Here is a 115,343-nt window from a genome sequence, read left to right on the forward strand (position 1 = left end):
TGGTCACCGGCGGTGACTTCAGCCAGACCAACACCTGCGGATCGTCGCTGGCCCCGGGCGCCACCTGCACCGTCAACGTCACGTTCCGACCGACCGCCGCCGGGACCCGCACCGGCTCGTTGACGGTCACCCCGGCGACCGGGACCGCGCTGACCGTGCCGCTGTCCGGCACCGGGGTCAACCCGAGCAGCAACCTGGCCGCCGGTCGCCCGGTCACCGCCACCAGCGCCAACCAAGGGTACGCACCGGGCAACACGGTCGACGGCAACGGGTCGAGCTACTGGGAGAGCGCCAACAACGCGTTCCCGCAGTCGCTGACGGTCGACCTCGGTGCGGCGGTGACGGTCAACCGGGCGGTGCTCAAGCTGCCGCCGGGCTGGGGAACCCGTAACCAGACGTTGTCCGTACTCGGCTCCACGGACGGCACGTCGTACTCGACCGTGCTCGGCTCGGCCAGCTACACCTTCAACCCGGCCAGCGCGAACACGGTCACCCTCAACCTGCCGGCCGGGGCCCGCCGCTACCTGCGGCTGACCTTCACCGGCAACACCGGTTGGCCGGCGGCCCAACTGTCGGAGTTCGAGGTGTACGCCGGCGGCGGCACCGGGGGACCGGTGCTGTCGGTCTCGCCCGGCACCCTGTCGTTCGGCAGCCGTACGGTCGGATCGCCCAGTCCGGCCAGTGCGGTGACGGTCTCCAACTCCGGTACGGCGGCGGCGACCATCACCGGCGTCACCGCCACCGGGGACTTCGCCCAGTCCAACACCTGCGGTTCGAGTCTCGCGGCGGGGGTGTCCTGCACGGTCAACGTGACGTTCACCCCCACCGCCACCGGAGCCCGTACGGGCACCCTGTCGGTGGCCTCGAACGCGCCGGGCAGCCCGCTCACCGTGGGGCTGTCCGGCACCGGCACCGCCACCAACGCCAACCTGGCGGCGGGTCGGCCGGTCACCGCGACCAGCACCAGCCAGAACTACGGTGCCGGCAACACGGTCGACGGCAATCCGTCGAGTTACTGGGAGAGCGCCAACAACGCGTTCCCGCAGTCGCTGACGGTCGACCTCGGCTCGGCGGTGACGGTGTCCCGGCTGGTGCTCAAGCTGCCACCGGCGACGGACTGGGGGACCCGTACCCAGACCCTGTCGGTGCTCGGCTCCACCAACGGGTCGACGTACTCGACCGTCGTGGGCTCGGCCGGCTACACCTTCAACCCGGCCTCCGGTAACACCGCGACGATCACCTTCCAGGGCACGTCACAGCGTTACCTGCGGCTGACCTTCACCGCCAACACGGGTTGGCCCGCCGGCCAACTTTCCGAGTTCGAGGCGTACGCCTCCTGACGTACCACCACCGGTAAACGCTGCGGCGGTCTACTGCCCCTCCAGGGGTAGTAGACCGCCGCACGCCATGTTGGCCGGTCGTGTTCGCGAGATCGCTCAGGGGACCTTGGTGATCTAGTCTGGCTTACTCATCGCAACGAGTGAAGCAAAGGGCGGTATGAGTTACGCGGCGTTGATCCGGCCGGTGATTGACCGGGTGTACGTGGGCCTCCGGAACACGGCACGGGAGCGACTACGGGCGGTCTACGATCGGTACGGGGTTCGGCCCGGGTTCGAGAGCAGCTTCTACTTCGGATTGTTGGCCCGCCCGATGGCCGCTGACAGTTTCGCGGCAGCCACGATCTATTCCGGCTCCGATATGACCGTCGAGCTCGAACAGGGCATCGCGGAGATCGACGCCGACGGCGCGTGGCGATTGACCGATCGGGGCCGAGAGGTGGCGCTGGCCGTACAGCGTTGTGTGGGCGACTGGGCCGAGGAGCTCTGGGATCGCAAACCGATTGAGACGATGCCGGGGCTGGCCGTTGTTCCCCGGCTGGCGGACGTAGTTGGGCGCCTCTTGGAGGTGGGCCAGGCCAGCGGCGGGCCGGCCTTCCGAGCGATGGCCCCGGTGTACGAGCCACCCGACGCCACCGCTGCCCTTCGCCTGAGCTCACGGCTCGGGGCTTTACGCCACCACCGGGCCGATGCGCACCGGGCCGCCTGGGCCGGCGCCGGGCTCACTCTGGCGCAGCTAAGGGTGCTTTCTCCGCAGGACCCGCAACGGCACACCATCGAGAGTTCGACCAACCGGCTGGACGAACCCATCTACCTGGGAGTGTCAGCACGTGAGAGAGACGAGTTACTCGCCGGCCTGGGAGCACTGCCCGGCTGACGTCGTCAGTACACGGGGAGTTCCGCTGACTTGGTCATGTGTCCCGGCAATCACCTGACCGCCAACCTGACCGCAGCCACGCTGCGACTATCCGACCAACCCGACCGGCTGCATCGGCGAACCAATTTATCCGCATTGGCTCTGCCCCGTCCCGGCGTATGCCTCGACGATGTGCACCATGACCGCCTTCACGCCGAGCCCCATGAGCGCTCTGATCGACCTTCCGGTTCGCTATGACCTGGCGGAGAGCACATGTCCGCCGCTGAACTTCGGCGACATCGCCGATGCGGCTACGCTCGCCGCTGTCCCGTTGGGCTACGGCACCTCGCGCGGAGATGCCCGTCTGCGCGCCCTGATCGCCGAGGACACCGGGGTGGATGCCGAGCAGATCCTGGTGACGGTCGGCGCGATCGAAGCGATGTTCCTCCTGGCCCAGTCCACCTGTGCCCCTGACGACCGGGTTCTGGTGGCAACACCGTGCTTTCCGCCGGCTCGAACGGTCCCGGAAGGGCTGGGAGCACAGGTGGACCTGGTGCCCTTGTCGTTCGACGAGGGCTACCGGTTGCCGTTGGACCGGATCTCCGCGCAGCTCGGCCCACGCACACGCCTGGTGTCCCTGGCCTCGCCACAGAACCCGTCCGGTGTGCGATTCACCGAACAGGAGTTGGGCGCGTTGCTCGCGACGGTACGGGAGCGCGCACCGGACGCAGTCGTTCTGGTCGACGAGACCTACCGGGAGTCCACCTACGGCGACGCGGTGACACCGCCCTCGACGGCGACGCTGTCGACGCAACTTGTCACCTGCTCCTCTCTGTCCAAGGCCCACGGCGCGCCCGGCCTACGCGTCGGCTGGTTGACCACGACCAACCCCGCGCTCTACGACCAACTGCGTGAGGCCAAGTTCCTGACCACAATCGCCTGCTCCACCGTCGACGAATTCCTTGCCGCGCAGGTACTTCGGCAGCGGACCGAGATCCTCGTGCCTCGCGCGAAGCGACTCCGGGAGGCGCTCGACGAGCTACTGCACTGGACTCGGGAACAGCAGGTCGAATTGGTCCTCCCGGACGGCGGAGCCATGTGCTGCCTGCGCCTGCCCAAAGACCGGTTCTCCGACGACGCGGTCCGGACCTTCTACGCCCGCCTCGCCGCGCGCGAGACCCGAGTCGCGCCGGGGTCCTGGTTCGGCGAGCATGACCGGGTCTTCCGGCTCGGGTTCGGCCACCTGCCAGCCAGCGACTTCACCGCGGCCCTCGAACGCCTCGCAGAGGCCCTCGTCCCGAGTAGCTGAAAGGAACTCGTGATCCGCGCCGTCGCGCCCCGCCCGGTGACGTGACTCCAGAGCCGCCGCCGGGGCTGACCGCGTGGCCAGGCCCCGACGGCACCTCACGCGGGACGCTCAGCGCCCGGCGGGTGGGCTGGAGTAGACCGTCGGGTCGCCCTGGACGATCCAGACCTGGGGGCGGTCGATCGGCACGAACGAGCGGTCGCCGCCCGGTTCGCGGGTCGACGGCACGCTGTCGCCGTTCGGCAGGTGCATGATGAAGTTGACCGGACTGGTGTCCGCGACCAGCGGGATGTCGTACTCGGCCCAGCCGTTCTCGATCCGGGTCGGCGGCAGCGGACGGTCCCAGCCGATCGTGGCCAGGGTCGCCGGGTCGACCGCGTCACCCCAGAGGTGCAGCCCCCACTGGCCGTAGTCGCCCGCCGGCCGCAGGTAGTGCAGGGTGGCCGTGGGGATCGGCGGTCCGGCAGCGCGTACCCGCCGGGTGGCGCTGGTGACCCGCGTCCCGTTCGGCTCGGTGAGGATCGCCCGGTACTCGACCACCGTGTCGGCGGCCAGGTTCAGCGGCGTCAGGTCGTCGAAGACGGTGTAGACCGGTGCGGACGCGTCGGTGCCGATCCGCTGCCACGCACCGCCGGCAACGCGGCGTTCGACCCCCACCACGTGCGTCGCCCGGTCCGGGTCCGCGGTGGTACGCACCTCGACCCGCCCCCGTACGCCACTGCTCTCCGCCGGTGCGGCGATCGTCAGCGCGGGCGGCGGAACCACGGCGGAACGTACGCCGGTCTGGGCGGTGTGCCGGTTGTTGTCGAGCACCACCGCCCGGTACTGCACCGGCGTGCCCGGAGCCAGCCCGGACACGTCGTGGAACACCCGGTACGGGACGGTGTCGTCGGTGCCGATCGACTCCCACCGGCCGTTTTTGCCGACCCGGGCCTGGAAGGTGACCTCGTTGAACGAGGAGCCGGCCAACTCGGCGGCGATCCGGATCCGTCCCGGCGTCTCGGGGGTGGGGACCGGTGCGGCGAGCGAGATCGCGGGTGCCGCCTTGGACCGGGGGAGTTGTCCGGTCGACTGGTAGACCAGGGTGCTCAGCGGCGGCACGGTCAGCGTCAGTTTCCGGTCGCCGCCGGTGCGTACGCGGTGGGTGCCGTCGCCGTACACGGAGGTGAAGGTGTGTCCGGCGAGGTAGGTCGGGATGGCCGCGGTCTGCGGCTGCTCGCTGTTGTTGGTCGCGACCACGTACTCGCGCTGCTCGGTCCGGTCGAGCCGGGAGTAGGCGTAGATGCCCGGACCGTCGGTGGCGTAGCGGTGCTGGTGGGTGCCGTCGCGCAGGGCAGGGTGGCTGCGGGTGAGCGCGGCGAGCCGGCTGATCGACCGGTAGAGCGGGTGTCCGGGTACGAAGTTGTCCTGCCCGTGGGTGGCGTCGGTGCCGATCAGGTCGTCGTCGAGGTACGCCGGCACCTGGCTGGCGAACATCGTCTGCCGGGCGGCCTGGTCCCCGCCGGGGCCGGTGAAGCCCTGCTCGTCGCCGTAGTAGACGACCGGGTTGCCCCGGGACAGGTACATCAGCTCGTGCGCCAGCCGGTCGCGGGCCAGCAACTCGGTGTCGTCGGCGCCCGGGTTGTCCGCGGCGACGAAGCTGCCGATCCGGCCCATGTCGTGGTTACCGAGGAAGGTCGGCATCTGATAGACGTTCGAATCTCGATCGGTGTACCAGTCGTCGTCGGTGAAGAAGGTGGCGAGCTGGCTGGTCGGTTGGCCGCGTGAGGCGAAGTTGCGAGCCGCCTCCTGGAACGGGAAGTCGAGCACCGCCTGCATTCGGTCACGGGTGGTGAACTGCGAGGTGAACGCGCGGGTGGTGTCGAACACCTCGCCGAACATGAAGAACTCGGACTTTCCCTGGCGGTGTGCGTACCGCAGGACCTCGGGGCCGAAGCGTTGCCAGAACTCGTCGTTGACGTGCTTCATCGTGTCGATCCGGAAGCCGTCGATGCCGAAGTCGCCGATCCACCGCTGGTAGATGTCGATCATCCCGTCGACCACCCGGGGGTTCTCGGTGAACAGGTCGTCCAGCCCGAAGAAGTCGCCGTAGTACGAGTCCTCGCCGGTGAACGTCGTGTCACCCCGGTTGTGGTAGAGCGTGACGTCGTTGAGCCAGGCCGGCACCTTCAGATCCCGCTCGGCCGGATCCAACACCGGCGTGTACGGGAACGACCTCTCCGGGCTCAGCGTCGGGAAGCTCGGCTTGCCCGCGCTGTCCCGGTCGTCGAACGGCACCCCGGCGGCGGTCCGGTACGGCACCGCGTCCTTGCCGGTGTACGCCATCCGGGCGCCCTGCTGGTAGCCGATGACGTCGGCGGTGTGGTTGGTGATGATGTCGAAGTAGACCTTCATCTCCCGGTCGTGTGCGGCGTCCACCAGGGCCCGCAGGTCCGCGTTGCTGCCCAGGTGCGGGTCGATCTGGGTGAAGTCGGTGATCCAGTAACCGTGGTAACCGGCGGACGGCCCGTCCTCGAGCTGGACGGCCTTGTTCTTGAAGCTGGGGGTCAGCCAGATCGCACTGGTGCCGAGCCCCCGGATGTAGTCGATCCGGTTCAGCAGTCCCTTGAGGTCACCGCCGTTGTAGAAGCCGGTCCGGGTCGGGTCGAAACCGGACACGAGGGGGTCGTCGCCGAGGCCGCCCCGGTCGTTGCCCGGATCACCGTTGGCGAACCGGTCGGCCATCACGAAGTAGAACGACTCGTCGGTGACCGGTGCGCGCAGCGAGTGCAGGGCCTGCGGATCGTGCCCGGAGCCCTTCCCGCTGGCGCTGGCCGGGACGGCGGGCAAGGCCATCGCCAGCATCACCGACAGCAGCGCGGCGGTACGGGAACGGATCGACATGTTCGACTCCTCCTGGGCGGCGGTCGCGGGTGGTGGTCGCGGTGGTGGTGAACGCCCAGTACAGGTTGCCGTACGTCATCGATGGACGCCAGACGATGCCGCGCACCACCGATCGGCGGCCCGGCGTCGCCCCCGGCGTCCCGCCGCCCGCGCTCCGGCGTGTGATGGCCACCCGACCGGGCTGAGTCGTTCCGCCCACCGGGTGGGCGGCTTTTCGCGTTTCCGGACCGCCGGTGGGGCGAAATGCGAAACTTGTCGGCAAGTGGAGGTTCGCATGGTCAGCAAGCAACAGGTACTGCATCTGGTTGACCTCGGCCACGGTTACTCCGAGATCGGCCGGCTGCTCGGCATCCCGGCCGGTCAGGCGTACCTCGTCGCGACCGGCATCCCGGCCGACGGGGGAGACACCGTGACCGGGCGGCAGCGGCAACGGCCCGGCATGCTGCCGTCGCACTCGCAACGTCTGGTGAACCCGAGGGAGATGAACCCGAGCTACTCCGAACGGGTGCACGAGTGGATCCGGACCCGCGCGATGCGGGACCGGGGCCCGGACAGCGGCTCCCGCTGACCGTTGACGGGCCGGTTCGGGGGTCCCTCCGGGAGGGCCAGTTGGGCGGCACCGCCTCCGGGCCGGGCCGCGACCGTACGCGTGAAGGAGGGCCGGAACCGGTGCGACAACCCATCTCGATCGGAAAGTGGCCGGTCTGGCGCCAGTTGACCGGCCCGGACGGTTTCGGCCGCGCCGAGGCGGCGAAGTCCGGACAGAGTGCGACCCTCCAGGCCCGGACCGCCACCGCCGACCGCGTGGTGAAGTCGATCTGCCCGTACTGCGCGGTGGGGTGCGCGCAGAACGTGTACGTCCGCGACGAGCGGGTGGTGCAGATCGAGGGCGACCCGGACTCCCCGATCAGCCGGGGCCGCCTCTGCCCCAAGGGCGCCGCCACCCTGCAACTCACCACCGGCTCCGGCCGCCTGGACAAGGTCCTCTACCGGCCGCCGTACGGGCGTGACTGGAAGGAACTGGACCTGGACACCGCCATGGACATGATCGCCGAACGGGTGATCCGGACCCGGCGGGAGACCTGGCAGTGGGAGATCGACGGGGAGCGGTTGGCCCGCACCATGGGCATCGCCAGCCTGGGCGGGGCGACCCTGGACAACGAGGAGAACTACCTGATCAAGAAGCTGTTCACCGGGCTCGGCGTGGTGCAGGTCGAGAACCAGGCCCGGGTCTGCCACAGCTCCACCGTGATCGGGCTCGGCACCTCGTTCGGCCGGGGTGGGGCGACGACCTTCATGCAGGACCTGCAGCATGCGGACTGCATAGTGATCGAGGGGTCGAACTTCGCCGAGGCGCACCCGGTCGGCTTCCAGTGGGTGATGGAGGCCAAGGCGCGCGGCGCCACGGTGATCCACGTCGACCCGAGGTTCACCCGTACCAGCGCGCTGGCCGACCTGCACGTGCCGCTGCGGGCCGGCACCGATGTCGCCTTCCTCGGCGGGATCGTCAACTACGTGCTCACGCAGGAGAAGGACTTCCGCGAGTACGTGCTGGCGTACACGAACGCGTCGACCATCATCAACGACAAGTTCCGTGACACCGAGGACCTCGACGGGCTGTTCTCCGGCTTCGACCCCGAGGTGCACCAGTACGCCAGCGAGACCTGGCAGTACGAGGGCACCCAGGAGGCCACCGCGTCCGGCGACCGCGACGAGGCGTACGAGCGGCGGCTGGCGACCCGGCACCACTCGCACGGCACCGGGCAGGGGGAGAAGCACGGCTCCGGCACCGCCGCGCTCGACGGCGACCCCCGGCAGGACCCCACCCTGAGCGACCCGCTCTGCGTCTACCAGATCCTCAAACGGCATTTCTCCCGCTACACCCCGGAGATGGTCGAGCGGATCTGCGGCATCCCGCAGGACGTGTTCGCCCGGGTCTGCGAGCACCTGGTCGAGGCGTCGGGTCCGGAGCGGACCAGCGCGTTCGTCTACGCGGTGGGGTGGACCCAGCACACCGACGGGTCGCAGTTCATCCGTACCGCGAGCATCCTGCAACTGCTGCTCGGCAACATCGGCCGCCCCGGCGGCGGCATCCAGGCCCTGCGCGGCCACGCCAGCATCCAGGGCTCGACCGACATCCCCACCCTGTTCAACCTGCTGCCCGGCTACCTCCCGATGCCGCACGCCCACCGACACGGGAGCCTCGACGACTTCATCGCCGGCGACGCCGCCCGCAAGGGCTTCTGGGCGAACATGCGGGCCTACACGGTCAGCCTGCTCAAGGCGTACTGGGGTCCGTCGGCACAGCCCGAGAACGACTTCCGGTTCGACTACCTGCCCCGGATCAACGGCAGCCACTCGGCCTACGACACCACCCTCGAACAGATCGAGGGCAACTGCAAGGGGTACTTCCTGCTCGGCGAGAACCCGGCGGTGGGCTCCGCGAACGCCCGGATGCAGCGACTCGGCATGGCCAACCTGGACTGGCTCGTGGTCCGGGACTTCAGCCTGATCGAGAGCGCCACCTGGTGGAAGGACGGACCCGAGATCGAGTCCGGTGAGCTGTCCACCGAGCAGATCGGCACCGAGGTCTTCTTCATGCCGGCCGCCACCCACACCGAGAAGTCCGGCAGCTTCACCAACACCAACCGGATGTTGCAGTGGCACCACCAGGCGGTCGAACCGGCCGGGGACCAGCGCAGCGAACTGTGGTTCATGTACCACCTCGGGCGCCTCATCCGGGCCAAGCTGGCCGGGTCGACCGACCCGATGGACCAACCGATCCTCGACCTGACCTGGGACTACCCGACCGAGGGGCGGACCGACGAGCCGATGGCGGAGGCGGTCCTCGCCGAGATCAACGGCTGGAACGCCGAGGGCAGGCCGCTGTCGGGGTACACCGAGATGCGCGACGACGGCTCCACCACCAGCGGCTGCTGGATCTACTGCGGTGTGTACGCCGACGGGATCAACCAGGCGGCCCGGCGCCGGCCCGGCGAGGAGCAGAACTGGGTGGGCGCCGAGTGGACCTGGTCCTGGCCGGCGAACCGACGCATGCTCTACAACCGGGCCTCCGCACGCCCCGACGGGCAGCCCTGGAGCGAACGCAAGCGGATGGTCTGGTGGGACGAGGAAGCCGGCCGGTGGACCGGGTACGACGTACCGGACTTCGAACCGACCAAGCGCCCGGACTACCAGCCGCCCGAAGGCGCCAGCGGGGTGGCGGCCCTGCGCGGCACGGACGCGTTCATCATGCAGGCCGACGGTCTCGGCTGGCTGTACGTGCCCAGCGGTGTCCTCGACGGGCCGCTGCCCGCCCACTACGAGCCGCAGGACTCACCGGTGCAGAATCCGCTCTACGGTCAGCAGCGCAATCCCGCCCGGCTGCTGCGACCGCACGCCGAGAACCGGTACCACCCGAGCGGATCCGAACCCGGTGCCGAGATCTTCCCGTACGTGGTGACCACGTACCGGCTGACCGAACACTTCACCGCCGGGGCGATGAGCCGCAACGTGCCGTACCTGGCGGAGTTGCAGCCGGAGTTCTTCTGCGAGGTCTCACCCGAACTGGCGACCGAGCGGGGACTGGAACACACCGGGTGGGCCACCATCGTCACCGCCCGCAACGTGATCGAGGCGCGGGTCCTGGTGACCGCGCGGATGGCGCCGCTGCGGGTCGACGGGCGGGTGATCCACCAGATCGGACTGCCGTTCCACTGGGGACCGAACGGTCTGAGTCGGGGTGACGCGGCGAACGAACTCTCCGCGATCTCGTTGGACCCGAACTCGCACATCCAGGAGGTCAAGGCGTTCAGCGCGGACATCCGACCGGGCCGGCGTCCACGGGGACCGGCCCGTCCCGCGATGGTCCGGGACTACCAGCGGCGGGCCGGCGTCACCGGGCGCACCGGAACGGGGGTGTAGGGCGATGGGCTTCGACCTGCGTGAGGCGGCCACCGGCATGGCCGACCCGGCGACCGTCGGCGGCTACGGCGCACATCCGGAACGGGTCGGCTTCTTCACCGACACCAGCGTCTGCATCGGCTGCAAGGCCTGCGAGGTGGCCTGCAAGGAGTGGAACACCCTCGCCGAGGACGGCCTGAACTTCACCGGCATGTCGTACGACAACAGCATCGGGCTCGGCGCCGACACCTGGCGGCACGTCGCGTTCATCGAACAGCCCCGCCAACTGGGCCGGCAGGAGACGTACCTGGCCCCGACCGAGCTGCCCGGCGAGCTGAAGCAGGTGGCGGCCGGACGCACCCCGGTCTCGCTCGGACTGCCGGCGTCGGCCCCGCCGGACGGGGTGGTCGGCACCGTACGGGAGATGGACTTCCGCTGGCTGATGTCCTCGGACGTGTGCAAGCACTGCACCCACGCCGCCTGCCTGGACGTCTGCCCCACCGGCTCGCTGTTCCGTACCGAGTTCGGCACGGTCGTGGTGCAGGAGGACATCTGCAACGGCTGCGGCTACTGCGTGCCCGCCTGCCCGTACGGCGTGATCGACAAACGGCCGACGGACGGCCGGGTGGCGAAGTGCACCATGTGTTACGACCGACTCTCGGTCGGCCAGGAGCCGGCGTGCGCCAAGAGCTGCCCGACCGACTCCATCCAGTTCGGCGAGCTCGACGAGCTGCGGGAGCGCGCCGCCGCACGGGTGCTCGCCCTACAGGCGGACGGGGTGACCAGTGCCCGGCTCTACGGCGCCGACCCGAACGACGGCGTCGGCGGTGCTGGCGCGTTCTTCCTGCTGCTCGACGAGCCCGAGGTCTACGGACTGCCGCCGGATCCGGTGGTGACCACCCGCGACCTGCCCGCCATGTGGCGGCGGGTCGGACTGGCGGCAGCGGGCCTCCTGGTCGGCCTGATCGCGGTCACCGTCTCCGGCGCCAGCGCCCCGACGGGAGCACGACGATGAACCGTACAAGCCTTCGGGTGGGAGCACGACGATGAACCGTCCCGACGTTCCGGCGGGAGCCGCGACGCTGACCGACGTACGACTCGACCGCGCGCCGGACCTGCCCGCCGAGCGGGACGCGGTGGTCGGGTCGGCCGGACGCCCCGGACGGCGCCAGCGCGGCGAGCGGCTGATGGTGCCGAAGGCGGACTTCCGCTCGTACTACGGGCGACCGGTGCTCAACGCACCGACCTGGGAGGCGCCCGACATCGCCGGTTACCTGTTCCTCGGCGGTCTGGCCGGCGCCTCCTCCACCCTCGCCGCGGCAGCCGAACTCACCGGCCGGCCGGCACTCGCCCGAGGGCTGAAGGCCGGCGCCGCCACCGCCATCGCCGGATCGCTCTACACCCTGGTCCACGACCTCGGCCGTCCGGAACGGTTCATCAACATGCTCCGGGTGGTCAAGGTGACCTCGCCGATGAGCATCGGGTCGTGGCTGCTCGCCGGCTACGCACCGATGGCGATCACCGCAGCCGCCAGCGCGGTCACCGGTCGGCTGTCCGTACCCGGCCGGCTGGCCACCATCGGCGCGGCCCTGCTCGGGCCGGCGGTCGCCGCGTACACCGGGGCCCTGATCTCGAACACGGCGGTGCCGGCCTGGCACGAGGGCCACCGGGAGATGCCGCTGCTCTTCGTCGGCTCGGCCGCCGCGTCGGCCGGCGGACTCGGCCTGCTGGTCGGATCCGGCGCCGAGTCCGCACCGGCCCGCCGGGCGGCGATGCTCGGCGCCGTCGCCGAGCTGACCATGACCCGCCGGCTGGAGCAACGGCTCGGCCCGCTCGCCGAACCACTGCAACAGGACCTCGGAGGGGCGCTGATCCGAGCCGGCAAGGTCCTCAGCGCCACCGCCGCGCTGACCCTGGCGCTCGCCGGACGCAACCGGAAGGCCGGCGTCGCGGCCGGGGTGGCACTGCTCGCCGGCTCCCTCTGCACCCGGTTCGGCATCTTCCACGCCGGCCTCGCCTCGGCCCGCGACCCGAAGTACACCGTGGGACCGCAGCGCGAACGGCTCGCCGCCCGCGACCGGGCCGCGAAGGAGTCGACATGAGTACGCTGCGCAAGCATCTTCCGCTGGCCGGGATCGTGGTCACCACCTGCGTCGCGGCCTACCTCGCGGCCCGGCGCGACCCCACCGGACCGGGTACGTCCCGGCGCGCCCTGGACGCACTGCGCCCGGCCACCGGCATCGCCGCCATGACCGCCGCCCTGCGCAACCGCGCCTCCTGAGCGGTCGGTCGGTCGGACCACCCAACCGCCTCTTGAGCGGTCACTCCAACAACCCGGCCGTTTCCTGAGCGGTCAGTCGACCCCGGCCACCTCCCGGGTGCGGCGGTGAAACCCGGTAACCGCCTGTGCGAATCCGTCGAACCCGCGGTTCCATCGATCGTGCCCGGACCGTGGGCCGATCCGCTGCGTCACGATCTTGAATCGGTGTGTGTTCGGACGCTACATTCATCGAAGTGATCACTACCGTCGATGTGATCGCTGTCGTCGTCCGTACCTACGTCGCCGGGCCGCCCCGGCCGCACCGGAGGTCTTCTGTGGACACCAGCGCCGACCCGTCCCCCTCGCCCGACAACTCCCCGTCAGGCTCGGCCTTGTCCCGACGCCGCGCCCTGGCCATCGGCCTTGGTGGCGCCGCCGGTCTCGCCATAGCGTCACCCGCCTGGGCCGTGACCGACCATCGGCCGGGAGCGCACCGCCCGCCCACGCTCAACCCGGGCGACCGCCTCGTTGCCGGACGGGTCTCGGCTCGGCGGGCCATCGACCACCTGCGGGTCCTCTCCGAGCGGATCGGCCCGCGCATCGGCGGCACCCCATCGGAACGCGCCGCCGCGAACTACCTGGAAGACGTGCTGGACGACCTCGGCTACCGGACCACGCTCCAGCCGTTCCCGGTCGCGGACAAGTTCCTGGCCCAGCTCAGCTCCCGCCCGGGGCTGCCCGACGACCTGAACTGGCAGGTCGGCGCGTCACCGCACGCCGCCCTGAACACCCGGGTCAGCGGTCGGGTGGTCGACGTGGCGGCCGGCGCACCGGCCAACTACCCCGAGGACGTCACCGGCAAGGTGGTACTCGTCGACTACGTGGCGGCACAGCGCGAGACGCTCGTCGCGACCGCCGTGGCGCGGGGGGCGGCGGCCGTGGTGTTCCTCCCGGCCGACCTGGTGGAGCCGCGACGGGCCTCGGCCTTCGCACCGACCCTGCCCGGCTCGGCCACCACGCCGGTGCCGATCCCGGTCGTCGGTGTGGCTCAGGCACAGAAGCACCGGCTCCGGGAACGCCTCGCCGCCCGCCCGTTCACGCTCACCGTCGCCACCACCGCACACCGTGGCCTCACCTCCCACAACGTGCTCGCCGAGCGGGCACCGCGACGGGACGCGAGCACCAGCCCGGTGGTGATGGTGAGCGCCCACTACGACACCGTGATCGGTGCGCCGGGCGCCAACGACGACGGCTCGGGCACCGTACTCTGCCTCGAACTGGCCCGGGTGCTGCGCTCCCTGCCGACCGACGCGACCATCCGCTTCGGACTGTGGGGCTCGGAGGAGCAGGGCCTGATCGGCTCGCGGTACTACGTGGCCCAGTTGCCCCAGGCCGAACGCGACCGGATCGTGGCGGTCTACCAGAACGACATGGTGGCGACGAGCTGGGATCCGGCGACCCGCTACTGGCTGCTTTCCTTCGACGGACTGGCGAACCGGGCGACCACCGAGGTCGCCGCCGCCGCCACCCGACTCGGCTACGAGCCGCGCATCTCCCCGGTGACCCTGCGCGGCTCCAGTGACCACCAGTCGTTCCAGGAGGTCGGCATCGCCAGCGCCAACTTCTCCTGGCGTGGGGAGGAGTCCCCGGCACTGCTCGAACCGCCGTACCACAGCCCCGAGGACACCATCGCCAAGAACGTCAGCGCCGAACGCCTCCAGGTCTCCCTGGAACTGATCGGCTGCGCCGCCTACGCCACCGCCCGCAACCCCACCTAAACCTCCACGCTTCGACTTCGGCTCCCCATGATCATTGCTCGCTCAGGCACGTAACCGTCGGGTTGTGGCGTGCTCCAGTGCTCAATGATCATGGGGAGCCCATAGCAGATCGTGGGGCAGGTGGGGTGATTTCCACAGGCGTCGCGCTCATCCACAGTTGCGCGGGCGTCGGTTGACCGCGAGTCGGAGGACGTCGACATTCGCGGGGTGAACGAAGCTCTGCGGTTGTTGGTCGAGCGCGGCGAGGGCCTGGTGACGTGGCGATCGGCGCGCCGGGCGGTGTCACGGCGATCGCTGGGATGGGCAGTTCGGTCCGGTCGGCTGTATCGGGTGCTACCCGAGATCTACGCGGACGCGCGACTCGTGGCCGCCGACCCACCGGGTGCCGTCGCCTCCCCGCTCACCGGTCTGGCACCCGCGCTGCGTCGACGAGCGGTGCTGATGTACGCGGACGGGCGCGGGGCATTGAGCCACACCACCGCGCTCGACGTATGGGCCCTACGGCGACAGCCCGCTGACGAACCGCTGCATCTGAGCATTCCCCAGGGGGTCGCCCTACGGAGTAGGTCCGGCCTTGTGGTTCATCGCCGAATCGGGTTCGAGGTGGCACCTCCGCAGGCGATGATCCGTGGGAACCTGCGGGTGGTCCGGATCGAGCGGGCCCTTGTCGAGGCGTGGCCACTGCTGGCGCCGGCCGAACGACCCGAGTCGGTAATCGGTGCGGTCAACCAGAGGCTGACCACGCCCGACCGGATCGGCGTCGCTCTGATGGCGCTGCCTCGATTGTCGGGCCGGGCCGAACTGCGGGTGTTGCTCGATCGGCTGGCTGCGGGGTGCCGGAGCGCGTTGGAGATCTGGGGACACGACCATGTCTTCACCGGTCCGGGAATGCCGCGGTTCCAGCGCCAGGTCCGTATCCAGGTCGCGAACCGGACGATGTACCTCGACGTGTACGCCGAACGGGAGCGGGTCGCCTTCGAACTCGACGGAGCGGCAACCCATGGCGATCCCCGTCAACGGGAGATCGACCTGCGACGCGACGCCCTGCTCGCCACGGTCGGCATCATGGTCGTCCGGTTCAGCCACCGACGACTGGTTCACGACACTGCGCAGGTACGCCGCGAGATCATCGCCATCCTGGCCACGCGCTGACTCCGTCAGGGACATGCTCGGTCAGCCGTGATGCCGGCCGGGGAGGGGCGCCCCTCCCAGGAACGCCTCGTACACCTCACGGACGTCGTCGTCGATCTGTGGTCGGACGTTGCTGTAGCGGACGTCGGCCCGGTCGCGGTGCGGTCCCGACAGCCAGTACTCCTCGTGAGTCTCGACGTTGTAGAAGTTGGCGTCGGCCATGCCCTGTCCGCGGCGGAGCGTGTGACCGTGCCAGTAGGCGGTCTGCCAGCTCTTGGAGAAGCGCACCCGGCTGATCCAGGCCGGGCCACGGTCGGTGTTGTGCCCGGTCTTCAGCTGCACGAACATGATCCGCTCCGGCATCGGGCCAGTGTGTCAGGCCCCTCGATCGCCTCGACACCAGTTTTCCGGAACCCGGGTCCGAAGTGTGGCTGCCCTCGTGCGAACAGCGGTTGTCACGGGTGGGCGCCGCCGTACTGGAAGTAGCCAGAAGCTGCCATGGACCACCGGTTGACGCGGAAGCGGCGATACGGCCGGATCGTTGGTCGACCCGGCCGTATCGAGAGCCGACGGCGGTCAGGCGCCCGAGGGCACCGGAAGGCGCACCGGTGTCGCGCTTCGATTGGTTATCCGGCGGTCAGCTCGTTGCGGTGGGCGGTCAGGAACTGCTCCAGCGTCTGCACCGACGGGTTGACCGTACGGGTGAACCCGAGGTCGCGCCGCCCGAGGAAGGCCTCCGGGAACTCGGCGTAGTACTGGAACATGTTGCCGTACTCGACGGCGGCGGGGAAGCCGAGGGCGCGGTACGCGTCGTGCGTGAGCGGCCGGTAGACGACCTCCTCACCGAGGACCCTGCTGTACGTCGCGGCGATCTCGGTGCCGGTCAGGAACTCACCGGCGATGCCCACCGTACGGTCCACCAGGTCGGTGCCGCTCTTGAGGATCCCGAGTACGGACTTGCCGATGTCCTCGGCGGTGATCCCGGCGATCCGGCTGTCCAGCATCGGCAGTCCGAGGACGAGTTGCCCGCTCTCGTCGCGTTGCGGACCGACCCCGGACAGCAGGTTGTCCCAGTAGAACGTGGTACGCAGGTAGGTGGTCGGCACTCCGGCGGTGGCGAAGAAGCTGTCGGCCTCCGCCTTGGCGTCGAAGTGCGGCACCTTGAAGCGACCGTCGAGGGTCGGCATCCGGTCGTCGGTCAGCGGGATCGACTCACGGGTGTCCTCGAGGGTGGACCAGACCACGTGCCGCAGGTCGGCGAACTTCGCCGCCTCGGCCAGGTTTCTCGCCTCGGTCAGTTCCCGCTCGGCCGACATGTGCGCCCAGAAGAAGGTGACGGCGAAGGCGCCGTACGCCCCGTCGAACGCTTTTTCCAGGCTGGCCCGGTCGTAGAGGTCGGCCTCGACCACCTCCGCGCCGAGGTCGGCCAGTACCCGGGCCTGTTCCGAATCCGGGTTCCGGGTGATCGCGCGGACCGCGAACTCACCGTCGGCGAGGATCGCGCGAGCCGCTGCGCCGCCCTGTGCGCCGGTCGCGCCCACCACTGCGATTACCTTCTTCTCGGTCATCTCCGGCTCCCAAGTCAATCGATGTTTGGCGATGCTTGCTTACAGCCGGCACAACGTGGGCATCGACGCTCTTCGTCCCGATCGGAGAGTGGCGTTCGTCATACCCCCCATGGGTATCAGAAGGGTCGCCGGGCGGGGTGCGGACGAGCTAGCTGGTCCACAAGGGATGACCGCGGGACAGCGACGCGGGGCCGTGACGTAGTTGGATCTATCCATGGCCCGGTTCCGACGCCTATCGTCTGATCATCCGCTCGGGTGATCACCGGGGCGGACCTGGGTGTGAAGACGGCGCCGATCTCCATCGGGCCGGCGCCCGAGTCCCAAGGAGACAGAGTTGACGATCCCCTCGTTGTCGCCGATCCGTGACCGGGCCGCGCCCCGACCACGGCTGACCGCACTGGTGGTGGCCGCCCTGGCCGCCGCGCTGCTTCCGGTACTGGTCAACACCGCCCCCGCTGCCGCCGCTCCGGCCCAGCCCGGGACGCCGTGGACGAAAATCGGTGGCAACCTCGCCGCCGCCCGTTCCAGCAAGCCGATCGACATCCAGGCGAAGCGCCTCGCCGGCTTCAGCCTGGACCGGACGCTGCTCGAATCCGACCTGGACCGGGCACCCCGGGAACGCGCCGCCCGCACGGCCAGGGTGCAGCCGCTGGTCGTCTCGCTGCCGACCCCGGAGGGCACCCTCCAGCGCTTCGAACTGGTCGATTCCCCGGTAATGGAGGCCGGGCTCGCGGCAGAACACCCCGAGATCCGGACGTACGCCGGTCGGGGCCTGGACGACACCACCGCGACCGTACGCGCGGACCTCACCCCGCTGGGCTTCCACGCCTCGGTCCGCTCCGAGCGGGGCGTCTGGTTCGTCGACCCGTACTACCACCTCGACCAGAGCGTCTACGCCAGCTACTACGGCCACGACCTCGTCAATCCGGACGAGCTGCCCGCCGAGTTGGAGGACGAGGAGCCGGCGGTCGCGGTGACCGAGCAGGCCGAGCCCGCCGTGGCGGGGCCGGCGGTCACCCTGCGCACCTACCGGCTGGCCCTGGTCACCGACCCGTCGTACGCCACCTTCTTCGGCGCGGAGAACGTCACCGCGGCCAAGGTGACGCTGGTCAACCGGGTCACCCAGGTCTACGAGGACGAGACCGCGATCCGGCTCGTCCTGGTCAACGACACCGACAAGACCAACCTCAACACCGCCGCACTGGCCACCGAGCCCAACGGTCCCTGCGGCGCGGCCGCCTGTTTCACCCCGGCCCAGGTCGCCACCTGCGGCAGCGGAACGCTGAGCCGCAACCAGATCGTCCTCGGCCAGCTCGTCGGCGCCGGCAACTACGACGTCGGCCACATCGGTCTCGGCGTCAACGGCGGCGGCGTGGCCGGCCTCGGTGTGGTCGGCGGCGCGACCAAGGCGCGCGGCTGCACGGGCCTGCCGACCCCGGTCGGTGACTTCTACGCGGTGGACTACGTGGCGCACGAGATCGGTCACCAGTTCGCCGGCAACCACACCTTCAACGGCACCCAGTACAACTGCTCGGGTGGCAACCGCAGTCCCGCGAACTCGTACGAGCCGGGCAGCGGTTCGTCGATCATGGCGTACGCCGGCATCTGCCAGCAGGACAACCTCCAGCCGCACAGTGACCCGTACTGGTCGCAGCGCAGCTACACCGAGATCACCACGTTCGTCGGCTCCGCCCGTCCGGCGATCAACGAGGTGCAGACCGCCGCGCTGCGCGGCTTCGACACCGACGGCGACTCGTTCACGATCAGCTACGCGGGCCGGGAGTCGGCGCCGATCGTACGGGGTGCCAACTACACCACCGCCGGGATCAAGGCCGCGATCGAGGCGATCCCGGACTGGCCGGCAGGTGCGACGGTGACCGTCGCGGCGTTCGGCGGTACCGGCACCCTGGACGACACCGGTTTCCAGGTCACCTTCAACGCCGGCCTGCTCGCCGCAGTCAACGTCGAAGCGCTCACCATCACCGCGGCCACCGGCGCGTCCGGCTCGGTCGGGGAGACGGTCAAGGGCGGTGCGGTGGACAACGGCGGGTGGCTGGTCGAGCAGACCACCAACCGGGCACCCGTGGTCACCGTGGCGACCTCGTACACCATTCCCGCCCGTACGCCGTTCACCCTCACCGGCGGCGCGACCGACGCGGACGGCGACACCGTCACGTACATGTGGGAGCAGAACGACCGGGGCGGCCTCAGCGGTGGCAGCACCGCCGGCACCGCGCTGGTCAACAACACCAAGACCAACGGCCCGCTGTTCCGGCAGTTCGGCACCGCGGCCGTGGTCAGCCCCACCGACACCCTGGAGTACTACTCGCCGGGCCTGAACGCGGTGGACACGAACCCCACCCGCGACTTCCCGGATCTGGCGCAGATCGCGGCGAACAACACCAACGCCAAGACCGGCACCTGCCCGGCCGCACCGCCCGCACCGCCGACCGGCTGGGCGACCAACGTGCCGGCCGCCACGATCGACTGCTACTCGGAGTTCCTGCCGACCGGCGACTGGGTCGGTTTCGACAACAACCGGACCATGCACTTCCGGCTCACCGCCCGGGACGGGCACCCGGGCGCTGGCGGCATCGGCAGCGCGGACACCGCCCTGGTCGTCACACCGACCGCCGGACCGTTCCTGGTCACCTCGCAGGGCGTCGCGGGCACCGCCGTCGGGGGATCGGCGCAGGCCGTCACCTGGGACGTGGCCGGCACCGACGTGGCGCCGATCGGCGTGACCGAGGTGAAGATCTCGCTCTCCACCGACGACGGGGCGACCTTCCCGTACGTGCTGGCCGAGCGGACGGCCAACGACGGCACCGCGACGGTGGCCGTGCCGAACGTCGCCACCACGACCGCGCGGATCAGGGTCGAGGCGGTCGGCAACGTCTTCTTCGACCTGAACGACGACAAGTTCACCATCACGGCCGGGCCGGAGGTGTCCAACGACGCACCGGCCGGCGGCGCGACCGTGCAGTACAGCGACGGCCTGTCGCCGGAGGTGCACGTCCGGGCCACCGACCCGGACAGCGACGGCGGTTCGCTGACGGCGACCGCGACCGGGCTGCCCGCCGGGCTGTCCCTGGCGCCCGGCGCGCCGTCCGAGCCGGGAACCCGTCCGGGCACCCGGCAGTGGACCGTGGCCGGGAACACCACCGGCGCACCGGGCGACTATCCGGTCACCGTCACCGTGACGGACGAGACCGGCGGAGTCGGCACCACCACGTTCACCATCCGGGTGGTCCGGGAGAACGCCGAGGTGACGTACACCGGCGACACGCTGGCGTACGGGCGCAACGGTGGCGGAAGCACCGTGTCGCTGCGGGCGACCGTCCGGGACGGTGCGGTGGCGGGCGCCCCGGCCGACTCCCGACCGGGTGACGTCCGTACGGCGACGGTGACGTTCGCGGCCGGCGGCCGGACGCTCTGCACCGGAGTGGTCGGGTTGGTCGACCCGGCGAACACCACCGTGGCCTCGGCGAGTTGCGAGGCCACCCTGCCGGTCGGAAACCACCAGGTCACGGCGACGGTCGGCGGCAACTACACGGGTACGGCCACGGCCCGGGTCGAGATCACCCGGGCGGAGAACCGGGCGGTGATCGGGGCGGGCACGCTCACCCCGACCCGGTCGGCCGGGGCGTACGCGCTCGACCGGGGCTCGCGGGCGGACTTCACGCTGCTCGTGGCCCAGGCCCGGACCGGTGGGGGAGCCACCGGGCTCGCCACGGTGACGTTCCAGTCCGGCGGCCGGCGCTACGAGGTCCGGAGCACCGACATCAGGTCGTTCGGCGCGCGTACCGGCGCCGGTGCCGACGTACTGGAGTGGCGGAGCCGGGCCAGCCTGTTTGACGTCACCGATCCGCGCCGGGCGGTCGCCGTCGGCACCGGACTCACCCTCCGGTTGACCGCGACCGACCGTGGGCTGCTCAGCTCCAGGGACGGACTGGGCATCACCCTCACCGACGGTGAGCGGCTGCTGCTCTCCTCCGACTGGAACGGTGCGCGGACCGGGGAGATCAACGTGTCCGGCGGGACGATCCTGATCCTGTAACCGCACCTGCGTACGCGGAAGACAAGGGTGGCCGACCTCGGTCGGCCACCCTTGTTCGTGCCCGGCGGCACTCGTCGGTGGACGGTTGGTTGCGGGTGAACAGCCTCGATCCGGTTAACACTCGGTAACGGCACTACAACGGTCGGGTGGCCGCCGGGTATCCGAACCGGGTTTCTCATGTTCGATGGATACATTCCCGCGATGTCCGATCCATCGACCTCGGCACCCGTCGTCCGGATGGACCGATGATGAGGCTCATCGTGCCCACCGGCCGTACGCTGCGGCTGTTACTGGTGATCGTGGCCGTGCTGCACGCGCTGAGTCTCACGGTCAACGTCCTGCACCGAGGGCTGGAGCCGACGTTCGCCCACTTCGACTGGGTGTACGCCTTCCTCGACGTCGACCAGGAGCACAACCTGCCGACCTGGTTCTCGTCGTCGTTGCTGCTGCTCAGCGCGCTGGTGCTGGCCGAGATCGGGATCACCGCCGGTCGGGTGGGGGACCGGTTCGCCCGGCACTGGAAGCTGCTGGCGCTGGTCTTCGTCTTCCTGGCGCTCGACGAGGCGACCCAGATCCACGAGGCGGCCAACGTGCTGCGGGACGCGTTCGACCTCACCGGGGTGCTCTACCTGTCCTGGATCCTGGTGGCAGCACCCCTGGTCGTCCTCTTCGCCCTGGCCTACCTGCGGTTCCTCGGGCACCTGCCCGGGCCGGTACGGCTGCTCGTCCTCGGCGGCGGCGCGCTCTACGTGGGCGGCGCGATCGGCATGGAGGTGGTCGGCAGTCTGCTCTGGGACAACGGTCCCGGTTACGACTCGATGGCGTACGCGTACAGCACCGCCGTGGAGGAACTCCTGGAGATGCTGGGCACCGTCAGCTTCATGTACGGCGTCGCCACGTACCTGCACCGGTACCCGCCGTCCGGCGACACCACCCCGGCGCGGGAGGCCCTGACGCCACGAACTGGCGGGATCTTGGCGGGTAGTGGCCGGCACACCACTGGTCCGGGCTTTCCGGGGCAGCCACGATCGGTCCCATGACGAACCTGCTTCCCCGGACCAAACCACTTCCCGATACGGACCCGCACCACGGGACGGACCCGAGTCCCGAGACCTCGAACGTGCTTCGTACCCCGCCCGGACCGCCGGCCGACGCGGTCGCCCACTTTGCCGCCCGGCTGGCGTTCGAGACCGATGTCAGTGACGTCCACGCCGACCTGGAGGCCGGCGTGTCCCGGCTGGTGGTGGTCGACTCGCGCGACGAGACGGCGTGGCGGCAGGGGCACCTGCCCGGTGCCGTCCACCTGCCCCGGGCCGAGATCGCGCGCCGGGCGCCGGACGTGATCCCGCCCGGCACCGCCGTGGTCACCTACTGCTGGGGGCCGGGGTGCAACGGCGCGACCCGGGCGGCGCTGGAGTTCGCCCGGCTCGGCTACCCCGTCAAGGAGATGCTCGGCGGCTACGAGTACTGGGTCCGGGAGGGCTTCGCGGTGCAGAGCGCGACCGGTCCGGTACGCCGCCCGGTCGACGACCTGACCGCACCCGTGCTCGGCGACGCCTGCGGCTGCTGAACGCCGGGTCCGGCCGGAATTTCCTGGCGCCGCTCCCGTTCGGTGCGTGCGTCACCAGCCGACGATGCGTAGGGTGAGATCGGCGCCGTCCTGCGCCCTACCTCCGTTCCGGTGCTCACGCCGCCGGCCTCGTGAAGGCAAAGAGGACCCTGCGTCCTCTTGCTCGACCGGGCCGACCGCCAGGTGCCGCCCGCCCCGAGCACCGCCCCGACCGCCGGGGCGCAACCGATCGCGGACGAGACCGTACGCGAGCGCACCGGGCGGGGCCGCGACGACTGGTTCGCCCTGCTCGACACCTGGGGGGCCACCGGACGTACGCACACCGAGATCGCCCGTTGGCTGGTGCACGAGCACGAGGTCCCCGGGTCGTGGTCGCAACACCTCACCGTCGCGTACGAGCACGCCAGGGGGATGCGCGCACCCGGTCAGCAGCACGACGGCGGCTTCGCGGCCAGCGTCACCAAGATCGTGTCGGTGCCGGTGGACCGGCTCTTCGCCGCCTTCGCCGACGACACGATCCGGGGGCGGTGGCTGCCCGACGCCACCATCCGGGTCCGTACGGCCACCGCACCGAAGTCGTTACGGGCGGACTGGGCGGATGGTGGCGCCCGGATCGTGGTCGGCTTCACCGCCAGGGGTGAGACCAAGGCGCAGGTGGCCGTGCTGCACGAGAAGTTGCCCGACAGCGAGTCGACGGTACGGCTCAAGGCGTACTGGCGGGAGCGGTTGGCCGTACTCAAACAGGTGCTCGAAAGCTGAGCGGAGCATGCGTTACCCACACGATCCAGACGAGAGGGGATCCACGACGATGACCAGGAAGACGTTCGTCAACCTGCCGGTGAAGGACCTGCGGCGAACCGTCGAGTTCTTCGGTGCGCTCGGCTTCACCTTCGACCCGACGTCCAGTGACGGAAACAGCACCCGGATGATCGTCAGCGACGACGTTTCCGTGCTGCTCCAGGTGGCACCGTCCTTCGAGGGCTTCACCGGGAGGGCCGTCACCGACACCGCGACGAGCGCCGAGGTGATCATCGGGCTGTCGGCGGAGAGCCGGGACGAGGTCGACGACCTTGCCGACCGGGTGCTCGCCGCCGGTGGGCAGGTCCTGGGTGAGCCCGTCGACCAGGGCTTCATGTACATGCGGGGTTTTCTCGACCCCGACGGACACCAGTGGTCCTTCCTCTACCTCGACGCTGCCCCGATCGGAGCGCCCCAGCCGTGACCCGAGCGCCGATCGTGCCGGTCAGGGCAGGGTGGCGTGCACCCGGGGGATGGCCTCGGCAACCGGAGGCGGAAACTCGCGAAACGGTGTCGCGGTGATCGTCCGGTTCGCGCCCCGGCCGGTGTGCGCCCAGGTGCCGAGCACCTGACCGTCGCTGACCACGGTGGGTCGGAACATCCCGTTGTTGCCCGGCACGATGTGCCCGGCGAACTCCGCCGGCAGCACCGCCCCACGGTCCAGGTAGCCGAGGATGAACTCGTCGAAGCCGGGCAGGAGGAAGACCCCTCGGGCCAGCTTCCGGTCGGTGTCGAGCCGCTCCGGGGTGCGCGGATCCATCAGGTATTCGACGCCGTCGACCTCGATCCGGACGAGGGCGGGTCGGGCCAGCGCGAGCCCGACCCGTACGTCGGCGGCGACCAGGTTCGTCCACCTGGTGAAGTCCTTGACCGTGGCTGGGCCGTGGCTGCGGAAGTAACGCAGGGCCAGCTCGCCGAGCGCCTCCTCGCGAACGAGTCGGCGCGGTCGGGTTATCCACTCGTCCACCAGCACGATCAGTTGCTCGCGGTCGTGCATGGGGCCGAAGCAGAGGACACCGGTCTGCGCCAGGTACCAGAGCAGGTGGTAGCCGCGTTGGCCGGTTGTCACCAGCCCGGCGGCGTTCCAGACCCCGAGCAGGTCGTCACGACGCAGCCGCCGACCGCCGGCCAGCGCGTCCACCGCGAGGTCCCGGGCCCGGACCAGGGTGGCCGGGTCGAGCCCGAGCTGGGCCTGCCGCCCGACCGCGCGGGCCACCATCCGGGGTGTGGTGAGCCCCAGGATCCAGGGCAGGTCGTCGGCCGTCACCAGGTGCAGGGTGCCGCGCATCGGCCAGGACCGGACGATCTCGCCGCGATCGAGCGCGGCCTCTACCATCTGCCGGGTGCCACCCGCCGTACGCAGGACAACCGAGGTGACCGCGCCGGGGAAGTCCTGCGCCTGGGCGGCGGTCAGCCAGGCCACCGCCTCGGTCGCGCTCGTCAGCCCCGGGCCGGCGAGATGCTGTGCCGCCAACCGGAGCAGGCCGATCTCCTGACGTGTTGTCATGATCGCCCGCGCCCGGCGGTCGGCCACGGGTCCGGCAGCGCGACGTTCGTCCACGGGCCCGACGACCGTGGGTGGGGCAGGTTCATCCCCCGAGGATGCCAGACCCGTCGGACAGTTTCGGGGTGACACGGGGGCCGGCCCGTTACCCGCCCGGTCCCGTCGTCCGGCTCGCGGGATCGGCCAATCGGTCACAGGAAAACGCTTTCTTGAGGGATGTTCGAAGGCCGCCCCGATCAACGGATACTTGTCTGATCGAGCTGTCCCGATCGGTGGTGGCCGCCGCGAGCACTGTCGACAATGGAGTGGAGAGGCGCCATGGCGGTACGCCCGGACGCGGTCCAGCCTCCCCCGGTGACCCCGGCCCGACCCGTCACCACGGCCCCACCGGTCCCGCCCGCCCCCTCGGTCGCGGGGGCGAGGACGGAGTGGACCCGTACCGGCTTCGTCGGTGCCGAGGAGACGCCCGCACCACTGACCTGGGGACAGCGGGCGCTCTGGATCGCCATCGAGCGGCACGGTCCGGGATACGTGATGATCAGCCTGCGGCGCACCCTGTCGGTGCCCCGTCGGGCGCCGGCCGACCCGGTCGACGTGCTGCGGTCGGTCGGCGCGTGGATCGGCCGGCACGGCTCGCTGCGTACCCGGCTGCGGCTGGTCGACAGGGAGCGGTGCCAGGTCGTGGCGGACCGGGGCGAGCTGCCCGTGCTGCTGGTGCACGCCGACGCCGGATCGCAGCAGGGGACCGGATCGGACGCGGGGGACCACGACGGGGCCGCGCTCGCCCGTACGGTGGCCGAGCAGTTGGCCGACCACCAGTTCGACCACGCGCTGGAGTGGCCGCAACGGGTGGCGCTGGTCCTGGTCGGCGGGCAGGTCCGGCAGGTGGCGGTGGTCTTCAGCCACACCACGGTCGACTTCCAGGCGGCCGAGATGGCGCTGCGGGACCTGCGGCTACTGCTGCTGCGCGGGGCCATCGCCACCCCGGCCGGGCTCCAGTCGGCCGACATCGCCCGCCGGGAGCAGGACGTCGACCAGCGCCGCCGGGCCGAACGCGCGGTCGCACACTGGGTGGAGAGCTTCGGCCGCCTGCCCGTGGACACCCTGCCCCGTCTCGGCCCGCCGCTCACACCCCGATGGGTACGGGCGGTGCTGACCTCCCCGGCCGCGGACACCGCGATCCGGCTGGTCGCCGACCGGCACCGGGTCACCAGCTCCACCGTCCTGCTGGCGGCCACGGCGGTTGTCTGCGCCGCCTGGTCCGGCAACGACGTCGTCGGCATCCACACGATGGCCAACAACCGGGCCATGGACGGCTACCGGGACGCGATCGCGAAGCTCAACCAGCTCGGGCTGGTCGTGGTGGACCTGGCCGACCGGCCCGACTTCACGGACCTCCTGCCTCGGGTGTGGCGGGCCGCGCTCGACGCCTACCGGCACGCGTACTACGACCCGACCCGGATGCGGGAGGCGTTCCGGGCCGCCGGATACCCGTACGCGGTGGGGGTGAGTCCGCACCTCTACCTGAACGACATCCGGCTCTCCACCGACGTCGACCTGTTCGGCCGGGCCACCGGCGAAGCCGAGGTACGGGCGGCAATGGCCCACTCGTCGTTCGACCGGACCCACGGACTCGACACCTTCACCTGGCGTACCCGGATCGAGGTTGTCGACCGTCCCGGCGCGGTGGGTCTGGCCCTCACCGCGGACACCGCGCACCTGCCCCCGGACGCGATCGAGCGCTTCCTGCGCGACCTGGAACGGCTGCTGGTCGACGCGGCGTTCGGGAACGTGCCGTGGCCGTGGCGGTAACCAGCGGCCGTGACGGCGGCCAGTTGTCAACCGAACCGACGTGTGTGTCGATGGGGAGTGTGGCGTGACCATGACCGAGGTGCCGCTGTCGCCTGCGCAGGAACGACTCTGGTTCCTCGACCGGTTCGATCCGGGACAGCCGAACAACATCGCCTTCGCCCGGCGCCTGCGCGGACCGGTCGACTCCGACCTGCTCGCCCGGGCGTTCACCGTGGTCACCTCCCGGCACCAGGCGCTGCGGGCGACGTTCCTCGACCGTGCCGGTGTGCCGGTCCAGGTGATCGCCGACCCGTGCGCGTTCGACCTCGAACGGCTGGACCTGACCGGGGAGCCGGAGTCGCTGCGCGAGGAGCGGGCCCGCGAGATCGGCCGCCAACTCTTCGACACCCGGTTCGACCTGGCCCGTGGACCGCTGATCCGGGCGACCCTGCTGACCCTGGCCCCCGACGACCGGGTGCTCGTCGTGGTCGTCCACCACGTGATCTTCGACGGCAGCTCGCAGTCGATCCTGCTCGACGAACTCGGTACGGCCTACGGCGCCCTGGTCGACGGTGGCGTACCGGACCTGCCGGCGTTGCCCGTCGGTTGGGCGGACTACGTACGTGAGCAGGCGGATCAGCCGGCGGGGAAGGTGGAGCAGGATCTCGCGTACTGGCGGGAACGGCTCGCCGACGTACCCACCCTCAACCTGCCGACCGACCTGCCCCGGCCCCTGTTCAAGACCCCGCGTACGGCCCGGGTACGGCACAACCTCGACGGTGAACTCACGAACAGCCTGCAACGGCTGGCCCGGGTCCAGCGGTGCACGTTGTTCATGGTGTTGCTCGCCGGCTACCAGGTCCTGCTGGGGCGGCACGCCGGTCAGGACGATGTCTGTGTCGGTACGGCCAGCGCCGGGCGTTCCCGCGCCGAGCTGGAACCGCTCGTCGGGTACTTCGTGCACACCCTGGTCCTGCGGGGTGACCTCTCCGGCGACCCCACCGTACGCGAACTACTCCGGCGCACTCGGAGCACCGCCCTGGAGGCGTACGCCCACCAGGAGGTCCTGTTCGAGCGGTTGGTCAGCGAGCTGGACGTGACCCGCGACGTGAGTCGTACGCCGTTGTTCGAGACCATGTTCGTCCTGCACACCCAGGGCCAGTCGAAGGTCTCCATCCTGCCCAACGTGTCCGGCGGCCCGTTCACCGTCGGCGTGGTGCAGACCCTGTTCGACCTGGTGGTGGACGCCTGGATCACACCGACCGGGCTGGCGATGACGGCGCGTTACGACACCGGACTGTTCACCGAGGAGACCGTCAGCGCGATGTTGCGTCGGTTCGAGGTGTTGTTGCGGGCGTGTACGGAGGATGTGGATCGGCGGGTGTCGGAGCTGCCGATGGATGACGCGGTCGGGTTGCGGTCGGTTCTGGCGCGGGGTCAGGGTCCGCGTCGTCCGTACTCGGGGACGGTTCTGTCGTTGTTCGGGCCGCGGGTCGCGGCTGCTCCGGGCGCGTTGGCGGTGGATTCCTGGACGTACCGCTCCTTGGACGAGCGGGCCAATCGGATCGCCCGGTATCTGCGGCGATCGGGGGTCGAGCCGGGTTCGGTGGTCGGCGTCTGTCTGCACCGGACACCGGACGTGTTGGCGGTGTTGCTGGCGGTGTGGCGGTGTGGTGCGGCGTACCTGCCGTTGGACCCGGGGTTGCCGCCGGCCAGGATGTCGTGGCTGCTCACCGACTCCCGCGCCGGCTTCGTGGTGACACAACGGAACGTCGCCATGGATGACGCCGATCCGGGCCGAATCCTCTGGTTGGACCGGGACGCGGTGGAGATCGAGGCGGAGTCGGCCGAGCCCATTGTGGAGTCGGTTGATCCGGGTGCGTTGGCGTATTTGTTGTATACGTCGGGGTCGACGGGGTGGCCGAAGGGTGTGGGGGTGCCGCATTCGGCGTTGACGAACCTGTTGTTGTCGATGCGGGACGCGTTGGGTTCTGGTTCGTCGGATGTGTGGTTGGGGTTGACGTCGTTGTCGTTTGACATCAGTGGGTTGGAGTTGTTCCTTCCGTTGGTGGTCGGTGCCCGTCTGGTGTTGGTCCCGGAGGAGCGGGTGAAGGATGGTGCGGCGATTGTGCGGTTGGTGCGGGCGGAGGGGGTGTCGTTTGTGCAGGCGACGCCGTCGGGGTGGCGGATGTTGCTTGATGCGGGTTTCGATTTCCCGGGTGTGGTGGGGTTGACCGGTGGTGAGGAGTTGCCGGTGGGGTTGGGTCGGGAGTTGCGGTCGCGGGTGTCGCGGTTGGTGAATGTGTACGGGCCGACGGAGACGACGATCTGGTCGACGTTGGCGGAGGTACCGGTCGGGGTGGGTGGGGTGTCGTTGGGTGCGCCGATCGGTAACACCCAGGTGTACGTGGTGGATCGGGGGTTGCGGCCGGTGCCGGTCGGGGTGCCGGGTGAGTTGGTCATCGGCGGGGCGGGTGTGGCGTGGGGGTACGTGGGGCGGGCGGGTTTGACCGCTGGCCGGTTCGTTCCTGATCCGTACGGGGCGCCGGGTGGGCGGTTGTATCGGACGGGGGACCGGGTCCGGTGGTTGCGGGGTGGGGGGTTGGAGTTCCTGGGTCGGGTGGACCATCAGGTGAAGGTGCGGGGGTACCGGATCGAGTTGGGTGAGGTCGAGGCCCGTCTCGTGGAGCATCCTCTCGTCGGTCAGGCGGCGGTGGTGGTGGCGGGTAAGGGGGAGGATGCCCGTCTGGTGGGTTACGTGTCGCCTGCGGCGTCGGGTGAGTCACCGTCGGGGCGGCAGTTGCGGTCGTATCTGGCGGAGGCATTGCCGGGGTACATGGTTCCGGGGCAGGTGATGGTGTTGGACGCGTTGCCGTTGAACACCGCCGGCAAGATCGACCGACGCAACCTACCCACCGGAGAGCTCGACGACCCCGAGGTGCACGACTACGTCGCACCGCGTACGGAGATCGAGGAACTGGTGGCGGCGACCTGGGGTGAGGTGCTCGGACGGGAGCGCGTCGGGGCACTGGACGACTTCTTCGACCTCGGCGGCCACTCCCTGCTCGCCACCAAGGCGGTCGCCCGACTCGGCGCCGCACTGGAACGGGACGTACCGATCCGCATCCTGTTCGTACGGCCGACCCTGGAGGGCTTCGCCGAGGCGATCGAGGACCTGCTCCACGGGGAGGGCGGGTCAGCCCTTTCCGCGTGAGGTCCCCTCCGGGCGCATGCCGGTCTCCTCCTCGATCGGGTTGTCGGCCAGGGAGCCGGTCGAACTCTCGTCCGGGAAAGAGTGACGCCCCGGCGTGTCGGGGGTCAGGCCCGGTCCGCCCTCGTGGAACGGGGTCGGCTCGACCGTACCGAGGCCGTCGCCGCCCGCGGCGGCCGGCTCGCCGGCCCGGCGTTCGCCCCGCCGTCCCTCGCTGACCGCAGTCGGCTCGCTGCCCTCGTCGATCGGGGAGTCCTCCTCGACCCCCCAGGGCGCGTCCTGGCCGAGGCCACGGGTCGTGCCCCACGGGCCGACCGACTCCGGCCCGCCCTCCCCGGCGTTCACCGCCTCGCCGTTCGTCGTGGACTGCTTCTTCGCGGCCATGACTCTCACCTCGCTGACGGGTCTGTAGCGGTGCCCGTGTGTGTGCCCACTCCCACCCCGGTCATGCGAACGACACCGGAGCAGCCTCGACGTTTGCCAGCCCCCGAAACGGGTACCGGCCGCCCGGTCCCGAGCGCCCGTAGGGCCGATCCTGCCGCCCCGTGCCCCCGGATGGTCGGTTTCTCCACGGCGGCGGTCCGAGCCGGGTGACGATGGCTCGCGGCGGGGCGATTGGCCGCCCGAGCGGGGGAAAACGACGTGGCGGGTCAGACGATGGAGGAGCCGGGAGCGGGGCGGCCCGTTGGTGGGCTGCGCCGCTGGCTGCTGCACGGTCTGCAACCGGGGAGGGCCAGCGGGCCGTACACCACCGAGAGCGTCGAGCACCAACGGCCGTGGTGGCGCGTCATGTGCCTGACCGGCCTGGACTACTTCTCCACCCTCGGTTACCAGCCCGGCATCGCCGCCCTGGCCGCCGGGGTGATCTCGCCGATCGCCACCCTGGTGCTGGTGGCACTGACCCTGTTCGGCGCCCTGCCGGTCTACCGGCGGGTGGCCCGGGAGAGTCCGCACGGTCAGGGGTCGATCGCCATGCTGGAGCGCCTCCTGCCGCGCTGGAACGGCAAGCTGCTCGTCCTGGCCCTGCTCGGGTTCGCCGCCACCGATTTCATCATCACGATCACGCTCTCCGCGGCCGACGCCAGCGCGCACATCATGGAGAACCCGTACCTGCCGGAGTCGCTGGGCGGCCTGCAGGTCGAGATCACCCTGGTGCTGATCGCCCTGCTCGGGGCGGTCTTCCTCAAGGGCTTCAAGGAGGCCATCGGGATCGCGGTGGTGCTGGTCGGCGTCTACCTGCTGCTGAACCTCGTCGTGATCGTCGTGTCGTTCGGGCACCTGCTGGCCAACCCCGGTCTGGTCTCGGACTGGCGGCGGCTGCTGTTCAACGAACATCCCGACGTGCTCGGCATCCTGGTGGTCGCCCTGCTGGTCTTCCCCCGGCTGGCCCTCGGCCTGTCCGGCTTCGAGACCGGGGTGGCCGTCATGCCGTTGATCAAGGGACACCCCAGCGACATCCCGCGCCGGCCGGAGGCGCGGATCCGGGGCGCACACCGGCTGCTCACCACCGCCGCGATCATCATGAGCGTCTTTCTCATCACCAGCAGCTTCGTCACCACCGTGCTCATCCCGCACCGGGAGTTCGAAGCCGGCGGTGAGGCCAACGGGCGGGCGCTGGCCTTCCTCGCCCACCAGTACGTCGGCAACGGGTTCGGCACCATCTACGACATCAGCACGGTGCTGATCCTCTGGTTCGCCGGCGCGTCGGCCATGGCCGGGCTGCTCAACCTCGTACCCCGGTATCTGCCCCGGTACGGCATGGCGCCCGACTGGAGCCGCGCGGTACGCCCGCTGGTGCTGGTCTTCACCCTGATCGCGTTCCTGATCACGGTGGTCTTCGAGGCCGACGTCACCGCCCAGGGCGGCGCGTACGCGACCGGGGTCCTGGTGCTGATCACCTCGGCCGCGCTCGCCGTCACCCTGTCCTCGCGCCGTCGCCGCCGCCGTGCGGCGACCGTGGCGTTCGCGCTGATCACGGTGGTGCTCGGCTACACCACGGTCGCGAACGTGATCGAACGTCCCGACGGTGTTCGGATCGCCTCGCTGTTCATCGCCGCGATCATCGCCACCTCCATCCTGTCCCGGGTGTTCCGGGCGACCGAGTTGCGGGTCACCGGTGTGCACCTGGACCCGGTGGCGCAACAGTTCCTCGCCGACGTGGTCGAGCGTGGGGAGATCCACATCATCGCGAACGAGCCGAACGAGCGCGACGAGACCGAGTACCGGGAGAAGGAGGCCGAGCAGCGTCACGACAACCACATCCCGGCCGGCGAGCCGGTCCTCTTCCTCGAGGTGACCGTCCGCGACCCGTCCGAGTTCGAATCGGAACTGATCGTCACCGGCGAGGAGCGGTTCGGGTACCGGATCCTTCGGATCGAGGGCGCCAGCATCGCCAACGCCATCGCCGGCCTTCTGCTGCACATCCGGGACACGACCGGGAAGCTGCCGCACATCTACTTTGCCTGGACCGAGGGAAACCCGCTGATGTACCTGCTCCGGTACCTCTTCTTCGGTGACGGCGAGGTTGCCCCGCTGACCCGTGAGGTGCTCCGTCAGGCCGAACCGGACCGGCGTCGCCGCCCCCTGGTCCACGTCGGCTGACCGACGGGCATGCGGGACCTATGTCCGCCCCGCCCGGCGGACCGGAATCGGTCCACCAGGCGGGTACCCGGGTTCGACGTACGGCGGTCAGGGCACCTCCGGTGGGTCGACGTAGCTCCACTGCATGCCGTCCGGGGACAGCCACGCCCCGCTCGACCAGGGCCAGCCGGGCTGGGCGTATCCGCCGGGGACCAGGACGGCGGACGCGCCCGGTCCGGCCGGGATCGGCCGGACGGTCGCGCCGCCGTCGACGCTCTCGAACAACAGCGGGGGTTGGTCGCCCTCCGGTCCGGCCTGGATCACCAGCCGACCACCCGGCCCGAGCGCGGCCCGGATGGTCAGGTCGCCCACCTCCTGCCGGGCGGCGGTCCGCTGCCAGTGCCGTCCGCCGTCGACGCTGCGGTAGACGCCCAGCATCCCGGCTACCCGGCCGACCGCGTACACGGTCTGGCCGTCCTCGGTGGCGATCGCTGCCGCCGCGAGGTCGCCCTCGGAGCTGGCGACCAGTTCCTCCGGGAAGACCTGCCGCTCCCAGGTGCGTCCACCGTCCCGGCTGACCGCCACCGCGCTGCCGGTGCCGGTGGTCCGGCCGTACCCCACGCCGCCGGTGTTGTCGGTCGTCTGGGTCGTCACCGTGTCGACGTAGCCGCTCACCCACAGTCCGGCCTCGGGCGGCAACCCGCTCACCGCCCTGGACATCTCCAGCGGGCTGCTGGGCAGGGACGCGACGGCACCGGTGACCGGGTCCACCGCGGTGACCCCGCCGTGCAGGAACTCGAAGTCGTCCAGTACGCGCCAACCCGGCGGGAACACGTCCACCGTTGCCGGGGACACGTCGTGCCAGGTCGCGCCTGCGTCGGTGCTCGCGTGCCAGGTCTGGCCGGGTGACCCCTCGTTGCCCTGATCGTCCTGCGCCCAGGCGACCAGGACGCGCGGTGCGACCGCGCGCAGGTCCACCATCGCGTTGCGCCCGACCGGCAGCGGATGGCTGCGCCAGGTCGTGCCGCCGTCCTCGGTGGCCGCGACCATCAGCGCGCAGTCGTCGGCCGACCGGCAGTCCTGCCAACGTACGTAGAGGTGGTCGAGGTCGCCGACCACCACCGGCCCGGCATTCGACCGGACCTCCCCGGGAGCGGGTGTGCCGCCGGGGGTGGGGACGAAGTCGGGAGTCCGGGGTGGTTCGAGGGCCGACCCGCCGATCCACGTACGGTCCGGGCCGGGCAGCCCGACCGTGGCGAAGCCGGCCAGCGTGACGGCCGCGGCGCTCAGCGTGGCACCCGCCAGGCGTACGGTTCGCCGCCGCCGGGCCGCTCGCCGTACCACCTCGGCGAACTGTGGCCGGAATGCTGCTCGGGCGGCCTCGGAGAGACCGGTGAAGTCCAGGTCAGGCATGACGATTCTCCGATTTCCCGATCCGGGTGGTAGCGGGTTGCAGCGGCTGGGCGGGCAACGGTGGGTCCGGCTCGGGAGTCGGCCCGGTCGGCTGGTCGCCGAGGTGGCCGGCGAGCGCGCGCCGGCCGCGTACCAGGCGGGTCTTCACCGCCTCGACCGAGCAGCTCATCGCCTCGGCCACGTCGGCCACCGGCAGGTCGGCGATGTGGTACAGCACCACGGTCTTGCGGATGTCCGGTGGCAGCCGTTGCAGTGCGGCGACCAGCGCCACGTGGTCGGCGGACATGCCGGGTGTGGACCGGTCGGGCTGGGTCACCCGGCCGGTGCGGACCAACCGGTCGAACAGCGCCCGGCGCCGGTGGCGGGAGCGGGCCAGGTTCATCGCCACCGTGCGCAGCCACGCCTCCGGGTTGTCGACCTTCAACAGCCGGTTCGGCCGGGCCAGTGCCCGGACGAATGCCTCCTGGACCACGTCCTGCGCCTCGGCGAAGTCGCCGGTCATGCCGAAGAGCTGGGCCACCAGCCGTCCGGCCGAGGCGGCGTACACCTCACGTACCTGTTCTCGTTCGTCCACACTCACCCCTGTTCATGGCTGCCGTCACGGATACGACCCACGAGCCGGCCCCCCGGTGACAATCCCGGACGGTTTCGGGTGAGGGTGGTGACCGGCAGGGCGACGGCGGCCATGGGCGCGGCCACGGCGAGTCGGCGCAACGGGGTACGAACTAACCCGGTCGGGACAGCGGCGTGGCGTAATGATCGAGCGATCGGGGCAGGAAGGATCCTGTGCGCGACCGTGTCCGATGGGCGGACCGGTTGCCGGCACCGGGACTCGGGAGGACGCGTGGATTCGTGGGCTGTTGTGGCGCTGGTGGTGGTGGCCGCCGCGACACTCGTTGTCGCGATCGTGCTCGTCGTCAGGCTGCTCAGGATGAGGGCGTTGATCCGGAGCAGCCGGATGCCACTACCGGGCAAGTTCGCCTTCTGGGCGGCGGTGGTTTACAGCATCTCGCCGGTGGACGTCCTGCCCGATCCGATCTACCTGGACGACATCGGGATCCTGCTCGGCGCGATCACCTATCTCGGGCATCTCGCCAGACGGCACGGCATCATCGGAGGTCGGTCCACCGCAGGCCAGCTCGAGCAGCCGGCGGTCAAGAAGGTCGGGACGAAACCCTAGTCGCGGTCGTCGTCCGGCGAGTGCACGTCGCCGTCGACCTCGAACGGGGTACGCAGGCGTGTCATCGCGGCCAGGCTCACGTCCACGGTCGGCCGCTGGTCGACCGAGGGGTCGCCCTTCGGCAGGTCACCGAACGGGTTGGGGTCATGGGTGGTCACGTCGGTCAACATCTGCTCCAATGCTTGCGCGCCGGTGCTCGGCTCACCCGATGGCAGGCGCGAGTCGGGTGCGGAAGGGAAAGAACGAGCGGGGTGGATCCGGTCGGGGTGGATCCGGTCATGCCGGAAGATGCATCCCATTCGTGCCATGAGCGTACCCGTAGCCTGCGACACGACTTTGGCGTACGGTCGTCGTCCGTTCCCGGGCGGCGGGTAGAGTGGTACGTGCAGCCCGCTGGTCTCGACCGCTACCTGCGCTGATGTCGACCACCACGCGCCGCGACCGGAACGGTCAGCGCCGTGCAGGGCGATTCCTTCCACGTTCGGAGACACTCCATGGCGGCACGCCGCCCCAGTAAGACGCTCGATTCCGTACCCAGCTCCTTCGCCGAACTCGGCGTGCCCGCCCCGCTCGTCGCCGCGCTCGATCAGGTGGGCATCACCAGCCCGTTCCCGATCCAGACCGCGACCCTGCCGGACGCGCTGTCCGGGCGCGACGTGCTCGGCCGAGGCAGGACCGGGTCCGGCAAGACGTACGCCTTCGCCATCCCGCTGCTCGCCCGGCTGACCGCCAGCCGCCCGACCCGGCGGCCCGGTCGTCCGCGATCGCTGATTCTGGCGCCGACCCGTGAGCTGGCCACCCAGATCGAGGCGACGATCGCCCCGCTGGCCGCCGCCCTGTCGCTGCGCACGATGACCGTTTTCGGTGGGGTCGGCGCACGGCCCCAGGTGAACGCCCTGCGCGCCGGGGTCGACATCGTGATCGCCTGCCCCGGCCGGCTGGCCGACCACGTGTCGACCGGCGAGGCGGTTCTCGACGCGGTCGAGATCACCGTCCTGGACGAGGCCGACCACATGGCCGATCTCGGCTTCCTGCCGGTGGTGAAGCGGCTGCTCGACCGTACGCCGGCCGCGTCCCAGCGGCTGCTGTTCTCGGCGACCCTGGACGCCGGGGTCGACGTGCTGGTCCGGCGGTACCTGACCAACCCGGTCACGCACAGCGTCGACTCCGCGACGTCCCCGGTCGCCGCGATGACCCACCACGTGCTCCGGGTACGCCATGACGACCGGTTGCCGGTCCTGATCGACCTGGCCGCCGCACCCGGTCGGACGCTCGTGTTCACCCGTACCAAGCGGGGGGCGAAGAAGCTGACCAGCCAGTTGGTCGCCTCGGGCGTGTCGGCCGTGGAGTTGCACGGCAACCTGGCGCAGAACGTCCGTACGCGCAATCTGGCGGCGTTCTCCACCGGCGACGCCCGTACGCTGGTCGCCACCGACATCGCCGCCCGCGGCATCCACGTCGACGACGTGACCCTGGTGATCCACGCCGACCCGCCGGCCGAGCACAAGGCCTACCTGCACCGCTCGGGGCGGACCGCCCGGGCCGGAGCCAGCGGCACGGTGGTCACCCTGATGACCGAGGACCAGGTCGCCGACGTCCGTGACCTCACCCGTCAGGCCGGCATCAACCCGACGATCACCCCGCTGCGGCCCGGTCACGCGTTGCTCGCCGAACTCGCCCCGGGTGAGCGGCTGTTCACCGCGCCGCCAGCGCAGCGCCCGGCGTCGTCCGGGTCCTCGACCCGCAGCACCTCCGCCTCCGGCGGTACGGGTCGCGGCGGGTCGGCCCCCGGTGGCGGAGCCCGTGGCGGCTCTGGCGGCGGTGGATCGGCCCGTGGTGGCGCTGGGGGTGGGGCGGCCCGTGGTGGCGCCGGCGGTGGGGGATCAGCCCGTGGGGGCTCTGCCGGTGGCGGGGCGGCCCGTGGTGGTTCGGCGCGCGGGGGCTCGAAGCGCGGTGGATCTTCTCGTAACGGGACAGAACAGCACGAATCCACCCGAGATACTGCAAATCACGCTGCCTCGGCCCCGGCGGGCAGTGCGGCGGCGTTCTCCGCCGGCAGCCGGGTGGGTAGCCGCGGCCGGCGCTGACCGCACGCCTGAGCGTACGGCCGACGCCGGCCGGGGCGAAGGGGAAGAGGGTATGACCAGCGGTGAGGGCCGCTGGCCGTGGTCCGGCACGGGGGTAAGTGCCGTCATGATCGAGTAGCGCGGGGCGATGTTCGGTCGCCCCGCGCCGGCCGGCTGCCGGGCCTCAGGCCCGCGGCGGCCCGTCGTAGTCCGGTGCCACGTAGACCGGGAGGCGTTCGCCGCCCCCGCGGGCGTAGCGACGGGTGTAGGTGACGTGCCCGCGTGGCTGCGGCAGCCGTGAAGCCGCCGTGGCCGGGTCAGCGGACTCGCCGCCCTCAACCGCCGTTACCGGAACTTTCAGGTACATCGGCAGCGAGCGCGCCGCAGCCACAGATCGAGCGGGAGTCACCTCGTGGCGTTGGTCGTGCCACGGACCGCCAAGGAATAGGACCTTCATCCGCTTATCGTCCCCTGTCCAGGGCTCCAATGCCTCATCCGTCGGCCCTTGAATCCGTGGGACGCCCGAAAATCGTCCGATCAGGCGGTAAATACCGCACCACCGCCGGACGACAGAGGGTCTATCGTCCTGGCGGTGGCGGGTATTCGAGCGGTCGGGCGCTTCACCTTCCGAAGGTGTCTTCCGGCAGGTCAACGGTGAGTGGTCGGACAGTTACCCGCCGATCAGGTCGAATCGTTCCCATGCTCCGATCGCACCTCTGTTCGCGATCAGAGGCGCGGCGCCGCTGTTTTCCGCGGCAACGTACTGGTTGTTCCCGATGGAGCGGAGACTGACGCTGCCGTCGGTGTTACGGACGAGCTGGAACGTCTCCCAGGTGCCGATGGTGGTTTTGTTGGCGATCAGGGGAGCGGTGCCGCTGGCGGCGGTGACGATCAGCCCGTTGGCCTTCGACCTCAGCGCGATGTTGCCGTTGCCGGCGTCGAGGCGGTCGAACTGCTCCCAGGGGCCGATCGCGGCCCGGTTGGCGATCAGGGGCGCCGCCCCGGCGTTGTCGGCGGACACGTACTGGCTGTTCACCCGGGCCCGCAGGCTCACCACCGGAGCCGTCGGCGCGCTCGGGTTGAACCGTTCGGCCCAGTAGCGGGTCCGGTCCAGGTACGCCGTCTGCGCCGCCGCCCCGGTCAGCCCGTACGCGCCGGAATAGGTCAGGTAGCCGTGTCCGGCCGGCGGGGTGGAACTCGCCGGCTCGATCGTCGAGCCCTCGTGCCACTCGTTGAACGACGTGATCGACACCCAGTCCGGCGGGGTCGGCGTACCCAGGGCGTTGGTCCACTGCCGGTCGTACGCGGCCCCGTTGTCCCGGCCGAGCGTGGGCGTGGTGTTGCCCGGCACCGCCCGGTCGTCCAGGTAACCGGGCGCCACCGAGGGTGCCCAGACCAGCCCGTTCGCCCGGCAGTACGCCGCCGCGTTCGCCCAGCCCGGCGCGGTCGCCCCGGCGATGCCGTCATAGGTGTACATGCCGCCGAAGTTGGCCACCTTCGAGGTGTCCGTCGTCTGGGCCAGGACGATGTTGTTCGCCCGCACCTGGGCCAGCGGGGACCAGTCGGTGATCCGCAGGCTCTCGAAGACGTAGAACGCCGGGCGGTTGCCGTGCGCGGCGTCCCGGTAGAAGGCCGGGCTGGATCCGTACCGGGAGTTGATGTAGTTGATGTCGGCGACCGTGCTGGCCGCGGTCCGCCCGCTGTACGGCTCCAGGTGCCAGGCGACCTTGATGCCGTACTGGGCGGCGGCGGTCATGACCCGGGCGGTCAGGTTGTCCTCGTACGAGCCCTGCCCCCACCAGCTGTAGACGATCGTGCCCACCCCGGCCTGGCTGATCCAGGCCATGTGCTGGTTGATCGTGGCGACGTCGCCGGAGTCGTACGCACCCCGGGTCGGGTAGTAGTCCGCGCCGATGTCCTGCGGCGGGGTGTGGTTGCCCTGCTGCCAGTGCCGGTAGCTGCCGGCGACGGTCGGGTTGCCGTACCAGGAGTAGTAGAAGATGTGGACGTTGGACGCCGGTGCGGCCAGCGCCCGGACGGGTTCCTCTGCTCGCGGCGCCGCCTGCGGCGCCGGGCCGGGTGCGCCGACGAGCCCGACCGCGGTCAGCAGCAGGGTCGCCAGGGCGGTGCGCCCCCAGCGGGAGATCCGGTGCATGTGTTTCCTCCGTGGTTGCCGAGCCTGGCCCTGACCGGTGCGGGCGGTGGCACGCCCGCACCGGTCACGGGTGCGGCGATCAGCCGCCGATAAGGTCGAAGCGTTCCCAGGCACCGATCGCCGCTCGGTTGGCGATCAGCGCCTGGGCGCCGCCGCCTTCGGCGGCGACGTACTGGTTGTTCCCGATGGAGCGCAGGCTCACGCTGCCGTCGGTGTTACGGACGAGTTGGAACGTCTCCCAGGTGCCGATGGTGGTTTTGTTGGCGATCAGGGGAGCGGTGCCGTTGGCGGCGGTGACGATCAGCCCGTTGGCCTTGGCCCGCAGGGCGATGTTGCCGTTGCCGGCGTCGAGGCGGTCGAACTGCTCCCAGGGGCCGATCGCGGCCCGGTTGGCGATCAGCGGTGCCGCCCCGCCGTTGTCGGCGGACACGTACTGGCTGTTCACCCGGGCCCGCAGGCTGATCACCGCGGGCGTGCTGGTGGTGCCCGTGGTGAAGGTGAACGCGTCCACGTCGAACAGGTTCCCCTGCCCGGTCACGCCCTTGAACACCAGGTAGAGCGTGGTGCTGCCGGTCGGCGCGTTGGACAGGTTGGCGGTCACGTTCGTGAACGTCTCCCAGCCGCCGGTCGGCGCGACCGCGACGCTACCGAGCAGGGTGCCGGTGGCGGAGCCGGTACGCACCTCGATGGTGCCGCCGACACCGCCGGAGGAGACCCGGGCGGTGAACTGGGTCGCGTTGCCCAGCAGGTACGGCTGGTACGAGATCCAGTCGCCGTTGTCGACGAAGCCGGCCGTACGGCCACCCTCGGCGGCGGCGTGGTCGGCCGTCTGGATGCCGGACTGGGCGCCGAAGTGCTCGCCCTGCCGGTGCTTCGGCTGGAGCGTCCGGGTGCTGCGCGAGGTCAGACCACCGTTGTCGGTGTACGAGGCGTCGAAGACCCCGAAGATGTTCGCGGCCGAGTCGTGCTCCCCGTCGACCGGGATGGTGATCGTCCCGGTGCAGCCGGTCTTGGAGGTGATCTGGTGGGCGTGGCTGTCATGCCCCAGCGAGTACGTCACCGTCACCCGGGCACAGTTGATCGTGCCGTCCTCGTTGTCGGCGGCGCTGACCGTGAACGGGACGGTGTCCCCGAAGTTGAACAGCTGACCGTTGGCCGGCAGTTGCAGGTTCACCGTCGGCGCGGTGTTGCCGACCGTCACCACCAGGCTCGCCGTACCGGTCAGCCCGGTCGGGTCGGTGACCCGCAGGGTCGGCGAGTACGTGCCGTTCGCGGTGTACGTCTTGGTCGGGTTGGCCGCCGTCGACGTGGTCCCGTCGCCGAAGGTCCAGAGGTAGGACAGTGCCCCGCCCTCGGGGTCCGAACTGCCGGCCGAGGAGAACGTCACGGTCAGCGGGTTCGGGCCGGAGGTCGGGTTGGCCGAGGCGACCGCCACCGGGCTGCGGTTGCCGCCGCCGATGTACTCGACCCGGATCAGCGCCTGGTTGTTCGACCCGGTGCCGTAGTCGAGCACGTACAGCGCACCGTCCGGGCCGAACGCCATGTCCATGACCTGCGTGCCGGTCCACGGGAACGCGGAGATCTCACCGGGGGTGCCGTTGGAGTTGACCGCGATCGCCTTGATCCAGCGGCGGCCGTACTCACCGGCGAAGTACTGGCCGTCGAGCGACTGCGGGAACTTGACCGCCGAGTTCAGCGAGGCGTTGTACCGGTAGACCGGGCCGCCCATCGGCGACTCCGAGCCGCCGCCGAACTCCGACGGTGAGCCCGCGTCGCCGCCGTACCGGATCCAGCTCGCCTTGGCCGGCGGGAGGGTGGTCTGGCCGGTGTTGCGGAACGAGTTGTTGGTCGGGCCGCCGGTGCAGTTGTACTTCGCCTGCGACGGCCCGGACGGGAAGGTGTACTCGTTGTACGTCTCCGCGCTGGTGTTCGTACCGGTGCAGTACGGCCAGCCGTAGTTGCCGGGCGCGGTGATCCGGTTGAACTCCACCTGGCCGCTCGGTCCCCGGTTCGCGTCGCTGACACCGGCGTCCGGGCCGTAGTCACCGAGGTAGACGATGCCGGTGGGCTTGTCGACGCTCATCCGGAACGGGTTGCGGAAACCCATCGCGTAGATCTCCGGCCGGGTGTTGGCCGTCCCCGGCGCGAACAGGTTCCCGGCCGGGACGGTGTACGTCCCGTCCGCCTGCGGCTTGATCCGCAGGACCTTGCCGCGCAGGTCGTTGGTGTTGCCCGAGGAGCGCTGGGCGTCGAACTGCGGGTTGCGGGTGGTCCGCTCGTCGATCGGGGTGTACGAGTTCGACTCGAACGGGTTGGTGTCGTCGCCGGTGCTCAGGTAGAGGTTGCCGGCGGCGTCGAAGTCGATGTCACCGCCGACGTGGCAGCACTGCCCCCGGTCGTTGTTCACCTGGAGCATGATCCGCTCACTGCCCATGTTCAGCGTGTCGTCGCTGTTCAGGGTGAACCGGGACAGCCGCAGGTGGCCCTTCCACGCGTCGAAGTCGGCCGCCGTACCGGTGGTCGGTGCGTCCCCGCCGGGTGTGCTGAGGGTGGGGGAGTAGTACAGGTAGATGAAGCGGTTGGAGGCGAAGTTGGGGTCCGCCGCGACGCCCTGCAGCCCCTCCTCGTCGTGGGTGTAGACCGGGATGTTGCCGGCGACCTTGGTGTTGCCGGCCGCGTCGGTCACCCGGACGGTGCCGTTGCGGGCGGTGTGCACCACCGAACGGTTCGGCAGCACCGCCAGGCCCATGGCCTCGCCGATCTCGGCGGAGCCGGTGGCCAGGACAACCTGCTGGTAGTCGGCGGGCGGGATCACCACGGCCTGGGCCGCGCTCGGGGCGGCGGCCACGGCGAGCGCGGTGCTCGTCGCGGCGACCGTGGCCGCGACGAGCAGTCGCGACCAGCGGTGGAGGGTGGGGGACATCTGGTTCCTTTCCGGGGGTGGTGCCGGTGGGGGTGAGGGGAAGCGCAGGGTCAGGAGCCGTAGACCTCGAACTCCCAGAGCGAGTAGCCGTAGGGGGCCAGGGCGCGCTGGGTGCCGTACACCCGGACGTAGCGGCCGGTGCCGGTCAGGGTCAGGTCGTCGATCCCGCCGTCGGAGGCGGTGGTCGAGTAGGCGGTGGTCCAGGTGCTGTTGTCGGTCGAGGTCTGGACCTGGTACGCCCGCCCGTACGCGGCCTCCCAGTTGAGCCGGACCCGGCTGATCGACCGGGTGGCGCCCAGGTCGACGGAGATCCACTGCGGGTCGGCGTACGCGCTGCCCCAGCGGGTGGCCGGGTTGCCGTCGACCGCGTTGGCGGCCACGTGCGCGCTGCCGGTCTCGACACTGGAGGCGGCGGTGGGCCGACCCGTCGACAGGAGCGTGGGCGTGCCGGTGACCGGGGTGCCGTACACGTTCAGGTCCCACAGGGAGTAGCCCCAGGCGGTGGCGCGCTGGGTGCCGTACACCCGGACGTAGCGCCCGGTCCCGGTGAGGGTGACGTCGTCGACGCCGCCGTCGGAGGTCGTGGTCGAGTAGGCGGTGGTCCAGGTGCTGTTGTTGGGCGAGGTCTGGATCTGGTACGCCCGCCCGTAGGCCGTCTCCCAGTTGAGCCGGACCCGGTTCAGGTTGTACGTCGCACCGAGGTCCACCGAGATCCACTGCGGGTCGGCGGAGAGGCTGCCCCAGCGGGTGGCCGGGTTGTTGTCGACCGCGTTCGCCGCCACGTGCGGGCTGCCGGCCTCGACACTGGAGGCGGTGGTGGGCTTGCCCTGGGCCAGGTCGGTGCCGGGCTGCGGCGGGTTGCCGCCCTCGGCCTTGATCCGGATGTTGCGGTAGTTGATGTCCATCCCGGCGCCGTCGTTCTGCACGCCGATGTAGCCGTTGGCGATGTTCCGGGTGCTGGTGTAGTCGTTGATCTTCACCCCGTTGAGCCAGATCTCCACCCGCTGCCCGTGCACCCCGATCTCGTACGTGTTCCACGACCCCGGCGGGTTCAGCGCGGCGGCCCGCAGGGTGGTGTCCGGCGCCTTGAGGCTGTAGACGCTCCCGGTGGTCCGGGACGGGTCGGCGTCGGTCGCGTCGATCTGGATCTCGTGGCCGGCGTCGACCGGCTGCCACGGGTCACCCTGCGGGTCGGGGAAGCCGATGAACACCCCGCCGTTGTCGTCGCCGGGCATCATCCAGTCGAGCTTCAGCGAGTAGTTGGCGAACGTGCGGACCGGGTACCAGAGCAGACCCATCCCGCCGACCGAGGTCAGCGTCCCGTCGGCCAGGGTGAAGCCACCCGGACCGGCCTGACGCCACTGGTTCAGGCTCGCCTGGCTGCCGTCGAACAGGGCGGTGTAACCGACCTCGGGGCGGCAGTCGGCCGGCTTCGCACCGGCCGCGATCTGGATCCCGCCGAGCAGCATCCGGGTGAAGTTCGCCTCGGTGTACGTCTGCTCGGTGTGCCCGAGCCCGGTGTACCAGGACCGCCCGCCGCCGTAGTTCTGGCACCAGGTGATCGGGTGGTCCCCGCCCATCGACCCGCCGCTGTACGACGACTCGTCCAGGTTGGACAACACCTTGACGTTCGCCCTCGGGTTGGCGCGGTAGTTGTACCACTCGTCGGTACGGGTCCAGCTCTGCGGCAGGTGCGCGGTGGAGACGTTCGACCGGTCCTCGGTGCGTACGGTCGCCTGCTGGGTTGCCGGGTGCGAGGCGAAGTAGCCGCCGACGAGTCCGCCGTACCAGGCCCAGTCGTACTCGGTGTCGGCGGCGGCGTGCACCCCGACGTACCCCCCACCGGCGGCGATGTACGCCTGGAAGGCGTTCTGCTGGGTGGTGTCGAGCACGTCACCGGTGGTGGAGAGCCAGACCACCGCCTGGTACTGGGCCAGGTTGGTGGCCGTGAACTGACCGGCGTCCTCGGTCGCGGTGACCGTGAAACCGTTCGCCGCACCGAGCTGCTGGATGGCGGCGATGCCGTTGGGGATGGACGAGTGACGGAAGCCGGCGGTCTTGGAGAAGACGAGGACCTTGGTCAGGGGTGCCGCCGACGCCGCCGGTGGTGTCACCCCGACCAGGGCGGCCGTCGCCACCAGGGCGGCGCTGAGGACCGTGGAGAGCGCACGGATGCGCATGGTTGCTCCTTCGCGGAGGACTGGAGGGGTTCGGGAGCTCGCCGCCCATGGGCGTGGACGGAACCGGTCGTCCGCCCGGACGGGGGTCGTAGCCTGGCATCGCCCGCCGGGCGATCCCTGCGGCTGCCGACCCCCGCCGGGAGGTACGTAGCCGGGTCGCTAGCCGGAGACCAGGGTGAACTTCTCCCAGGGGCCGATCGTGGCGCGGTTGGCGATGAGCGCCCCCGCACCCCCGTTCTCGGCCGACACGTAACTGTTGTTGACCGTGGCCCGGAAGCTCACCGTGCCGTCCGAGTTGCTCACCTGCGTGAACGTCTCCCACGAGCCGGCCGAGGGCCGGTTGGCGATCAGCGCCGCCGCACCGGCGTTCTCGGCGCAGACGAACTGGTTGTTCGCCCGCGACCGCAGCGCCACGTTGCCCGAGCCGACGGCGACCACGTCGAACTGCTGGGCGGTGCCGACGGTGGTGGAGTTGGCGATCAGCGGTGCGCTGCCGGCGGTGACGTACTGGTTGTTGGCCTGGGCGCGCAACGCCGTGCCGCCGGTGGGCGTGGAGCCGCCGGTGAGGATCCGCAGGGCGTCGACCATGCCGACCGAGGTGGCCTTGTTGACGATCCGGATCGTGTGCGAGCCGTTGGTCAGGCCGGTCTTGCTGTAGACCACCGCCTGCGCCTGTCGGGCGCCGCTGACGTACAGGTTCACGTTGGCCTGGAGGACGTTGTCGATGTAGACGTCGACGTTGCCCATGTCACCGTTGCGCTCCGACAGGTACTCCACCCCGGTACCGGTGAAGGTGTACGAGGCGGTCGCGCCGACGGTGTTGGTGTGGTGGGTGTCGTCGTTGTAGTCGCCGTACCCCCGGGCGGTGGTCAGGTGCCAGTTGGCGTCGTAGGTGAGCAGGGTGTTGTTGACCAGCCCGCCACCTCCGGTGCCGCCACCGAGGCCGAGGGTCGAAGCCGTGTTGAGCAGGCTCTTGGCGCCCTGGTTGGCGGTTCCGGTCAACGTCGTCGAGCTGTAACCGCTCAGCGGCTTGGCGGTCCGCTCGACCACGTACACCGCGTTGGCCGCGGTGGCGAAGGTGATCTCGCCGGCCGTGCTGGTCGTCAGGATGGCGTTGTCCGACGTACGCCGGACCCGGACCTCCTGGGTGCCCCACGGGTTGACCACCCGAGCCTGCTTGCCGTACAGGCTCTTGATCCCGACGTACTTGGTCTCGTTGGCCTCGCGCTCCGAGCTGACCAGGAAACCGTCCTTGGCCAGGAGGGTGAACTTGCCGACGAAGCCCGACGGGATCGCCGGGAACACCCGGATCTTGTCGTTGTAGCTCTGCATCAGCGACTCGTTCATCGCGGCCAGGTGGATGCCCAGGTACTCGAACACCCCGTTGGTGTTGTTGGTCATGCCGTTGGGGTAGTTCTGGTACTTCTGCAGCATCGTCCGCATGCCCTGGAACGCCTGGTCGGCGAGGCCGAGCCGGGCCGCGTGCACGTGGTCGTTGGACCAGACGTTGCCGTACGGGTGCGGCCGGACGTTGAACGTGTTGATCGCGGTCTGCTGGTCGGCGTACCCGATCCCGGTCTGGTCGTAGGGCCAGACCAGCTCCAACGCCACGTTCTCGTTGTTGCGGGTCTGCGAGATCGGCGGATCGTGCGGCAGGTAGGCGCCGTTCTGGACCTGGTACGGGGCCAGGTTGTTGACGATGTTCTGCCAGTTCGCCCGCAGCCCGCTGTCCAGCCCGAGCTGGTTGCTGACCGAGATGGTGAGCGGGAAGAGCAGCCGTACGGCGGCCAGGTCGGTGATCGCGTTGCGTACGTCCCAGTACGTCTCGTGCGAGTTCGAGTTCGCCATGTAGTACCGGCCGTTGCCGTCGACCGACAACCGGTCCTCGTAGAACTTCACCGCCTCCCGCATGTACGGGTACGCCGTGTTGCGCAGGTAGTTCTCGTCGTTGGTGTACCGGTACTGCAGGTACATGTTGTACGCGGCCTCGGTGCCGGTGGAGTACAGGTCGTTGACGTAGTCGCTGTTGATCGTCCCGCGCGCGTTCCCGTCCCAGCCCATCGTCTCCGGCACCCAGAGCCCGTCACTGCCGTACCGGGTCGTCGTGTACGACTTCAGCGCGCTCAGGTTGCGGCTGTAGAGCCGGTTGAACCCGCCCATCAGCTCGGTGTGGTTCGAGGCGTAGAACGAGTTGTAGACGTCACGTTGGTTCCAGTACCAGTACCCGTTGCTCCACTTGCTCTGGTCCTGGGTCGCCCGGAACACACCGTTGATGAAGTGCAACGGATAGTTGCCGTAGCCACCGGCTGCGATCATGTACGTGGCCAGGTAGTAGACGTTCTCCAGGTAGTCGGCGTCACCGGCCGAGTTGGAGTACTGGACGAACGACTTCTCCCAGAACGCGTGCCACCAGTTGCGGTAGTTGTTCAGGGTGGTCGCGTACCCGGTGCTCTTGACCGAGGCGAGCTGGTTGCGGGCCTGGGTGACCGAGTTGAGGCCGGGGGAGTTGATCCGGCTGGCGGCGGTGAACCAGACCGTGTAGCTGGAGGTCGGGGTGATGTTCAACCGGACCTGCCGGCCGTTGACGACCTGGGAGGTGTAGCTGGCTCCCTCGACCGTGGCGGCGAGGGTGTAGCCGAAGTTGTTCGGGTCGGTCTGCCCCCGGCTGATCCCGACCCCGCTCGCGTCCGCGAACGTCGAGTACGTCCGCCACGTGTTCAGGTCCGGCACGTCGGCGATGTTCTGGACCGTGTTCGGGTCCCACAGGCTCAGGTCCAGCCCGACGCTCGTGACACCCGGCCGGGTGTCCTCGACGTGGATGCCCATCACCTCGGAGTTGGGCGAGCCCATCACGGTCACCGTACGGTTGCTGTCGTACTTCGTGGTGAGCGTGCCGTCGTAGAGCGAGAGCCGCTGCTGGAACGTCGAGTAGCCGGTGTCCATCTGCGGGTTGCTGAACAGGTTCACCAGGCCGGCCGCGTACGTCGACTGCTGCGACAGGTCGACCCCGGACACCTGCATGGTGAGGCCGTTCTGGTTCCAGGCCATCGCCCCGGTGCGCCCGTTGCCGACCGTCAGGCCGTGCAGCGGGTTGGTGTTCGGGCGGTTGTAGACGATGTCGTGCTTCGACAGGTAGTTGGCGTAGTTGACGTTCAGTGTCCCGGTGCCGGAGTTGAACGCGGCGTCCGTGGGTGACGCTGCCGCCGGGGTGCTCTGTCCGCTGACCGCCAGGCCGACCACGAGCAGGGCGGCGGCGGCGATGCGGGTCGGCGTACTCATCTTCATCGACACGATCCCCTCTAGATCGCTCGTTGGCGATGTGCCCGTGCCACGGACGCGGTGCGTCCGTGCGACTCCCCATCCGCCGAAGTGGGGAGCTACCACGAGCTGGTTTTACGTGAGTTCGGACGGGTTTTCCGGCGCGATGATCCGCCCCGGATGTCCAACCGACCCACATCTGTCACATGCAGTTAACATCGGATGTCTTTGCTAGTCAATCCTTGGCCGTCGATGTTCTGTCGCCCCAGGTCAGGCCGGGTGAAGTCGCTTCGCCGCAGGGTGATCCTTGGTAGCGGGGCAGGCACCGGAAGCCACCACGGCCCCGACCCGACCGGTGAACCATCCGATGTCGGGTCCCTCCTGGCGGCCGGAATTCATCCGATGACGTCCGCCTTCCGAGCTGTCGTGGCAGGACAGGTGGGCGTCCGTGAGGGCGTGGCGGGTCGGACCCGGAGCCGTGCTACGGGTGCCAGCGGACCCGTGGTGGGTCGACCGCCGGTCCGGGTTCCGGCGGATCCTCTTCGTCGGAGCGCGGCCCCGGCGTGCGGGACGGCACCCGCGTCGGATCGGCACCGACGGGATGGCGTTGCTCCACACTGGCTCGGATCGCCGTGAACGCGGTCCTCGACCTGCGGCGGATGTACCAGACATGCCCGACCGTGCCACCCAGCAGGATCAGCAGGCCGCCGGTGCCGGCGACCCACGTCGGCGCACCCGAGTGCCGCAGGGCCAGGCCGCCCCCGAGGGCGAGCAGGGCACTGTTCACCAGGCCGATGGTGCCGGAGAGCCCGACGACCTCGCGCAGCCACGGCCCGCCGGGTGGCCGTCCCTGGTAGATGCCGCGATCGTCCAGGGTGGGCATGACGATGTACGGGGCCACCTCCGGCGCCCGCCGGGCCAGGTAGGTACGGATCGAGTCGGTCGCCACCGCGTACAGCCGGGCCCGGTTGGTGAACTCGACCTGCCGGACGAAGATGGTCGACCCGAGCAGCAGCACCAGCGCGCCGATCCCGGTCACCGCCCCGGTGATCGCCGGGCCGCCGCCCCCGCCGGTGATCAGGGCCGCCGCGACCGCGGTCGCGGCCGACGTCACCACCAGGAAGAAGTTGAACCGGGCGGTGGCCTGGTCGGTGTTCGCCCGGCGCGCCTCGCGCAGGTGCTCGTACTCGGCCAGCGCCACGGTCAGCGCGGTGTCCGGATCCTCGGCCACGGCCACTCCCGTCGATCGGCGACCGGGCCGAGCCTAGCCGTCCCGGTCGACGCGGAACGGACCGTGCAGGGCCGCCCACTGCAACAGCATGATGGTCTTGGCGTCGACGATCCCTCCGGTACGGGTCAGCTCCAGCGCCTCCCGGAACGGCACCTCGACCACCTCGATCTCCTCGCCCTCGTCGGGTCGACCGCCGCCCTCGTCCTGTCGGGTGTGCTCGCCGTAGCGGGCCGCGTAGCAGTGCAACCGCTCGGTGACCGAGCCGGGACTCGTGTACGCGTCGAAGACGTGCTCCAACTCGCCGATCCGGTGCCCGGTCTCCTCCTCCGCCTCGCGCCGGACCGCCTGCTCCGGGGCGTCGGCGTCGAGCAGGCCGGCGGCGGTCTCCAGCAGCATCCCGTCCGGGTGGCCGTTGACGTACGCGGGGAAGCGGAACTGCCGGGTCAGCAGGACGGTGCGGCGTATCGGGTCGTAGAGCAGGACGGTGGCACCGTTGCCGCGATCGTAGGTCTCCCGCTGCTGACTGCTCCACCCACCGTGGCGGTCCTGGAAGTCGAAGGTGGTGCGGCGCAGCACGTACCAGTCGTTGGCGAGGAGGGTGACGTCGCGTACCCGTACCCTCGGATTGCCGTCGAGGTCGCGGCCGGCGCGGTCGAGACCGGTCCGGCCACGGCGGTCCGGGGTGGAAAGGCCCGCGGTCACCGGGCGGCCGGGATCTCGTCCGGATGCCGGTAGACGGCCTTGCCGGCGCGGCGGGCCACCTCGACCATGGCGTCCGCGCCCGCCGACGGCCCGCCGACCCGCAGCACCGCGTCGCACCGGTCGAGCAACCTCTCCGCGTACGGGTGGAAGACCTCGGTGAAGGCCGGGTCCCCGGTCCGGGTGGATCCGGCCAGCGCGGCGAGCGGCAGGGCGAGGTCCTCGCCGGTCACCGGCAGATGTCCACGCCGGAACAGTGGCAGGGCCACCGCGTGCATCGCGGCGACGTTCGCGGCCAGTTTCGCCGGATCGTCACCGGTGCCCGAGCGGTACGGGCCCGCCACCAGGATCATCAGCGGGCGCCGTTCGGCGGGTGGAACGGTGGTCATGGTCGTCCTTCCGGTCACCGGGTCAGGCGAGGTGGACCTCGGTGCCGGCCGCGCGCAGGGCGGCCAGGGTGTCGGGGCCCAGCGGGTGGGTGGCGCCGTCCGCGGCGGCGGCGTCGGTGACGAAGTCGCCCGCCGCGTCGAGCCCGGCGATCCGGCTGAACGCGCGGGTGCCGAGTTTGGTCGCGTCGGCCACGGCGATGGTGCGACCGGACCGTTCCAGCGCGGCCTGCTTGACCGCCGCGTCGTCGAGCGAGAACTCCGAGTAGCCGTCCTCGGCGTGCACCCCGCCGAGGGAGAGCACGAAGCAGTCGAAGGCCAGGTCCCGCAGTGCGCGCAGGGTGAGCTGCCCGACCATCGACCCCTCGGCCGGTCGGGGTTCCCCGCCGACCACCAGCAGCCGGATCCCCGGCTGGTCGACCAACCGCGCCGCCGCCTGCAGACTCAGTACGCCGACCGTGAGCGGGGCCCGCAGCCGCAGGTGGGTGGCCACGTGCACGGTGGTCGTGCCGGCGTCGAGCAGGACCGTCTGCCCGGGCTCGACCAGTGCGGCGGCGGTCGCCCCGATCCGGTCCTTGGTGGCCGCCTGCCAACCGGCCCGTACGGCGAAACCGGACTCGGCCGCCACCGGCCGGACCGCGACGGCCGCCCCTCGGACCCGCTGGACCAGCCCCTGCTGGTGCAGCGCGTCCAGGTCCCGGCGGACGGTCATCTCGGACACCCCGAGCCGGGTGGCGAGCTCGGGTACGGCGATCCGACCGGCCGCCTGGACCAGGCGCAGGGTCACGTCCAACCGATCAGCGATGGGCACGGCGTCATTTATACCACCGCGCTGTTAGAAGTGTGAGATCTGTGTTCGAAAGCGGACCGCCGATCAGGCGCGCCCGGTCACCCCCAGGTACGTCCGCAGGTGACGGGCGGTGAGCGAGTCCCCGCCCGCGACCAGGTCCGCGGGGGTACCGGTGAACACCACCCGGCCGCCGTCCTGCCCGGCACCGGGACCGAGGTCGATCAGCCAGTCGGCGTGTGCCATCACCGCCTGGTGGTGCTCGATCACCACCACCGTGTTGCCGTCGTCGACCAGCCGGTCCAACAGGGCGAGGAGCTTGTCCACGTCGGCCAGGTGCAGCCCGGTGGTCGGTTCGTCCAGCACGTACGTGGTGGCCTTCTCCGCCATCTGGATGGCCAGCTTGATCCGCTGCCGCTCCCCGCCGGACAGGGTGGTGAGCGGCTGCCCCAGCCCGATGTAACCCAGGCCGGCGTCGGAGAGCCGGTCGAGGATCGCCCGCGCCGGTCCGCTGGTGAAGAAGTCCCGCGCCTCGGTCACCGACATGGCCAGGACCTCGCTGATGTCCCGGCCGCGCAGCTTGTGGGTGAGCACCTCGGGGGTGAACCGCTTGCCCTCACACTGCTCGCAGACCGACGCCACCCCGGCCATCATGGCGAGGTCGGTGTACACGAGGCCGATGCCCTTGCAGTTCCCGCACGCACCCTCGGAGTTCGCGCTGAACAGGGCCGCCTTGACCCCGTTCGCCTTCGCGAAGGCGGTCCGGATCGGGTCGAGCAGGCCGGTGTAGGTGGCCGGATTGCTGCGCCGGGAGCCCCGGATCGGGGACTGGTCGACCACGGCCACCCCCTCGCGGCGAGGCAGCGACCCGTGGATCAGTGAACTCTTGCCCGATCCGGCGACCCCGGTGACCACGGTCAGTACGCCGAGCGGGATGTCGACGTCGACGTCCTTGAGGTTGTGCAGGTGGGCGCCGGTGATGTGGAGCTGCCCCTGCGGCTGCCGTACACGCTCGCGCAGCCGGGCCCGGTGACCCAGGTGCCGCCCGGTGAGGGTGTCGGATCTCCGGAGTCCGGCGACGTCGCCGGTGTAGCAGATCCGGCCGCCGGCCGATCCCGCGCCCGGTCCCAGGTCGACCACGTGGTCGGCGATCTCGACCACCTCGGGCTTGTGCTCCACCACCAGTACGGTGTTGCCCTTGTCGCGCAGCCGGATCAGCAGGTCGTTCATCCGCTGGATGTCGTGCGGGTGCAGGCCCACCGTCGGCTCGTCGAAGACGTAGGTGACGTCGGTGAGGCTGGAGCCGAGGTGCCGGACCATCTTCACCCGTTGCGCCTCGCCACCGGAGAGGGTGCCGGACTCCCGGTCCAGGCTCAGGTAACCGAGGCCGATCTCGACCAGTGAGTCCAGGGTGTCGCGCAGCGTCCTGACCAGCGGCGCCACCGAGGGGTCCGTGATGGCGCGGACGAACGTGGCCAGGTCGCTGATCTGCATGGCGGAGCACTCGGCGATGTTGCGGCCGTCGATGGTCGAGCCCAGCGCCGCCGCGTTGAGCCGGGCGCCACCGCAGGCCGGGCAGCCGGTGAAGGTGACGGCCCGGTCGACGAAGGCCCGGATGTGCGCCTGCATCGACTCGCGGTCCTTGGCCAGGTAGAGCCGCTGCACCTTGACCAGCAGGCCCTCGTACGTGGTGTTGAAGTTGTTCGTCATGATCTTGGTGGGAGGCTTGTGCAGGAAGTCCTCCCACTGCTGCGGGGTGTAGTCCTTCAGCTTCGTGTCCGGGTCGAAGAGGCCGGACTGGGCCATGGTCTGCCAGTACCACCCTCCGACGGCGAAGTTCGGCGCGGTGATCGCACCCTCGTTGAGCGACAGGTCGACGTCCACGAGCTGGTGGACGTCGATGGTGGACACCCGGCCGAGTCCCTCGCACTCCGGGCACATGCCCTCGGCGCTGTTGAAACTGAACGCGGTCGAGGTGCCGACGTGCGGGGTGCCGAGACGGCTGAAGATGATCCGCAGCATGGTGTGGGCGTCGGTCGCCGTACCGACGGTGGAGCGCGAGTTGGCCCCCATCCGCTCCTGGTCGACCACGATCGCCGCGCTGAGGTTGTGCAGGGCGTCCACGTCCGGCCGGCCGAGGTTCGGCATGAAGGACTGGACGAAGGCGGTGTAGGTCTCGTTGATGAGCCGCTGGGACTCGGCGGCGATGGTGCCGAAGACGAGCGAGGACTTCCCGGAACCGGAGACGCCGGTGAAGACCGTGAGGTGGCGTTTGGGAATGTCCACGGAGACGTCGGCCAGGTTGTTCTCCCGGGCGCCCCGTACCTCGATCATCCCGTGGCTGTCGGCGGGGCGGGTCGGGTTGGTGCGGTCGAGATCGGCGCGCTGACCGGGGGCGGCGTCAACGGCGGCGCGTGGTTCCGGTCGGTTCTCGTCGGCGAGCAGCAGTCCGCCGCCCGGCCCGCCCCCGTTGCCCGACGGTTGGCTGGCGCGGTCGTTTCCCATACCGTTCCCCCTGATATTCTTACGGCATAAAAAGATAACCTGACGAGGTTAGTTTATGCTCTAAGGAGTTGCAAGTGGTGGTCTTTGCCGGCCAGGGCGATCCCCGTCGTTCGATGGCCCTGCTGTGGCGTACCCCGGGCTCGCCCGAGGTGCGGACCGGTCCGGGGCCCAAGCCGGCACTGAACGTGGACGAGATCGTGGACGCGGCGATCGAGGTGGCCGACCGGGACGGCATGGCCGGCCTGTCCATGCGCGCGGTGGGCGAGCGGTTCGGACGTACGGCGATGGCGCTCTACACGTACGTGCCGAACAAGGCCGAACTGCTCGACCTGATGTACGACCGGGTACACGCCGAACTACCCACCGGGTACGCCCCGGAGCCCGGCTGGCGGGACACGCTCACCGCCTGGGCCGGCGACCTGTGGGAGTTCTACCTGCGCCACCCCTGGGTGCTCCAGGTGTCCCAGGCCCGACCGGTCCTCGGACCGAACGAGTACGTCGTACTGGAGACCCTGCTGGGGATCCTCTACCGGACCGGACTGGACGCCAAGGCGCTGCGACGTACGGTCGGCACGCTGTTCCACTTCGTCCGGGGTCTCGCCCAGACGGTGACGGAGGCCCGGCACGCGAAGGTGGCCACCGGAATGTCGGACGAGGACTGGTGGTACGCCCGATCGGCCCTGCTGGCGGAGGTCGCCCCCGACTTCGCCGAGCGGTTCCCGACCGTGACCCGGATGGAGAGCGACCAGGGTTTCCAACTCGACGACGAGACCGTGCCCTACCTGGAGCAGGAGGCGCGGGAGACGTTCAGGTTCGGCCTCACCGTGCTGCTCGACGGCATCGAGTCCGCCAGGGCGACCTCCGCGTAGGGACGGTCGCAGAAATGCGCTGGCGGTCCGCGGCGTACTCGGCGACCATGGCCGGCGTGCCACAGACCCCGACAACCATCTCGATCAACCTGGTACGCCCCGACTCCGACGTCGGCAGCAGGATCCTGCGCGACTACTACGACGACATCGTGAGCCGCTACCACGGCCGCCGGGCGACCTCGGCCGAACTCGACGCGGTGCTGCTCGACGAGCCCAGCGACGACCTCGTGCCCCCGCACGGTTACTTCTGGGCGGCCACCGACGGCACCACCCCGGTCGGTTGCGCCGGCCTGCGGCTCCTGCCCGACGCCCTCGGCGAGGTCACCCGCGTCTTCGTCGCCGGGACCGCCCGTCGACAGGGGATCGCGTCACGGTTGCTCACCGGGTTGGAGGAGGTCGCCCGGAGCCGGGGCCTGTCGCGGCTGCGGCTCGACACCCGCCACGACCTGGTCGAGGCACGCCGGCTCTACACCGGGCACGGGTACGTCGAGGTGGAGCCGTTCAACACCAGCCCGTACGCCGAGCACTGGTTCGCCAAACCGCTCGACTGACGACCAGGGTCTCGCCGGGGCTGCGTCGACTGCTCATGGCTTCTAGGCTCGCGGGATGGCGAAGGTCCTGATCACCGGGATGTCGGGCACCGGCAAGTCGACGGTGCTGCGGATCCTCGCCACCCGAGGGCACCGGAGCGTCGACACCGACACCGACCGGTGGAGTCACTGGGTGACGCTGCCGGACGGATCGTCCGACTGGATCTGGCGCGAGGAGACGATGACGGACCTGCTCGCGGGCCATCGAACGGGACACCTGTTCGTGGCCGGCTGCAAGAGCAACCAGGGCCGGTTCTATCCGGAGTTCGACCATGTCGTGCTGCTCAGCGCTCCCGTCGAGGTGCTGCTGTCGCGCATTGCCGCCCGGACCGACAACCCGTACGGCAAGCGGCCCGACGAACGGGCTGCCATCCTGGAGCACGTCGCCGTCGTCGAACCCCTGCTCCGGGCCACCGCCACCGCCGAGATCGACGCGTCCGCCCCGATCGAATCGGTCGTCCGGCAGGTGGAGGACCTCTCTCGGGAGAGACCACGTCCGGTTGACACCCCTTAGCGGTGGGAGGAAGTGCCGTGCGGCGTTCGTACGTGGTGACCGGTGGTGGTCGAGGGGTCGGCCGGTCCATCGTGGAGCGGCTCCTCGCCGACGGTCACGCGGTTGTGGTGATCGAGCTCTCGGCACCGGCCCTGAGCTGGACGGCGGACCATCCGGCCGGTCCACGGCTGGTCGCGCTTGCCGGCAGCGCCGCCGACGAGGAGGTGACCGAGGCCGCCGTCGATCTCGCGGCGACGGCGGGGACCTTCGCCGGCTGGGTCAACAACGCCGCGATCTTCCGTGACGCGGCGCTGCACTCCGCCCCGGCCCGCGAGGTCGCCGACCTGATCGCCGGCAACGTCGAGCCGGCCGTGGTCGGCTGCGCGACGGCGGTCCGCCGGTTCCTCGCCGCCGGTACGCCTGGGGCGATCGTCAACATCTCCTCCCACCAGGCCCAACGCGCGGTACGCGGTGCCCTGCCCTATGCCACGGCCAAGGCCGCCGTGGAGGGCCTCACCCGGGCGGCTGCGGTCGACTACGGGCCGTACGGCATCCGGGTCAATGCCGTCGCGCTCGGCAGCATCACCACCGAGCGCTACGAGGGGCTCCTCGCCGGTCTCCCGCAGCGGGAGGCGGCCGGGGTGGAGGCGGAGATGGCCCGACTCCATCCGGTGGGGCGGGTGGGCCGACCCGACGAGGTGGCGGCGACGGTCGCCTACCTCCTCTCCGACCAGGCGAGTTTTGTCAACGGCGCGATCCTGCCGGTGGACGGCGGCCGGTCGGCGCTCGGGCTGGATCCCGAGGCCACCTGACCGCCACCGGCGTCAGTCGGCGGCGAGTTCGTCGGCGGCAGCCTGGCCGGCCTCGGCGGTGCGGCGCAGGAAGTCGGCGAGGAGTTCGAGTTGCTCGGGTGTGTAGCCGGCGCAGATCTCGTCCATCGAGCCGTTCATCCCCGCGTAGAGGCGGATCAGTTCGGCATTGCGGTCGCGCAGGGCGCGGACCCGTACCGCCCGGCGGTCGGCCGGGTCGCGCTCGCGGGTCACCCAGCCGCCACGTTCGAGTCGGTCGAGGATCCCGGTCATGGTGGCGGCGTGCAGCCCGGTACGCCGGGCCAGGGCGGTCGGGCTGAGCGGACCGTGCCGGTTGATCAGATCCAGACAGTCGAAGTCGACGTCCCTCAGTTCGAGGTGCGCGCTCACCTGGTGGTTGAGCAGGGACAGCTGGATGCCGAGTTCACGCAGCGAATCCTTGATCCCGGTGGTCAGTCGCCGTCGTTGGCGGCTGCCGTCGGTGCCCGAAGGTGATACGGAACTCATATAGTCTGCCTTCCAAATTCATATGCTACGGTTCCCGTATTATATGGGTTACCTGACCGGAAGGCAGGAACAGCAGATGAAGCTGACCATCTTCGCGGCGACCGGCGGCATCGGGCGACAACTGCTCGAACAGGCCGTCACCGCGGGCCACGACGTCACCGCGGTCGTCCGCAATCCGAAGAAGTTGACCGGCAGTCCGGCGCGGATCCTCACCGCCGACCTGGCCGCCCCCGACCCCGCCGTGATCGAATCCGCCGTGCTCGGAGCCGACGGCGTGCTGTCCGGGCTCGGCGCGAGTTCGACGGCCGAGGCCGGCGTTGCCCGGCGGGGTACCGAGGCCATCATCGCGGCCATGCGGGCAACGGGGGTCCGTCGCATCGTCGTGGTGAGTGCCGCCCCGATCGGCACCGTGCCCTCGCCCAGCCGGCCGGCGCCGCCCAGACACGATCCGGGCGACGGCTTCTTCATGCGCCACCTGGGCGCCCGATTCGCGCGGACCGCGTTCCGCCAGCACTACGCGGACCTCGCGCGGATGGAGGACGTCCTGCGCGACAGCGATCTCGACTGGACGATCGCCCGCCCGCCGAAGCTGACCGACAAGCCGCTGACCTCTGCCTACCGGATCGCGTACGGGCAGAACGTCCGGGGCGGCTTCTCCATCTCGCGCGCCGATGTCGCCCACTACATGCTCCGTGCCCTGGAGGATTCCCGCACCGTGCGGCAGATCGTGGGCCTCGCGAACTGATCGGCCGATCGACGGCCATCGACCGTCCGGACAGGACAAGCGTCACTACTGACAGGTAATCGACCTATTCGCAGATAGTCATGCAAGGCGGACCTGATCATGGGCTGATGTTCGCCGCGGGTTCACCCACCGCCGGCACTTCCTTCGTAGCGTCTCAGCGCTGTCCCCGATCGTGCTGCGAAGGCCAAGGAGATCCACCGTGGGTGTCGTACCTGCCGTCGACCTGTCCGACGTCGGCCGATCCGCGCGTACCCGGGGTGTTGCGGTCGACGTGCTCGAGGCGATCGACGAGCGGGCACGCCGGGCACCGGCGGCGGTCGCCCTCGTCGACCCGACCGGTGAACTCACGTACGCGGAGCTGGTCGCCGAGGTGACCGAACTCGCCGGCACCCTCGTCGGTGCCGGGGTGAGCGGTGGCGACCTGATCGGACTCTGCCTCGGCCGGGGACGCACGGCGGTGGTGGCGATGCTCGCGGTGCTCCGGGCCGGCGCGGGATACGTGCCGCTCGACCCCGGCTACCCGCCGGCCCGGCTGGCCCTCATGGTCGAGGACGTACGGCCACGGCTGGTGCTCGTCCCCGCCGACGTCGACCCCCCGCCGCTGCCCGAGGGCACCGAGGTTCTCCGGATCGGGGAACCGGGGCCGCCCTCGGGCACGGCGGCACCTGCCACCCGCGCCACCGCCGAGGATCCCGCGTACGTCATCTTCACCTCCGGCTCCACCGGCCGACCCAAGGGCGTGATGGTGCCCCGCCCGGCGCTTCACCACTTCTGCGCCGCCGCCCGGGACCGGTACGCGCTCACCCCGGCCGACCGGGTGCTCCAGTTCGCCTCGCTCAGCTTCGACGCCAGCGTCGAGGAGATCTTCCCGCCGCTGACCGCCGGTGCGACCGTGGTGGTCCGCGACGAGGACATGATCAGCCGCCCGGACCTGTTCCTGGACCGCTGTGCCGCGCTCGGCGTCACCGTGCTCGACCTGCCCACCGCGTACTGGCACGAGTTGGTCGTGGCGCTCGACCGGGGCGAGGCGGAACTACCCGCGACGGTCCGGCTGGTGATCATCGGTGGGGAGGCGGCACAGGCGGGTGCCGTACGGGATTGGCAGGCCCGTACCGGCCCGGCCGTACGGCTGCTCAACACGTACGGGCCGACCGAGACGACGGTGGTCGCCACGGTCGCGGACCTCACCGGCTGGAACGGCGACGGGCCGGTGCCGATCGGGCACCCGCTGCCCGGTGTCACCGTCCGGGTGCTCGACCCGTCCGGGAAGCCGGTTGTCGTCGGTGATCCGGGGGAGCTGGTCATCGGTGGCGCGGGTGTGGCCACCGGTTACCTGCGCCGACCCGACCTGACCGCCGAGCGTTTTGTTCCCGGCCCGGACGGCGCGCCGGAGTACCGCACGGGGGACCGGGTCCGGCAGCTTGCCGACGGAGAGCTCGTCTACCTGGGTCGGTTCGACCACCAGGTGAAGATCCGTGGCTTCCGGGTCGAGCTGGGCGAGGTCGAATCCGCCCTGCGGGCGCTGCCCGGCATCACCGACGCGGTGGTCCTGGTCGACGGGCGTTCCGGGCAGCCGAGGCTGGTCGGGCACCTGACGGCCGCCGAGGGAGCGGTCGACCCGGTCACGGTACGCCGGCAGCTCGCCGCGACCCTGCCCGCCCATCTCGTGCCGGCCGCGATCGTCGGCCACGCCCGCTTCCCGCTCACCCCGCAGGGCAAGGTCGACCGGGCGGCGCTCGGTGCCGTACCGGTGGCCATGACGGCGACCGGCGCGGACCCGGCGGCGGCGCCCGGTGACCCGTTCGTGGCACGGGTCGGCGGGCTCTGGGCCGACCTGCTCGGTGTCACCGACGTCGCGACCACCGACGACCTCTTCGCTCTCGGCGCCGACTCGCTCGACGCGATCCGGCTGACCAGCGCGCTCCGGCGCGAGTACGGCGTGGACCTGACCCTCGCCCAGCTCTACGCGGCACCGACCCTCGCCGAACTCGTCGCCCTGCTCCGCTCGACCGGTACGCCGACCACGGGACCGGACCCGGCGTCGAACGGGACACCGGACCCGGTGGCGTCGACCGACGAGCCCGAGCCGGAGCCGTTCGAACTGCCGCTCTCCCCACTACAGCGGGACTTCTGGATCGCCGAGCAGGTCAGCGGCGAGCTGCCGGCGCACACCCTCGGCATCAGGTACCGGATGGCCGGACCGGTCAGCGCCGGGACCATCGCCGCGTGCCTGGCGGAGCTCGCCCGCAGGCATCCCCTGCTGCGGGCCCGGTTCCCGCTCGACGGGGACGAACCGCGGATGGTGATCGTGCCGGACGCCACGGTCGAGCTGACCGAGGTCGACCTGCGGGACCTGCCGACCGACCTGCGCGAATCCCGGCTCGAACAGGCGCGCCGGCAGGCCGTACGGGAACCGGTCGACCTGGCCGACGGACCGCTGGCGCGGGCGCTGCTGCTGCGTACCGGCGGCGACGACGAACTGCTGCTCGTGGTCCACCACCTGGTGTTCGACGGCTGGTCGGTCGGGGTCCTCGGCGACGAACTGGCCCGACTCCACCGGGACCTGTCGGCGGGTCGCACCCCGGCGCCCACGCCGCCGCGACCACTGCCGGACCTCGCCGCCCGGCGCCTCGCCCACGCCGCCGACGAGACGCTCACCGGGTACTGGCGGGACCGGTTCGCCGACGCCGACCTGGACCTGGAACTGCCGGCCGACCGCCCGCGCCCACCCGTACGGTCGTTCGCCGCCGGCCGGGTGGCCCGCCAGCTCGACCCGGAGCTGGTCGACCGGCTGCGCCGGTGTGGCCGGGCGCACCGGGCCAGCCTCTTCATGGTGGTACTGGCCGGGCTCCAGTCGGTGCTGCTGCGTTACACCGGCCGGACCGACGTGACGGTGCTGGCGCCGGTGGCCGGGCGGACGGAGCCCGACCTGGAGTCGCTGGTCGGCCCGGTGCTCAACATCCTGCCGATGCGCGGTGACGTCGGCGGCGAGCCGACCTTCGCCGAACTGGTGGAGCGGGTACGCGACGCGGTGGTCCGCGACCTGGACCATCAGGAACTGTCGCTGCCGGACATCATCGCGGCCACCCGGCGACCCGCCAGCGGTAACCGCAACCGGCTCAGCGGGGTGATGCTGACCGTGCACAACACACCCGTACCCGGCACCGACCCGGTGCGGTACGCCGGTGAGGTGGCCCCGGCGGCGACCATGGTGGATCTCGCGGTCGGTCTGGACTTCCCCGTCGACGGTCCGGTGCTGAGCGTCGACTACGCCACCGAACTCTTCGACGCCGAGCGGGTCGAGGCGCTGCTGGACCACCTGCTGACGCTCCTCGCCGCCGGAGTCGAGGGGCCGTCCACCCCGGTCACCCGGCTGGACCTGCTCACCCCGGCCGAGCGGACCCGGATCCTGCACGACTGGAACGACCACGCCGCGCCGGTACCGGCCGCCAACGGTCTGCACGAGCTGTTCGAGCGGTGCGCGGCGGCGACCCCGGCCGCACCGGCGCTCACGTACGGGGACACCACGATCAGCTACCGGCAGCTCAACGAGCGGGCCAACCGGCTCGCCCGGCTGCTGCGCGAGCGCGGTGTACGCCCCGGCGGCCGGGTGGCGATCTGCCTCGACCGGGGGATCGAACTGTTCGTGGCGATGTGGGCGGTGCTGAAGGCCGGCGGTGCGTACGTGCCGCTCGACCCGGCGTACCCGCCGGACCGGCTGCGCTACATGCTGACCGACAGCCGGGCGCTGGCCCTGGTGACCCGCCTCGACCTGGCCGGTGCCCCACAGGCCCCCGACGGGGTGGCGGTGCTGGCGCTGGACCGGGACGCGGCGACGATCGACGTGCTCGACCACACCGACCCGCCCGGGGTCAACGTGCCGGACGATCCGGCGTACGTCATCTACACCTCCGGCTCCACCGGTCGGGCCAAGGGCGTGGTGGTCAACCACGGAAACCTGGTGCACGCGGCGGTGATGTGGCAGCGCGCGTACCGGCTCGATCCGGGGTGGACGTACCAGCAGGCGGCCAGCTTCTCCTTCGACATGTTCGTCGGGGAGACGCTGCGCGCGCACTGCACCGGCGGTCGGTTGGTGGTGGTGCCCCGCGAGGTACTGCTCGACCCCGCCGACCTGTACGCGTTGATGCGCGACGAACAGGTCAACTGCACCGAACTCGTACCGGCGGTCCTGCGTACCCTGCTCGCCCACGTGGAGGCGAGCGGCCAGCGGCTGGACTTCGTCCGGTTGCTGATCGGCGGCGGCGAGAAGTGGCACGTACGGGAGTACCAGCAGGCCCGGCGGCTGGTCGGGGTCGGCAACCGGGTGGTGAACGCGTACGGGGTCACCGAGGTCACCGTGGACAACGTCTACTTCGACGGTGACGTCGACGGGTTGCCGCCGGACGCGCCCCTGCCGATCGGGCAGCCGTTCCCGAACAACCGGGTGTACGTGCTCGACGCGTACGGCCAACCGGTGCCCGCCGGGGTGGTCGGTGAGCTGTACCTCGGTGGGGTGGGAGTCGCGCCCGGTTACCACGACCGGCCGGAGCTGACCGCCGAACGTTTTGTCCCCGACCCCTACGCCGACGCGCCCTCCGGTGTGGACCGGGACGCGGCCGGACTCACCGGTGGGATGACCGAGTCGGCCCGGATGTACCGGACCGGGGACGCGGCCCGGTTCCACCGGAACGGCAACGTCGACTTCCTGGGCCGGCTCGACGACCAGGTCAAGATCAACGGTTACCGGGTGGAGCTGGGCGAGGTCGAGGCCGTCATGGGCACCCTGGACGGGGTGCTGGCCTGCGCCGCCGCCGTGCACCAGCTCCCGTCCGGGATCGCCCAACTCGTCGGTTACCTGGTCGCCCGGCCGGGCGCCGAGGTCACCGAGGCCGACGTACGCGACGCGCTCGCCGCCAGCCTCCCGGTGCACATGGTGCCGGCGCGGGTGGTCGAGCTGCCCCGGCTGCCGCTCACGCCCAACGGCAAACTCGACCGTCGGGCGCTACCGGCACCCCCGGCCGCGGGTACGGCAACCGGCGGTACGGCACCGCGTACGCCCACCGAGCGGCGCCTGGTGGCGGTCTGGGCCGAGACGCTCGGGGTGACCGGGATCGGCATCGACGACACCTTCTTCTCCCTCGGTGGGGACTCGTTCACCGCGCTGCGCCTGGTCCGGCGAATCGAGCCCGCGCCGACCCTGATCGAGCTGTACCAGCACCCCACCGTCCGTACGCTCGCCGCCCTGCTCGACCGGCGACCGGCCGAACCGGCCGGCGGCCCGGACCGGCTGCTGCATCGGATGACCCCGAACGACGCGGACCCGGCCACCGGTGGGGTGACCGTGGTCGGGGTGCCCTACTCCGGTGGCAGCGCGATCGCCTACCAGCCGCTCGCGGCGGCCCTGCCGGCGAACTGGGCGCTCTACGCGCTGGAACTGCCGGGCCACGACCAGTCCCGGCCGGACGAAGCGCTGCTGCCCGGTACCGAGGTGGCCGCCCTGGTGCTCCCCGAGATCGAGGCGCTGACCGGGCCGGTCCTGCTCTACGGGCACTGCCTCGGGGTCGCGGTCACCATGGAAATCGCCCGCCGGGCCGAGGCGGCCGGGGTCGAGCTGATCGGGGTCGGACTCGGCGCCGGTTTCCCCACCGCCCGGCTCCCCGGGCGGTTCTTCGACTGGTTCTACCGGTTGGTACCGACCGACCGGTTCACCTCCGACCGGGAGTACCTGTCCTACCTGCGCGGCCGGGGCGGCTTCACCGACCTGGACCGTCCCGAGGACGAGGCGTTCGTGCTGCGCAACGTACGGCACGACGCGCGGGACGCGGAGGAGTACTTCACCGCGGACTACCGGGGTGCCGAGCCGACCCGGCTGCGCGCGCCGGTGCTGGCGGTCGTCGGCGCCCGAGACCGGGTGACCGAGCACTACCAGGAGCGGCACCGCGAGTGGGAGCACTTCGCCACCGAGGTCGACCTCGCGGTGTTGCCGAAGGCCGGTCACTTCTTCGTCCGCAGCCACCCCGAGCCGCTGGCCCGGGTTCTGGTCGAGCGGGCCCGGCAGTGGCTGCGACGTACCGGTTCCGAACCCGCGGCGGCCGACCCGGCACCCGCCGCCGCCGAGACCGCGCCGAAGACCGAGGTCGTCCCGGCGCCGGCCGTCCCGGCGGTACGTCGCCGGCCGTCGCCGAGCCTGTCCCGGTTCGCGTTGGTCGCCTTCGGCCAGTTCGTGTCGATGATCGGCAGTGGACTCAGCACCCTGGTCCTGAGCATCTGGGTCTACCAGCAGACCGGTGCGATCACGGACTTCGCCGTGGTCAGCGCGGTCGGCATGCTGCCCGGGATCCTGGTCGGCCCGGTGGCCGGCGCGGTCGCCGACCGGTGGGACCGGCGGCGGGTCATGCTCGCCAGTGACGCGGCGGCGGCCCTCGCGATGGGCACCCTTGGCCTGGCGGTCCTCGGCGGCGGGCTGGAACTCTGGCAGGTCTACCTGGCGGTGTCGGTCACCTCGGTCGCCGGCGCCTTCCAACGACCCGCCTACCTGGCGGCGGTGGCCCAGTTGGTGCCGAAGCGCTACCTCGGTCACGCCAACGGGATCAGCCAGCTCGGGGTGAACTTCGGCCTGGTGTTCGCGCCGATGCTCGGCGCCGGCCTGATCGGTCTGATCGGCATCTCCGGGGTGATCCTGCTCGACGTACTGACCTTCTGCGTCGGGGTGAGCACCCTGATCTTCGTCCGGTTCCCGGACCTGATGTTCCGGCGGCGGGAGGAGACGTTCCGGCGCGAGGTGGCCAACGGTTGGCGGTACATCGCCCGCCGGCCGGGACTCCGCGCGGCACTGCGGTTCTTCGTCATCGACCACGCCCTCTACACGCTCGGGTTCGCGGTCATCACCCCGATGCTGCTGATCGAACAGTCCCCGATGGCGCTCGGCGCGGCGCTCTCCGCCGGTGGTCTCGGCGGGCTCTGCGGCAGCCTGCTGATGGGCCTGTGGGGCGGCACCGCCCGGCGGGCGAACGGAGTGATCATTTTCATGGGCCTGGCCAGCCTGGCGATGGCGATCGTCGGTGTCGGGGCCAGCCCGGTCTTCGCCGTGATCGGCATGTTCCTGCTCACCTTCGGCGAGTCGGTCACCGAGGGCCACTGGATCGCGCTGATCCAGACCAAGGTCGGCTTCGAGTTGCAGGGCCGGGTCCTGTCGATCTTCATCACGGTGATGATGCTGACCATGCCGCTGGGCTACCTGGTGGTCGGGCCGCTGGCCGACCACTACGTCCAGCCGCTGCTCGAACCGGGCGGCGGGCTCGCCGACACGGTCGGCGCCCTGATCGGCACCGGACCCGGACGCGGCCTCGCCCTGCTGGTCATCGTCAGCGGGCTGCTCCAACTCGGCTGGGCGGTCCGGGGCTGGTTCAACCGTCCCCTGCGGCTGATCGAGGACCACCTGCCGGACGCCGTACCCCCGGCCGAGATCGGCGACCGGGACACCCTCCAGCGCGAGGCCGACGAACTGCTGCTCGCGACCAGGAACTGAGCCGCCCGCCACCAACCGCCCGACACCAGTCACCGGCCCCAGCCATCTTTCACCGGCCACCCCGGCCAGATCTGAGGATCCCCATGTCCATCGACACCCTCGCCGCCGCCGACGAAGCGCCCACCGACGCGTACGGCACCCCGCTGATCGAGGCCGCCGGCCTGGTCCCGGGCGTACGGATCCTGGTCAAGGACGAGACCAGGTACGCCTCCGGCAGTCACAAGGAGCCGGCCGCGCGTGCCGTGGTGGCCCGCGCGATCGCCGACGGCTACCGGCACGTTGTCGTCGCCACCTGCGGCAACTACGGGCGCGCGATGGCGATGGCGACCCGCGCCGCCGGGCTGACCTGCACCGTCGTGCTGCCGCAGGGGTGGAGTGACGGCGGTGCGTTCATGCGGGCGGCCGGCGCGCGGGTGCACCTGGTGGCGGGCAGCTACGAGGACGCGGTGGACGAGTCCCGCCGGCTCGCGGCCGAGGACGGCGCGATCGACGGCAACGTCGACGGCCCGTACGTCGACGCGGTGTTCGCGGGGCACGGGGTGGTGGTCCCGGCGCTGCGGGAGGTGCTCGGCGAGCCCCCGGCCGCGCTCTGGATCCCGGTCGGGAACGGCACCACGATCATCGCGGTGCACCGCCAGTTGCGTGCCCTGGACTGGCCCACGGTGATCAACGGGGTCGGCTCCGCCGGCAACAACCCGGTGCTGACGAGCTGGCCGGGCGAGTACCGGATGCTCCCGCCGGACGGGGTCAGCACCACCGACCACAACCAGCCCCTGGTCAACTGGCACGCCCTGCAGGGACCGGAGGCGATGGCCGCGATCGCGGACACCGGCGGCGAGGCGTACGGCGTCGACGACCGCCAGCTATGCGATGCCCGTACCGCACTCGCCCGGTACGGCGCCCACCCGACCGCCGCCGGAGCCGTCGCGCTGGCGGGTCTGCTCGCCCGGGCGGACGCGGTCGGCCTGGCACCGGGGACCCATGTGGTCCTGCTCAGCGGCCGCTGACCACACCCGCACAGACCCACCCACGCCCTGGAGACGTGATGACCGTGACAACCGCAGTACCCGGTCCGGCGCTGCTGTTCACCCGTACCCGAGTGTCCGGTTCGGACGAGCGGGTGTTCGTTGCCAAGCTGGCGGTGCTGGCCGTACTCAGCGCGGCGGGCGTCGTGCTCGCGCTGCGGCCGGAGCCGCTGCTCGTCGCGCTCGGCGTGGTGCTGCTGGCGGCGATGTACACCCATGCGGTGGAGTTGCAGCACCAGTGCCTGCACCACTCGGCGTTCCGGAACTCGTTGCCGCACCGGCTGGTCGGCGTGCCGCTGGGGCTTCCGCTGCTGGTGGTCTACAGCCACTACCGGCTGCGCCACCTGCAGCACCACCGGTTCCTCGGCACCCCGCAGGACACCGAGTTCTTCGGTTTCGACACCCGTAAGCCGATCACCGCGCCGGGCCTGCTGCGCGGGCTGCTCGACTACCCGAGGCTCGGCTCGGTCGGGCTGGACGTCGTCCGGTCGGCGACCGGCCGGTGGCGTTACCAGTACGGCCCGGTCAGCCCCACCATGCGCCGCAAGATTGTCACCGAACACCTCATCCTGGGCGCGGTGGTGCTGGCCGCGGTCGGTCTCGCCCTGGCCGGGTACGGGCAGTACCCGCTCCGGTTGTGGGTCCTGCCCCTGCTGCTCGCGGTGCCGATGCACTTCCTCGTCGAGTTGCCCGAGCATCTGCTCTGCGAGACCGACACCACCGACGTCCTGCGCAACACCCGCTCGATCCGTGGCAGTTGGTTGAGTACCTGGTACACCAACGGCAACAACCTGCACATCGAGCACCACGCGGCGATGACGGTCCCGATCAACCAACTGCCGGGCCGGCACGAGGAGACGCGGCTGTACGCGACGAACGTCGAGCGCAGCTACGCCGATTTCTACCGGCTGCTCTGGCGCGAGTTGCGCCGTCCCCGACCGCAGGTGGCGGCCGGTCGGCAGACCACGGGCGACCGTACGGCGTCGACCGTCTGAGCGGTGACCGGCCCCGGCCGGTGGAAAACGGCCCGGCCCGACGTGGCCGGGCCGTCGCAGTCATGTGTCGGGCGAATCTTTACAGTGACAACATGGCGCCGCCCAGGGTGACTTTGCAATGACAAGATTTGCCTCCCGGTGCGGGTACGGGGAGACTTCCTGTCGTACCCCGACGGCACGATGACGTGATGTCCGTCCCCGCCGCGCCCCGCCGACCCGGACAGTCCCGTCAGAGCGGACAGGGGAGTAGGTAGGCTCGCGGGCAGCGCCGGCCCGCCGACCGACGATCATGCCGATTCTCGGCGTGTAACACCGCACCTCTGGGAGTTCAGCTCGTTGACTGCACAGCCTGAGATTCTGTACGGGGCAGACGACCTCACCCATCTGGAAGGCCTCGACGCCGTCCGGAAGCGACCCGGCATGTACATCGGGTCGACCGACAGCCGTGGCGTGGGTCACCTGTTCAACGAGATCCTGGACAACTCCACCGACGAGGGCGTGGCCGGTCACGCCACCCATGTCGAGGTCACCCTGCACGCCGACGGTTCGGTGCAGGTGGACGACGACGGCCGGGGGATCCCCACCGACCTGCACGCACGCTCCGGGCTCTCCGGCGTCGAGCTGGTCCTGACCCGGCTGCACGCCGGCGGGAAGTTCGGCGGCTCCGGCTACAAGACCTCCGGCGGTCTGCACGGTGTGGGCGCCTCGGCGGTCAACGCGCTCTCCCACCGGTTCGACGTCACCGTCGCACGCGGCGGGCAGGTCCACCAGATGTCGTTCCAGCACGGCGTGCCGGGTGTCTTCGACGGCGCGGGGCCGGATGCGACCTTCACCCGGCAGCCGGGCCTGCGGCCGGTGGGCCGGATGAAGCGCGGTGCCTCCACCGGCACCTCCATCCGCTACTGGCACGACGCCCGCTACTTCGAGACCGGCGCCTCGCTCGACGTGGACGCCGTCCGGACCAAGCTGCGCAACACCGCGTTCCTCGTGCCCGGCGTCACCTACGCGTTGCGGGACAACACCGCCGAGACGCCCACGACCGAGACGTTCCACTTTCCCAACGGCCTCGGCGACATGGTGGACTTCCTGACCCCGGCCGGGGACAAGCCGGTCTCCGGCACCCTCCTCATCAACGGCGAGGGCACCTACCGGGAGAACGCCGCCGACGAGCACGGCGTGATGCAGAGCAACGTGGAGCGCCGGGCCGAGGTCGAGGTCGCGCTCAAGTGGGGGACCGGTTACGAGCGGACGGTGGAGACCTTCACCAACACCATCCGCAACGTGCACGGCGGCACCCACCGCAAGGGTTTCGAGCGCGGTGCCGTACGGGCGTTGACGACCGCGATCCGCAACACCCGTGGTCTGCTCAAGCCGAAGGAGGATCCGCCGATCCTCGACGACGTGCTCGAGGGCATGACCGTCGTGGTGCACGTGCGGATCCCCGAGCCGCAGTTCACCTCGCAGACCAAGGACGAACTCTCCACCGCCCCGGTCACCAAGGTGGTCCAGACGGTCGTCGAGCAGCAGGTCAAGGCCTGGCTGGAGGACCGGCGGACCAAGGCCGAGGCGCGTACGGTGCTGCAGAAGATCGTGGACGCCGCGCGGGTCCGGCTGACCCAGAAGCAGCAGAAGGACGCGGCCCGGCGCAAGACCGCGCTCGAGGGCGCCTCGATGCCGCCGAAGCTGGTGGACTGCCGCTCCACCGGGGTCGAGCGCAGCGAGCTGTTCATCGTCGAGGGGGACAGCGCGCTGGGCACCGCCCGGCTGGCCCGGTCGTCGGAGTACCAGGCCCTGCTGCCGATCCGGGGCAAGATCCTGAACGTGCAGAAGGCCAGCCTGCAACAGGTCCTGGACAATGCCGAGTGTTCGGCGATCGTCCAGGTGCTCGGGGCCGGCTCGGGTCGTACCTTCGATCTCGACGCCCTCCGGTACGGCCGGATCATGATCATGGCGGACGCGGACGTGGACGGCTCGCACATCCGTACCCTGCTGATCACCCTGTTCGCGAAGTACATGCGACCGGTGATCGAGGCCGGTCGGCTGTTCGCCGCGGTGCCACCGCTGCACAAGGTCACCACCAAGGGCCGCAACCCGGAGACCCGCTACACCTACACCCAGGCCGAGATGTCGAGCACGGTGGCCCGGCTGGAGAAGGCCGGCAAGCAGGTCGTCACCCCGATTCCCCGGTTCAAGGGTCTCGGCGAGATGGACGCCGACGAGTTGTGGGACACCACGATGAACCCGGCCACCCGCGCGGTCCGCCGGATCAAGCTCGACGACGTCCAGGCGGCCGAGGACGTCCTGGAGTTGCTGATGGGGGAGAAGGTCGAACCCCGCAAGAACTGGCTCATCGACTCCGCCAGCCGGGTCGACCAGGAGACCATCGACACCTGACGGGGCCGAGCCGGCCGCCGGCTCCGCCACGCCCGAGTCGCTGTGTAACAAGAGCGGTCGCCGAACCGGCCGACGGATGGAAGAGAGCACGCAGTCATGGCACGCCGTACCGGCAAACCCTCGAAGGTCGACCTGTCCGCCTTCGACCAGGCGGGGGCGCGGGTTCTCGACAACCCGCTCGCCACCGAGGTGGAGGACTCCTACCTGGAGTACGCCTTCTCGGTGATCCACTCCCGGGCGCTGCCGGACGCGCGCGACGGTCTCAAGCCGGTGCACCGCCGGATCCTGTACTCCATGAGCGAGCAGGGCTACCGGCCGGACCGGGGGCACGTGAAGTCGGCCCGCGTCGTCGGTGACGTGATGGGTAAGTACCACCCGCACGGCGACACCGCCATCTACGACGCGATGGTCCGGTTGGCGCAGAACTTCTCCCTCAACGTCCCGCTGATCGACGGCCACGGCAACTTCGGCTCGCCGGACGACGGCCCGGCCGCCGCCCGGTACACCGAGGCCCGGATGTCCCGCGAGGCGATGCTGCTGGTCGGCGAGCTCGGCGAGGGCACGGTCGACTTCCGGCCGAACTACGACGGGTCGCTCTCCGAGCCCAGCGTTCTGCCCGCCGCCTTCCCGAACCTGCTGGTCAACGGCACCTCGGGGATCGCGGTCGGGATGGCCACGAACATGATCCCGCACAACCTCGGCGAGGTGGTCGCGGCGGCCCGTTGGCTGATCAGGCACCCGGACGCGTCCCTGGACAAGCTGATGGAGTTCGTCCCCGGTCCGGACCTGCCGACCGGTGGCCTGCTGCTCGGCCTGGACGAGGTGCGCAAGGCGTACGAGACCGGGCGTGGGGTGGTCCGGATGCGGGGCCGGGTGACGATCGGCCCGCTGGAGGGCAGCCGGGGCCGGCAGGCCATCACCGTCACCGAGTTGCCGTACGGCGTCGGTGCGGAGAAGGTCATCGAGGCGATCACCGACGAGGTACGCGGCAAGCCGATCACCTCCGGCCCCCGCAAGGGTCAGCGCCAGCCGGCCCGGTTGCAGGGCATCGCCGACGTGAAGGACCTGACCGACCGGGAGAACGGCACCCGCCTGGTCATCGAGTGCAAGGTCGGGGTGAACCCGCAGGCACTGCTCGCCGACCTCTACCGGCTCACCCCGCTGGAGCAGTCGTTCGGCGTGAACAACCTCGTCCTGGTGGACGGGCAGCCGCAGACCCTCGGGCTCAAGTCACTGCTCGAGGTGTTCCTTGCCCACCGCTATCAGGTGGTGACCCGCCGTACGACGTTCCGCCGACGTAAGCGGCAGGACCGGTTGCACCTGGTCGACGGCCTGTTGATCGCACTGCTCGACATCGACGAGGTGGTCCGGCTGATCCGGGGCAGCGACAACGCCCTGGCCGCCCGGGACGCCCTGATGGGTCGGTTCCAGCTCTCCGAGATCCAGGCCGGTTACATCCTCGACACCCCGTTGCGCCGGCTCACCAAGTTCGACCGGATCGAGCTGGAGGCCGAGCGGGACCAGTTGCGCAACGAGATCGCCGCGCTGTCGGCGATCCTCGACGACGAGGCAGTGCTGCGCCGGGTCGTCTCGGACGAACTGGCCGCCGTGGTGAAGGACTTCGCGACCCCACGGCGTACGACCCTGGTCGACGGGGACCTCAAGGAGGTGCTCGCCGCCTCCGCTCCGGCCGGTCCGCTGGAGGTCGCCGACGACCCCTGCCAGGTGATCCTCTCCGCGACCGGTCTGGTCGCCCGGACCGCCGCCGAGTCCGAGGAGACCTCCGAGGGGCGGCGCCGCAACGGCCGTACCAAGCACGACGCGGTCCGTACGGTCGTCCGGGCCACCGCCCGTGGCCAGGTGCTCCTGATCACCAGCGCCGGTCGGGCGTTCAAGACCGACGTCCTTCCGCTGCCGGTCCTGCCCGAGCAGGCCGGCACGGTGTCGGTCAGCGGCGGCATGTCCGCCTCCGAGCTGGTGTCGTTGCAGTCGGGCGAGACCGTCGTGGGGCTGGTGCCCCTGGGTGAGCAGGGGGCCGGGTCACCGGGGCTCGCCCTGGGCACCCGGCAGGGCGTGGTCAAGGTGTGCGCGCCGGAATGGCCGGTCCGGGCGGACGAGTTCGAGGTGATCGGCCTGCGCGAGGGCGACGAGGTGGTCGGTGCGACCTGGCTCGCCGACGGTACGGAGTCGCTCGTCTTCGTCACCTCGGACGCCTCGCTGCTGCGGTTCCCGGCGCAGCTCGTACGCCCGCAGGGGCTCAAGGGCGGCGGCATGGCCGGCGTCAACCTCACCACCGACGCGCAGGTCCTGTTCTTCGGGGCGGTCCGGACAAACGACCCGGAGCAGGGCGACCCGATGGTGGTCACCAGCACCGGCAGTGGCGTGAAGGTCACCCCGTTCGCCCTCTACCCGGCCAAGGGCCGAGCCACCGGCGGAGTACGGGCACAGCGGTTCCTGAAGGGCGAGACCCGGCTGGTCGTGGCCTGGGTGGGGCCGCGTCCGGTCGGTGCGAGCAAGCGCGGGGAGCCGCTCGCCCTCCCCACCACCGACGAGCGCCGCGACGGGTCCGGCACCGCCATCTTCGGCCCGGACATCATCGGCCACCTCGTCGAGCGCGGCTGACCCGACCGTTCACAGCACCGCCGGTCGGCCCTCGCGGCCGACCGGCGGATGTCGTTCCGGGGCCGTTCGGGTCGCACAACGTGTACGGCAGATGAACGGACTTCCACCGTGGACCGCCGGCACCCGTCCTCGAGCAGTGGCCTGTGCCACTCGTCGGCCCCATGATGCGGCGGTCGCCTGACCCAGCCACAGCCCCAAGCATCACGAGCGTCACGGACAGTGACCAAATAGGACCCTGTTGGCGTATCGATCGCGTTGCAGGCGACGGATTGATACATCCGTTACCGGGCAATGGGTTGGCGCCGGGACTCTTCCCCTACCGGCCGACAAACTCTGCCAGATGCGCCGCTGGCGGAACGGCTATGGCAGCCGTATCCTGCTCCCGGCGCGTTTCCTGCTGCGCCAAACGGGGAGGTCATAAACATGTCGAGCTGGCCGACGGTGCGCCAGGATTCGGTCGGGCAACCCATCGACGAGGCGAACGGCCAGTCGGTACCGGTACCCGGCCAGGGGACGGCGGTCGGCGAGTTCGACACCGAGACGACGATCCCCAAACCCCGTACGGCGCGTGGACGGGCCACTGCACCGGGTAACTCGGGTCCCTCGCCGTACGCGACCACTGCGGTTCTGCCCTATGTCAGTTCCCGCGCTTCGGGACGTACCCGTGGTTTGCGGGCCTGGATGCTCACCGCGCCGGTCGACATCGTCGCCCTCCTGGCGCCGCTGCTGCTGACCGACCGCTACCAGCGCGGGACGTTGTTCGCCGCCGCACTGACGGTCACCATCTTCGCCACCGGTGGCCTCTACCGGGCCCGCCGGCATGTGAGCATCCTCGACGAACTGCCCAGCCTCTGTGGCCGGCTGCTCGCCTCGGCCGGCATCGTGGCGGTCATCGCGGCCTCGCGGCACGACGAACTCCAGTACCTGGTCGGGTTCATGCACGGGGTGGCGCTCTCCGCCGGGCTGGTCATCGTCGGGCGGGCGATCACCAGGAAGATCGCGCTGGTCGCCCGCAAACGACGGTGGGCGGAGCACAACGCCATCATCCTCGGTGGCGGTCCGATCGCTCTCGAGATCGCCCGGTTGCTGCGCCGCTACCCCCAGTACGGCCTCCGCTTCGCCGGCTGTGTCGACGCCGAGATGCACAACGAACCCGGTGCACCGCCGCTGATCGGTACCTTCAACGACCTCGAGAAGCTCATCTCGGTTGTCGAGTGCGACGTGCTCATCATCGCCGACCCCACCTCCGACGAGGGCACTCTGATGGAGATCCTGCAACAGCCGGGCTCCGCGAGCTGTGACCTCTGGGCGGTGCCCCGGCTGTGGGGCTCCCGTTCCTACGCCGGGCTCCCGGACCACATCGGCGCGATCCCGGTCGTGCAGATCCGGCACACCACCCTGTCCGGCCCCAGGTGGGCGGTGAAGCGGGCCTCGGACATCATCTTCGCGTCCATCGCGCTGCTCGCGCTGAGCCCGATCCTGTTGCTCTGCGCGATCGCCACGTTCCTCGACGGTGGGCGCGGGATCTTCTTCTACCAGGAGCGGATCGGGCGTTACGGCCAGCCGTTCAATGTGATCAAGTTCCGTTCGATGCGCCCGGTCAACGAGCGGGAGTCGCAGACGAATTGGTCCATCGCGAACGACCAGCGGGTCAGTCCGATCGGTCGGTTCATGCGGCGTACGTCGCTGGACGAGTTGCCTCAGCTCTGGAACATCCTGCGTGGTGACATGACGGTGGTCGGTCCGCGTCCGGAGCGTCCCTTCTTCGTGGAGAAGTTCTCCGCCGAGCACCCCGACTACGCGATGCGCCACCGGGTGCCGGTCGGTTTGACCGGGCTTGCCCAGGTCAGTGGCTTGCGCGGGGACACCCCGATCTCCGACCGGGCCCGGTTCGACAACTACTACATCGAGAACTGGTCGCTCTGGCTGGACATCAAGGTCGTGCTGCGTACGGTGGCCGAGGTGTTCCGTGGGGGTGGGCGTTAGCGGGGGTGGTGGGGTTGGGGCGGCATGCCCCGCTCTGGGCGGTCAGGCTTGATCCCTCCGCGGGGCATGCCGCCCCAACCCCTTAGCCGCTTGGGTTGTGGCGGCAGCAGGGGTTGTTCTGTCTGAAGATGTGTTGGAACGCCGGGTCACCTTTGGTGGGCCGGCGTTTTTGTGTATTGGTTGCGGTGACTATCTGTTGAGTGGCATGTGTCTTTGGGTGGCTGGGGCTTGTTGGGGTGGGGTGCTGGGCTGGTAGGGTCCGGCGTTGTGAAAACGACTTTCATTTCGATTATGGCCGTGGTGGCCCTTGGTGGTCTGGTTGCCTGCGATGAGTCCCCGGCGCCGGAGGCGGCGGGGGTGACGGCGGGCGCGAGCCCGGTGGTGGTGAGTAGTTGCGGGTTGCCGCTGACCGTGGCGGCACCGCCGAGCCGGGCGGTCGCCCTCGAGCAGAACGCCACCGAGATCATGCTGACCCTCGGGCTGGCCGACCGGATGATCGGCACCAGCTACCAGACCGACCCGGTGCTGCCCGAGCTTCGCGCCGACTACGACCGGGTGCCGGTGCTGGCCAAGCTCTACCCCTCGCGGGAGGCGGTACGCGCGGCGAACCCCGACTTCGTCTACTCCACGTACTCGTCGGCGTACGCGCCGGACGCGGCGGGGGAGCGTAAGGAACTGGGTGCACTCGGGGTGCCCGCGTACCTGTCCGCGTTCGCCTGCGAGGACCAGGCCATCGCCAGGGACGAGGTGACGTTCGACGGCATCTTCGCCGAGATCAGGGACATCGCCACCATCTTCGGTGTGGCGGCCAAGGGCGACCGGGTGGTGGCCGGACAGCAGGCCCGGCTGGACGCGGCGAAGCGAACCGGTACGGCCGCACCGGACACCTCGCTGCTCTGGTACTACTCCGGCACCAGCACCCCGTACGTGGCCGGACACGGTGGGTTGCCGGACACCATCAGTTCGCTGCTCGGGGCGACCAACGCGTTCACCGACGCGAAGCAGAAGTGGCCGGCCGGCAACTGGGAGGAGATCGCCCAGCGCAACCCGGACGTGATCGTGCTGGCCGACCTGACCCGTGGCGGCGACGGCGACAGTGCCCAGTCGAAGATCGACTTCCTGCGGAAGAACCCGGTCACGGCCAAGCTCGACGCGGTGGTCAACGGGCGGTTCATCACCGTGTCCGGCTCGTCGATGGACCCCTCGATCCGCAGCGTAGGCGCGTTGGAGCAGGTCAGCGCCGGTCTGCACACCCTCGCCCCGAACCTGCGATGAACACCGGAGAAGCCATGCTCGACGAGACCACCACCCACCCCGCCCGGCGGCTGCTCCGGCTCTGGGACGACCAGCAGGCCGCGTACGTCGCCAACCGCGAGGACCGGTTCACCGCCATGCTCGACGTACTGCGGTTGCTGCTCCCGGACGACCTGACCGTGCTCGACCTGGCCTGCGGTCCCGGTGCGATCTCCGACCGGGTGCTCGGGGCCCTGCCGAACGCCCGGACCGTCGCCGTCGACTACGACCCGATCCTGCTGCACGTCGCCCGGGGTGCGCTCGCCGAGCACGGGGCACGGGCGCAGGTGCACGAGGTTGACCTGGTCGCCCCGGACTGGAGCCGGTTCCTCGACGGGCGGCGGATCGACGCCGTACTCAGCTCCACGGCGCTGCACTGGCTCTCGCCCGAGCAACTCCTGCGGGTCTACACCGCGGCGGCCGAGCTGCTTCCGCCCGGCGGCATCCTGCTCAACGCCGACCACCTCCGGTTCGCCCCGTCGACCACCCTGCACGACCTGTCGCGACTGCACGACGCGAAGGTGCAGCAGGCCGGCTTCGCCGGTGGTGCGCTCGACTACCAGCAGTGGTACGCCGAAGCCCTCGCCGATCCGGAGATCGCCCCGCTGGCGGTGGAGCGGGAACGGCGTTTTGCCGACCGGCCACCGCAGCCCCTGGCACCGCTGGAGTTCCACCTCGCCGCGCTGCGTACGGCAGGGTTTGCCGAGGTCGGCACGGTGTGGCAGTACCTCGACGACTACGTGGTGTTCGCCCGCCGATGAGGACGACATGGATGGGCGGGTCGGCAGGAGTCGCCGACCCGCCCCGGCCCCGGGCCACCGCCCGGCCGGGCGGTGGACTCGCCGGACCGGTCCTCGCCGGTGGTCTGGTGCTGCTCGGGCTGAGCGCGGCGGCGGCGGTCACCATCGGCACCGCCGACCTGTCGGTAGCCGACGTGGTACGCACAGTGGCCGCGCATCTCGGCGTACCGGTGCGACCGCTGCCCCGGCTGGCCGACAGCATCGTCTGGGACCTGCGGATGCCCCGGGTCCTGCTGGCCGGGCTGGTCGGCGGTGGGCTGGCGCTCTGCGGCGCGGTGTTGCAGGCGTTGACCCGTAACCCGCTGGCCGACCCGTTCCTGCTCGGCATCTCGTCCGGGGCCAGCACCGGTGCGGTCGCGGTGCTCGTACTCGGGCTCGGGGTCGGCTCGGTTCCGCTGTCCACCGGGGCGTTCCTGGGCAGTGCCGCCGCGTTCGGTGCGGTGCTGCTCTTCGCCGGCCGGCAGTGGACCCAACCGAGCCGGATCGTGCTCGCCGGTGTCGCGGTCTCCCAACTCTTCAGCGCCGTGACCAGCCTGATCGTGGTCTCGGACGCGAGCGTGCAGAACACCCGCAGCGTCACCTTCTGGCTGCTCGGCTCGCTCACCGCGGCGTCCTGGCCGGCGGTGACCCTGGCCGCCGTGGTCACCGGCGCAGGCTTCCTCGCCTGTTGGTGGTACGCCCCCGCGCTGGACGCCTTCGCCTTCGGCGTCGACACCGCCGAGTCCCTCGGCTTCGCCGCGGCCCGTACCCGGCTCGTCCTGTTCGGCACCACGGCCCTGGTCGCCGCCGTGCTGGTCGCGGCGAGCGGGGCGATCGGTTTTGTCGGGCTGACCATCCCGCACGCGGCCCGACTCCTGGTCGGGGCGCAGCACCGGATCCTGCTGCCGACCTGCGTGGTCACCGGTGCGGTCTTCCTGATCTGGGCCGACACCGCCGCCCGGACGGTGTTCAGTCCGCAGGAACTGCCGGTGGGTGTGCTGACCGCACTGATCGGGGTGCCGGTGTTCGCCCTGGTCATGCGCCGCCGGAGCCGACCGTGACGCGCCCCGACGACAGCGGTGCCGAGCTGACCGGGCGGGACGTCGACAGTGGTGCCGACCTGGTCGCCCGGGAGGTCGACTGGGGTGTGCGTGGGGTGCGGATCTTGCACGAGGTGGCGCTGCGGGCCGTACCCGGCAGCACGGTCGGGCTGCTCGGCCCGAACGGGTCCGGCAAGTCGAGCCTGCTCCGGCTGCTCGCCGGGCTGGGTCGGCCCGACGCCGGAGGGGTGCTGCTCGACGGGGAGCCGCTGGTCGACCTGCCGCGCCGCCGGCTCGCCCGCCGGATCGCCGTGGTGCACCAGCAGGTCAGCCCGGACGTGGACATGTCGACGTTGGACGTACTCCTGCTCGGCCGGATCCCGCACCGGCCCCGGCTGGCGGCGACCAGCGCGACCGACCTCGACCTGGCCCGCCGGGCCCTGGCCGACGCGGGCCTGGCCGGGTTCGAACGGCGTCGGTGGTCCGGGCTCTCCGGCGGCGAACGGCAGCGGGTCGACATCGCCCGCGCCCTGCTCCAGGAGCCGGACCTGCTGCTGCTCGACGAACCGACCAACCACCTGGACGTACGGCACCAGCTCGAACTGTTGCACTTCCTCGCCGCGTCACCGATGACGGTGGTGGTCACCCTGCACGACGTCGACCTGGCCGCCCAGTACTGCGACCGGATCGTCCTGCTGCACGACGGACGGGTGGCCGCCGCCGGCACCCCGGCGGAGGTGTTCACACCGGAGCGCCTGCTGGCGGTCTACCGGGCGGACGCCGAGGTGAGCATCGGATCCGACGGCCGGCCGAGGGTACGTTTCCGTCGCCCCCGTACGCCGGCCGCCGGTCCCGAAGCCGGTGACTAGTCCTTCGGCTTGCCGTTCGGTGCGGTGTCCCACTCCGGGTTGCCGAGCGTGGTCACCCAGTCCCGTACCCGGTCCACGTTGGTGGGGGCGAAGGCGAGGCTGAGCAGGAGGAGCAGCCGCGCCTTCTGGGGCAGCAGGTCGTCGCCGGCGATGATCGGCGCGGTGGTGCTGCTGCCGTAGACGGAACCGGAGCCGGTCCGCGTCGTACTCACAAAGACCACTCCCTGCGCGGCGGCGGCCGTCCGGGCGCTGCTCTGCGCGGACGACAGCCCACCGGCGCCGGTGCCGGCGGTGACGATGCCCTTGACCCCGGCGGCGGCGAACCCGCTGATCGCCTCACCGCCGGCCTGCTGGTAGCTGTAGACGACCTCGACCCGGGGCAGCGCGGTCGGCTGGATCCGGGACAGGTCGAACGGGGTCAGCCAATCCCGGGTACGGTCGCAGTCGTCGACCCGCGCCGGTGCCCGCCCGACCTTGATGTTCGGCCCGTCGACCCAGCCCAGTACGCCGAACTCCCGGCTCTGGAAGGTGTCCATCCGGCTGGAGTTGGTCTTGGTCACGTCCCGGGCGGCGTGGAACTCGTCCCCGAGCAGCAGCACGGTGCCGTAGCAGTACGTGGTCTGGCTGGCCGCCAGGACGATCGAGTTGTAGAGGTTCGCGGGACCGTCCGCGCCGATCACCTGCGGCCCGTCCGGGGTGACCGCCGCCCACGGCCGCATCGCACCCGTGATAACCACCGGTTTGCGGCTCTGCACGGTCAGGTCGAGCCAGTACGCGAACTCCTCCATCGTGTCGGTGCCACTGGTGACCACCACCGCGTCGGCCGACTTGAGCGCGTTCTGCACGGCGAGGGTGAGCGCGTGGAACTCGGCCATGGTGTAACCGCCGGAGCCCTTGTTGCCGAACTGCACCGTGCTGACGTCGGCGACCTGACCGATCTCCGGTTGGAGTTGGCCGACCATGCTGGAGATCGCGATCTGGCCCGACCGGTAGTCGGTGAAGCTGCTCCGCGAGGTGGCGACGCCGGAGATGGTGCCCCCGGTGCCGATCACGGTCACCTTCGGCTTGCGGGTCTTCGCCGTGGCGAGCGCCTCGGTGTAGGCGACGCTGACGATCCCGGTGGGCGCCTGCACCCCGGTCACCGCGCCGGCCGGGGGTGCTCCCGCCTCGGCGGAGTCGACCTGGGTGGTCAGGCCGAGGACGAGGGCGGCGCCCAGGGTCGCGCTGAGCAGTGGCGTGAGTACGGCACCGAGCCGCCACGGCGCCGGTCGCGGCCGGGACACCGGTTCGGCGGTGCTGTGCACGGTCGTTCCGGGGCCGACGATCGGCTCGGAGCCGACGGTCGGTTCGGACGGGATGTTCGGGTCGGACATGGTGGCCTCCGCGGTGGGGTGCGGTGGAAGGGGAAACCGCATCCTCCGAGTCAGAGTTTTCGATCTTGTTAAGCATCGATTTCACCTCGTCCCCGCCGGCTGGCTCGCCTCCCGGCGGGTGCGCCTCTAGCCTGTGCGGGTGCGGATCAAGACTGGATCGTTGCTGCTCGCCGTCGGTGTCACCGTCGCCCTCCTGCCCGGCTGCGGGCGTACGGCCGATGTCGACCCGTCGTCGCCCACGCCCGCACCGAACGGGAGTGCGGCGGCGGCCGGTCCGGAGGCGGGTACGAGCGACGGGCTCGGCGCGGCACCGACGGGTAGCCCGTCGAGCACGCCGAGCAGGGCGGCGGTGGTGCCGGCACGGGCGGGCAACCCCGGCGGCGGTGCCACGGTCCCGGCCGAGGGCCGCGCGGTGGACACCAGCCGCCCGACCCGCAGGATCGGCACCGGCACACCCGCGAGCTGCACGAGCAGAGCGGTCGTCTCGGCGGTCGCGGCCGGCGGGATCATCACCTTCGACTGCGGCCCGGACCCGGTGACCATCACCCTGACCGAGACCGCCAAGGTCAGGAACGCGAACGGTCCCCGAGTGGTGCTCGACGGCGGTGGAAAGGTCACCCTCAGCGGTGGCGGCAAGCGCCGCATCCTCTACCTGAACACCTGCGACCAGGCGCAGGGGTGGACCACGTCGCACTGCGACAACCAGGACCACCCGCAGCTCACCGTACAGAACCTGACGTTCGCCGACGGCAACTCCACCGGGGAGAAGACCGAGGGCGGCGGCGGGGGCGCGGTTTTCGTCCGGGGCGGGCAGTTCAAGGTGGTCAACTCGCGCTTCGTCCGCAACCGGTGCGACCGTACCGGGCCGGACCTGGGCGGGGCCGCGGTCCGGGTGCTCAGCCAGTACCAGGGCAAACCGGTGTACGTGGTGGACAGCACCTTCGGTGGTGCCGCCGGTCAGGGTGGCTCCTGTTCGAACGGTGGCGCGCTGAGCAGCATCGGGGTCTCCTGGGTGGTACTCAACAGCGTGTTCAGCCACAACGAGGCGATCGGACAGGGGGCCAACCCCGCTCGCGGCGGCACACCCGGTGGGGGCAGCGGCGGGGCGATCTACTGCGACGGCAACAATTTCACCGTACGGATCGCCGGCACCATCGTCGAGAACAACCACGCGAAGGAGGGCGGCGGCGCGGTCTTCTTCGTCAGCAACGATCGCAGCGGAACGATGCGGATCGAGAAGTCCACCCTTCGACGGAATCCGAGTGACGGTTTCGAAACCCAGGGCCTGCCGGGGATCTTCTTCCTCGGTGCGAGCCGGCCGACCACCACCGGATCGACATTGAGCTGATCTCCGCGGCGGAATACCGCAAGGGAAAGGAAAACAGCAAGAATTCAACTATGGCGGCCGGCCACGCGTCTCTATGTTCGGATGCATGAGTCTCCCGACCGAACCGATCGGAAGCATTCCCCGACCGCCGGCACTGCTCGCCGGCATCGCCGACTTCGAGACCGGGCGGATCGGGCGCGAGGCGCTCGACGCCCTGTACGACGACGCCGTCCGGGACACCATCACCCGGTTCGAGGCGCTCGGCTCACCCGTCGTCACCGACGGCGAGCAGCGCAAACCGAGCTTCGCCACCTACCCCGTACACGGGTCTTCGGAACTGGCCGGCGACGGTGTCGTCATTCCGTTCGCGGACGGCCACACCCGTACGCTGCCGAGCCTGACCACCGGTCCGTTCCGGTACGCGACCCGCGCCGAGGGCTACCTGCGCGCCGCCCAGCGGCACGCGACCGCCCCGGTCAAGCAGGCCGTGATCGCGCCGTCGGCGCTGAGTCTGCTCTACCCCGCGGCCGGCATCCCCGGCTACGACCGGGAGGCCTTCCTCGACGACCTGGTCGACGAGGCCGAGGCGGACGTCCGGGGCGCCCTCGACGCGGGCGCCCACGCGGTCCAACTCGACTTCACCGAGGGGCGGCTGTCGGTCAAACTCGACCCGTCCAAGGGCATCCTCGACTCGTTCGTGGCGCTGAACAACCGGGTGCTGGACCGGTTCACCCCCGAGCAGCGGGCCAGGATCGGCGTACACACCTGCCCCGGTGGCGACCAGGACTCGACGCACAGCCTCGACGTCGACTACGCCGAACTGCTGCCGAGCCTGTTCGCCCTGCACGCGGGAGTCTTCTACGTACAGCTCGCCAGCGAGTCCGAACCGGACCGCGTACTGGCGACGATCGCCGCCCACGTCCGTCCGGACCAGCGGGTGTTCGTCGGGGTGATCGACCCGATCGACCCGGTGGTCGAGACACCCCGGCAGGTCCGCGACCGGGTGCTGCGGGCCGCCGAGTACATCCCGCCGGAACGGCTCGGCACCTGCGACGACTGCGGGTTCGCCCCGTTCGGCGACGACCTGTCGACCTCGCGAGAAACGGCCTGGGCGAAGGTACGCGCCCGGGTGGAAGGCACCGAACTGGCCGCACGAGAACTGGGAGTGTGACAACGTGGCGCACATCAATCTGGGTATCGACGAGAGTGAGTTTCCGGGCATCACCGGCCCGATGCGGTACCGTCCGGAGACGGCCAAGCCGCTCAACGAACTGGCCGAGGTGCTGCTCCGGCAGGGCTCGGACACCTTCACCACCGGTGAGCGCGAGCTGGTCGCGGCCTACGTCTCCGGGCTCAACGACTGCGACTTCTGCTGTTCGTCGCACTCCGCGTTCGCCGCCCGGCAACTCGACGAGGGCATGACCCTGGTCGACCAGGTACGGGCCGACCTCGACAGCGCGCCGGTGTCGGCGAAGCTGCGTGCGCTGCTGCGGATCGCGGGGGCGGTGCAGAACAGCGGCCGTAAGGTCACCCCCGACCTGGTCGAGGCCGCCCGCGCCGAGGGAGCCACCGATCTGGAGATCCATGACACGGTCCTGATCGCGGCGGCGTTCTGCATGTTCAACCGGTACGTCGACGGGCTCGGCACCCTGGTACCGGCCGATCCGGCGACGTACTACCCCGCGTCCGCCGAACGGATCGTCACGATCGGGTACGGAGTCTGAGCAGCCGTCACCGCTGACGGGTCTGGGTGAGCCGGTCCTGTAGTCGGGCGTGCCGGAACTGGTAGACCGAACCCACCACCCGCAGGATCTCCCGCTGGTGGGCGTTCTCCAGGAACCGCATCCCCCGTACGGGACCGTCTCCCCGGACCCAGAGCTGCAGGAACAGCAGCCCGGTCCGCCAGGTGCTGGACACCGTGATCGTGGCGGCGACCGCGGTCGCCAACCCGAGGGTCATTCCGGTGATGATCCCGACCCCGGCGGCGACCGGGAGCGGGTCGTGCCGGACGGTGGCCATCGCGTCGGTGAATCCGGCGGCGAAGCCGACCACGAGTCCGAAGATCGCGCCGACCGACAGGCCCCGCCGCCGGTCCTGCTGCCATGCCGTGATCGGGTCGATCGGTGCGGCGACGTCCAGCGACGCCGCCGAGAACCCGTCGATGAGCCCGAAGGCGAGTACGAAGGCCAGCCCGATGACCAGCCCGGTGCCGAGCCCGGTCGGCAGCCCGTACGCGAGACCGACGGGTACGCCGGTCGCCAGCCCGATCGGCAACCCCGTCGCGAGTCCGGCCGGAAGCCCGTGGGTGAGCCCGGCCCGGATGGTCCGCCCGAGCCCGGACTGCGGTGCGAGCGCCGATCCGGTCGGCCTGATCCCGATCCCGGAGGCGATTCCGGTCGCGATCCCGGCGGCGAGGGCGGCGCCGACGCTGACCGTGAGCGCGGTGACGGCGCCGAAGCTCGGGCCGACGGTCAGTACGGTGGCGATCCCGACCGCGAGCCCGGACACCAGTCCCATGCCGAGGCTGAACCGGGAGCCCGCGGATCCGGAGAAGCCGCCCACCGGGGACTCCCGGCGCTCGACGGCCAGCCCGATCGCGAGCCCCAGCACCAGGCCGATCACGGTGGCCGGCAACGGGTCCATGGTGGAACGTTCGCCCAGTTCCTCGGTGAACCGGGCGACGACGGCGGCGGTCGCCCCGGCGGCGAGGCCCACGAACAGCACGGTGGCGAGGATCCGTACCGGCGCCGACGCCCACCGGTGCATCCGCCACCAGGCGAGGTCACGGGTGTTGTGGCTGGTCATCTGGGCTGCCGCGTGTCCGAGCCAGCGCCTGGCCCGAACCAGGTCGTACGGACCCACCGGCTTGCCGGGGCGGGGCCGGTACGCGGCCGGCAGCACCCGGTCGAGCAGGAAGTCCTCGATTTCGGTCGCCTCGTGGAAGCGCTCCGGTGCCAGCAGTTCGTCGACCTCGGCGGGGTCGACGAAGGTGTCCCGGAGCAGGGTCACGGTCAGCGGCGAGGAGAGGGCGTGGGCGAGCGGGCTGTCCGGCTGCTCGCGGAGCCGGCCCAGCAGCCGTCGCCAGGCCGGGGGAGGGTCGTTCACCAGCCATCGGGCGAGATAGTCGGCGGTGACGGTGGCCGGCAGCGGGCGCAGTTCGAGTGCCGCCGCGTCGTGCAGGTGCCCGGTGCGTACGGCCTCGGTGAACTCGTCGCTGCGGGTCAGCAGCACCAGCCGGAAGTTTGCCTGCTCGTCGATCGACTCCAGCGCGCTGGCCCGGGACTCGGCTGCCATCTCGTCGAAACCGTCGAGGAAGAGGGCGATCAGGCCCTCGTCGACCAGCCGGGCGGCGGCGTTCGGTCCGTACTTCGGTGCGTTCAGGAAGGCGAATTCGCTGACCAGCCGGCCCACCAGCCAGTGCCGCAGGGTCTGCTGCTGCGGCTCCCAGCTCTGCGGGGTGAGCAGCACCGGCACCGGCACCCGCCGGCGTACGTCCGGGTCGAGCCGGCGCCGTTGGTGCAGCGCCTCGACCAGGGTCAGGATCGCGGCCCCGGTCTTGCCGGCGCCCTGATCGCCGAGGATCACCAGCCGGCCGGAACTCAACCCGGCGTAGATCCGGAAGAGTTGCGCCAGCCCACCTGCCTCGATCATCTCGGCGGTCACGGTCTCGACGCCCGGCAGCGGCTCGAACCGACCCAGGGACAGGCCCTCGGGGTCGGCGACCGCGTCCTCGATCCGCCCGGTGACCGGCCGGGTCGACCAGGCCCAGCGGACCGGGATCGGCGCCGGCCGGTACAGCCGTCGATCGGTTGCCGCCTCCTCCCACTGCTCCCGCAGCGCCTTGGCGAGGGCGTCGGCGGCCAGGGCGAGGGAGTCGCCGTCGTCCTGCCCGTGCAGCCGCCGGTGCCGCCACAGCACCGCCACCAGCCCGCTGATCAGGGGGGTGACGATCGCCGTGACCACCGAGATGACGATCCCGGTCGCCTCCCTGTTGCCGGCGGCGAGGGTGAAGGCGAGCACCGCCCCGCCGATCAGCAGGAACCCGAGCGTGGCCAGACCGACCACTGGCCACAGTCGTAGGCGTTCGGCCGGCGGCATGTCTCGAAGTGTGACAGCCGGCCGTCACCGCCCACTACCGGAAAACGGCCGGCCGCGCCCACCGGCCGGTCAGGTGATCTCCCGGCCGGCGGCCACGCCGGGGCCGGCGGTGTCGCGGTACGCCAGCCAGCCCGTCCCGACGGATCAGAACATGCCGTGCGGGTTGGCGGACCGGTCGGGAACCGGTGACCGTCCATTCGGATCGCTCGGGAACGAGATATCGTGGGCGTCGGCAGTGCGCCTGCCTGCGCCCGATGTGACAGCCCACGCCTGGCCACATGAAGGGGCCAAGAGTCTCCGACTCCGCGCGACTGTTGTCGAGCTTCGGCGTGCCGGTCACGCCGCCCGTTCGGTGCGGGGCGTGGGGCTGCACCGGAGGCGTCATGACCGATGAGCAGAATCCCCGGCGGTCTCCCCGACCCGGCCGTGCCCGCAAGCGGGCGATCCGCGGGGAGGCGGCCCGCACCGGTGTCGCGTACTCGATCGCGGCCCGGCAACTCGAAGCGGCCGGGCTGGCACCCGGCGAGACTCTCTCCAGTTACGGGCGGACCATCTATCCGGTCGGCTCCGACTCGCACCGGCGGCTGGTGATCGAGCGTCGCGAGCGGCGTTCCCTCGACCAACGGGTTGCGGACACCCGTCGGGCGGCGGCCCTGCCGGACGGCCGTGCCCAGCACCTCGTCGAGCGTTTCCCGCCGACACGGGGACGGCGGGGTACGGGTGTCGGCCCGCTCTATCACGGCGGAGGTCGCGAGGAACTGCTCGCGATGTTGTACGTCGTCGTCGCGGCGGAGTCGCCGGGGCTGCTGCCAGCCGTCGGTGATCTGGTCTGGATCGCCGAGATGGGGGAGGAGACCGCGGTGGACATGGCCTGCGCCGAGCTGGACCGTGAGGCGCGCGGACTGCTCGACCGGGAGCCGGCGGAGCTGTGGTCGGCGGTCGAGAGGGCCCTGGCCGCGGCGGAGCGCAACGCGGACTGGCAGATCCGGCAGGAGTCGATCCGGCTTGCCGCGCTGTTGCACACCATGATGACGCCCCGGATGGGTAGGGCGGGGGAGGTCTACGTGGAGGGCATGCCGCTCGTCGGGGTCGGTCAGATCCTCGACACGCTGCTCATCGTCGCCGACGACGGACATGCACCCGGTACCCGGGTCCGCCTCCTCCACCAGCCGCACGTGGGACGTACGGCCACCATCACCGGTGCTCTGTGGGGAAGGTCCGGCCCTCCGGTCGGCTATCGCATCTGGCTCGACCGGGCGAGGTCGGCCGAGTCGGCCCGTGCCGATGATCTGGCGGTCCTGCCCGACCAGGACCTCCTGCCATCCTCGACCGGCTTTCCTGCTCCCACGGTGCCGGACTGACGCGGGTGTCCGTCGAGGTCCCGACCGTCACCAGGAGCCGGGCGACGGTCGGGACCTCGGCTGCGCCGGCTATTCGCCGGCGAGGAGGGCTGCCCGGACGGGTTCGGGTGTCATCTCCGGGAACCGTTCCTGGAAGTCGAGGGTTCCGACCCAGGTGGGCCGCAGGCCGATCCGGACCATTCGCAGGCCGGGCTTGTCGATCGCCTCCAGGTAGGCGTCGCCCGCCTCCTCGCCCATCCCCGCGCGCTGCATGGTGGCGTACTCGGGGAGGACGCCCTCGACCTCGGCCAGGGTGACCTTCCCGCGCAGGGTGAGCACCTGCGGAAGACCGTCGGCGGTGTCGATGCAGATCGCCACGTCCGGTCGGACCCGCAGGTCCCGGATCTTGTACGTGCCGGCGAACGCGCCGACGACCACCTCTTCGCCGGTCCACAGGTAGTTCACCGGGATCAACCGGGGTGTCCCGTCCCTGCCGGTGTAGGCCAGACGGGCCACTGCGGTCATGGTGAGCAGGCGTTGCGCCAGCGGGGTGTCCAGCAGTCTCACGTCACCCTGCGGCAGGCTCGCGGCTCGTGTGTTGGGGAGGCTCATGGAAGTCAAGCTAGAGGAACAGCTCCTGTAGAACAAGCATAACTCCTAGATTAGGATCTGCGGTAGCCTGTGGACCATGGGCGGCGTGCGTAGCTATGGGGATCCGTGTGGTGTGGCGCGTGGACTCGATGTCCTCGGCGAGCGGTGGGCGGTGCTGGTGGTCCGCGACCTCCTGCTCGGCCCCAAGCGCTTCAACGACCTGCTCGGCGGCCTGCGCGGCGTGAGCCCGAACGTGCTCAGCCAACGGCTCCGGGAGCTGACCGAGGACGGCGTCGTCCAGCGGCGGGACCTGGGTCCGCCGACCCGCGTCCGCCTCTACGAGCTGACCGAATGGGGCCGCGCCCTGGAGCCCCTCCTGCTCCAGCTCGGACGCTGGGGAAGCCAGGCCCCACCGCTGCCCGAAGGCGCACTCGGCATCGACTCCCTGCTGCTCAGCATCAGGGCGGCCGTCGACCCGGCTCGGGCGGCGGACCTCGGCGGCGTCTACGAGTTCCGCGTCGACGCCGACACGTACGTCGCCGAGGTTGCCGACGACTCGGTTCGGATCCGTCGCGAGACGGCACCCGGGCCGCCGGACGCGACGCTCACCACCGATATCGACACGCTCCGGGCGGTCTGCGACCACCGGATCACCCTGGGGGCGGCACTGGATTCCGGCGCGCTGCGGCTGAGCGGTGACCTGCATGCCCAGCGGCGCCTCACCGATCTGCTGATGGCCCCGTTCACGCCCCCACCCCAGCCGACCGCCCTCACATAGTCGCGTCGGCCACCGCGATCCAGGCGTCGGCCCGGAACCCCTTGCTCGGGATCTCCACCGTCACCGGACGGAACCGATCGGCGCGCAGGTCACGGGGCTCGTGCCGGACGATCTCGTCGTAGACGATCGCGGAGACGGCCACCACCAGGTCCGCCCCGGTCGCCTCCCGCAGCGCCGTACGGAGTGGGGTGCTGTCCAGCAGCCGGCTCACGTGGATGACGGCGTCGCCCGCGTAGCCGTTGTGCGCGGGGTAGACCAGCCCGGTGTGGATCGCCAACCGAAGCCGCAGCCGGGCGTCGTCGCGCAGGTCCCGGTTCAGGTGCCGCAGCGCGACCGCCAGTTCGCGCAGGAGGTCGGCGACCGCCCGTGGCTCGTCGAGCCCGAGCGGGAGCAGGACCAGTTGCCCGTCGCCCTGTTCCTGCCACTGCCAGAGTCCCCGGTCGAGGCCGGCGTACCGGGCGGCGGTGTCGAGGACCTCGACGAACCGGCGTTGCAGCGCGAGCTGGCCGTGCACGTCCCGCGAGCTGTACGCCTCCGCGTCCGCTGCCAGGCACAGCCTGGTGGTGCCCGTACCGATCGTGGAGGGGCCGTTGTGGACCGGGACGGTGACGGCGGGCGTCGGCGATCCGTCCGGGTCGAGCAGGATGATCGGGGTGGAGAACTGTTCCGGGTGACGGGTCCTCGGCCGGCTGAGCTGCATCGATCCGAGGTAGGGCCAGCGCAGGGAGGCCAGGGCGGACAGCTCTCCGGACACCGTCGTGGCACCGGGTGGCATCCGCAGGACGGCCGCCACCACGTAACTCCCGTCCGCCAACGGGCCGCCTTCCGCGTCGCGCAACGACCAGCCGAGCGAGTCGCTGCCGTACCCGTTGACCTCGACGGCGATGGTGCCGGCGAGGACCGGACCGCCCGGTGCGGCCGGCAGGTGCAGTGGGATCGGCACCGCGCCGAGCACGGCCGGCAGTCCGCCCGGACCGATCGGGCGGGGCGGCTCCAGGTCCAGCCCGATCGCTTCCGGCCCGGCCCGGCGGAGCCGGATCGTGACGTCCAGGAACTCCTGCCGTTGCGCCCGTGCCTCCAGCGCGAACGGCAGGACCAGCCGGACGTATCGCCACTTCCGGGCGTCGCGCAGCTCCCGGAACGCGGCCGGGAAGACCTCAAGACCGATCTCGTACGCCAGCGGCCGGCCGAACGTGATCGCGCCCTGCCGGATCGGTCGGACCGTGTCCCCGCCGAGCATCTGCTCGAAGTCGCAGAGGTCCAGCCGGGCGAGCGGGTCGTCGACGGCCGGCGCGGCGACGGGTGCGGTGGTGACGCCCTCGCCCTGAACCGGCCCGGTCATGCGCTCGCTCCGAACAGGACGAACCCCAGCCACAGTTCCGGGTCGTCGGGATGGTCCTCGATCAGTTCGAGGTGGGCCCGGCGAAAAGCGGCCGGTACGGGGCGCCCACCGCCGAGCCACTCCCGGTGGAAGCCGTACATGATTTCCATGCTTGTCTCCTCTCCTACCGAACAGAGGCTGGTCAGCAGCTTGGTCGGTCCGGTCAACAGAAAAGCCCTGGTCATGCCGATGATGCCGTCGGCGGCCACGGCACCGCGTCCACCTCGGCAGCAGGAGAGCACGACGAGGTCGGCGTCGAGGTGCAGTTGCCGCAGGTCGCGCATGCGGACGATCCCGTCGTGGTCGGCCGTACCGGCCAGCGCCACGAACGGCATCCGCGCCTCGGACCCGGCGAGCTGGTCCGGTGCCGGCGGCAGCTCGACCAGTTCCGCGTCGGCGTGGGTGGCCAGGTAGAGCACGTCGGCGGGGGATCCCGGTGCGCGCAGGGCGGCCAGACTCGCCTGGTTGCCGTACCGCACGTCGACGCCCGCGGTGTAGTGGCGGCTGATCGCACCGAACACCCGCTCGGTCGCGGTCAGCGCCGGGAGGGTGCCGGAGCCGTACGGCACCGGTGGCATCGGCTGCGGGTTGACCAGGGCCAGCAGGCGTGGCTCCCGAGCCGGACGGCGATCGAGCCGCTCCCGCAGCCCGCCCAGTACCGCGAGGCTGGGCAGCAGCTCGATCGCGTGCCGGGCGGCGAGCGGCCTTCCGTCCGGTCCGGTCAGGGCCGGGAACGGCACCCGGAGGGTGATCCCGTGCGGGACCACCGTGACCGGCTCGTCCGGATCGGCGGGAAGCAGCGTGGCCGTGACCGGTTCCCACAGCAGTGCCCCGAGGCGGGCGAGGATGTCCAGCATCTCCGGCCGGTCGGCGGGACCCAGATCGGTCTCCTCGGCCAGGCTGAGCAACCGGTTGACGTCCGTGGCGAGGGCGTCCGGGTCGATCACGCGTACGGCGGTCACCGGCTCGCCGTCGCCGCGTACGGTCCAGACGGTCAGCCGGGACCCGTGCAGGAAATACTCGACCACGGTGCGTCGATGGGCGCGGAGGATGCCGCGCAGGGTGGAGCCGTTCAGAGCCGGTGCGGTGCCGGGGCTCGTCCCACCGGTGGAATCGTCGCCGGTACGGTGCAGCAGGTCGGCGAAGGCTCGGGCCCGGCTCTGCTCGCTCGCCACCAGGGCTTCCCGGTGTGCGCCGAGATCGGTGAGCAGGTCGACCAGCCGGGCGAAGAACGGCTGCGCCCGTTCCGCCGCGAAGATCTTGTCCCAGTCCCGGTCGAGCAACGCCCGCCAGCGCTCGGCGTACCCGGTCAGCGGGCCGACCGCCGCGGGCGTTGCGCGCCGGACGTGCTCGGTGCTGCGGGCCACCCGCGCCCGGTGCAGCGCCGACCGCCGGTTCTCGGCGATCTCGGCGGTGGTACGCAGCACCCCGGCCGTGTCGGTCCGGTGCTGGTGGCCGGTGCCGGCTGAGCGGCGGAGGGCCGGGGCGTCGGTGGCGGGCTGGTCCGGTGCCGCTTCCCCGGCCAGGTGGCGCAGTCGTCGGGAGGTCGTGTCCAGGACCGTGATGCAGGCGTTGCCGGCGGAGGCGATGGTCGCCGGGTCGGTCAGCGCGGCCGTGGCGGCGGCGGCGACCAGGTCCCGGAGGGTGGCCGCGCAACCGGCGACGACCGCCACGGCATCGTAGGGAATCGACCCCGCCCTGTCGGTGGGTTGCACCAAGTCGGTCGAGTGCGTCGGGGCGAGCGCGCGGAGCAGATCGGCCTGGGTGTCGAGGAGTTCGGCGGTGTCCGTGGCGAGCCGGAGCAGCAGGGTGAGTCCGGGCGGGGCGGTGGCGTACCGCTGCTGGATCTCGACGGCGGTGCCGAGCGCCTCGACCAGGGCGGGATGGTCACGCAGCGCGAACGCGCCGACGATCTGGTGGTTGACCAGCAGGGCGAGGTCACCCAGTGCATGATCGGCCGCCGGGGTGCCGGGCGCGTCGGTGAGCACCGCCCGGTACCGCGCGACGGCCGCCGCCGCGAGCGGAGCCGCCTGTGCCGGCCGTCGGGTGCTGTACAGGTCGAGTGCCAGCCGTCGAAGGGAGGCGGGACCCGTCGTGTCCGGCACCGGCGGCTGGAGCACCACCGCCCGCCAGCCCTCCCGCGAGGGCGCCAGGCCCACGGCGAGCCCGATGGTCGGCAACAGACGCAGCACCGTCGCACCGGACGGGGTGGACCAACCGGTCCGGTCCGGGTCGCTGCCGTCGGGCACCGACTCCACCGTGATCGGTCCGGTCGGGTCGTCGACCGGGAGCCACCGTCCTCTGAGCGTTGGTCGGGCCAGCCAACGGCGGTACCGCTCGACGTCGTGTCCGCGTACCGGGCCGGTGAAGGTGATCTGCCGCTGCTCGTTCCGGTCGGTGACGATCCCGAGTTCGCCGGAGAGGACCAGGTGGTCGGGGTCGAACCGGAGGGTGAGTTCGGCTGTTGTCGGCTCGTACCGGTGCTCGGCGTCGTACCAGGTCGGGAGCGGGGCGACGGTCCGCCGTACCCGCAGTGGGGTGGCCTTGGCGAACGTCTCGGGGTCCAGGTCGCCCAGCGACCACCAGAGCTGGTCCCCATCGCCGCGACCCGCCGTGGCCAGGGTGAAGGTGAACCGGCCCCGACCGTCGGGCAGGGTGAACACCGCCTCGGCGGGCGATGGTGACCCTGCCTGGTCCAGCCCGACGAGTTCCAGGTCGAACACCGGCATCAGCAGGTCGAACGGCGTACGCGGTGGGTGTGCCGCCGAGGCGGTCCGAAGGACCTCGAACGGCCACGGCTCGGTGACCGGGCCGGGCGGCGGTTCGGTGCCGACGGCGTCGAGCGGCCGAAGTGTCTGCGTCAGCCAGGTCACCACCGGACCGTCCAGTGTCGATCGAACGAGGAGCGCGGCCAGCTCGAGACGCTCGCCTGACCGGTCAGCACCGCGTGCGAGCAGCGCGTCGAGGGTGGTCCCGGCGCGGGCGGCGGACACCTCCACGGTCCCGCCGTCGTGCTGCCACCAGCGGCCGGTCAGGTCGAGGTCAGCGGCCCGGATCCGGGCGGTGCCGTCGGGCCGGAGTTCGTACCGGGCCTCGGGGGCGACCGGCTCCGGCTCGGGTTCCCACTGGGCCCGGAGCCGGTTCGCCGACCACGACCGGCGCAGGGTACGCCCGTCGACGACCTCGGCCACGTACACCGCGTCCATGCTCACCCGTTCAGGTCCGGCGGCTGCCAGGCGCGCTCGAACGCCTCGTACGGGTCGTCCGGCTCATCCGCGACCAGGGTCCCCTGCACCTCCGCCCGGTAGTCGACCACCCGGTCGTCGCGCAGGCCGCTCGCCCGTACCTCGCCGGTGACGAGGGTCCCGGTGAAGTGCAGCGCCATCATCGCCCGGCGGGCCGACACCGGTAGCGGCGGCGGCACCCAGTCGAGGTGAAGGCCGGACGGCACCGGGGTCGGCGCGGTCCAACTGACGGTGGAAACGCCCGCGTGCGGGGCGGACAGTTCGGCCCGCAGCCGCCCACCGGTCAGATCCAGCGTGTACCGCCCGATGTCCTCGCGACCGCTGTCGGCGGTGGCGGCGAGCCAACTGATGTCGCCGATCACGCCGATGTCCTCGCCGAACAGCGTCACCTCGAGCAGTTCCGAACTCGTCGGCGGGAGCAGGGCCAGCTCCGCGACGACGGAACGGAACGCGACCCCGTCGGTGACCCCGGTCAGCTCCACCCGGTAGACGGCCGGTAGGGGGATCCCGCCAACCCGCCCGAAACCCGTACCGGCGCCGGGTCCCTCGGTACGCAGGAGCTGGGTGAGGGTGACCCGCTCGTCGTGCACCAGGGTCTGGATGTGGTACTCGGCGGTCAGCCGCAGTGCCCCGTCGGCCGGTGCGATCCCGCCGGCCATCGAGGCTCGGGCGGAGCCGTCGGGGCTGTTCCGGGCGGCGACGAAGCGTACGCCGGGACCCTCCGGCCGGTGCATGCCCGGCAGCGGGAAGAGGTCGTCCCGGGCGAGTCCCGGACGCGGTACGACGAGCAGGCGCCCGTCCGGGTGCAGCCACCACCCGGTGCCCTGCAACATCCGGTACAGACCCGGCCTCGCCCGTGCGGTGCCGTGGGTGTCCACCCGGGCGGGACCATCCGGGACCAGCCGTCTCATCACGCCACCTCCGCCGAACGGGCCGTCACGTCGCATCAGGAAAGCCGTCCCGCATGGGAGTCCGGGCGTTCGGCGTAGCCGTGCCGTCACGAATGCGGTCGGGAAACCCCTGCCGTCAGGAAAGCAGAAGCCCGCTCGCGCGATCCGCTCAGTTGAGGGAATCCCGACCCGTCGTCGGTGCGATGCTCGGACGGTGATGGGACGACGGGCGAGACAGCAGGTACGTCGTCGCCGGGCAGCCGCGGGCGTCCGGGCGGAGCCGGGACCGGGGGAGAACTTTGCCTGGCAGGTGCATGCGGCGCAGGAGTCCTGGACGGCCCAGCTCGACGTGAAAGCCTCGATCCTGCTCGCCTTCGAGGGCGGCACGATCGTCGTGTCGGTGCCGACCCAGGGTTGGCTCTCCGCGGCGGCCACCGACGGCTGGCCACGCTACCTCGGCCTCGCCGGGATCGTCACGTTGGTGGTGGCGATGGTCCTGACCGCGGTCACGATCGCGCCCCGGTTGGGCTCACCCCGCCGGCACCGGATCGAGTACCGCGACAACCTCGTCTACTTCGGACACCTTCGGCTCTGGTCGCCGCCGGCCCTCGGGCGTCGGTTGGACCGGCTGACCCTTGCCGATCACAACCAGATGCTCTCCCGGCAACTGGTCGTGATGAGCCGGCTCAACTGGCGCAAACACCGATTCCTTCAGGTGTCGATCGTCGCGCTCCTGCTCGCGCTGGGTGCGCTGAGCGGTCAGGTGTTCCTCGCCTGGCAGGGCTGAGTCGTCCCTCCGGGTCGTGCTGTCGGGTGTCCGACCGACGGGATCCGCTGCCTGACCGACGAATCCCGTCTTTTGATGCGGAGCCGTTGCCGTCCTGCCGAGAACCTGTAGTCAGCGCCGGTCGACCGGGCCGCATACCGGTCGACCGTCGCGTGACCGGCTGCGGGAGTGTGAGAGGCGGTTCAGCGATGGCGTCCAACGTCGAGGCAAAGATCATCGCAACCATCGAGAGTCGGGCCCGGCACCGTCCGGGCATCGAGCGGATCCGCTCCGCGTACGAGGTGATGGTCGGCCGGCTCACGTCGCTGCAACTGCTGGCCAACGAGGTACTGGGCGAGGTGCACCGCCATCCGGGGCGCCCGGAGTACGCGGACCTGGCCGGGGACCTGGGCGCCCTGCTGTTCGGGCCGGGTTCGCTGGAGGTCCTGGTGCCGTCGGCGGTCGAGTTCGGTGGGCAACTGGGCGTGGTGCACGCGCGGGTGCACCGGGAGACGGTCAACATCGGCGTGCTCGGACGTACGCGGGCGGGCAAGAGCACCATCCTGCGGGGGATCACCGGGCAGGGGCGCAACGTCATCCCGTCCAGTACGGACTTCCCGACGACCGCCGCGCGTACCCGGATCCACCACTCGACGGACCGGCAGGAGGCGGTCATCTCGTTGCGTACCTGGGAGGCGTTCCGGGACGAGTACCTGCGGCCGTTGCACGAGGGGGCGAAGCTGGGCCCGGTGCCCGGTACGCCGGAGGAGTTCGTCGCCCGGTCGTACCCGGAGGCGGTCAACACCGACGCGGGCCCGGACCGGCAGACGGACGCCGAGGGCAAGGTACGCGCGCAACCGTTCCTCGACAAGATCAACGAGGCGCAGCGGAGCTTCGGTGACTACCGGGGCATGCTGCTCGGCGAGCGCCGGACGATGACCGTACCCCTGGCGGAGCTGCGGCCCTTCGTCGCCTATCCGGAAGGCGGGCGGGGGGACAAGCGCCTCTACCACGCGGTGCGCGACGTGCACATCTACTGCCCGTTCCGCCAGGTCGACCGGGCCCGGGTGGCACTGGTGGACCTGCCCGGCGCGAACGAGGCGGGCCTCGACATCGACCGGCACTTCCTCAGCGACCTGAACAACGACGTCGACCTGCTGATGTGCGTCAAGAAGCCGAACTCGGACAACGTGCACCACGGCAACGACGACTTCCAGATCCTGCAACTCGGCCAGGACGCCGGCCACGACGTCCGGCTCGCCGACTTCCTGGTCATGGTCGTGAACCGGGACAAGGCCCTGGCCGAGTCGTCCTTCCGCAACGCCTTCGCCGAGGTGGAGAAGGTGACCCGGCGCCAGGGCATCACGACGTTGGAGTGCAACGCCGCCGACGAGGCGAGCGTCCAGGACCGGGTGCTGCTCCCGGTGCTCGGTCACCTCGCCGACCGGCTCGCCGGCATGGACGCGATGGTCATCGCCGCCATGCGCCGCCGGTTGGACGAGATCATCGGTGAGACCCGTACCGTCGTCGGCCGGCTCGACCACCAGGTCAAGCGGTGGCGGCAGACCCTGCCGGACGAGGACGACCAGGTCCGCGCCCTCTCCTACGAGCTGCGAAACACCCTCGGCCAGGCGTTGTTCGAGTTGCAGGGCGCGTACGCCGACGCCGTCCGCCAGGAGACCCCGATCGAGCAGATCGAGCTGGCCATCGGCACCGCCGAGGAGCAGGTACGCAGGTGGACCGAGGAGGGATTCGGCCGGGGGCAGCACACCGAGTGGGAGAGCAGGGCCATCGCCGGCCTGACGGTCGAACCGTTTCGCGAGTACGAGCGGCAGTTCAACCGTGCCCGGCAGGAGATCACCCGGCAGTTCCAGTTCGTCGACGCCTCCCTGCACGCCGCCGTCGAGAAGCTCTGGGCGGACGTTGCCGTGGTCCTGCGTACGCAACTGAGCAGCGAGCTGGTGCCCGAGGGCAGCGACGCGCTGCCCCGACTGCTCGCCTCGATCGACCACCTGAAGGTGCCGGCGTTCAAGCAGGCCGCCGAGCGCCTGGCGAGCCTGCAACGCGACTACGGGAGCCTCTTCCTGCGGGTGGCGACCCCGATCATCATCAAGGTCGACCTGGGCAGGTGGAAGGGGCGCCTGGTCGGGACCGGCCCCGAGGACCCGGAACCGGTGCCGCGCTCCGACGGCCGAGCCGACCGATCCGGCGGTCGATCGACCCGGGCCGAACGCGCGTCGTCGCGAGAGGAGCGCGCGCCCGACAACGACGACGAGTGGTGGCTGAGCTACGACAAGCCCGCCGGGGGCGTACGGGAACAGCCGCCGCGAGAGTCCGCGCAACCGCCACCGGCGGCGGAGCGGTCGGCCCCGGCCGGCAACGGCTCCTACGCCCCCGGCCCGTGGTCCGGTCGGCCGGCGCAGGAGGTGCACAACCTGGAGTCGATGTTGCGCGAGGTGATCGAGGAGACGGTCGCGGAGCTCGTGAAGGACCTGCGACGCGAGTCGCTGTCGATCGCCCAGGTGCTGGCCGCGACCCTCTGGGTGTTCGCCGACGGTGCCGGTCGCACACCCGACGGCGAGTTCGAGTACCAGCGGATCTGCAAGCCGTACCGGACCAAGATCTGGCCCGGCGTGTTCGACGGGACGGTGGCGTTGATGGCGGACCGGATCGTGGCGCTCGACGACGGTGGCCGGGGCCTGGTCGACTCGGTGACCGCGCTCGACCAGGCGCTCGTGAGCAGTGCGGCCGGCTAGCGATGTCCGACGACACCTCCTGGCCGTCCCTGCGGGACTACCTGACGGCCATGCAACGCCCGGCCGGCTCGCTGCTGGGAGAGAAGCCCGGCAGGTTCGTGCCGCTGCGCGAGGCGGACGACACGATCATGCCGGTCCAGGGGCAGTCGGCGTATGTCTTCTACGGTGACCTCGACGGCACACCGACCGTGCTGCGCTGCTTCAAACGGCCGCCGGACGAGTTTCTGCGGGAGCGTTACCTGCGGCTGGCCCGGTACACGGCGGAGGTCGGGTGCCCGTACTTCGCCGACTTCGAGTGGTGGGACGGCGGACTCTACGCCGGTGGCCGGCACACCCCCGTGCTGTTGATGGAGGACGTCGGCGGCCGGTCCATCCGGCAGCACCTCGCCGCGGTCCGTGGCGACGAGGAGAAGCTGGACAAGCTGGCGGACCAGTGGTCCGGGCTGACCACCGACCTCACCACCAGTGGGCTGGCCCACGGCGACCTCCAGCAGGACAACATCTGGATCGCTCCGGACGACCGGCTGCGCCTGATCGACCTCGACGCGGTGTGGGCCCCGCCCCTGGCCGACCTGCCACCCCGGGAGGTCGGCCACCCCAACTTCCAGCACCCGAAGCGGATCGCCGACGGTTACTGGGGCTCCGACGTGGACCGGTTCTCCGCCCTGGTGGTCCTCATCTCGATCAGGGCACTCGCCCGGGATCCGGGTCTGTGGGACGAGTACCACCTCGACGAAAACCTGATCTTCACCGAGGAGGACTTCACCCGGAGCATGGCGTCGCCGATCTGGTTCCGGCTCGCCTCCAACAGCGATCCACGCGTACGCGACCTGACGGCACAGTTGGCCGAACTCTGCGCCGCCGGGTTGGCCGGCGCGACGTCGCCGTACCCGGTGACCCGGCCGGCGCGGAGCACCGCTTCGGTCCCCCTGGTTGTCGCCCAACCGGTACCGGCCGAGCCCGAGCCGGTTCCCGTCGACCGGACGTCGCCATGGGCGGAGCCGGTGGTACTCAAGCCGCCGAAGGTCAAGGTCCCGAAGGTCAAACCACCGAAGGTCAAGCCGCCGAAGACCGGGCCGGTTCGACCCCCGACACCGAGGACGACGCCAGGCCGACCCGGTTCGACCGCACGGGTACGCCGCAAGCGTGGCTGGGTCGGGCCGCTGTTTCTGCTGGCACTGGTGGTCGGTGTGATCACGGTTATCGGATCTCTGATCGGTTGATGGGGATGAGGATGAGCGACGCAGAGCTCTCGAAGCAGCGCCCCCGGCAGACTCTGTCGGTTCCGCTGCCGTACGCCGTCGGGGCCGTGCTGCTCGCGGTCGCGCTTGTGCTCGCGGTGTCGGCACTGGGCACCCGGCCGGCCGAACGACCGACGGTCATGGTCGTGGAAGCGGGCTGGCCCGTTGCGGACCAGGTGGCAGAGCGGCGACAGGAGGCCGCGCGACTGGGCGCGGACACCCTGGTCATCGTGGTCCACCTGGAACCGGCCGGTCGAGCCGCGGTCGCCGTCCCGGTGCACAAGGACGACACCCTCGACGGCCTGGCGAAGAGGTGGGGGATCGACCCCAGGACGCTGGCGGCCGACAATCCGCGGCGCTTCGACAAGGGGAAACTGGTCAACCCGGCCGCGCCCATCTCGGTCCGGCTCACCAACCCCTACCAGGTCCCGGAAGGTCAGCAGTTGTTCCGGTCGTGGGCGGTGGGCGGGCCGGCAGCGGAAACCGGTCCGGCCGCCGTCACGGTCTTCACCACCGCCGGCGCACAGCCGGTCGTGGACGCACTGTCGTCGACCGTGGTGGTGCTCGACTCGACCGGGCAGGTGTGGGCCGGCCCGCCCGACCCTGCCCCCACCGGGGCGGCGTGGCGGTGGGTCCTGGTGGTGTTCCTGCTCATCCTGGCCGCCCTCTGCCTGGTGGTCGGACGGTTCCCGGCGGTGGGCCAGGTCGACGCGGCTCTGGCGCGGTTGACCCGGGTATGGCCGGACCGGTCCGTTCGGGGCCGGGAACCGTCCACCGGCGGGCCGTCCCCGGCGGCGCACCCCAACCCGGGTGGGCCGTCTGGTCCCGTCCGGACACCCCCGCGCGAGGACACCACCCCGCCCACCACCATGCCGCCCGCTGCTCCGCCGATGCCCGCGACCGGTGCGGTGCCCGGGAGTGACATGCGGTCGTCGGCCGGAATACCACCGGCCGTCGCGAGTCAGGGAAAACCACCGGCCGTCGCGAGCCAACCGGGAAACCGGCGCACGCACGCGGGGTACGACGAGCCGGAGCAGCCACGACGGCCGGCTCCGGCTCCGGCTCCGGCTCCGGCCAATGCTCCGGCTCCGGTCGCGGCTCCGGCTACCGGCACGGCTGCCGGGTTCGACTTCACCCCCTGGATCGACCGGCAACGAGGGCCGGAATCAGCCGCCCAGTGCCCCAGGTGCTTCAACTTCGGTCTGTTCCGCCAAGAGAGCGAATACCGATGCGACCGGTGCGGCGAGGCGGGCAGGGTCGCATCGGGGGTCTGGCCCGGCGTGGTGCTGGGCGGCGCCGGGACGTACGGCGGCAGCAAGCCCAGTCACTGAAAAGGAGGTACGGAAATGCAGGTGAATCGCAAGACCCCCGGTTGCTTCGTGTTCCTGCTCGACCAGTCGGCGTCGATGAGCCAGCCGATGTTGGGCGCCGAGAAGAAGACCAAGGCCCAGGCGTTGGCGGACATCGTCAACGAGCTTCTCCAGTCGATCGTCATGCGCAGCGTCAAGTCCCGCAACGAGCCGCCCCGGCACTACTTCGACATCGGTCTGATCGGGTACGGCACCGGCGCACGCCCGCTCTTCTCCGGTGCACTGGCCGGCCGCCTGCTGGCTTCCGTCGCCGAGGTCGCCGCCGGAAAGATCCGGGTCGACCGCGACGCGGACGGTCACGTCCAGCCGATCTGGTTCGACCCGGTGGCCTCGGGGGTGACCCACATGTGCGCGGCCCTCGACCTCGCGGGCAAGATCGTGGAGGGGTGGACGAACAGCCATCCGGAGTCCGGCCCGCCGATCATCGTGAACATCACCGACGGGTACGCGACCGACGGCGACCCGGTCCCGGTGTCGCGCCGGATCACCTCCGGCGGCACCAACCACGGCTCGACCCTGTTGTTCAACATCGCGCTCTCGTCCAGCGAGGCGACCACGGTGGCCTACCCGTCGACCGACCGTGCCCTCACCGACGAGCGGGCCAAGGCCCTGTTCCAGATGTCCTCCCCGCTACCGCCGCTGATGCGCCAGTACGCGGCCGAACTCGGCGCCGACGTACAGGACAACGCCCGAGGGTTCGTCTACAACGCCGACCTGGAAGCGATGATCCAGGCGATCGACGTCGGCACCAGGACCTGAGACCGATGACCACGGTCGGTCGGACGGACGGCTTGAGGTTCGTCGCACACGCCTACTCGTTCCCCAAGGACGAGGACCATCCCACCGAGTGGGAGGACGGTGCCGGCCACTATCTGGGGCGCGGGCGCGGCTGGTTCGCGGTGGCCGACGGCGCCAGCAGCGGATTCCACGTCAAGGAGTGGGCGAAGCGGCTGGTCACGGGGTTCGTGACCCGACGGCTGGATTCCTCGGTCGCGTTGCAGGACCTCATAGACGAGGAGGGTGAGCGCTGGTCGGACACGCGGGACGCTCCGACCCGTGAGCAGGTCGAGCAGCAGTGGTGGCAGGAGGCGGCACCGCTGCGACAGGACACCGCCGCGGCGTTCGTCGGCGCGTACGTCAAGGCGACCGGTCCGCGTACCGGGATCTTCCGGGCTTTCGCGGTCGGGGACTGCTGCCTGATGCACGTCAGGGAGTCGACGCTGCTGATGTCGTTCCCGTTGTCCAGTCCGGAGGCCTTCGCCCAGAATCCGGCGCTCGTCTACAGTCGGCCGGAGAAGATGCCGGCGGGCGTCGAGGGCATCCAGCTCTCGTCGGGTCAGCTCCGTCCGGGGGACATGCTGATCCTGGCCAGTGACCGGCTCAGCCAGTGCCTGCTGTGGCACTCCGCGAGGTCCGACGGGGCGGTGTGGGAGGCGCTGCGGGCGGTCGACCGGCAGTCCTTCGAGACTCTGGTACGCGCCCTGCGTACCCACGGCAGCCTGGAGGTCGACGACGTCACCCTGCTCCGGATCGCCGTGCTCGCGGAGTAGAGCGGGGGCGGTGGCCGACGGCAATCGGTCGCCGCCCCCGCCCCGCCGGTGAACTTTCCCTCGCTGACACTCAACCTTCGACCCCTCGGTGACCTCTCATCCGTTGACGTCAACGTGCAGGAGGGACCGGACAAGGTGAGTGATGACGGATTCCGGGAGTTCGTCGAGGTTCGTTACGGCGACCTTCTCCGTACCGCCTACCTGCTGACCGGATCACGGGACGCGGCACAGGACCTGCTCCAGAACGCCCTGGTCGTCACGATGCGCCGCTGGCGGCAGGTCGACGAACCGATGGCGTACGTCCGGCGGGTCATGGTCAACGAGCGAACGAGCCTGTGGCGGCGGCTCGGCTCGCGTGAGCTGCTGACCGCGATCGTGCCGCAGCGCGAACAGCCCGACGGCACCGATCGCCTCGCCGAGCGGGACCAACTGTTGACCGCGTTGCGCCGGCTGCCGGCCCGGATGCGGGCGGTGCTGGTCCTGCGGTACTGGGAAGAGCTGTCCGAGATGGAAACGGCGCAGCTTCTCGGCTGTTCCGTGGGCACCGTGAAGAGTCAGGCGTCCCGGGGGCTGGCCCGTCTCCGTGACGTGCTCGGAGAGTCCGGCGATTCGCAGGTGCCGTCGAAAGTGACCGTGGGAGGGATCGCATGAGCGTGGACGAGTTGCGGGCCGGGTTCCGGCGGCTCACCGATCCGGTGCTGCCGAGCGAAGACCCGTACGGCGAAGTGCTGCGCCGGGCGCGCAGCCGTCGGCGGAACAGGTTCGCCGGATTCGGCGCGGCCGGTGCCGCCCTTCTTGCCCTGGCGCTGTCCGGACCGGCCATCGTCGGCGTCGGCGGCTGGCAGGGTGCGCCTCCTTCCGAGGGGTACCCGGTCGAGTCGGAGTGGACCTGGCGACTGATCGACTCCCCGACGCGGGGCAACCTCGCGGGCGACACCGAGTTGGTGTCCGACCTGACCCGGGCGCTCGCCGACGAGTCCCCACTGCCCGGGGTGAAGGTCCTCTTCGTCCACGATTTCGCCCGGTCGCGCGTCGCCCTGGTCGCCGACTACTCCGACTCGGCCGCGAGTTTGTCCGTCCTCCGCGAGGACCGTGGCGCATCGGCCGGCGATCTCGCCCGGAGCGACGGACTCCGCAACGCCCGGCTGGACCCCTTCGTCAACGCTCACGGTCTGCTCGGCGACGAGGAGGTACGGGTGTCGTTCTGGCAACTCGGGCTGGCTCCCGCCGGTTGCACGGTGGCAACTTCGGAGCACGCGACGATCGGCCCGGACGGTGCGGTCCGGCGGGTCTGGCAGCCCGCCCCGACCGGGGACTACGCGGTGAGTGAGGAGATGCCGGCTGCTCGATGGCGGACGACCTGCGACGGCGTCGTGCGTCAGGAGGGACCGGTGGAGCCCGGAATCGACGAGATCGACGATCTTGCTGCGCCGTCCGATCCGGAGGCGGCTTCCGACTGGACGACCCTCCTTGACCGGCCGACCGGGCAGGCGGCGCTGGCGTCGTACCAGGAACTGGTGGGACCGGCCGGTCTGGCGGCCACCAGGCCGGTCGTTCGCTGGGCGGGCACCGTCACCGACGGGGCGCACGCGGTGCCGGCGGCACTGCTCGGGCCGGCGACCGGCCCCGGCGCGGTGGTGCTCCAGGTCGGCGCCGAGTCGAAGGCCCTGGTGGCCCTGGTCGACAACAACCAAGCCACTCCGGACGACTCAGCGACCGGGGCGGCGAACCGCGCCGGATGGTCGCTGGTCGCACCGGGGACCGCGGACGACTCAGGCGTGATCGCGGTCCGGGTACCGGCGCGTGCCGGCGGGCGCGCGGTCGCGTCGGATCGGATGCTGGTGGTGGGACCTGCGTCGGCTGCCACCGTCGAGGCGGTCGACGCCACCGGCGCGGTGGTCGGATCCGCCCGGATGGAGCGAGGTGCCGCCATCCTCATCCTGCTCACACGCGACGAGGTGACCCTGCGCGTGCTGGACGCGACGGGGAAGCAGGTGGTGGCGACCGTGACGCCGGAGCACGCCGCCGGCCAACAGCTCTTCGGCGAGCCGATCGTCTCGGCCTGGTGAGCCCGGCGTCGGTGGCCACCACACTCATACGAGGTAGATGTCCACGATCGACCCGTCGCTCCGTACCACCCGGAGCTGGTCTTCCGGGGCGATCGTGTGCAGCACGGCGGCGATCCGCAACGCCCGGTTCACGGCATCGGTCTGGGTGACTCGCCACCCGGAGGTCAGCGCATCGCGTGCGTCCAGGGCAGCGGGGGTCAGGTTGCAGGTCATCTTCGTCAGTCGCGACATCCCGTCACCGGGCTCGGCGGTCATGGGGCCGATTCCTGTGCCGCCGGCTCATCCAGCACCGACACCGCCCAGGCCAACTGGGGGCACCCATCCGGGGTGCACTGTCGGCACGTTCCGGGCTGCCAACTGTTGCCACCCGGCTGGTGCTGCCGTCGCGTCATGTCAGCCGACATCCAGATCGCTGCCCGCGTCAATGGCTCATCCATCCGGCTCATCTCGCCGCCACCTCCCGGACGATCGCAGTGACGCGGATGTAGTTCCCGAAGCACCGCAGATGCCCCTGCCGCATCGGGTGCATGCAGGTGGACCAGTGGGCGGACACCCACACTTCCGGCTCGCCGTCGCGCGTACGTGGGTCGGTCCTGTCGATGGCGACCACCTGGATCTCGGTCTCCTCCATGGCCGGGGCACCGCCGGTGTACCACTCGCCCGCCCGGAGGTGTAGCAGCGTGCCCGGCGGCACGCTGGGCAGGATCACCTTCATGCCTGGGCCTCCCGCTCGGCCGCGAGCATCTGCGGGTCGGCTACCAGCCGGCGGGCTCCCGCCAGCCGGGAGCACCTTCCTGCTCGATACGACGGTCACAGTTTGCACTCCTCGCCGCGTTCGTGTCTCGACGGTCGCCCGCGCGATGCCCAGCAGCGCCGGCCACAGCGACCGGGACAGTGTCGTCAGCGGATGCGGCTCCTGGGAGGGACTCATCGGGTCCGCCACCACGCGGCCTGGCGGGAGTTGAGTCGCGCTCGCCTCTCCTGCGCGCTGGTCGTCTGCGTGCCGGCCACACCGGAAGACATGGTTGGTGCGTCGGCGGCGGGCCTACGGGGCGGCCGATCGCGAAATGGCCCGATCGGGTCCGGATTGTCGCCGGCAAACCACTTCCATCGCATCGCATACCTCCGGTCCACTACCGACGGGGCAGGTGCGGCGCCACCGCCAACAGGGGCGCCACACCCGCTCATCAGGCGGCCGGGCTGCCCCTCTCCCGTAGCCTTGCCGATACTCTGAGCACACGGCAGCAGGTCCGCGTCTCCACTCGTCTCCAAACACCGGGGCCTCGACTTGAGAGGGCGGGAGGCTTGGACGGTTTCGGTACCGTATTGAAGACCATGAGGGAGACCGCAGGTCTCTCCCCGGCTGCACTCGCGGCCCGATCGGTCGTCTCCAAATCTCACCTCGGGCACCTGGAGACCGGCGAGCGAGTGCCCACGGCGGATATCGCCGCCGTACTCGACACGACCCTCCGGGCCGGTGGGGTACTGATGGAGCTGGCCGCACTGGAGCGGGGAGGTGGAGACGACATGCGACGGAGAGCCCTACTCGCGACCGTTGGCGCGGCTGCGAGTCTCGGCGCGATCGGCGGGCCGCACGCGCTCGGGGACATGGTGCGGCACGGGCTGTTGGATGCGGCGGGCACGGAGGAGGACTGGGACGAGGTGCTCGCGACCAACACCCGGTTGCTGGTGACTGATCCGTCCCCGCTGCTCGGCGCCTCGCTGCTGACGAACCTCATGGTGATCAAGCAGCAGATGCGGGCCAACCCGGCACGAGGGCTGTTCCGGTCCGCCGCCGGCCTCGGAATCATCTACGGCCTCTGGTTGGGCAACCATGACCAGCTCGGCGGTGCCGGCCACTGGTACCGGACCAGCGCGACCCTCGCGGACAGATCCGGGGACACCGACATGATGGCCTGGGTGCGCGGTCGGGCCGCGTCACGTGGGGTCTACGAGGACTGGACCGTCGACCACGCGCTGAACGTGGCCACCACCGCGTTGGCCGTCACCGACCGGCCCACGCTCGGTGCGCTGGAGGCGCACGCGGCGCAGGTCGGGGCGTACGCCCTGACCGGAGATGCGCGGCGTGGCCGGGCTGCGGTCGAGGCCATGGCTGATGTGGCCGAGCAACTACCCGCGCCGTCGGCCGGGCCGGGGCCGGTGGAGCGGACCGTGTTCCTGTCCGCATTCCTGGAGGCCCGTGTCGGCACCCCGGACTCGGCGGAGGCCGCGTACGAGCGGGCGGAGTCGGCTCTTGCGGGGCTTCCCACCTGGCTGCTCGAAAGCCGGGTGTACCGAGCGCGGGCGATGGTCGCGGACGGCGACATAGCCGGCGGGTTGGCGTACGCATTGCAGGCGGTCGATGGATTGCGGCACGATGTACGGGTGATCTCGGTTGCCGTCCGAGACGTGTGCCAAGCGGTACCGGCCTCGTATCGGGGTGATGATCTGCACGAGCTGCACCGGCATGCCAGCCCCATCCCCGGCCCCTGGGAGCGACTCCGATGATCAAGCCACGTAGGTTCATCGCCCATACGCGTGCCGTGTGTCGTGCCTCCGCCGGCATCGTGGCCAGGGCGGGCCACCGGGGCACGATCCGCAACCACGGCAGTTGAGGCAGACTTCGCAGGTCGGCCGATCGTGCGGTCAGCATGTCGTCTGCGACTCGCCGTGATCCGCCGAGTGACGCCGAGTTCATGGGTGCCCCATCAACTCGCGTTTGATGTAGGCGATAGTTGGGGAAATACCCGAATCGTCCGTTTGGTGATAGTCGTTGGGATAGCTTCGGGATTGTCTTATCTCGGCAGCACTTCGGGAGCCACGATGTCGCATCACCTTGACACCCCGCACGCCGCCCAGACGGGCCAGCTCTACCTTGACGACCTGTTCGTCTTTCCCGGCGAACGTGGCACCGTGCTGGTGCTGGACGTGAACAGCTCGGTCACGAACGTGGACCTCCAGCCGGGCTTCCACCACGAGGGCCGGTACGAGTTCAAGATCCACATCAACGGCTCGGTGATGGAGGAGTTGACCTACCGGGTCGCCTTCGGCGAGTTCGACGGTCAGGGGCAGGACCTCACCGTGTCCGTGCTCACCGGTGCGGATTCCCGTGAGGACGGGGCGATGGGTGCGGTGCTTGCTCAGGGCCGTACCGGTGAAGAGGTGACCGGGCAGGGCCTGCGGGCGTGGGCCGGGAGGATCACCGACCCCTTCTACGTCGACCTGGACCTGCTCGCCACCGTCAACGGTGCGGTGGCGAAGGGCACGAAGCTGGACCGGTCGGCCTGGAAACCGGAGCAGGCGAAGAACACCTTCGCCGGCACCACCGTCGACTCGATCGTGCTGGAGTTGGTCGACGACGAGTTCTTCTCCGACGGCGCGACCATCGGTGTGTGGGCCGCGTCCAAGCTCGCCACCGACGCCGGCGGCTGGCGTCAGATCAACCGCGCGGGCCACCCGATGATGTGGCCGATCTTCTGGCCCACCGACACCGACTTCTCCAACCCGGCCAACACCCGTCACCCGTGCGAAGACCTGGCGCAGGACGGCGCCGCGATCGCCGGCGCGGTCGCCGGTGCCGTCGCCGCCACAGGTACCTCCCAGGACCCGGAGGCGTACGGCTGGAGCGTGGCGCGCCGGGTCTATCCGGATGTGCTGTCCTACGAGGTGGGCACTCCGGCGAACTTCGGCTTTGCGAAGATCAATGGTCGGACGCTGGCCGACAACGCCCCCGAGGTGATGATGTCGCTGGTGGTCAACACGGCAATCAACTCCGGCCTCACCCCGGACACCACCAAGGACGCCCGCACCGACGTCTTCCCCTACGTGGTCCCTGTCGCGCGCTGAGGGTCGCCGGACCCGGTCAGACACCGACCGGACGGTCAGGTGCCGGTCCGGTCGACTCGCGTACGGTCAGGGTTGCCGGCAGGATGACGGTCCGCCGGTCCGGTTCGGCGGTCGGTTCGTCCAGTCGGGCCAGCAGCATCGCGACCGCCACCTCACCTGCCTGCTCGATCGGCCCGGTCAGGGTGGTCAGCGGCGGGTGGCAGAAGTCGGCGCCGAAGATGTCGTCGCAGCCGACCACGCTGAGGTCGCCGGGGACCCGTACACCCCGCTCCCGGAGCCGGGGCAGCATGCCGATGGCGAACAGGTCGTTGAAGCAGACGCAGGCGGTCGCCCCGGCGGCGAGCACCGCGTCGGCGGCTGCCGATCCGGAGCTGCGCCCGCGCGGGAACGGCCCCACCTGGCGGAACCGTTGCCCGTACCGTTCACCGGCCGCGCACATCGACCGCCACCGGGCCCGGTTCGACCAGGCGGTGTCCGGGCCGGCGACGTAGACGATGTCGCGGTGTCCCAGGTTGACCAGGTGTTCGACGGCCAGGCCGATCCCGGTCGGGGTGTCGATCACCACGCTCTGCACGCCCCGGACGTTGCGGTTGACCGTTACCAGCGGGATCTCCCCGGCCAGCGTGGTCAGGGCGCCCTCGGGGAGCCGGGAAGCGGCGAGGATGGCGCCGTCGAGCGAGCGGCGCATCTTGTGCAGCATCTCCGCCTCGTGCTCGCCGGAGTCCTCGGTGTCGATCAGCAGTTGGGCGTAGCCGGCGGCCTTCAACCGCTGCTGGGTGCCCCGGATCAGTCCGAAGTAGAACGGGTTCGTCACGTCTGAGATCAGGACCGCGATGGTCCCGGTCCGTCCGGAGATCAGGGCCCGCGCCTGCGAATTGGGTACGTAGTTCAGCTCGCGGGCGGCAGCCTGGATCCGGTCGCGGGTGGCGGCGTTGACCCGGCCGGGTTTGTTCAGTGCCCGGGACACGGTCGACGGTACGACCCCGGTGACCCTGGCGATGTCGGTGATGGTGACCGGGCGGGTGCGGCGACCGCCCTCGCTGCTTCCCATCTCGCCAGGCAACCACGGTTGGCAAAACCATGGCAAACGATTGCCGTCGATCACGGTCGATTGTTACGGTCCCGTGAATTCCGCCACCGAGGTGCGCCGGTGCGCTGCCTCCCGCCGAGGAGCTGAGGTAGATGAAAGCGCGACGAACTCTGGCCGGGCTGACCGGTCTGATCGTGGTCGGGCTCGGCCTGACCGCCTGCGGCGCCGACGAGGGCGGTTCGGGCGGGGCCGGATCCAGCCTGGACGTCCTGGTCCAGGCGAACTCGATCTACCCCGAGCAGCAGCGGAAGTGGTTCTCCGACGTCTCCGCGAAGTTCGCGGCGGAGACCGGGGTGACCGTACGGTTCGAGACGTTCGCCTCCCCGAACGACGAGCTGACGAAGATCCAGACCTCGGTCCTGTCCGGCCAGGGACCGGACATCTACTCCCTCGGCACCACCTTCACCCCGACCGCGTACGCGACCGGCGCGTTCGTCGAGTTCACCGACGACGACTGGGCGAAGATCGGTGGACGGGACAAGTTCCTCCCGGCCACCCTCGGCATCTCCGGACCCGAGCCGGGCAAGGAGGTCGGGGTACCGTTCGCCAGCCGGCCGTTCGTCATGGCGTACAACAAGGAGTTGCTGGCCGCAGCCGGCATCGACAAGCCCGCCGAGAGCTGGGACGGGCTGCGCGAGCAGGCCAAACGGCTCTCCACCGGTGGCCGGTACGGTCTCGCGGTCGCGTACGCCGACTCGTTCGACCCGTGGAAGTTCATCTGGGCGATGGACGTGCAGGCGGGCAACCCCCTGGTCACCGGTGGCACGCTCCGGCTGGACGACCCGACCACGCTGGCCGCGTACCGCAGTTACCTCGGTTGGCTGGCGACCGACAAGGTGGTCGACCCGGCCTCGGTCGGCTGGAAGAACGCGCAGGCCATCGCCGCCTTCGCGGCCGGCAAGGCGGCGTTCCTGCCGATGGTGTCGGCCACCTCGAAGGTGACCCTGGACGCCTCCGCCGTCGCCGGGAAGTACGCGTACGCGATCATGCCGACCGTGCCGCCCGGCGCGTCGGCGGTGGCGGCGTCGGGGCGACCGGCGACGAGCATCCTCTCCGGGGACAACCTGGTGGTGGCGAAGTACAGCAAGAACAAGGACAACGCCCTCAAGCTGATCAAGCTCCTGACCGACCCGGAGATGCAGGGCACGTACTACAAGACGTTCGGTGAGCTGCCGACCAACACCGAGGCGGCGGGCGCCCTCAGCGGCGACCCGGCGCTCGCCGCACTGGTCGAGTCGTCGTCCAAGGCGGTCGGTACGCCGTTCAGCGGCGCCTGGAGCCAGATCCAGCTCGCACTGGTCAACGTGGTGGTCCAGTCGATCCCCACCCTGTCCGCCGGCCGGATCGACGAGGCCAAGCTGCGGTCGCTGCTCGCCGAGGCGCAGAAGACCGGGCAGGCAGCGCTGGACAAGGCCAAGTGACACCGGCACCCCTGACCGGCGAAGGTCCGGTGACCACGGCGGCCCCGCCCGGCGCGGACCAGCCGACGCCCGCGCCCGGCCCGGTCCGCGCGCCCGCCCCGGTCCACCGCCAGCCGACCCGGGCCCGGCGTACGCGGCAACGCCACCGTCCGCTCTGGATGCTGATCCCCGGTGGGCTGCTGACCCTCGTGGTGATCGTCGTCCCGCTGCTCACCGCCGGCTACATCTCCCTGCTCGACCTCGACCAGTACTCGATCCGGCAGTGGGTGGGTGCGCCGTTCGTCGCGCTGGACAACTACGTCGAGGCGGTGTCCGCCTCGCACCTGCCGCACGCCATCGGCGTCAGCCTCGGTTACGCGCTGCTCGCCACCGTCCTCACCCTGCCGCTCGGTGTCGCCGCCGCACTCGCCACCCACGACCGGTTCCGGGGCCGGGCACTGGTCCGGTCGATCTTCCTGATCCCGTACGTCCTGCCGGCGTTCGTGGTCGGCACGGTGTGGCGGATCATCCTGCAACCCGACGGGGTGGCCAACGCCGCACTCGGGCAGCTCGGGTTCGCGCCCGGACTCTGGCTCAACGGTCCACGCAGCTTCTGGGCCCTGGTCATCGTGCAGGTCTGGACCGCGTGGCCGCTGGTCTACCTGCTGGCGGTCTCCGGGCTGCACACCGTCGACCCGGTCGTGCACGAGGCCGCCGCGCTCGACGGGGCCGGCTGGTGGGCCAAGCTCCGCTACGTCATCGGGCCCTACCTGCGCGGGCCGGTCTCGCTGGCGCTGGTCATCTCGTTCCTGCACCACGTCAACAACTTCACCCTCCCGTTCGTCCTGTTCGGGGTGCCGGCACCGCGTGACGTCGAGGTCCTGCCGGTGCTGACGTACGTGGAGAGCTTCCAGAACTTCCGGTTCGGGCTCAGCGCGGCGATGGCGGTCCTGTCGCTGGTGCTGGTCGCCATCCCGATCGCGGTCTACCTGCGAGCCGTCCGACTCGACACCGGAGACGAGGGGCGTACGCCATGACCACCCGTACCCGGGCCACCCGGTCGGCGGAGATCACCCGGCTGCTGCCCGGCCCGCTGCGCGCCCTCGTCCTCGCGGTCCTGTTGCTGCTGGTCGGGGCGCCGCTGCTCTACATGTTCCTTGCCTCGATCAACTCGGACCTCTCCGTCGCCGCCGGTGAGTTCCTGCCGCGCAGCCCGGACTTCGGCAACTACCGGCGGATCTGGTCCACCACCGACCTCGGCCCCGGACTGGTCAACAGCGTGCTGGTGGCCGGCGCCGTCGCGGTGGTCTGCGCCCTGGTCTCGATCGTCAGCGCGTACGTGCTGGTCCGGGTCGCGTTCCGGGGCCGGATCGCCATCCTGCGGGGTCTGCTCGCGTTGCAGACCATTCCCGGCACGCTCATGCTCCTGCCGGTCTTCGTGCTGTTCGCCAGCGCCGCGACGGTCCTCGGGGTCCCGGTGATCGGCACCCGGTGGGCGCTGTGGCTCACGTACCTGACCTTCGGGCTGCCGTTCTCGACCTGGGTCATGGTCACCTACCTGCGCGGCCTGCCCCGCGAGCTGGACGAGGCGGCACGGGTCGACGGGGCCTCGTCATGGCGGGTGCTGACCCGGATCATCGTCCCGCTGAGCTGGCCCGGACTCGCCGTCTCCGGCATCTTCGCCTTCCTGCTCGGCTGGAACGACGTCCTGTTCGCCTCCGTACTGACCAATCCCGACACCCGTACGGCGGCGGTGTCGCTCCAGATCTTCGGCGCCACCCAGGAGGGCGGTGCGATCCCGGTCTACGGCCAGCTCATGGCGGCGGCGCTGATCTGCGCCGTACCGGTGGTCGTGCTCTACCTCTTCTTCCAGCGCTACCTGATCAGCGGCCTCACCACGGGCGGGGTGAAATGACCCCGGCCCCGCGCGACGCGAGCCCACCGGACGATCGGAGAACGGACCGTATGAACGGCGGCGCCACCGACCCACCCGCCCCGATCGACGTCGCGATCGTCGGCGCAGGCATCATCGGCGCCAACCACGCGGCGGCCGTCGACCGGCACCCCCGCCTGCGGGTCGCCGCCCTGGTCGACCCGGACGAGGCGGCCAGCGGCGAACTGGCCCGGCGCATTGCCGAGCGCACCGGAACCGGGCCGCCAGGCCGCTACCCGAACCTCGCCGACGCCCTCGCCGACCGCCCGATCGGCCTGGTCGCGATCTGTACGCCGAGCGGTCTGCACGCCCCGATCGCCGAGCAGGCGGTGGCCGCGGGCGCCCACGTGGTGATCGAGAAACCGTTGGACGTGACCCTGCGCCGGGCCAGGAGGCTGGCCGACGCCGCCACCGACGCGCGGTCCCGGGGACTCGTCGTCTCCGTGGTGAGCCAGCACCGCTTCGACCCGGCCAGCGTGGCGGTCGCCGATGCCGTCGCCGCCGGGCAGCTCGGGCCGATCACCTCCGCGGTGGCGTCCGTACCGTGGTGGCGCGACCAGGGCTACTACGACTCGGCCGACTGGCGCGGCACCTGGGCGTACGACGGCGGTGGTGCGCTGATGAACCAGGGCGTGCACACCGTGGACCTGCTCCTCTGGCTGCTCGGGCGACCGGTCGAGGTTTCCGCGCAGACCGCCAGGCTGGCCCACCACGGGATCGAGGTCGAGGACGTGGCGGTCGCCACCGTCCGGTTCGCGTCCGGGGCCCTGGCCGTGCTGCACGCGACCACGGCGGCGTATCCGGGTCTGGGGATGCGGCTCCAGGTGCACGGCACCCGTGGTTCCGCGGTCATCCACGACGACCAGCTCGAATATTTCCACGTCGCGGGCGACACCGACGACCGTCCGCCCCGACGGCCACCCAACCAGGCAGCCGAACGGGTCCCGGTCGGTGACCTGCGCGGCGCACCCAAATCGGAGGACGGTTTCGTGCTCGGTCACCTGCGCCAGTACCAGGACGTCGTCGACGCGATCGACCAGCGGCGACCACCCGGTGTCACGGTCGAGGACGGGCTCCTGTCGCTCGCCGTGGTCGAGGCGGTCTACCGGTCCGCCGCACTGGCCCGCCCGGTCGCGGTCGCCGACGTACTCGCCGGTGCCTTCGACGACCTGCCGTACGTCACCGGCGGCACGGTGCCGGTCCCGGCCGGGGAGGCGGGGCCGCGATGAGGTTCTCCGTTTTCACCGCGTCGACCCCGGAGTGGACACCGACCCAGGCGGCGAACGCCCTGGCGGCACAGGGTTGGGACGGCATCGAGTGGCGGGTCACCGACCAGGAGCCGTCGGCCGAGCCGGGCTTCTGGGCCGGCAACCGGGCCACCTGGCCGCTACAGGGGCTGGAGGACCACCTGGCCGAGATAGCCAGGATCACCCGGTCGGCCGGACTCGACTACTCCGGCCTCGGCGGGTACGTGCGCTGCGGCGAGCGGGCGGACGTGGAGCGGATGCTGGCCGCCACCGCCGCTCTCGGCGCCGGCCGGGTACGGGTGACGATGCCGGCGCTCGGCACCGGCCGGTACCCGGAGCTGTTCGACGCCACCCGCCGCGATCTGGACTGGGCCGCCGGTCGGGCCGCCGCGTACGGGGTCAGCGTGCTGGTCGAGCTGCACCACCGGACCATCGTGGCGTCGTCGTCGGCCGCGATCCGGCTGGTCGAGGGGCTGGACCCGGCCCGGGTCGGGGTGATCCACGACGTCGGCAACCTGGTCATCGAGGGGCACGAGGACTACCTGGCGGCGTTCGAGATGCTGGGTCCGTACCTCGCCCACGTGCACGTCAAGAACGTCGCCTGGCGGCCGGTGGGTCAGCGGCCGGACGGGGCGACCGAGTGGGCGGAGGACTGGGCGCCGCTGCGGGACGGGCAGGCGGACCTGGACGCGTACTTCGAGGCGCTGGCGGCGATCGGGTACGACGGGTGGGTGACGGTCGAGGACTTCTCCACCGCCCAGCCGCTCGCCGAACGTACCCGTGACAACCTGGCGTACCTGCGGGAGGTCGCCGACCGGGCACGTACCGGCCATCCCGCGCGGTAGCGACGTCTTCGACCTTGTGACCGGGCGGCACACTGTCCCCGTGCGCCCCTCACCGCTCGTCCGCGTCGGTCTTGCCGTGGTGGCCCTGGCCGGGGTGCTGGCCGCGATCGTGGGCCTGGTCACCTCGTCGGGTGCTGTCTGGCCGCGCGGTGAGGTAGTCGGCGCTCTCGCCCTCACGCTGGCGGCGAGCGTGGCGTGGTGGCTGGCGGCGCGCCGGGCAGGCCCGGCCGACGAGACCCTGTTGCGGTTCGGTTGGTGGCCGGCGCACCGGCAGTTCGTCGCCGACACGGTGCTGATCATCGGGGGGATCTGCCTGCTCGCCGTGCCGTCGGCGGTCGAGTCCACCGATCGGGACCTGCTCGCGCTGCGCGCCAGCGATCCGGTGATCCGTCAGGTAAAGGTCATCTCGGTGGAGAACCCCGGCACGTCGCGAGGCAGGACCGGTACGACCTACCACGTCGACATGACGGTCGAGGTGCCGTACCCGAGCGGGCCGCCGGTGCGGGTGACGGAGCGGTTCTACGCCGATGACAAACCCCGGTCCTGGGAACCCGTCTACGCGCTCTACCAGCCGTACCGGCCGGAGGCCGGACTGGTCCTGGGCCGGAGCAGGGAGGGGTTGGCCGGAGTTCTCCAGCCGGCCGGGCCGGACGCATTCGTGGGCTGGCTACTGATCGGCCTCGCGGTGATCGTCCTACGAGGTGTCGGTGCCGGGCCACCCGGCGGATGGCGGTCGCAGGCCAGGCTACGGCGGGAACTGCGCCGCGGCGTCCCCGCGATCGTGCTCGAAGGGCACCTCAGACCATCGACGATGTCCTCCGACTCGACGTTGCCGGCGGAGTTCCACGGCGCCGAGGCCAGTGGCACGATCCACTTGAACCCGGCGTTCGACCTGCGCCGGATGCAGCCCGAGTTCTCCGGCACGGTGCGACTGTGCTGGCTGCCCGGCACCAGACCCGGTCGATGGCGCAAGCTGCACGCGGCGATCCTGGTCACCGAGCACGGGCGTTACGCCCCGGTCGGCATCCGCAGCCTCCCGCCCGTCCACGCCACCCGGCGAGCCCCGGTGCCCGATCGTCTGGTCGGTCCCTTTCCTCATGCCGGCGGAAACTACCGAGGTCTGCTCCTGCTCACCGGCGTCCTGGCACTCGGTGCGTTCTGCGCCGGGGTGCTGGTGCCGGTCCAGGACGCCGCGACCGTGGGCGGCGGCTTCGACAACGACATGTCGAGCAGCCTGGGCGTCCGGATGCTCGCTCAGGTGTGTCTGCTGCTCATGCCGCTGGTCGTGACCTTCTACTACCTGGGTTCCCGGCCGTCGCGACACCCACCGGATCGTGCCCCTACACGGCCCGACACCGCCGCTACGGGTTGAGTTCGTCGGTGAAGCTCGCCAGCTCCCGCCCGTCGGCCCCGTACGCGACCAACCGCCCGTGGGCCATGTTCGCGCTGCGGAACGAGAACTCCCGTTGCCCCGGATGGAGGTCGAGCAGCGGGATCACCCGGGGCGCACCGCCGGGCGCGGACCGGTATTCGAGCCGGGTGACGGATTCGTCGACGACGCCGTTCACCCGTACCTTCGTCTTCTCCCGGACGACGCCGAAGCGGACCGCGGCGCCGGCCGACGGGGCGGCGCATCCCGCGACGTCCCGGCAGTAGTAGAAGTAGCGCGGGTTGTCCGCGTCCGTCACGGTGTACGCCTTGAACGTCGGGTCGGCCCCCGCCGGCAGCGGCAGTACGGCGAAACACGCCAGCGTGGCCGTGACCGCGGTGACCGCCCGCAGCCAGCCGCGACGCTGACCGGCAGGCCGACGGGCGGTGCCGACCGCGACCACGGCGATCCCGCCGAAGCCGGCCAGGCAGACGGTGACCGCACCGAGGGCCCGGGCGTTCTCCAGCAGAAACTGGAGGCCGGGGAAGGTCGACACGTCGTCCAGCAGCGCACCGAGACTGAACACCGTCACCACCAGCAGGGCCGCCCCGGCGACCCGGCGCAGCACGCCCCGGGCGGCGACCAGGAGCATCGCCGCGAGCACCGTCCAGACCTGGTGGTGGGTCCACGACACCGGGGAGGCGACCACCGTGGCGCAGCCGACCAGGACCGCGGCGCGTACCGGTTGGTTGTCCAACTGGAGGCTCCGGGCCCGCAGCAGGGCGGTGCCGCAGACCAGGGCAACCAGCGCGGCCCAGAGCAGCGGCAGCGTCTCCGGGGACACCCCGACCCGCATCAGCATGCCGTGCACGGACTGGTTGCCCAGTGAGGCGAGGTTGCCGATCCGGGACGTCTCCAACATCATCCCGGTCCAGTACGTCCAACTGTCGGTGGGCAGCACGACCGCAGCGAGGACGG

84 protein-coding genes (2 of these 84 only partly in view) are annotated in these 115,343 nt (G+C 70.8%); 56 read left to right on the forward strand and 28 right to left on the reverse strand.

What is annotated here, in order from left to right; all coding sequences use genetic code 11:
- The 3 genes from OIE47_RS29295 to OIE47_RS29305 form a co-directional block, all read left to right on the forward strand.
- Positions 1-1,340: the 3' portion of a ThuA domain-containing protein gene (locus tag OIE47_RS29295; protein ID WP_326557745.1), read on the forward strand. The gene continues 4,630 nt to the left of window position 1, outside the view; only the last 1,340 of its 5,970 coding nucleotides appear in the window; its start codon lies off the left edge, out of view; it ends in the stop codon at positions 1,338-1,340.
- 157 nt (positions 1,341-1,497) lie between these two features.
- A complete protein-coding gene (locus OIE47_RS29300; protein WP_326557746.1) occupies positions 1,498-2,214 on the forward strand; it encodes a hypothetical protein in 717 nt (238 codons plus the stop codon).
- A 178-nt stretch (positions 2,215-2,392) separates the two neighbouring features.
- Positions 2,393-3,502 (forward strand): pyridoxal phosphate-dependent aminotransferase, encoded by a 1,110-nt coding sequence (locus OIE47_RS29305; protein WP_326557747.1) that lies wholly within the window; start codon positions 2,393-2,395, stop codon positions 3,500-3,502.
- A 108-nt stretch (positions 3,503-3,610) separates the two neighbouring features.
- Here OIE47_RS29305 and OIE47_RS29310 read toward each other — a convergent pair whose 3' ends face one another.
- Positions 3,611-6,382 (reverse strand): alpha-amylase family glycosyl hydrolase, encoded by a 2,772-nt coding sequence (locus OIE47_RS29310; protein ID WP_326557748.1) that lies wholly within the window; start codon positions 6,380-6,382, stop codon positions 3,611-3,613.
- A gap of 274 nt (positions 6,383-6,656) precedes the next feature.
- Here OIE47_RS29310 and OIE47_RS29315 point away from each other — a divergent pair, with 274 nt between their 5' ends.
- The 7 genes from OIE47_RS29315 (at position 6,657) to OIE47_RS29345 (ending at position 15,475) form a co-directional block, all read left to right on the forward strand.
- Positions 6,657-6,950 carry a hypothetical protein gene (locus tag OIE47_RS29315; protein ID WP_326557749.1) on the forward strand — a complete coding sequence of 98 codons (294 nt, stop codon included), beginning with the start codon at positions 6,657-6,659 and terminating at the stop codon, positions 6,948-6,950.
- A gap of 113 nt (positions 6,951-7,063) precedes the next feature.
- Positions 7,064-10,306 (forward strand): formate dehydrogenase, encoded by a 3,243-nt coding sequence (fdh, locus tag OIE47_RS29320; RefSeq protein ID WP_442792193.1) that lies wholly within the window; start codon positions 7,064-7,066, stop codon positions 10,304-10,306.
- Positions 10,307-10,310: 4 nt separating this feature from the next.
- On the forward strand, positions 10,311-11,300 hold the full coding sequence (locus OIE47_RS29325) for a 4Fe-4S dicluster domain-containing protein (protein ID WP_442792002.1): 990 nt from the start codon (positions 10,311-10,313) through the stop codon (positions 11,298-11,300).
- Between the two features lie 31 nt (positions 11,301-11,331).
- Positions 11,332-12,387: an NrfD/PsrC family molybdoenzyme membrane anchor subunit gene (nrfD, locus tag OIE47_RS29330; RefSeq protein WP_326557751.1), complete on the forward strand. Its 1,056-nt coding sequence runs from the start codon at positions 11,332-11,334 to the stop codon at positions 12,385-12,387.
- Positions 12,384-12,566 carry a hypothetical protein gene (locus OIE47_RS29335; protein ID WP_326557752.1) on the forward strand — a complete coding sequence of 61 codons (183 nt, stop codon included), beginning with the start codon at positions 12,384-12,386 and terminating at the stop codon, positions 12,564-12,566. The genes nrfD and OIE47_RS29335 overlap by 4 nt, the downstream gene beginning before the upstream one ends.
- Before the next feature lie 233 nt (positions 12,567-12,799).
- Entirely contained in the window at positions 12,800-14,323 is a 1,524-nt protein-coding gene (locus OIE47_RS29340; protein WP_326557753.1) for a M28 family peptidase, read from the forward strand.
- Between the two features lie 330 nt (positions 14,324-14,653).
- A complete protein-coding gene (locus tag OIE47_RS29345) occupies positions 14,654-15,475 on the forward strand; it encodes an endonuclease domain-containing protein (RefSeq protein ID WP_326557754.1) in 822 nt (273 codons plus the stop codon).
- Between the two features lie 21 nt (positions 15,476-15,496).
- On the opposite strand, the gene OIE47_RS29350 is transcribed toward OIE47_RS29345, so the two are convergent.
- On the reverse strand, positions 15,497-15,817 hold the full coding sequence (locus tag OIE47_RS29350; protein WP_326557755.1) for a hypothetical protein: 321 nt from the start codon (positions 15,815-15,817) through the stop codon (positions 15,497-15,499).
- A gap of 263 nt (positions 15,818-16,080) precedes the next feature.
- Entirely contained in the window at positions 16,081-17,022 is a 942-nt protein-coding gene (locus tag OIE47_RS29355; protein WP_326557756.1) for an NmrA/HSCARG family protein, read from the reverse strand.
- Between the two features lie 334 nt (positions 17,023-17,356).
- Between OIE47_RS29355 and OIE47_RS29360 the strand changes: the two genes are divergently transcribed.
- The 5 genes from OIE47_RS29360 to OIE47_RS29380 all read left to right on the forward strand — a co-directional run bounded on the left by OIE47_RS29360 (position 17,357) and on the right by OIE47_RS29380 (position 23,871).
- Entirely contained in the window at positions 17,357-21,079 is a 3,723-nt protein-coding gene (locus OIE47_RS29360) for a M12 family metallo-peptidase (protein WP_326557757.1), read from the forward strand.
- Between the two features lie 245 nt (positions 21,080-21,324).
- Positions 21,325-22,119 (forward strand): hypothetical protein, encoded by a 795-nt coding sequence (locus OIE47_RS29365; RefSeq protein WP_326557758.1) that lies wholly within the window; start codon positions 21,325-21,327, stop codon positions 22,117-22,119.
- Positions 22,116-22,649, forward strand: coding sequence for a rhodanese-like domain-containing protein (locus OIE47_RS29370; RefSeq protein WP_326557759.1), 534 nt, complete (start codon positions 22,116-22,118; stop codon positions 22,647-22,649). The genes OIE47_RS29365 and OIE47_RS29370 overlap by 4 nt, the downstream gene beginning before the upstream one ends.
- 159 nt (positions 22,650-22,808) lie before the next feature.
- Complete coding sequence (locus tag OIE47_RS29375) at positions 22,809-23,408, forward strand: hypothetical protein (protein ID WP_326557760.1); 600 nt, start codon at positions 22,809-22,811, stop codon at positions 23,406-23,408.
- A gap of 49 nt (positions 23,409-23,457) precedes the next feature.
- Positions 23,458-23,871 carry a VOC family protein gene (locus tag OIE47_RS29380; protein WP_326557761.1) on the forward strand — a complete coding sequence of 138 codons (414 nt, stop codon included), beginning with the start codon at positions 23,458-23,460 and terminating at the stop codon, positions 23,869-23,871.
- A gap of 21 nt (positions 23,872-23,892) precedes the next feature.
- On the opposite strand, the gene OIE47_RS29385 is transcribed toward OIE47_RS29380, so the two are convergent.
- Positions 23,893-25,008 (reverse strand): winged helix DNA-binding domain-containing protein, encoded by a 1,116-nt coding sequence (locus tag OIE47_RS29385; RefSeq protein ID WP_326557762.1) that lies wholly within the window; start codon positions 25,006-25,008, stop codon positions 23,893-23,895.
- A 261-nt stretch (positions 25,009-25,269) separates the two neighbouring features.
- Here OIE47_RS29385 and OIE47_RS29390 point away from each other — a divergent pair, with 261 nt between their 5' ends.
- Together OIE47_RS29390 and OIE47_RS29395 are read left to right on the forward strand one after the other, a co-directional pair.
- Entirely contained in the window at positions 25,270-26,763 is a 1,494-nt protein-coding gene (locus OIE47_RS29390) for a condensation domain-containing protein (protein ID WP_326557763.1), read from the forward strand.
- Between the two features lie 70 nt (positions 26,764-26,833).
- Positions 26,834-29,956 carry a non-ribosomal peptide synthetase gene (locus OIE47_RS29395; RefSeq protein ID WP_326563277.1) on the forward strand — a complete coding sequence of 1,041 codons (3,123 nt, stop codon included), beginning with the start codon at positions 26,834-26,836 and terminating at the stop codon, positions 29,954-29,956.
- On the opposite strand, the gene OIE47_RS29400 is transcribed toward OIE47_RS29395, so the two are convergent.
- On the reverse strand, positions 29,939-30,337 hold the full coding sequence (locus OIE47_RS29400) for a hypothetical protein (protein WP_326557764.1): 399 nt from the start codon (positions 30,335-30,337) through the stop codon (positions 29,939-29,941). The two genes, OIE47_RS29395 and OIE47_RS29400, sit on opposite strands and share 18 nt — an antisense overlap.
- A gap of 258 nt (positions 30,338-30,595) precedes the next feature.
- On the opposite strand from OIE47_RS29400, the gene OIE47_RS29405 reads away from it, so the two are divergent.
- On the forward strand, positions 30,596-32,554 hold the full coding sequence (locus OIE47_RS29405; protein ID WP_326557765.1) for an amino acid transporter: 1,959 nt from the start codon (positions 30,596-30,598) through the stop codon (positions 32,552-32,554).
- A gap of 87 nt (positions 32,555-32,641) precedes the next feature.
- Here the strand turns inward: OIE47_RS29405 and OIE47_RS29410 are convergent, their stop codons facing one another.
- On the reverse strand, positions 32,642-33,946 hold the full coding sequence (locus tag OIE47_RS29410; protein ID WP_326557766.1) for a sialidase family protein: 1,305 nt from the start codon (positions 33,944-33,946) through the stop codon (positions 32,642-32,644).
- A complete protein-coding gene (locus OIE47_RS29415) occupies positions 33,939-34,520 on the reverse strand; it encodes a SigE family RNA polymerase sigma factor (protein WP_326557767.1) in 582 nt (193 codons plus the stop codon). Before OIE47_RS29415 ends, OIE47_RS29410 begins: the two co-directional genes overlap by 8 nt.
- Before the next feature lie 270 nt (positions 34,521-34,790).
- Here OIE47_RS29415 and OIE47_RS29420 point away from each other — a divergent pair, with 270 nt between their 5' ends.
- Positions 34,791-35,126, forward strand: a complete 336-nt coding sequence (locus tag OIE47_RS29420; RefSeq protein ID WP_326557768.1) for a YkvA family protein — start codon at positions 34,791-34,793, stop codon at positions 35,124-35,126.
- Here the strand turns inward: OIE47_RS29420 and OIE47_RS29425 are convergent.
- Entirely contained in the window at positions 35,123-35,284 is a 162-nt protein-coding gene (locus OIE47_RS29425) for a hypothetical protein (protein WP_326557769.1), read from the reverse strand. The genes OIE47_RS29420 and OIE47_RS29425 overlap by 4 nt on opposite strands.
- A 336-nt stretch (positions 35,285-35,620) precedes the next feature.
- Here OIE47_RS29425 and OIE47_RS29430 point away from each other — a divergent pair, with 336 nt between their 5' ends.
- Complete coding sequence (locus OIE47_RS29430; RefSeq protein ID WP_326557770.1) at positions 35,621-37,213, forward strand: DEAD/DEAH box helicase; 1,593 nt, start codon at positions 35,621-35,623, stop codon at positions 37,211-37,213.
- A gap of 649 nt (positions 37,214-37,862) precedes the next feature.
- Here the strand turns inward: OIE47_RS29430 and OIE47_RS29435 are convergent.
- The 9 genes from OIE47_RS29435 to OIE47_RS29475 all read right to left on the reverse strand — a co-directional run bounded on the left by OIE47_RS29435 (position 37,863) and on the right by OIE47_RS29475 (position 53,145).
- On the reverse strand, positions 37,863-39,347 hold the full coding sequence (locus OIE47_RS29435; RefSeq protein ID WP_326557771.1) for a glycoside hydrolase family 99 protein: 1,485 nt from the start codon (positions 39,345-39,347) through the stop codon (positions 37,863-37,865).
- Between the two features lie 79 nt (positions 39,348-39,426).
- Positions 39,427-42,270, reverse strand: a complete 2,844-nt coding sequence (locus OIE47_RS29440; protein ID WP_326557772.1) for a PQQ-dependent sugar dehydrogenase — start codon at positions 42,268-42,270, stop codon at positions 39,427-39,429.
- 50 nt (positions 42,271-42,320) lie between these two features.
- Positions 42,321-44,450: a ThuA domain-containing protein gene (locus OIE47_RS29445; protein WP_326557773.1), complete on the reverse strand. Its 2,130-nt coding sequence runs from the start codon at positions 44,448-44,450 to the stop codon at positions 42,321-42,323.
- A 159-nt stretch (positions 44,451-44,609) separates the two neighbouring features.
- The gene (locus tag OIE47_RS29450; RefSeq protein ID WP_326557774.1) at positions 44,610-47,735 is read right to left on the reverse strand and encodes a glycosyl hydrolase family 95 catalytic domain-containing protein; all 3,126 of its coding nucleotides are present in this window, start codon (positions 47,733-47,735) and stop codon (positions 44,610-44,612) included.
- Between the two features lie 454 nt (positions 47,736-48,189).
- Entirely contained in the window at positions 48,190-48,939 is a 750-nt protein-coding gene (locus tag OIE47_RS29455; RefSeq protein WP_326557775.1) for a hypothetical protein, read from the reverse strand.
- Positions 48,940-48,972: 33 nt separating this feature from the next.
- Entirely contained in the window at positions 48,973-49,641 is a 669-nt protein-coding gene (locus OIE47_RS29460; RefSeq protein WP_326557776.1) for an NUDIX domain-containing protein, read from the reverse strand.
- Positions 49,638-50,027: a DUF4406 domain-containing protein gene (locus OIE47_RS29465; protein WP_326557777.1), complete on the reverse strand. Its 390-nt coding sequence runs from the start codon at positions 50,025-50,027 to the stop codon at positions 49,638-49,640. The genes OIE47_RS29460 and OIE47_RS29465 overlap by 4 nt, the downstream gene beginning before the upstream one ends.
- Positions 50,028-50,049: 22 nt before the next feature.
- Complete coding sequence (locus OIE47_RS29470; RefSeq protein ID WP_326557778.1) at positions 50,050-50,835, reverse strand: DeoR/GlpR family DNA-binding transcription regulator; 786 nt, start codon at positions 50,833-50,835, stop codon at positions 50,050-50,052.
- Positions 50,836-50,898: 63 nt separating this feature from the next.
- Complete coding sequence (locus OIE47_RS29475) at positions 50,899-53,145, reverse strand: excinuclease ABC subunit UvrA (RefSeq protein WP_326563278.1); 2,247 nt, start codon at positions 53,143-53,145, stop codon at positions 50,899-50,901.
- Between the two features lie 245 nt (positions 53,146-53,390).
- On the opposite strand from OIE47_RS29475, the gene OIE47_RS29480 reads away from it, so the two are divergent.
- From OIE47_RS29480 to OIE47_RS29495, 4 genes are read left to right on the forward strand one after another with little or no spacing between them, the layout of a single operon-like run.
- Positions 53,391-54,185, forward strand: a complete 795-nt coding sequence (locus OIE47_RS29480; protein ID WP_326557779.1) for a TetR/AcrR family transcriptional regulator — start codon at positions 53,391-53,393, stop codon at positions 54,183-54,185.
- Between the two features lie 14 nt (positions 54,186-54,199).
- Entirely contained in the window at positions 54,200-54,736 is a 537-nt protein-coding gene (locus tag OIE47_RS29485) for a GNAT family N-acetyltransferase (protein ID WP_326557780.1), read from the forward strand.
- 55 nt (positions 54,737-54,791) lie between these two features.
- The gene (locus tag OIE47_RS29490) at positions 54,792-55,289 is read left to right on the forward strand and encodes an AAA family ATPase (protein WP_326557781.1); all 498 of its coding nucleotides are present in this window, start codon (positions 54,792-54,794) and stop codon (positions 55,287-55,289) included.
- Positions 55,290-55,306: 17 nt separating this feature from the next.
- Positions 55,307-56,080: an SDR family NAD(P)-dependent oxidoreductase gene (locus OIE47_RS29495; protein ID WP_326557782.1), complete on the forward strand. Its 774-nt coding sequence runs from the start codon at positions 55,307-55,309 to the stop codon at positions 56,078-56,080.
- Positions 56,081-56,092: 12 nt separating this feature from the next.
- Here OIE47_RS29495 and OIE47_RS29500 read toward each other — a convergent pair whose 3' ends face one another.
- The gene (locus tag OIE47_RS29500; protein WP_326557783.1) at positions 56,093-56,584 is read right to left on the reverse strand and encodes a MarR family transcriptional regulator; all 492 of its coding nucleotides are present in this window, start codon (positions 56,582-56,584) and stop codon (positions 56,093-56,095) included.
- A 22-nt stretch (positions 56,585-56,606) separates the two neighbouring features.
- On the opposite strand from OIE47_RS29500, the gene OIE47_RS29505 reads away from it, so the two are divergent.
- From OIE47_RS29505 to OIE47_RS29555, 11 genes are all read left to right on the forward strand, one after another.
- Positions 56,607-57,329, forward strand: coding sequence for an NAD(P)-dependent oxidoreductase (locus OIE47_RS29505; RefSeq protein ID WP_326557784.1), 723 nt, complete (start codon positions 56,607-56,609; stop codon positions 57,327-57,329).
- Between the two features lie 199 nt (positions 57,330-57,528).
- On the forward strand, positions 57,529-64,857 hold the full coding sequence (locus OIE47_RS29510; RefSeq protein ID WP_326557785.1) for a non-ribosomal peptide synthetase/MFS transporter: 7,329 nt from the start codon (positions 57,529-57,531) through the stop codon (positions 64,855-64,857).
- Between the two features lie 83 nt (positions 64,858-64,940).
- On the forward strand, positions 64,941-65,864 hold the full coding sequence (locus OIE47_RS29515; RefSeq protein WP_326557786.1) for a pyridoxal-phosphate dependent enzyme: 924 nt from the start codon (positions 64,941-64,943) through the stop codon (positions 65,862-65,864).
- 38 nt (positions 65,865-65,902) lie between these two features.
- Positions 65,903-66,877, forward strand: coding sequence for a fatty acid desaturase family protein (locus tag OIE47_RS29520; RefSeq protein WP_326557787.1), 975 nt, complete (start codon positions 65,903-65,905; stop codon positions 66,875-66,877).
- 336 nt (positions 66,878-67,213) lie between these two features.
- Positions 67,214-69,271 carry a DNA gyrase/topoisomerase IV subunit B gene (locus OIE47_RS29525; RefSeq protein WP_326557788.1) on the forward strand — a complete coding sequence of 686 codons (2,058 nt, stop codon included), beginning with the start codon at positions 67,214-67,216 and terminating at the stop codon, positions 69,269-69,271.
- Between the two features lie 96 nt (positions 69,272-69,367).
- Entirely contained in the window at positions 69,368-71,893 is a 2,526-nt protein-coding gene (locus tag OIE47_RS29530; protein ID WP_326557789.1) for a DNA gyrase/topoisomerase IV subunit A, read from the forward strand.
- A 423-nt stretch (positions 71,894-72,316) separates the two neighbouring features.
- Positions 72,317-73,879 carry a sugar transferase gene (locus OIE47_RS29535; protein WP_326557790.1) on the forward strand — a complete coding sequence of 521 codons (1,563 nt, stop codon included), beginning with the start codon at positions 72,317-72,319 and terminating at the stop codon, positions 73,877-73,879.
- Positions 73,880-74,176: 297 nt separating this feature from the next.
- Positions 74,177-75,154, forward strand: a complete 978-nt coding sequence (locus OIE47_RS29540) for an ABC transporter substrate-binding protein (RefSeq protein ID WP_326557791.1) — start codon at positions 74,177-74,179, stop codon at positions 75,152-75,154.
- Complete coding sequence (locus tag OIE47_RS29545; RefSeq protein WP_326557792.1) at positions 75,151-75,933, forward strand: class I SAM-dependent methyltransferase; 783 nt, start codon at positions 75,151-75,153, stop codon at positions 75,931-75,933. The genes OIE47_RS29540 and OIE47_RS29545 overlap by 4 nt, the downstream gene beginning before the upstream one ends.
- An 11-nt stretch (positions 75,934-75,944) precedes the next feature.
- Positions 75,945-77,012 carry a FecCD family ABC transporter permease gene (locus tag OIE47_RS29550; RefSeq protein WP_326557793.1) on the forward strand — a complete coding sequence of 356 codons (1,068 nt, stop codon included), beginning with the start codon at positions 75,945-75,947 and terminating at the stop codon, positions 77,010-77,012.
- Entirely contained in the window at positions 77,009-77,860 is an 852-nt protein-coding gene (locus OIE47_RS29555) for an ABC transporter ATP-binding protein (RefSeq protein WP_326557794.1), read from the forward strand. The genes OIE47_RS29550 and OIE47_RS29555 overlap by 4 nt, the downstream gene beginning before the upstream one ends.
- Here the strand turns inward: OIE47_RS29555 and OIE47_RS29560 are convergent.
- Entirely contained in the window at positions 77,857-79,233 is a 1,377-nt protein-coding gene (locus tag OIE47_RS29560) for an asparaginase (RefSeq protein ID WP_326557795.1), read from the reverse strand. The genes OIE47_RS29555 and OIE47_RS29560 overlap by 4 nt on opposite strands.
- A 145-nt stretch (positions 79,234-79,378) precedes the next feature.
- Here OIE47_RS29560 and OIE47_RS29565 point away from each other — a divergent pair, with 145 nt between their 5' ends.
- The 3 genes from OIE47_RS29565 to OIE47_RS29575 all read left to right on the forward strand — a co-directional run bounded on the left by OIE47_RS29565 (position 79,379) and on the right by OIE47_RS29575 (position 82,284).
- Positions 79,379-80,581, forward strand: coding sequence for a hypothetical protein (locus OIE47_RS29565; RefSeq protein ID WP_442792194.1), 1,203 nt, complete (start codon positions 79,379-79,381; stop codon positions 80,579-80,581).
- Between the two features lie 85 nt (positions 80,582-80,666).
- Positions 80,667-81,731 carry a cobalamin-independent methionine synthase II family protein gene (locus tag OIE47_RS29570; protein ID WP_326557797.1) on the forward strand — a complete coding sequence of 355 codons (1,065 nt, stop codon included), beginning with the start codon at positions 80,667-80,669 and terminating at the stop codon, positions 81,729-81,731.
- A gap of 4 nt (positions 81,732-81,735) precedes the next feature.
- Positions 81,736-82,284 carry a carboxymuconolactone decarboxylase family protein gene (locus OIE47_RS29575; protein WP_326557798.1) on the forward strand — a complete coding sequence of 183 codons (549 nt, stop codon included), beginning with the start codon at positions 81,736-81,738 and terminating at the stop codon, positions 82,282-82,284.
- Positions 82,285-82,291: 7 nt separating this feature from the next.
- On the opposite strand, the gene OIE47_RS29580 is transcribed toward OIE47_RS29575, so the two are convergent.
- The gene (locus tag OIE47_RS29580) at positions 82,292-84,658 is read right to left on the reverse strand and encodes a hypothetical protein (RefSeq protein WP_326557799.1); all 2,367 of its coding nucleotides are present in this window, start codon (positions 84,656-84,658) and stop codon (positions 82,292-82,294) included.
- A gap of 383 nt (positions 84,659-85,041) precedes the next feature.
- Here OIE47_RS29580 and OIE47_RS29585 point away from each other — a divergent pair, with 383 nt between their 5' ends.
- Complete coding sequence (locus tag OIE47_RS29585) at positions 85,042-86,019, forward strand: hypothetical protein (protein ID WP_326557800.1); 978 nt, start codon at positions 85,042-85,044, stop codon at positions 86,017-86,019.
- 69 nt (positions 86,020-86,088) lie between these two features.
- Here OIE47_RS29585 and OIE47_RS29590 read toward each other — a convergent pair whose 3' ends face one another.
- Complete coding sequence (locus OIE47_RS29590) at positions 86,089-86,610, reverse strand: pyridoxamine 5'-phosphate oxidase family protein (protein ID WP_326557801.1); 522 nt, start codon at positions 86,608-86,610, stop codon at positions 86,089-86,091.
- Positions 86,611-86,722: 112 nt separating this feature from the next.
- Between OIE47_RS29590 and OIE47_RS29595 the strand changes: the two genes are divergently transcribed.
- On the forward strand, positions 86,723-87,367 hold the full coding sequence (locus tag OIE47_RS29595; protein ID WP_326557802.1) for a winged helix-turn-helix transcriptional regulator: 645 nt from the start codon (positions 86,723-86,725) through the stop codon (positions 87,365-87,367).
- Here OIE47_RS29595 and OIE47_RS29600 read toward each other — a convergent pair.
- Genes OIE47_RS29600 through OIE47_RS29610 form a run of 3 tightly spaced genes read right to left on the reverse strand, consistent with a single transcriptional unit; the run spans position 87,360 to position 92,904 of the window.
- Positions 87,360-88,709, reverse strand: coding sequence for a hypothetical protein (locus OIE47_RS29600; RefSeq protein WP_326557803.1), 1,350 nt, complete (start codon positions 88,707-88,709; stop codon positions 87,360-87,362). The two genes, OIE47_RS29595 and OIE47_RS29600, sit on opposite strands and share 8 nt — an antisense overlap.
- Positions 88,706-91,954, reverse strand: coding sequence for a CHAT domain-containing protein (locus OIE47_RS29605; RefSeq protein ID WP_326557804.1), 3,249 nt, complete (start codon positions 91,952-91,954; stop codon positions 88,706-88,708). The genes OIE47_RS29600 and OIE47_RS29605 overlap by 4 nt, the downstream gene beginning before the upstream one ends.
- A gap of 2 nt (positions 91,955-91,956) precedes the next feature.
- Entirely contained in the window at positions 91,957-92,904 is a 948-nt protein-coding gene (locus tag OIE47_RS29610; RefSeq protein ID WP_326557805.1) for a hypothetical protein, read from the reverse strand.
- 196 nt (positions 92,905-93,100) lie between these two features.
- On the opposite strand from OIE47_RS29610, the gene OIE47_RS29615 reads away from it, so the two are divergent.
- The 8 genes from OIE47_RS29615 (at position 93,101) to OIE47_RS29650 (ending at position 102,635) form a co-directional block, all read left to right on the forward strand.
- Positions 93,101-93,670 carry a Pycsar system effector family protein gene (locus OIE47_RS29615; RefSeq protein WP_326563279.1) on the forward strand — a complete coding sequence of 190 codons (570 nt, stop codon included), beginning with the start codon at positions 93,101-93,103 and terminating at the stop codon, positions 93,668-93,670.
- 188 nt (positions 93,671-93,858) lie between these two features.
- The gene (locus tag OIE47_RS29620; RefSeq protein ID WP_326557806.1) at positions 93,859-96,405 is read left to right on the forward strand and encodes a hypothetical protein; all 2,547 of its coding nucleotides are present in this window, start codon (positions 93,859-93,861) and stop codon (positions 96,403-96,405) included.
- 2 nt (positions 96,406-96,407) lie between these two features.
- Positions 96,408-97,628 carry a hypothetical protein gene (locus OIE47_RS29625; RefSeq protein ID WP_326557807.1) on the forward strand — a complete coding sequence of 407 codons (1,221 nt, stop codon included), beginning with the start codon at positions 96,408-96,410 and terminating at the stop codon, positions 97,626-97,628.
- Between the two features lie 11 nt (positions 97,629-97,639).
- A complete protein-coding gene (locus OIE47_RS29630; protein WP_326557808.1) occupies positions 97,640-98,977 on the forward strand; it encodes a hypothetical protein in 1,338 nt (445 codons plus the stop codon).
- Between the two features lie 15 nt (positions 98,978-98,992).
- The gene (locus OIE47_RS29635) at positions 98,993-99,775 is read left to right on the forward strand and encodes a vWA domain-containing protein (RefSeq protein WP_326557809.1); all 783 of its coding nucleotides are present in this window, start codon (positions 98,993-98,995) and stop codon (positions 99,773-99,775) included.
- Positions 99,776-99,780: 5 nt separating this feature from the next.
- Entirely contained in the window at positions 99,781-100,566 is a 786-nt protein-coding gene (locus tag OIE47_RS29640) for a hypothetical protein (RefSeq protein ID WP_326557810.1), read from the forward strand.
- Positions 100,567-100,701: 135 nt separating this feature from the next.
- Positions 100,702-101,217, forward strand: a complete 516-nt coding sequence (locus OIE47_RS29645; protein WP_326557811.1) for a SigE family RNA polymerase sigma factor — start codon at positions 100,702-100,704, stop codon at positions 101,215-101,217.
- A complete protein-coding gene (locus OIE47_RS29650; protein WP_326557812.1) occupies positions 101,214-102,635 on the forward strand; it encodes a hypothetical protein in 1,422 nt (473 codons plus the stop codon). The genes OIE47_RS29645 and OIE47_RS29650 overlap by 4 nt, the downstream gene beginning before the upstream one ends.
- Before the next feature lie 24 nt (positions 102,636-102,659).
- Here the strand turns inward: OIE47_RS29650 and OIE47_RS29655 are convergent, their stop codons facing one another.
- Both OIE47_RS29655 and OIE47_RS29660 read right to left on the reverse strand, forming a co-directional pair.
- A complete protein-coding gene (locus OIE47_RS29655; protein WP_326557813.1) occupies positions 102,660-102,890 on the reverse strand; it encodes a hypothetical protein in 231 nt (76 codons plus the stop codon).
- A 187-nt stretch (positions 102,891-103,077) separates the two neighbouring features.
- Positions 103,078-103,350: a hypothetical protein gene (locus tag OIE47_RS29660; protein ID WP_326557814.1), complete on the reverse strand. Its 273-nt coding sequence runs from the start codon at positions 103,348-103,350 to the stop codon at positions 103,078-103,080.
- A gap of 179 nt (positions 103,351-103,529) precedes the next feature.
- On the opposite strand from OIE47_RS29660, the gene OIE47_RS29665 reads away from it, so the two are divergent.
- Entirely contained in the window at positions 103,530-105,143 is a 1,614-nt protein-coding gene (locus OIE47_RS29665; RefSeq protein ID WP_326557815.1) for a helix-turn-helix domain-containing protein, read from the forward strand.
- Positions 105,144-105,458: 315 nt separating this feature from the next.
- Complete coding sequence (locus OIE47_RS29670; RefSeq protein WP_326557816.1) at positions 105,459-106,481, forward strand: DUF4331 family protein; 1,023 nt, start codon at positions 105,459-105,461, stop codon at positions 106,479-106,481.
- A 16-nt stretch (positions 106,482-106,497) separates the two neighbouring features.
- Here OIE47_RS29670 and OIE47_RS29675 read toward each other — a convergent pair whose 3' ends face one another.
- Positions 106,498-107,532 carry a LacI family DNA-binding transcriptional regulator gene (locus OIE47_RS29675; RefSeq protein ID WP_326557817.1) on the reverse strand — a complete coding sequence of 345 codons (1,035 nt, stop codon included), beginning with the start codon at positions 107,530-107,532 and terminating at the stop codon, positions 106,498-106,500.
- A gap of 131 nt (positions 107,533-107,663) precedes the next feature.
- Here OIE47_RS29675 and OIE47_RS29680 point away from each other — a divergent pair, with 131 nt between their 5' ends.
- Genes OIE47_RS29680 through OIE47_RS29705 form a run of 6 tightly spaced genes read left to right on the forward strand, consistent with a single transcriptional unit; the run spans position 107,664 to position 114,368 of the window.
- Positions 107,664-108,992 (forward strand): sugar ABC transporter substrate-binding protein, encoded by a 1,329-nt coding sequence (locus OIE47_RS29680; RefSeq protein ID WP_326557818.1) that lies wholly within the window; start codon positions 107,664-107,666, stop codon positions 108,990-108,992.
- Positions 108,993-109,021: 29 nt separating this feature from the next.
- A complete protein-coding gene (locus OIE47_RS29685) occupies positions 109,022-110,008 on the forward strand; it encodes a carbohydrate ABC transporter permease (protein WP_326557819.1) in 987 nt (328 codons plus the stop codon).
- The gene (locus OIE47_RS29690; protein ID WP_326557820.1) at positions 110,005-110,886 is read left to right on the forward strand and encodes a carbohydrate ABC transporter permease; all 882 of its coding nucleotides are present in this window, start codon (positions 110,005-110,007) and stop codon (positions 110,884-110,886) included. The genes OIE47_RS29685 and OIE47_RS29690 overlap by 4 nt, the downstream gene beginning before the upstream one ends.
- 50 nt (positions 110,887-110,936) lie before the next feature.
- Entirely contained in the window at positions 110,937-112,133 is a 1,197-nt protein-coding gene (locus tag OIE47_RS29695; RefSeq protein ID WP_326557821.1) for a Gfo/Idh/MocA family protein, read from the forward strand.
- Entirely contained in the window at positions 112,130-112,996 is an 867-nt protein-coding gene (locus OIE47_RS29700) for a sugar phosphate isomerase/epimerase family protein (protein ID WP_326557822.1), read from the forward strand. The genes OIE47_RS29695 and OIE47_RS29700 overlap by 4 nt, the downstream gene beginning before the upstream one ends.
- Positions 112,997-113,036: 40 nt before the next feature.
- Positions 113,037-114,368: a hypothetical protein gene (locus OIE47_RS29705; protein ID WP_326557823.1), complete on the forward strand. Its 1,332-nt coding sequence runs from the start codon at positions 113,037-113,039 to the stop codon at positions 114,366-114,368.
- On the opposite strand, the gene OIE47_RS29710 is transcribed toward OIE47_RS29705, so the two are convergent.
- Positions 114,358-115,343, reverse strand: the 3' portion of a protein-coding gene (locus OIE47_RS29710) for a glycosyltransferase 87 family protein (RefSeq protein ID WP_326557824.1). 604 nt of this gene lie beyond the right edge of the window; the window shows 986 of its 1,590 coding nt (coding positions 605-1,590); its start codon lies off the right edge, out of view — the gene reads right to left on this strand; its stop codon occupies positions 114,358-114,360. The two genes, OIE47_RS29705 and OIE47_RS29710, sit on opposite strands and share 11 nt — an antisense overlap.

The organism is Micromonospora sp. NBC_01796, from assembly GCF_035917455.1.
Taxonomy (GTDB): domain Bacteria; phylum Actinomycetota; class Actinomycetes; order Mycobacteriales; family Micromonosporaceae; genus Micromonospora_G.

Coding starts and splice junctions, on each gene's coding strand:
- OIE47_RS29300 (WP_326557746.1), top strand. CDS start 1,498: ATGAGTTACGCGGCGTTGATCCGGCCGGTGATTGACCGGGTGTACGTG.
- OIE47_RS29550 (WP_326557793.1), top strand. CDS start 75,945: ATGGGCGGGTCGGCAGGAGTCGCCGACCCGCCCCGGCCCCGGGCCACC.
- OIE47_RS29635 (WP_326557809.1), top strand. CDS start 98,993: ATGCAGGTGAATCGCAAGACCCCCGGTTGCTTCGTGTTCCTGCTCGAC.
- OIE47_RS29680 (WP_326557818.1), top strand. CDS start 107,664: ATGAAAGCGCGACGAACTCTGGCCGGGCTGACCGGTCTGATCGTGGTC.
- nrfD (WP_326557751.1), top strand. CDS start 11,332: ATGAACCGTCCCGACGTTCCGGCGGGAGCCGCGACGCTGACCGACGTA.
- OIE47_RS29580 (WP_326557799.1), bottom strand. CDS start 84,658: ATGCCGCCGGCCGAACGCCTACGACTGTGGCCAGTGGTCGGTCTGGCC.
- OIE47_RS29450 (WP_326557774.1), bottom strand. CDS start 47,735: ATGAAGATGAGTACGCCGACCCGCATCGCCGCCGCCGCCCTGCTCGTG.
- OIE47_RS29380 (WP_326557761.1), top strand. CDS start 23,458: ATGACCAGGAAGACGTTCGTCAACCTGCCGGTGAAGGACCTGCGGCGA.
- OIE47_RS29630 (WP_326557808.1), top strand. CDS start 97,640: ATGAGCGACGCAGAGCTCTCGAAGCAGCGCCCCCGGCAGACTCTGTCG.
- OIE47_RS29475 (WP_326563278.1), bottom strand. CDS start 53,145: ATGATCGAGGTACGGGGCGCCCGGGAGAACAACCTGGCCGACGTCTCC.
- OIE47_RS29590 (WP_326557801.1), bottom strand. CDS start 86,610: ATGAGCCTCCCCAACACACGAGCCGCGAGCCTGCCGCAGGGTGACGTG.
- OIE47_RS29490 (WP_326557781.1), top strand. CDS start 54,792: ATGGCGAAGGTCCTGATCACCGGGATGTCGGGCACCGGCAAGTCGACG.
- OIE47_RS29625 (WP_326557807.1), top strand. CDS start 96,408: ATGTCCGACGACACCTCCTGGCCGTCCCTGCGGGACTACCTGACGGCC.
- OIE47_RS29655 (WP_326557813.1), bottom strand. CDS start 102,890: ATGACCGCCGAGCCCGGTGACGGGATGTCGCGACTGACGAAGATGACC.
- OIE47_RS29605 (WP_326557804.1), bottom strand. CDS start 91,954: ATGGACGCGGTGTACGTGGCCGAGGTCGTCGACGGGCGTACCCTGCGC.
- OIE47_RS29500 (WP_326557783.1), bottom strand. CDS start 56,584: ATGAGTTCCGTATCACCTTCGGGCACCGACGGCAGCCGCCAACGACGG.
- OIE47_RS29305 (WP_326557747.1), top strand. CDS start 2,393: ATGACCGCCTTCACGCCGAGCCCCATGAGCGCTCTGATCGACCTTCCG.
- OIE47_RS29315 (WP_326557749.1), top strand. CDS start 6,657: ATGGTCAGCAAGCAACAGGTACTGCATCTGGTTGACCTCGGCCACGGT.
- OIE47_RS29355 (WP_326557756.1), bottom strand. CDS start 17,022: ATGACCGAGAAGAAGGTAATCGCAGTGGTGGGCGCGACCGGCGCACAG.
- OIE47_RS29325 (WP_442792002.1), top strand. CDS start 10,311: ATGGGCTTCGACCTGCGTGAGGCGGCCACCGGCATGGCCGACCCGGCG.
- OIE47_RS29690 (WP_326557820.1), top strand. CDS start 110,005: ATGACCACCCGTACCCGGGCCACCCGGTCGGCGGAGATCACCCGGCTG.
- OIE47_RS29545 (WP_326557792.1), top strand. CDS start 75,151: ATGAACACCGGAGAAGCCATGCTCGACGAGACCACCACCCACCCCGCC.
- OIE47_RS29520 (WP_326557787.1), top strand. CDS start 65,903: ATGACCGTGACAACCGCAGTACCCGGTCCGGCGCTGCTGTTCACCCGT.
- OIE47_RS29560 (WP_326557795.1), bottom strand. CDS start 79,233: ATGTCCGACCCGAACATCCCGTCCGAACCGACCGTCGGCTCCGAGCCG.
- OIE47_RS29395 (WP_326563277.1), top strand. CDS start 26,834: ATGACCGAGGTGCCGCTGTCGCCTGCGCAGGAACGACTCTGGTTCCTC.
- OIE47_RS29410 (WP_326557766.1), bottom strand. CDS start 33,946: ATGCCTGACCTGGACTTCACCGGTCTCTCCGAGGCCGCCCGAGCAGCA.
- OIE47_RS29505 (WP_326557784.1), top strand. CDS start 56,607: ATGCTACGGTTCCCGTATTATATGGGTTACCTGACCGGAAGGCAGGAA.
- OIE47_RS29640 (WP_326557810.1), top strand. CDS start 99,781: ATGACCACGGTCGGTCGGACGGACGGCTTGAGGTTCGTCGCACACGCC.
- OIE47_RS29650 (WP_326557812.1), top strand. CDS start 101,214: ATGAGCGTGGACGAGTTGCGGGCCGGGTTCCGGCGGCTCACCGATCCG.
- OIE47_RS29350 (WP_326557755.1), bottom strand. CDS start 15,817: ATGCCGGAGCGGATCATGTTCGTGCAGCTGAAGACCGGGCACAACACC.
- OIE47_RS29430 (WP_326557770.1), top strand. CDS start 35,621: ATGGCGGCACGCCGCCCCAGTAAGACGCTCGATTCCGTACCCAGCTCC.
- OIE47_RS29440 (WP_326557772.1), bottom strand. CDS start 42,270: ATGTCCCCCACCCTCCACCGCTGGTCGCGACTGCTCGTCGCGGCCACG.
- OIE47_RS29530 (WP_326557789.1), top strand. CDS start 69,368: ATGGCACGCCGTACCGGCAAACCCTCGAAGGTCGACCTGTCCGCCTTC.
- OIE47_RS29535 (WP_326557790.1), top strand. CDS start 72,317: ATGTCGAGCTGGCCGACGGTGCGCCAGGATTCGGTCGGGCAACCCATC.
- OIE47_RS29310 (WP_326557748.1), bottom strand. CDS start 6,382: ATGTCGATCCGTTCCCGTACCGCCGCGCTGCTGTCGGTGATGCTGGCG.
- OIE47_RS29600 (WP_326557803.1), bottom strand. CDS start 88,709: ATGACCGGGCCGGTTCAGGGCGAGGGCGTCACCACCGCACCCGTCGCC.
- OIE47_RS29390 (WP_326557763.1), top strand. CDS start 25,270: ATGGCGGTACGCCCGGACGCGGTCCAGCCTCCCCCGGTGACCCCGGCC.
- OIE47_RS29335 (WP_326557752.1), top strand. CDS start 12,384: ATGAGTACGCTGCGCAAGCATCTTCCGCTGGCCGGGATCGTGGTCACC.
- OIE47_RS29585 (WP_326557800.1), top strand. CDS start 85,042: ATGACCGATGAGCAGAATCCCCGGCGGTCTCCCCGACCCGGCCGTGCC.
- OIE47_RS29660 (WP_326557814.1), bottom strand. CDS start 103,350: ATGAAGGTGATCCTGCCCAGCGTGCCGCCGGGCACGCTGCTACACCTC.
- OIE47_RS29400 (WP_326557764.1), bottom strand. CDS start 30,337: ATGGCCGCGAAGAAGCAGTCCACGACGAACGGCGAGGCGGTGAACGCC.
- OIE47_RS29365 (WP_326557758.1), top strand. CDS start 21,325: ATGATGAGGCTCATCGTGCCCACCGGCCGTACGCTGCGGCTGTTACTG.
- OIE47_RS29435 (WP_326557771.1), bottom strand. CDS start 39,347: ATGCACCGGATCTCCCGCTGGGGGCGCACCGCCCTGGCGACCCTGCTG.
- OIE47_RS29615 (WP_326563279.1), top strand. CDS start 93,101: ATGGGACGACGGGCGAGACAGCAGGTACGTCGTCGCCGGGCAGCCGCG.
- OIE47_RS29670 (WP_326557816.1), top strand. CDS start 105,459: ATGTCGCATCACCTTGACACCCCGCACGCCGCCCAGACGGGCCAGCTC.
- OIE47_RS29610 (WP_326557805.1), bottom strand. CDS start 92,904: ATGAGACGGCTGGTCCCGGATGGTCCCGCCCGGGTGGACACCCACGGC.
- OIE47_RS29695 (WP_326557821.1), top strand. CDS start 110,937: ATGAACGGCGGCGCCACCGACCCACCCGCCCCGATCGACGTCGCGATC.
- OIE47_RS29515 (WP_326557786.1), top strand. CDS start 64,941: ATGTCCATCGACACCCTCGCCGCCGCCGACGAAGCGCCCACCGACGCG.
- OIE47_RS29570 (WP_326557797.1), top strand. CDS start 80,667: ATGAGTCTCCCGACCGAACCGATCGGAAGCATTCCCCGACCGCCGGCA.
- OIE47_RS29465 (WP_326557777.1), bottom strand. CDS start 50,027: ATGACCACCGTTCCACCCGCCGAACGGCGCCCGCTGATGATCCTGGTG.
- OIE47_RS29700 (WP_326557822.1), top strand. CDS start 112,130: ATGAGGTTCTCCGTTTTCACCGCGTCGACCCCGGAGTGGACACCGACC.
- OIE47_RS29445 (WP_326557773.1), bottom strand. CDS start 44,450: ATGCGCATCCGTGCGCTCTCCACGGTCCTCAGCGCCGCCCTGGTGGCG.
- OIE47_RS29620 (WP_326557806.1), top strand. CDS start 93,859: ATGGCGTCCAACGTCGAGGCAAAGATCATCGCAACCATCGAGAGTCGG.
- OIE47_RS29485 (WP_326557780.1), top strand. CDS start 54,200: ATGCGCTGGCGGTCCGCGGCGTACTCGGCGACCATGGCCGGCGTGCCA.
- OIE47_RS29675 (WP_326557817.1), bottom strand. CDS start 107,532: ATGGGAAGCAGCGAGGGCGGTCGCCGCACCCGCCCGGTCACCATCACC.
- OIE47_RS29370 (WP_326557759.1), top strand. CDS start 22,116: ATGACGAACCTGCTTCCCCGGACCAAACCACTTCCCGATACGGACCCG.